Source organism: Rhodoferax potami (assembly GCF_032193805.1).
GTDB lineage: Bacteria > Pseudomonadota > Gammaproteobacteria > Burkholderiales > Burkholderiaceae_C > Allorhodoferax > Allorhodoferax potami_A.
Map to the genome: position 1 here is coordinate 2,848,911 of NZ_JAVBIK010000001.1, position 113,524 is coordinate 2,962,434.

The 113,524-nt window shown below is 60.7% G+C and carries 100 protein-coding genes, 2 tRNA genes and 5 pseudogenes (1 of these 107 running past the window's edge); 53 read left to right on the top strand and 54 right to left on the bottom strand.

What is annotated here, in order from left to right; genetic code table 11:
* The 3 genes in view from RAE19_RS13740 to RAE19_RS13750 are tightly spaced (at most 26 nt apart) and all read right to left on the bottom strand, a layout consistent with a single transcriptional unit that may run on beyond the window.
* Positions 1-366: the beginning of a CaiB/BaiF CoA transferase family protein gene (locus tag RAE19_RS13740; RefSeq protein ID WP_313875421.1), read on the bottom strand. It extends 816 nt beyond the left edge of the window; 366 of the gene's 1,182 nt are visible here — the first part of the coding sequence; its start codon is at positions 364-366; its stop codon lies off the left edge, out of view.
* 26 nt (positions 367-392) lie between these two features.
* Complete coding sequence (locus tag RAE19_RS13745) at positions 393-1,250, bottom strand: FAS1-like dehydratase domain-containing protein (protein ID WP_313875422.1); 858 nt, start codon at positions 1,248-1,250, stop codon at positions 393-395.
* Positions 1,251-1,267: 17 nt separating this feature from the next.
* Positions 1,268-2,242, bottom strand: coding sequence for a Bug family tripartite tricarboxylate transporter substrate binding protein (locus RAE19_RS13750; RefSeq protein WP_313875423.1), 975 nt, complete (start codon positions 2,240-2,242; stop codon positions 1,268-1,270).
* Between the two features lie 83 nt (positions 2,243-2,325).
* On the opposite strand from RAE19_RS13750, the gene RAE19_RS13755 reads away from it, so the two are divergent.
* Positions 2,326-3,240 carry a LysR family transcriptional regulator gene (locus tag RAE19_RS13755; RefSeq protein WP_313875424.1) on the top strand — a complete coding sequence of 305 codons (915 nt, stop codon included), beginning with the start codon at positions 2,326-2,328 and terminating at the stop codon, positions 3,238-3,240.
* On the opposite strand, the gene nadB is transcribed toward RAE19_RS13755, so the two are convergent.
* Genes nadB through metG form a run of 4 tightly spaced genes read right to left on the bottom strand, consistent with a single transcriptional unit; the run spans position 3,230 to position 9,523 of the window.
* The gene (nadB, locus tag RAE19_RS13760; RefSeq protein WP_313875425.1) at positions 3,230-4,843 is read right to left on the bottom strand and encodes an L-aspartate oxidase; all 1,614 of its coding nucleotides are present in this window, start codon (positions 4,841-4,843) and stop codon (positions 3,230-3,232) included. The two genes, RAE19_RS13755 and nadB, sit on opposite strands and share 11 nt — an antisense overlap.
* 37 nt (positions 4,844-4,880) lie before the next feature.
* Positions 4,881-6,554 (bottom strand): SulP family inorganic anion transporter, encoded by a 1,674-nt coding sequence (locus RAE19_RS13765; RefSeq protein WP_313875426.1) that lies wholly within the window; start codon positions 6,552-6,554, stop codon positions 4,881-4,883.
* 5 nt (positions 6,555-6,559) lie between these two features.
* Entirely contained in the window at positions 6,560-7,306 is a 747-nt protein-coding gene (locus tag RAE19_RS13770; protein ID WP_313875427.1) for a YoaK family protein, read from the bottom strand.
* Between the two features lie 48 nt (positions 7,307-7,354).
* Entirely contained in the window at positions 7,355-9,523 is a 2,169-nt protein-coding gene (gene metG, locus RAE19_RS13775; protein WP_313875428.1) for a methionine--tRNA ligase, read from the bottom strand.
* A 225-nt stretch (positions 9,524-9,748) separates the two neighbouring features.
* Between metG and RAE19_RS13780 the strand changes: the two genes are divergently transcribed.
* Positions 9,749-10,630, top strand: a complete 882-nt coding sequence (locus RAE19_RS13780; RefSeq protein WP_313875429.1) for a patatin-like phospholipase family protein — start codon at positions 9,749-9,751, stop codon at positions 10,628-10,630.
* A 105-nt stretch (positions 10,631-10,735) separates the two neighbouring features.
* Here the strand turns inward: RAE19_RS13780 and RAE19_RS13785 are convergent, their stop codons facing one another.
* Both RAE19_RS13785 and RAE19_RS13790 read right to left on the bottom strand, forming a co-directional pair.
* Positions 10,736-11,548 (bottom strand): crotonase/enoyl-CoA hydratase family protein, encoded by an 813-nt coding sequence (locus tag RAE19_RS13785; protein WP_313875430.1) that lies wholly within the window; start codon positions 11,546-11,548, stop codon positions 10,736-10,738.
* Positions 11,549-12,126: 578 nt separating this feature from the next.
* Positions 12,127-14,145: pseudogene (locus RAE19_RS13790) on the bottom strand (FAD-dependent oxidoreductase); the annotation flags it as partial.
* Positions 14,146-14,283: 138 nt separating this feature from the next.
* Here RAE19_RS13790 and RAE19_RS13795 point away from each other — a divergent pair.
* Both RAE19_RS13795 and RAE19_RS13800 read left to right on the top strand, forming a co-directional pair.
* Complete coding sequence (locus tag RAE19_RS13795) at positions 14,284-14,826, top strand: PadR family transcriptional regulator (RefSeq protein WP_313875431.1); 543 nt, start codon at positions 14,284-14,286, stop codon at positions 14,824-14,826.
* A 109-nt stretch (positions 14,827-14,935) separates the two neighbouring features.
* Positions 14,936-15,622 carry a hypothetical protein gene (locus RAE19_RS13800; protein ID WP_313875432.1) on the top strand — a complete coding sequence of 229 codons (687 nt, stop codon included), beginning with the start codon at positions 14,936-14,938 and terminating at the stop codon, positions 15,620-15,622.
* Positions 15,623-16,416: 794 nt separating this feature from the next.
* On the opposite strand, the pseudogene RAE19_RS13805 reads toward RAE19_RS13800, so the two are convergent.
* The 3 genes and pseudogenes from RAE19_RS13805 to RAE19_RS13815 all read right to left on the bottom strand — a co-directional run.
* Positions 16,417-16,674 (bottom strand): annotated as a pseudogene (locus tag RAE19_RS13805) (NAD(P)H-dependent oxidoreductase); the annotation flags it as partial.
* Between the two features lie 42 nt (positions 16,675-16,716).
* A protein-coding gene (locus tag RAE19_RS13810) for an IS3 family transposase (RefSeq protein WP_313873731.1) occupies positions 16,717-17,804 on the bottom strand; the annotation gives its coding sequence in 2 pieces (ribosomal slippage) (positions 16,717-17,543 and positions 17,543-17,804; 1,089 coding nt in all).
* A complete protein-coding gene (locus RAE19_RS13815; protein ID WP_313875433.1) occupies positions 17,779-18,222 on the bottom strand; it encodes an FMN-dependent NADH-azoreductase in 444 nt (147 codons plus the stop codon). Before RAE19_RS13815 ends, RAE19_RS13810 begins: the two co-directional genes overlap by 26 nt.
* Positions 18,223-18,337: 115 nt before the next feature.
* On the opposite strand from RAE19_RS13815, the gene RAE19_RS13820 reads away from it, so the two are divergent.
* Positions 18,338-19,273, top strand: coding sequence for a LysR family transcriptional regulator (locus RAE19_RS13820; RefSeq protein WP_313875434.1), 936 nt, complete (start codon positions 18,338-18,340; stop codon positions 19,271-19,273).
* A gap of 38 nt (positions 19,274-19,311) precedes the next feature.
* Here RAE19_RS13820 and RAE19_RS13825 read toward each other — a convergent pair whose 3' ends face one another.
* Both RAE19_RS13825 and RAE19_RS13830 read right to left on the bottom strand, forming a co-directional pair.
* Complete coding sequence (locus RAE19_RS13825; protein WP_313875435.1) at positions 19,312-19,521, bottom strand: hypothetical protein; 210 nt, start codon at positions 19,519-19,521, stop codon at positions 19,312-19,314.
* A gap of 52 nt (positions 19,522-19,573) precedes the next feature.
* Positions 19,574-20,839, bottom strand: coding sequence for a patatin-like phospholipase family protein (locus RAE19_RS13830; RefSeq protein ID WP_313875436.1), 1,266 nt, complete (start codon positions 20,837-20,839; stop codon positions 19,574-19,576).
* Positions 20,840-20,991: 152 nt separating this feature from the next.
* Here RAE19_RS13830 and apbC point away from each other — a divergent pair, with 152 nt between their 5' ends.
* The 11 genes and pseudogenes from apbC to RAE19_RS13885 all read left to right on the top strand — a co-directional run bounded on the left by apbC (position 20,992) and on the right by RAE19_RS13885 (position 35,025).
* Positions 20,992-22,083: an iron-sulfur cluster carrier protein ApbC gene (apbC, locus tag RAE19_RS13835; RefSeq protein WP_313875437.1), complete on the top strand. Its 1,092-nt coding sequence runs from the start codon at positions 20,992-20,994 to the stop codon at positions 22,081-22,083.
* A 15-nt stretch (positions 22,084-22,098) separates the two neighbouring features.
* Entirely contained in the window at positions 22,099-23,046 is a 948-nt protein-coding gene (locus tag RAE19_RS13840) for a LysR family transcriptional regulator (protein WP_313875438.1), read from the top strand.
* 111 nt (positions 23,047-23,157) lie between these two features.
* Positions 23,158-24,699, top strand: coding sequence for a methyl-accepting chemotaxis protein (locus RAE19_RS13845; RefSeq protein WP_313875439.1), 1,542 nt, complete (start codon positions 23,158-23,160; stop codon positions 24,697-24,699).
* Positions 24,700-24,838: 139 nt separating this feature from the next.
* Entirely contained in the window at positions 24,839-26,467 is a 1,629-nt protein-coding gene (locus tag RAE19_RS13850) for an OFA family MFS transporter (RefSeq protein WP_313875440.1), read from the top strand.
* A gap of 27 nt (positions 26,468-26,494) precedes the next feature.
* Positions 26,495-27,271 carry a molybdenum cofactor guanylyltransferase MobA gene (mobA, locus tag RAE19_RS13855; RefSeq protein WP_313875441.1) on the top strand — a complete coding sequence of 259 codons (777 nt, stop codon included), beginning with the start codon at positions 26,495-26,497 and terminating at the stop codon, positions 27,269-27,271.
* Positions 27,271-28,535: pseudogene (gene moeA / locus RAE19_RS13860) on the top strand (molybdopterin molybdotransferase MoeA). The gene mobA and the pseudogene moeA overlap by 1 nt, the downstream one beginning before the upstream one ends.
* 75 nt (positions 28,536-28,610) lie before the next feature.
* A complete protein-coding gene (locus RAE19_RS13865; protein WP_313875442.1) occupies positions 28,611-30,902 on the top strand; it encodes an FdhF/YdeP family oxidoreductase in 2,292 nt (763 codons plus the stop codon).
* A complete protein-coding gene (locus tag RAE19_RS13870) occupies positions 30,899-31,156 on the top strand; it encodes an HTH domain-containing protein (RefSeq protein ID WP_313875443.1) in 258 nt (85 codons plus the stop codon). Before RAE19_RS13865 ends, RAE19_RS13870 begins: the two co-directional genes overlap by 4 nt.
* Positions 31,146-31,955, top strand: coding sequence for a formate dehydrogenase accessory sulfurtransferase FdhD (fdhD, locus tag RAE19_RS13875; RefSeq protein ID WP_313875444.1), 810 nt, complete (start codon positions 31,146-31,148; stop codon positions 31,953-31,955). The genes RAE19_RS13870 and fdhD overlap by 11 nt, the downstream gene beginning before the upstream one ends.
* An 83-nt stretch (positions 31,956-32,038) precedes the next feature.
* Positions 32,039-34,555 carry an ABC transporter permease gene (locus tag RAE19_RS13880; protein WP_313875445.1) on the top strand — a complete coding sequence of 839 codons (2,517 nt, stop codon included), beginning with the start codon at positions 32,039-32,041 and terminating at the stop codon, positions 34,553-34,555.
* 68 nt (positions 34,556-34,623) lie between these two features.
* Entirely contained in the window at positions 34,624-35,025 is a 402-nt protein-coding gene (locus RAE19_RS13885) for a group II truncated hemoglobin (RefSeq protein ID WP_313875446.1), read from the top strand.
* 29 nt (positions 35,026-35,054) lie between these two features.
* Here RAE19_RS13885 and RAE19_RS13890 read toward each other — a convergent pair whose 3' ends face one another.
* Entirely contained in the window at positions 35,055-35,699 is a 645-nt protein-coding gene (locus RAE19_RS13890) for a Smr/MutS family protein (protein WP_313875447.1), read from the bottom strand.
* A 9-nt stretch (positions 35,700-35,708) separates the two neighbouring features.
* A complete protein-coding gene (gene radC / locus RAE19_RS13895; RefSeq protein WP_313875448.1) occupies positions 35,709-36,428 on the bottom strand; it encodes a RadC family protein in 720 nt (239 codons plus the stop codon).
* A gap of 102 nt (positions 36,429-36,530) precedes the next feature.
* On the opposite strand from radC, the gene RAE19_RS13900 reads away from it, so the two are divergent.
* The 5 genes from RAE19_RS13900 (at position 36,531) to RAE19_RS13920 (ending at position 40,612) form a co-directional block, all read left to right on the top strand.
* The gene (locus RAE19_RS13900) at positions 36,531-36,995 is read left to right on the top strand and encodes an FKBP-type peptidyl-prolyl cis-trans isomerase (RefSeq protein WP_087496686.1); all 465 of its coding nucleotides are present in this window, start codon (positions 36,531-36,533) and stop codon (positions 36,993-36,995) included.
* Positions 36,992-37,942, top strand: a complete 951-nt coding sequence (gene ispH / locus RAE19_RS13905) for a 4-hydroxy-3-methylbut-2-enyl diphosphate reductase (RefSeq protein ID WP_313875449.1) — start codon at positions 36,992-36,994, stop codon at positions 37,940-37,942. Before RAE19_RS13900 ends, ispH begins: the two co-directional genes overlap by 4 nt.
* Positions 37,943-38,032: 90 nt before the next feature.
* Positions 38,033-39,343 carry a serine--tRNA ligase gene (gene serS / locus RAE19_RS13910; RefSeq protein ID WP_313875450.1) on the top strand — a complete coding sequence of 437 codons (1,311 nt, stop codon included), beginning with the start codon at positions 38,033-38,035 and terminating at the stop codon, positions 39,341-39,343.
* Between the two features lie 73 nt (positions 39,344-39,416).
* Positions 39,417-39,504 (top strand) — tRNA-Ser (locus tag RAE19_RS13915).
* 157 nt (positions 39,505-39,661) lie between these two features.
* Positions 39,662-40,612 (top strand): tripartite tricarboxylate transporter substrate binding protein, encoded by a 951-nt coding sequence (locus RAE19_RS13920; RefSeq protein WP_313875451.1) that lies wholly within the window; start codon positions 39,662-39,664, stop codon positions 40,610-40,612.
* Between the two features lie 22 nt (positions 40,613-40,634).
* Here the strand turns inward: RAE19_RS13920 and RAE19_RS13925 are convergent, their stop codons facing one another.
* Positions 40,635-42,380, bottom strand: a complete 1,746-nt coding sequence (locus tag RAE19_RS13925) for an alpha/beta hydrolase (RefSeq protein ID WP_313875452.1) — start codon at positions 42,378-42,380, stop codon at positions 40,635-40,637.
* Complete coding sequence (locus RAE19_RS13930) at positions 42,373-44,118, bottom strand: GMC oxidoreductase (RefSeq protein ID WP_313875453.1); 1,746 nt, start codon at positions 44,116-44,118, stop codon at positions 42,373-42,375. The genes RAE19_RS13925 and RAE19_RS13930 overlap by 8 nt, the downstream gene beginning before the upstream one ends.
* Positions 44,119-44,254: 136 nt before the next feature.
* Here RAE19_RS13930 and RAE19_RS13935 point away from each other — a divergent pair, with 136 nt between their 5' ends.
* From RAE19_RS13935 to RAE19_RS13945, 3 genes are read left to right on the top strand one after another with little or no spacing between them, the layout of a single operon-like run.
* The gene (locus RAE19_RS13935) at positions 44,255-46,261 is read left to right on the top strand and encodes a putative bifunctional diguanylate cyclase/phosphodiesterase (RefSeq protein ID WP_313875454.1); all 2,007 of its coding nucleotides are present in this window, start codon (positions 44,255-44,257) and stop codon (positions 46,259-46,261) included.
* A complete protein-coding gene (locus RAE19_RS13940; RefSeq protein ID WP_313875455.1) occupies positions 46,261-46,761 on the top strand; it encodes a hypothetical protein in 501 nt (166 codons plus the stop codon). Before RAE19_RS13935 ends, RAE19_RS13940 begins: the two co-directional genes overlap by 1 nt.
* A gap of 9 nt (positions 46,762-46,770) precedes the next feature.
* Entirely contained in the window at positions 46,771-47,427 is a 657-nt protein-coding gene (locus RAE19_RS13945; RefSeq protein WP_313875456.1) for a hypothetical protein, read from the top strand.
* Positions 47,428-47,437: 10 nt separating this feature from the next.
* Here the strand turns inward: RAE19_RS13945 and RAE19_RS13950 are convergent, their stop codons facing one another.
* The 11 genes from RAE19_RS13950 to RAE19_RS14000 all read right to left on the bottom strand — a co-directional run bounded on the left by RAE19_RS13950 (position 47,438) and on the right by RAE19_RS14000 (position 59,794).
* Complete coding sequence (locus RAE19_RS13950) at positions 47,438-48,766, bottom strand: tryptophan--tRNA ligase (protein ID WP_313875457.1); 1,329 nt, start codon at positions 48,764-48,766, stop codon at positions 47,438-47,440.
* 40 nt (positions 48,767-48,806) lie between these two features.
* Entirely contained in the window at positions 48,807-49,475 is a 669-nt protein-coding gene (locus tag RAE19_RS13955) for a site-2 protease family protein (protein ID WP_313875458.1), read from the bottom strand.
* Between the two features lie 46 nt (positions 49,476-49,521).
* Positions 49,522-50,145, bottom strand: a complete 624-nt coding sequence (locus RAE19_RS13960) for an L-threonylcarbamoyladenylate synthase (protein WP_313875459.1) — start codon at positions 50,143-50,145, stop codon at positions 49,522-49,524.
* 49 nt (positions 50,146-50,194) lie between these two features.
* A complete protein-coding gene (locus RAE19_RS13965) occupies positions 50,195-51,049 on the bottom strand; it encodes a 3',5'-nucleoside bisphosphate phosphatase (protein ID WP_313875460.1) in 855 nt (284 codons plus the stop codon).
* Between the two features lie 46 nt (positions 51,050-51,095).
* Positions 51,096-51,770: an RluA family pseudouridine synthase gene (locus RAE19_RS13970; protein WP_313875461.1), complete on the bottom strand. Its 675-nt coding sequence runs from the start codon at positions 51,768-51,770 to the stop codon at positions 51,096-51,098.
* Positions 51,763-53,964, bottom strand: coding sequence for an ATP-binding protein (locus RAE19_RS13975; RefSeq protein ID WP_430962541.1), 2,202 nt, complete (start codon positions 53,962-53,964; stop codon positions 51,763-51,765). Before RAE19_RS13975 ends, RAE19_RS13970 begins: the two co-directional genes overlap by 8 nt.
* Positions 53,964-55,601: a bifunctional UDP-sugar hydrolase/5'-nucleotidase UshA gene (gene ushA / locus RAE19_RS13980; protein WP_313875462.1), complete on the bottom strand. Its 1,638-nt coding sequence runs from the start codon at positions 55,599-55,601 to the stop codon at positions 53,964-53,966. The genes RAE19_RS13975 and ushA overlap by 1 nt, the downstream gene beginning before the upstream one ends.
* Before the next feature lie 7 nt (positions 55,602-55,608).
* Positions 55,609-56,940, bottom strand: a complete 1,332-nt coding sequence (locus tag RAE19_RS13985) for a c-type cytochrome (protein ID WP_313875463.1) — start codon at positions 56,938-56,940, stop codon at positions 55,609-55,611.
* Positions 56,937-57,668 carry a c-type cytochrome gene (locus RAE19_RS13990; protein ID WP_313875464.1) on the bottom strand — a complete coding sequence of 244 codons (732 nt, stop codon included), beginning with the start codon at positions 57,666-57,668 and terminating at the stop codon, positions 56,937-56,939. Before RAE19_RS13990 ends, RAE19_RS13985 begins: the two co-directional genes overlap by 4 nt.
* 23 nt (positions 57,669-57,691) lie before the next feature.
* Positions 57,692-59,386: an AMP-binding protein gene (locus RAE19_RS13995; RefSeq protein ID WP_313875465.1), complete on the bottom strand. Its 1,695-nt coding sequence runs from the start codon at positions 59,384-59,386 to the stop codon at positions 57,692-57,694.
* A 105-nt stretch (positions 59,387-59,491) separates the two neighbouring features.
* The gene (locus RAE19_RS14000) at positions 59,492-59,794 is read right to left on the bottom strand and encodes a 2Fe-2S iron-sulfur cluster-binding protein (RefSeq protein ID WP_313875466.1); all 303 of its coding nucleotides are present in this window, start codon (positions 59,792-59,794) and stop codon (positions 59,492-59,494) included.
* Between the two features lie 137 nt (positions 59,795-59,931).
* On the opposite strand from RAE19_RS14000, the gene RAE19_RS14005 reads away from it, so the two are divergent.
* Positions 59,932-60,459, top strand: coding sequence for a GNAT family N-acetyltransferase (locus RAE19_RS14005; protein ID WP_313875467.1), 528 nt, complete (start codon positions 59,932-59,934; stop codon positions 60,457-60,459).
* Positions 60,460-60,485: 26 nt separating this feature from the next.
* Here RAE19_RS14005 and RAE19_RS14010 read toward each other — a convergent pair whose 3' ends face one another.
* On the bottom strand, positions 60,486-61,604 hold the full coding sequence (locus RAE19_RS14010; RefSeq protein WP_313875468.1) for a beta-ketoacyl-ACP synthase III: 1,119 nt from the start codon (positions 61,602-61,604) through the stop codon (positions 60,486-60,488).
* 180 nt (positions 61,605-61,784) lie between these two features.
* On the opposite strand from RAE19_RS14010, the gene ahr reads away from it, so the two are divergent.
* Positions 61,785-62,801 (top strand): NADPH-dependent aldehyde reductase Ahr, encoded by a 1,017-nt coding sequence (gene ahr, locus RAE19_RS14015; protein WP_313875469.1) that lies wholly within the window; start codon positions 61,785-61,787, stop codon positions 62,799-62,801.
* A gap of 26 nt (positions 62,802-62,827) precedes the next feature.
* A complete protein-coding gene (locus tag RAE19_RS14020; protein ID WP_313875470.1) occupies positions 62,828-63,796 on the top strand; it encodes a bile acid:sodium symporter family protein in 969 nt (322 codons plus the stop codon).
* 110 nt (positions 63,797-63,906) lie between these two features.
* On the opposite strand, the gene RAE19_RS14025 is transcribed toward RAE19_RS14020, so the two are convergent.
* From RAE19_RS14025 to RAE19_RS14035, 3 genes are all read right to left on the bottom strand, one after another.
* A complete protein-coding gene (locus RAE19_RS14025; protein ID WP_313875471.1) occupies positions 63,907-64,470 on the bottom strand; it encodes a PEP-CTERM sorting domain-containing protein in 564 nt (187 codons plus the stop codon).
* A 275-nt stretch (positions 64,471-64,745) separates the two neighbouring features.
* Positions 64,746-65,216 (bottom strand): SRPBCC family protein, encoded by a 471-nt coding sequence (locus RAE19_RS14030; protein ID WP_313875472.1) that lies wholly within the window; start codon positions 65,214-65,216, stop codon positions 64,746-64,748.
* Positions 65,217-65,276: 60 nt separating this feature from the next.
* Positions 65,277-65,798 (bottom strand): 3'-5' exonuclease, encoded by a 522-nt coding sequence (locus tag RAE19_RS14035; protein ID WP_313875473.1) that lies wholly within the window; start codon positions 65,796-65,798, stop codon positions 65,277-65,279.
* Between the two features lie 123 nt (positions 65,799-65,921).
* Between RAE19_RS14035 and RAE19_RS14040 the strand changes: the two genes are divergently transcribed.
* From RAE19_RS14040 to RAE19_RS14050, 3 genes are read left to right on the top strand one after another with little or no spacing between them, the layout of a single operon-like run.
* Positions 65,922-66,824: a DUF808 domain-containing protein gene (locus tag RAE19_RS14040; protein ID WP_313875474.1), complete on the top strand. Its 903-nt coding sequence runs from the start codon at positions 65,922-65,924 to the stop codon at positions 66,822-66,824.
* A gap of 3 nt (positions 66,825-66,827) precedes the next feature.
* Positions 66,828-67,763, top strand: a complete 936-nt coding sequence (locus RAE19_RS14045) for a DMT family transporter (protein ID WP_313875475.1) — start codon at positions 66,828-66,830, stop codon at positions 67,761-67,763.
* A gap of 42 nt (positions 67,764-67,805) precedes the next feature.
* Positions 67,806-68,600 carry an SDR family oxidoreductase gene (locus tag RAE19_RS14050; RefSeq protein ID WP_313875476.1) on the top strand — a complete coding sequence of 265 codons (795 nt, stop codon included), beginning with the start codon at positions 67,806-67,808 and terminating at the stop codon, positions 68,598-68,600.
* Here the strand turns inward: RAE19_RS14050 and RAE19_RS14055 are convergent.
* The gene (locus tag RAE19_RS14055; protein ID WP_313875477.1) at positions 68,597-69,565 is read right to left on the bottom strand and encodes a helix-turn-helix transcriptional regulator; all 969 of its coding nucleotides are present in this window, start codon (positions 69,563-69,565) and stop codon (positions 68,597-68,599) included. The two genes, RAE19_RS14050 and RAE19_RS14055, sit on opposite strands and share 4 nt — an antisense overlap.
* Positions 69,566-69,708: 143 nt before the next feature.
* On the opposite strand from RAE19_RS14055, the gene RAE19_RS14060 reads away from it, so the two are divergent.
* Positions 69,709-70,875 (top strand): MFS transporter, encoded by a 1,167-nt coding sequence (locus RAE19_RS14060; protein WP_313875478.1) that lies wholly within the window; start codon positions 69,709-69,711, stop codon positions 70,873-70,875.
* A 36-nt stretch (positions 70,876-70,911) separates the two neighbouring features.
* Here RAE19_RS14060 and RAE19_RS14065 read toward each other — a convergent pair whose 3' ends face one another.
* On the bottom strand, positions 70,912-71,814 hold the full coding sequence (locus RAE19_RS14065; RefSeq protein ID WP_313875479.1) for a DMT family transporter: 903 nt from the start codon (positions 71,812-71,814) through the stop codon (positions 70,912-70,914).
* A gap of 108 nt (positions 71,815-71,922) precedes the next feature.
* Between RAE19_RS14065 and RAE19_RS14070 the strand changes: the two genes are divergently transcribed.
* Complete coding sequence (locus RAE19_RS14070; RefSeq protein ID WP_313876244.1) at positions 71,923-72,918, top strand: quinone oxidoreductase family protein; 996 nt, start codon at positions 71,923-71,925, stop codon at positions 72,916-72,918.
* A 52-nt stretch (positions 72,919-72,970) separates the two neighbouring features.
* Here the strand turns inward: RAE19_RS14070 and RAE19_RS14075 are convergent, their stop codons facing one another.
* The 4 genes from RAE19_RS14075 to RAE19_RS14090 form a co-directional block, all read right to left on the bottom strand.
* Entirely contained in the window at positions 72,971-73,897 is a 927-nt protein-coding gene (locus RAE19_RS14075) for a hypothetical protein (protein ID WP_313875480.1), read from the bottom strand.
* A 104-nt stretch (positions 73,898-74,001) separates the two neighbouring features.
* Positions 74,002-74,511, bottom strand: coding sequence for a signal peptidase II (gene lspA / locus RAE19_RS14080; protein WP_313875481.1), 510 nt, complete (start codon positions 74,509-74,511; stop codon positions 74,002-74,004).
* On the bottom strand, positions 74,511-77,471 hold the full coding sequence (ileS, locus tag RAE19_RS14085) for an isoleucine--tRNA ligase (RefSeq protein WP_313875482.1): 2,961 nt from the start codon (positions 77,469-77,471) through the stop codon (positions 74,511-74,513). Before ileS ends, lspA begins: the two co-directional genes overlap by 1 nt.
* 134 nt (positions 77,472-77,605) lie before the next feature.
* Positions 77,606-78,604, bottom strand: a complete 999-nt coding sequence (locus RAE19_RS14090; protein WP_313875483.1) for a bifunctional riboflavin kinase/FAD synthetase — start codon at positions 78,602-78,604, stop codon at positions 77,606-77,608.
* A gap of 178 nt (positions 78,605-78,782) precedes the next feature.
* Here RAE19_RS14090 and RAE19_RS14095 point away from each other — a divergent pair, with 178 nt between their 5' ends.
* Both RAE19_RS14095 and RAE19_RS14100 read left to right on the top strand, forming a co-directional pair.
* Positions 78,783-79,340 carry an HNH endonuclease gene (locus tag RAE19_RS14095; protein ID WP_313875484.1) on the top strand — a complete coding sequence of 186 codons (558 nt, stop codon included), beginning with the start codon at positions 78,783-78,785 and terminating at the stop codon, positions 79,338-79,340.
* Positions 79,341-79,349: 9 nt separating this feature from the next.
* Complete coding sequence (locus tag RAE19_RS14100) at positions 79,350-79,772, top strand: methylglyoxal synthase (protein WP_313875485.1); 423 nt, start codon at positions 79,350-79,352, stop codon at positions 79,770-79,772.
* 77 nt (positions 79,773-79,849) lie between these two features.
* Here RAE19_RS14100 and RAE19_RS14105 read toward each other — a convergent pair.
* Together RAE19_RS14105 and RAE19_RS14110 are read right to left on the bottom strand one after the other, a co-directional pair.
* A pseudogene (locus RAE19_RS14105) lies at positions 79,850-82,539 on the bottom strand (GNAT family N-acetyltransferase).
* 17 nt (positions 82,540-82,556) lie between these two features.
* A complete protein-coding gene (locus RAE19_RS14110) occupies positions 82,557-83,483 on the bottom strand; it encodes a histone deacetylase family protein (RefSeq protein ID WP_313875486.1) in 927 nt (308 codons plus the stop codon).
* A gap of 151 nt (positions 83,484-83,634) precedes the next feature.
* On the opposite strand from RAE19_RS14110, the gene RAE19_RS14115 reads away from it, so the two are divergent.
* Positions 83,635-84,663, top strand: coding sequence for an AI-2E family transporter (locus RAE19_RS14115; protein ID WP_313875487.1), 1,029 nt, complete (start codon positions 83,635-83,637; stop codon positions 84,661-84,663).
* A gap of 278 nt (positions 84,664-84,941) precedes the next feature.
* Positions 84,942-85,385 (top strand): SRPBCC domain-containing protein, encoded by a 444-nt coding sequence (locus RAE19_RS14120; protein ID WP_313875488.1) that lies wholly within the window; start codon positions 84,942-84,944, stop codon positions 85,383-85,385.
* A gap of 199 nt (positions 85,386-85,584) precedes the next feature.
* Here the strand turns inward: RAE19_RS14120 and RAE19_RS14125 are convergent, their stop codons facing one another.
* The 4 genes and pseudogenes from RAE19_RS14125 to RAE19_RS14140 all read right to left on the bottom strand — a co-directional run bounded on the left by RAE19_RS14125 (position 85,585) and on the right by RAE19_RS14140 (position 89,106).
* Positions 85,585-85,890, bottom strand: coding sequence for a DUF3892 domain-containing protein (locus RAE19_RS14125; protein ID WP_313875489.1), 306 nt, complete (start codon positions 85,888-85,890; stop codon positions 85,585-85,587).
* Positions 85,891-85,943: 53 nt separating this feature from the next.
* Positions 85,944-87,059, bottom strand: coding sequence for an acyl-CoA dehydrogenase family protein (locus tag RAE19_RS14130; RefSeq protein ID WP_313875490.1), 1,116 nt, complete (start codon positions 87,057-87,059; stop codon positions 85,944-85,946).
* A gap of 99 nt (positions 87,060-87,158) precedes the next feature.
* Positions 87,159-88,363 (bottom strand): annotated as a pseudogene (locus tag RAE19_RS14135) (acyl-CoA dehydrogenase family protein).
* 68 nt (positions 88,364-88,431) lie between these two features.
* Positions 88,432-89,106 (bottom strand): YceH family protein, encoded by a 675-nt coding sequence (locus RAE19_RS14140; protein WP_313875491.1) that lies wholly within the window; start codon positions 89,104-89,106, stop codon positions 88,432-88,434.
* A 13-nt stretch (positions 89,107-89,119) separates the two neighbouring features.
* Here RAE19_RS14140 and purN point away from each other — a divergent pair, with 13 nt between their 5' ends.
* Positions 89,120-89,713 (top strand): phosphoribosylglycinamide formyltransferase, encoded by a 594-nt coding sequence (purN, locus tag RAE19_RS14145; protein ID WP_313875492.1) that lies wholly within the window; start codon positions 89,120-89,122, stop codon positions 89,711-89,713.
* Between the two features lie 479 nt (positions 89,714-90,192).
* Here purN and RAE19_RS14150 read toward each other — a convergent pair whose 3' ends face one another.
* Entirely contained in the window at positions 90,193-90,444 is a 252-nt protein-coding gene (locus tag RAE19_RS14150; protein ID WP_313875493.1) for a DUF1653 domain-containing protein, read from the bottom strand.
* Between the two features lie 16 nt (positions 90,445-90,460).
* Between RAE19_RS14150 and RAE19_RS14155 the strand changes: the two genes are divergently transcribed.
* Complete coding sequence (locus RAE19_RS14155) at positions 90,461-91,732, top strand: RsmB/NOP family class I SAM-dependent RNA methyltransferase (RefSeq protein WP_313875494.1); 1,272 nt, start codon at positions 90,461-90,463, stop codon at positions 91,730-91,732.
* 150 nt (positions 91,733-91,882) lie between these two features.
* On the top strand, positions 91,883-93,097 hold the full coding sequence (locus RAE19_RS14160; RefSeq protein ID WP_313875495.1) for a DesA family fatty acid desaturase: 1,215 nt from the start codon (positions 91,883-91,885) through the stop codon (positions 93,095-93,097).
* 242 nt (positions 93,098-93,339) lie between these two features.
* Here RAE19_RS14160 and rpmG read toward each other — a convergent pair whose 3' ends face one another.
* From rpmG to trxB, 3 genes are all read right to left on the bottom strand, one after another.
* Positions 93,340-93,510, bottom strand: a complete 171-nt coding sequence (rpmG, locus tag RAE19_RS14165) for a 50S ribosomal protein L33 (RefSeq protein WP_087496788.1) — start codon at positions 93,508-93,510, stop codon at positions 93,340-93,342.
* Positions 93,511-93,521: 11 nt separating this feature from the next.
* Positions 93,522-93,755 carry a 50S ribosomal protein L28 gene (rpmB, locus tag RAE19_RS14170; RefSeq protein ID WP_105260014.1) on the bottom strand — a complete coding sequence of 78 codons (234 nt, stop codon included), beginning with the start codon at positions 93,753-93,755 and terminating at the stop codon, positions 93,522-93,524.
* Positions 93,756-93,947: 192 nt separating this feature from the next.
* The gene (gene trxB, locus RAE19_RS14175; protein WP_313875496.1) at positions 93,948-94,901 is read right to left on the bottom strand and encodes a thioredoxin-disulfide reductase; all 954 of its coding nucleotides are present in this window, start codon (positions 94,899-94,901) and stop codon (positions 93,948-93,950) included.
* A 156-nt stretch (positions 94,902-95,057) separates the two neighbouring features.
* Here trxB and RAE19_RS14180 point away from each other — a divergent pair, with 156 nt between their 5' ends.
* The 9 genes from RAE19_RS14180 (at position 95,058) to RAE19_RS14220 (ending at position 104,706) form a co-directional block, all read left to right on the top strand.
* Entirely contained in the window at positions 95,058-95,732 is a 675-nt protein-coding gene (locus RAE19_RS14180) for a Crp/Fnr family transcriptional regulator (protein ID WP_313875497.1), read from the top strand.
* Between the two features lie 42 nt (positions 95,733-95,774).
* Complete coding sequence (locus RAE19_RS14185) at positions 95,775-98,102, top strand: DNA translocase FtsK (protein WP_313875498.1); 2,328 nt, start codon at positions 95,775-95,777, stop codon at positions 98,100-98,102.
* Positions 98,103-98,109: 7 nt separating this feature from the next.
* On the top strand, positions 98,110-98,739 hold the full coding sequence (gene lolA, locus RAE19_RS14190) for an outer membrane lipoprotein chaperone LolA (RefSeq protein WP_313875499.1): 630 nt from the start codon (positions 98,110-98,112) through the stop codon (positions 98,737-98,739).
* 26 nt (positions 98,740-98,765) lie between these two features.
* Positions 98,766-99,575 (top strand): mechanosensitive ion channel family protein, encoded by an 810-nt coding sequence (locus RAE19_RS14195; RefSeq protein ID WP_313875500.1) that lies wholly within the window; start codon positions 98,766-98,768, stop codon positions 99,573-99,575.
* A gap of 25 nt (positions 99,576-99,600) precedes the next feature.
* The gene (locus RAE19_RS14200) at positions 99,601-100,896 is read left to right on the top strand and encodes a replication-associated recombination protein A (RefSeq protein WP_313875501.1); all 1,296 of its coding nucleotides are present in this window, start codon (positions 99,601-99,603) and stop codon (positions 100,894-100,896) included.
* A gap of 224 nt (positions 100,897-101,120) precedes the next feature.
* A complete protein-coding gene (locus tag RAE19_RS14205) occupies positions 101,121-102,050 on the top strand; it encodes a branched-chain amino acid ABC transporter permease (protein ID WP_313875502.1) in 930 nt (309 codons plus the stop codon).
* Between the two features lie 13 nt (positions 102,051-102,063).
* A complete protein-coding gene (locus tag RAE19_RS14210) occupies positions 102,064-103,149 on the top strand; it encodes a branched-chain amino acid ABC transporter permease (RefSeq protein ID WP_313875503.1) in 1,086 nt (361 codons plus the stop codon).
* A 56-nt stretch (positions 103,150-103,205) separates the two neighbouring features.
* Positions 103,206-103,976, top strand: coding sequence for an ABC transporter ATP-binding protein (locus tag RAE19_RS14215; protein WP_313875504.1), 771 nt, complete (start codon positions 103,206-103,208; stop codon positions 103,974-103,976).
* Positions 103,977-103,986: 10 nt separating this feature from the next.
* Complete coding sequence (locus tag RAE19_RS14220; RefSeq protein WP_313875505.1) at positions 103,987-104,706, top strand: ABC transporter ATP-binding protein; 720 nt, start codon at positions 103,987-103,989, stop codon at positions 104,704-104,706.
* A gap of 70 nt (positions 104,707-104,776) precedes the next feature.
* On the opposite strand, the gene RAE19_RS14225 is transcribed toward RAE19_RS14220, so the two are convergent.
* Complete coding sequence (locus RAE19_RS14225) at positions 104,777-105,826, bottom strand: CDP-6-deoxy-delta-3,4-glucoseen reductase (RefSeq protein ID WP_313875506.1); 1,050 nt, start codon at positions 105,824-105,826, stop codon at positions 104,777-104,779.
* Positions 105,827-105,868: 42 nt separating this feature from the next.
* Between RAE19_RS14225 and RAE19_RS14230 the strand changes: the two genes are divergently transcribed.
* Positions 105,869-106,798, top strand: coding sequence for an SDR family oxidoreductase (locus RAE19_RS14230; RefSeq protein ID WP_313875507.1), 930 nt, complete (start codon positions 105,869-105,871; stop codon positions 106,796-106,798).
* Here RAE19_RS14230 and RAE19_RS14235 read toward each other — a convergent pair.
* Complete coding sequence (locus RAE19_RS14235; RefSeq protein WP_313875508.1) at positions 106,750-107,460, bottom strand: phosphatase PAP2 family protein; 711 nt, start codon at positions 107,458-107,460, stop codon at positions 106,750-106,752. The two genes, RAE19_RS14230 and RAE19_RS14235, sit on opposite strands and share 49 nt — an antisense overlap.
* A gap of 134 nt (positions 107,461-107,594) precedes the next feature.
* Positions 107,595-107,679: transfer RNA gene (locus tag RAE19_RS14240), tRNA-Leu, on the bottom strand.
* Positions 107,680-107,718: 39 nt separating this feature from the next.
* Here RAE19_RS14240 and cysM point away from each other — a divergent pair.
* The 3 genes from cysM (at position 107,719) to RAE19_RS14255 (ending at position 109,510) form a co-directional block, all read left to right on the top strand.
* Positions 107,719-108,621: a cysteine synthase CysM gene (gene cysM, locus RAE19_RS14245; protein ID WP_313875509.1), complete on the top strand. Its 903-nt coding sequence runs from the start codon at positions 107,719-107,721 to the stop codon at positions 108,619-108,621.
* Positions 108,622-108,701: 80 nt separating this feature from the next.
* Positions 108,702-109,253, top strand: a complete 552-nt coding sequence (locus RAE19_RS14250; protein ID WP_313875510.1) for an NUDIX hydrolase — start codon at positions 108,702-108,704, stop codon at positions 109,251-109,253.
* 29 nt (positions 109,254-109,282) lie between these two features.
* Positions 109,283-109,510 carry a sulfurtransferase TusA family protein gene (locus RAE19_RS14255; RefSeq protein ID WP_313875511.1) on the top strand — a complete coding sequence of 76 codons (228 nt, stop codon included), beginning with the start codon at positions 109,283-109,285 and terminating at the stop codon, positions 109,508-109,510.
* An 88-nt stretch (positions 109,511-109,598) separates the two neighbouring features.
* On the opposite strand, the gene RAE19_RS14260 is transcribed toward RAE19_RS14255, so the two are convergent.
* On the bottom strand, positions 109,599-112,526 hold the full coding sequence (locus tag RAE19_RS14260) for a valine--tRNA ligase (RefSeq protein ID WP_313875512.1): 2,928 nt from the start codon (positions 112,524-112,526) through the stop codon (positions 109,599-109,601).
* A gap of 187 nt (positions 112,527-112,713) precedes the next feature.
* On the opposite strand from RAE19_RS14260, the gene RAE19_RS14265 reads away from it, so the two are divergent.
* Positions 112,714-113,022: a DUF1330 domain-containing protein gene (locus tag RAE19_RS14265; protein ID WP_313875513.1), complete on the top strand. Its 309-nt coding sequence runs from the start codon at positions 112,714-112,716 to the stop codon at positions 113,020-113,022.
* 16 nt (positions 113,023-113,038) lie between these two features.
* Here RAE19_RS14265 and RAE19_RS14270 read toward each other — a convergent pair whose 3' ends face one another.
* The gene (locus RAE19_RS14270; RefSeq protein ID WP_313875514.1) at positions 113,039-113,179 is read right to left on the bottom strand and encodes a cyclic pyranopterin monophosphate synthase MoaC; all 141 of its coding nucleotides are present in this window, start codon (positions 113,177-113,179) and stop codon (positions 113,039-113,041) included.
* Positions 113,180-113,524 lie beyond the last annotated feature (345 nt).

Sequence of the window (113,524 nt, forward strand, 5' to 3'; positions counted from 1 at the left end):
ATCGCAGACGATGATGCCAGGCTTGACCTTGGAGAGCGCCTCATACGACAAGCCCAGTCGTGCGGCGGCGCCCGGTGCCAGGTTCTGCACCACGACGTCCGCCTCTTCAACGATCAGGCGCATCAGGATTTTTTGCGCTTCATCGTGTTTGACGTCCAGGGTCAAGCTCTCTTTGGAGCGGTTGGTCCAGACAAAGTGTGAGGCCAAGCCGCGTACACGCTCGTCGTAACCCCGGGCAAAGTCGCCGGTGCCGGGGCGTTCAATCTTGATGACACGGGCACCCATGTCGGCCAGCTGGCGGGTGGCAAAGGGCGCTGCAATGGCGTGTTCCAGCGTGACAACGGTAATGCCTTTGAGAGGTTGCATAGCGATGAGATAGAGGGATCAGGGTTTCAGGCAAGCGTGGCAGTGGCATCCATGGTCAGAAACCCTTCGTGGTCTCTGCCCCAGAGGCGCACCGTCTTGCCATCTGCAGACGGCTCTCCGTGTACGGAGAAAGGGTGGATGTCAAACGTGGGCCGCACAGCCTTGAATTCAAAATGGCGCACCACGGCATCGGGCTTGTTGCTGCGTAACAGGTCCATCAGCAAAGTGGCAATCAGGGGGCCATGAACGATAAGGCCGGGGTAGCCCTCGACTTCGGTGACGTATTTGCGGTCATAGTGAATGCGGTGGCCGTTGAATGTCAGCGCCGAGTAGCGGAACAAGAGCACGTCGTCGGGCACGATGTGGCGCTCCCATGCAAATGCGGTCGGCGCAGCTGTAGGCGCGGGCACCACGTCATCCGGCTTGGGGGCATCGCGGTACACGATGTTGTGGTGTTCGGTGAGGGCGGGATGCCCCTCGCTATTGCGGCTGATCTCGTGGCGCACTTTCACGAAAATCAGGTTGCCTGTGCGGCCTGATTTCTCCTTCACGTCCATGATGGTGGACTTACGTCGCAGGGAGTCACCAAGACGCAAGGGTTGGTGAAAGGTGAAGTCGCTGCCCGCCCACATGCGGCGGGGTAGGGGCACGGGGGGCAAAAAGCTGCCACGTTTGGCGTGCCCGTCCGCTCCGATTTCCGATTGTGCGTACATCGGCAGGAAATACATCCAGTGCCAGAGGTACGGCAGAGGCGTTCCTTTAGGGGGGCGTTGTCCTGCCAAGGGTGCAGGCCAGTCGAGGGTGGCTGACATCGCTGCGTAGGGCGTCGCAGTGGCGATGTCGTCCACAGTTTCGCTGCGGCCGATCCAGTCTTGCAAATTCATGCTGCGTGCTCCCCGGCTCAATCGATTTGAATCTTGGCCGCGGTCACCACCGCTTTCCAATGGGCGGCTTCTTTCTTGACGAATGCTTTAAGCTGGTCAGGGGTGCCTGTCTCGACCTCTGCGCCCTGGTCTTCGATCTTCTTCTCGGTTGCTTTGTCGGTCAGGATGGCGTTCATTTCCTTGTTCAACTTGTCAATGACGGACTTGGGCGTCTTGGCGGGCGCAAACATTGCGTACCACTGCGACATGTTGACGTTGGCAATGCCTTGCTCAGCCAGCGTGGGCAATTCGGGCATCACGATGGAGCGCTTCTCGCCGGCAATGCCCAGTGCTCGCAGCTTGCCGCCTTTGACCTGCGGGTAGGCAGTAAACATGCTGGGGAACATGAGCTGGGTACTGCCCGCAATGGTGTCCACCACGGCGGGTGCAGAGCCCTTGTAAGGAATGCCCTGCATTTCCAAAGCAGCGGACATCCGGAACAGCTCGCCGGCAATGTGGGGGGCAGTGCCATTTCCCGCGCTGGCGTAGTTGAAAGTGTTGGGTTTGGCTTTGATCAGCTGGACCAGCTCTTTCGCATTTTTGGCAGGCACGTTGTTGTTCACCACCAGCACGGTGGGAGAGGCGGCAATCATGCCGATGGGCTCGAAGTCAGTGACCGGGTCGTACTTCAGCTTTTGCAGGGCCGGGTTGATGCCATGGGTGGCGATGTAGCCCAGCATGATGGTGTAGCCGTCAGGTGCAGCTTTGGCCACATGTTCAGAGGCAATGGCGCCGCCGGCACCAGCCTTGTTTTCTACCACAACGGATTGGCCGAGTTTGGCACTGAGGCCTTGGCCGATGATTCGCGCAATCGCGTCATTGGCGCCGCCAGCAGCCGTCGGGACCACGATGGTGATGGTCTTTTCAGGCCATGCCTGAGCGAGTGCCTGTGATAGCGGGGTAAACAGCGCGCCAATGGCAACCGTGGCGGTGAGCAAGTTCTTCAAGGGCATAACCGTGTCTCCTGATTGTTGTAAGCCGGATGTTGCGCTGTTGCCGTTCATTTGTGAATTGCAACTTTTGCTAGCATTAGTGCATGGCACGCATCAATTTTGATTTACAGCAACTGCAGGCTTTTGTGGCCGTGGCGGAGCGAGGCAGCTTCCGCGCTGCGGCAGACGAGATTCATTTGTCGTCTCCGGCGTTGAGCCGGCGTATCGAGCGGCTGGAGTCCATCCTGGGCGCCAAGCTGTTTAACCGCACCACCCGCGATGTGAAGCTGACGCCGCTGGGGCGCACTTTTCTCGAGCGCGCCCGCGCGGCACTGGACGACTTGGAAGCGGCCATGCTCGGCATCTCTGACATTGCGGGAAGCCGTATTGGGCGGGTGACTGTGGCCTGTGTGCCCTCAGCAGCGCTGCACTTTTTGCCCTCGGTGGTCAGTTCCTTCAGCGACAAGTTTCCGAAGATCCGCATCCGCTTGATGGATGAGGCCGCCGGCCAAGTGGTGGCCAGTGTGTTGGCGGGCGAGTGCGACTTCGGTATCGCCTTCATGGGCAACCAGGTGCCGGGGGTGGACTTCCTGCCGATTCATGATGACGAGTTTGTGCTGGCCATGCCCCGCGGGCATGCCATGGCCAAGCGCCGCTCTGTCGCATGGGCAGATTTGGCCGATGAAAAGTTGATTGCCGTCGCGCGCAGCAGCGGCAACCGTCAGCTGCTGGACGATGCCTTGGCCCGTGCCGGCTGTAACCCCTCTTACCGTTTTGAAGTCAGCCACATTGCCACGCTGTTGGGCATGGTGGAGGCGGGGTTGGGCATGGCGGCAGTGCCGCGGCTGGCGCTGCCCGCAAACCACCCTACCTTGGTGGGTGTGGCTTTACGGCAGCCAGCGGTGTCCCGGCAATTGGGGCTTACCACTTTGCATGGCGCTACCCTGAGTGCGCCCTCGCAGGTGTTTTACGAGCACCTGCGCGCGGCACTTCAGGCCAAGAAAAAGCCTAAGGCGTGAGCGTCGTTGGCACCGCCACATCCAGCATGCCGGGGTAGTCGCGGCTGAAGTGCAGTCCGCGGCTCTCGTGGCGGGCTTGGGCGCTTTTCACAATCAGGTCGGCGACCTGCACCAGGTTGCGTAGCTCCAGCAGGTCGCGGGTGACATGGAAGTGGGCATAGAACTCGGCAATCTCGTCTTGCAGCAGCGCGATGCGGTGGGCCGCGCGCTCCAGCCGTTTGTTGGTGCGCACGATGCCCACGTAGTCCCACATGAAACGGCGCAGCTCGTCCCAGTTGTGGGAGATGACCACGCTCTCGTCCGCATCGGTCACACGGCTGTCGTCCCAGGCGGGCAGTTGGCGCGGTGCTTCAGAGCTGCCATTGGCAAGCTCACTTGCTATCAAAGCAGTAGCGGATCGCGCAAACACCATGCACTCCACCAGCGAATTCGATGCCAAACGGTTCGCGCCGTGCAAGCCGGTGCAGGCGGTTTCGCCCACGGCATACAGGCCCTCGACATCGGTGCGGGCATCGAGGTCGGTGACCACGCCGCCGCAGGTGTAGTGGGCGGCCGGCACCACGGGGATGGGCTGCTTGGCCATGTCGATGCCCAGCTCCAGGCAGCGGGCGTAGATGTTGGGGAAGTGCTCTTGGATAAAGCTCAGGGGTTGGTGCGAGATGTCGAGGTACACGCAGTCAAAGCCACCTTTCTTCATCTCGAAGTCGATGGCGCGGGCCACCACGTCGCGCGGCGCCAGCTCGGCGCGCGGGTCATGTTTGGGCATGAAGCGCTCGCCGGTGGGCAGCAGCAGGCGGCCGCCTTCGCCACGCACCGCCTCGGTGATCAAAAAGCTCTTGGCGTGCGGGTGAAACAAGCAGGTGGGGTGGAACTGGATGAACTCCATGTTCTGCACCTGGCAGCCCGCGCGCCACGCGGCGGCAATACCGTCGCCAGTGGCCGTGTCGGGGTTGGTGGTGTAGAGATAGACCTTGCCGGCGCCGCCTGTAGCCAGGATGGTGTGGGGCGCCTGGAAGGTGAGCACTTCGTCAGTGTCGTCGTCCAGCGCGTACAGGCCCACGCAGCGGTTGGGGCCAGCCTGGCCCAGCTTGGTGGTAGTGATCAGGTCGACCAGCGTGTGGTGCTCAAACAGCGTCACGTTGGCGCTGGCCTTCACCTTCTCGATCAGGGTCTGTTGCACGGCTGCGCCGGTGGCATCGGTCACGTGGACGATGCGGCGCGCGCTGTGGCCGCCTTCGCGGGTGAGGTGCAGTTGGCCGGCGTGGCCCGCTTCTTCCGAAAACGGCACGCCCAGCTTTTGCAGCCAGGCGATGGATTGGGGCGCGTTTTCCACCACGAACTGCGTGGCTTTGAGGTCGCACAGGCCGGCACCGGCAATCAGCGTGTCGTCCACATGGGCGGCAAAGCTGTCGTCTTTGTCCCACACGGCGGCGATGCCGCCTTGGGCCCAGCCGCTGCTGCCTTCGCGCACCGCACGTTTGGTGAGGATGGCCACGCGGTACTGCTGCGAGAGCAGCAGCGCCGCGCTCAGGCCGGCGAGGCCGCTGCCAACGATGAGCACATCAAAGTGCAAGGGGGCGCTTGTTTTTGTTGTGGAGGTCATGCAAAAAGGGTCGGGAAAAATCAGGTTGTGGCAGACATCAGGCCGCTTGCGCATCATGCACCGCAAGTTCCAGCGCCTGCGCCAAAGTAGGGCTGAGGTTGGCCGGGCCCAGGGCCTCGGTAACGCCGCAGCGCAGCAGGATGTCTTGTGGCTGGAAGGCCAGCCCGCATGCAATCAGGCGCACACCCCGCTTGTGGCAGGTGCGCACCAAGTCCAGCACGGTGTCCGCGCCGGAGGAGTCGATGTAGAGCACGTTTTTGAAGTCCAGCACCAGTACACGGGCTGGCAGGTGGTCTTCGAGGTTTTCGATCAGCTTCACCGCGCCAAAGAAGATGGCGCCGTGCAATCGATGAGCTGCGATATCCCGTCCAAAATCAGCCAGCGGCGGGTAGTCCTGTGCGCTGAGTTGCTCGCAGCGGGAGAGGCTGGAGATGCGGTAGATGAAGGTCAGGCAGGCGGCGACCAGGCCTACTTCGACGGCCACGGTCAGGTCAAACACCACGGTGAGCAAGAACACTGCTAGCAGGGTCGCGCGGTAAGGCAGGCGGTATTGCCGCAGGTGCACAAATTCGCGCCACTCGCCCATGTTCCAGGCCACAAACATCAGGATGGCGGCCATGGCGGCCAGCGGAATGTTCTTGGCCAAGGGCGCTGTCACGAGCACCACCAGCAGCAGGGTGAGGGCGTGCACCATGCCAGCCACCGGGCTGCTGGCACCACTCTTGATGTTGGTGACCGTGCGGGCAATGGTGCCGGTGGCCGGCATACCCCCGAAAAAGGGGGTGACCAGGTTGGCAATGCCTTGGGCCATCAGCTCCTGATTGGGGTCGTGCCGGTCGCCGATCATGCCGTCAGCGACTCGGGCACAGAGCAGGGACTCAATGGCGCCGAGCATGGCCAGCGTGGTGGCAGGGATGAACAAAAAGCGCACGGTCTCCCAGCTGAAGTCGGGCAGGGCAAAGCCGGGTAATGCAGAGGGTACGCCGCCAAATCGGCTGCCGATGGTTTCTACTTCTAGGCCTGCCATGCCCACTACCAGCGTAGCCCCCACCAGTGCGACTACTGCGCCAGGCACCAGCACCAGCTTGGCAGCCCAGGCTTTGGATGGTGCTAGGCGTGCTAGACCGAACTGCCATGCCACGATGACCGCCAGACTCGCCAAAGCCAGCGCAGTTGCAGGCAGGTTGATGGAGGAGAGCGAAGCACCCAGCGTGTGCAGGATGCCGAAGAAGCTGCCCGGCATAGGGCCGGTGTTCAGGCCCAGAAAGTCTTTGACCTGCGAGAGCGCAATCAGCACCGCAATACCGTTGGTGAAGCCGATGACCACCGCAATCGGGATAAAGCGAACCAGCGTGCCCAGCCGGAAGAAACCGAAGGCGAACAACATCACACCGGACATGGCCGTGGCGATGACGAGGTTGGCATAGCCATAGCGCTCGACGATGCCGTACACAATGACGATGAATGCACCGGCCGGCCCGCCGATTTGCACCCGGCTGCCACCGAGCGCGGAGATCAGAAAGCCGGCAATGATGGCGGTGAACAGGCCTGCCTCGGGATTGAGGCCGCTGGCAATTGCAAAGGCCATGGCCAAGGGCAGCGCCACTACACCCACGGTAAGGCCGGCGCCTATGTCCCCTGCCAAGCGCTGCCGGTCGTAGCCCTGCAGGGCGTCCATCAGGCGCGGGTGAAAAAAGCGGGTTACAGCCATGCGGATCAGGCGGCAGGGTAAGCGGAAGGGTGCAGGTCCTTCCACAGGGGTTTGATCACGAGCGCCAGCAGTGCCAAGGCCAAAGGCAAGGTGGCGATGTAGCCCACATGCTTGAAGCCCATGGCCCCGGCCAAAGCGCCCAGAGCAAATGCCGCAATCAGTTTGCCCTGCAGGCGCAGCTTGTCGCGGTTGGCGCACACGGGGTGTTCAGAAGGTGCGGGGTTGATGTAGAGCAGCTTGCCCAGCTCAATACCCATATCAGTGACCAGGCCGGTGATGTGGGTGGTGCGGATTTCGGCGCGCGAGATTTTGGTGATCACCGCGTTCTGCAGACCCATGATGAAGCAGAGCAGCACCACCGTGAGCGGCACAAACAGGTGGGCAGCGACGGCAATGGCACCACCAAACAAGCCGAACACTAGCAGCAGCGCTGCTTCCAGTAATAGCGGCAGCCCGTAGGCGCTGTGCAGGTGGTGCCGCATGCCCCAGTTCACCAGCAGGGCAGTGCACATGGCACCGGTCACAAAGGCCAGCAGCATGGCCAGGCCGACCAGTGCAGTGCTGGTGTGGCCAAGCACCAAAGCATCCGCCATGCCCGACACCACGCCCGTCATGTGGGAGGTGTACTGGTTCACCGCCAGAAAGCCGCCTGCATTGGCAGCCCCTGCCACTGCTGCGAGGGTCACGCCCAGGCGTGTGTTGGCTTGAGGGGTGCGCTGCACATCGGTCCAACCACGGATCAGGGGGATCATGCTGTGGGACCGGTGTGTGCTGTGCCTGATGGATAAAGCGACTGTGCTTTAGTGGATGCGCATGCCAGGCTGGGCGCCGGGCCAGGGGTTCAGGATGTAGATGCCGGGGTTGGCGCCTTCATCTGCATGGCTGGCCGCCATGACCATGCCTTCCGACATGCCGAACTTCATCTTGCGCGGTGCCAGGTTGGCCACCAGCACGGTGAGCTGGCCTACCAACTCTTCGGGCTTGTACATACTGGCGATGCCGCTGAACACATTGCGCGTGGTGGGTTGGCCCTCCGCGTTCTTCTCACCCACATCGAGGGTCAGGCGCAGCAGCTTGGTGGAGCCTTCGATGGCTTCGCAGTTCACGATCTTGGCGATACGCAGGTCGATTTTGGCGAAGTCGTCAATGCTGATGGTGGGGGCCAGGGCCTCGCCACCGGGGGCATTGGGGTCAGCTGGCACAGCCGCTGGTGCTGACTTTGCTACCTTTTTAGGAGCTGCTTGCGTAGGCTTCATCTGGGCTAGAGGCTCTTTTGGTTCAAAAAGCGCTTCCAGCTGTTCGGGGGTGACGCGTTGCATCAGGTGCTGGTAAGGCTGGATGGCTTGCACATCGCCGGCCACGGCCCAGGTGTCCATGGGGCGGCCCACAAAGCTTTGCACTGCTTGCGCCAAGCCGGGCAGCACAGGGGCCAAGTAACGGCTCAAGGCGTCAAACGCGTTGATCAGCACCGAGCACACTTGGTGCAGTGCCTCGTTGTTAGCCACGTCTTTGGCCAAGTCCCAGGGCTTGTTCTGGTCCACATAGGCGTTCACTTTGTCGGCCAGGAGCATGACTTCGCGGGTGGCCTTGCTGTACTCGCGGGCCTCGAAATGGGAGGCCAGTGCGTCAGAAGCACCCCGGATTTCAGCCAGCAGTGCGCCGCCTTGGGTACCGAAGTTGCTGGTTAGCTTGCCGTCAAAGCGCTTGGTCAAAAAGCCGGCGGCGCGGGATGCGATGTTGATGAACTTGCCGATCAAATCGCTGTTCACCCGCAGCATGAAGTCTTCGGCGTTGAAGTCGATGTCTTCGTTGCGCGCCGACAGCTTGGCCGCCAGGTAGTAGCGCAGCCACTCGGCGTTCATGCCCAGGCTCAGGTACTTCAGCGGGTCCAGGCCGGTGCCACGGCTTTTGCTCATCTTCTCGCCGTTGTTCACGGTCAGGAAGCCGTGCACAAACACGTTGTTCGGCGTCTTGCGGCCGCTGAACTTCAGCATCGCCGGCCAGAACAGGGTGTGGAAGGTGACGATGTCTTTGCCGATGAAGTGGTACTGCTCGGTATCACTTGCTGCCATGTATTCGTCAAAGCTGCGGGTGTCGCCGTGCTTGGCCTTCGGGCCGCCCTTGTCGAACCAGTTTTTGAGCGACGCCAAGTAGCCCACAGGCGCGTCCAGCCACACGTAAAAGTACTTGCCCGGCGCATCGGGAATCTCAATGCCGAAGTAGGGGGCGTCGCGCGAAATGTCCCAGTCGCCCAAGCCTTCGCTCTGGGTGCCGTCCGGGTTGTTGCGCACGCTGAACCACTCTTTGATTTTGTTGGCCACTTCGGGCTGCAGCTTGCCGTCTTGCGTCCAGTTCTCCAGAAACTCCACGCAGCGCGGGTCCGACAGTTTGAAGAAGTAGTGCTCAGAATTCTTCAGCTCTGGCTTGGCGCCTGAGAGGGCTGAGAAGGGGTTGATCAGGTCGGTGGGCGCGTAGACCGAGCCGCAGACTTCGCAGTTGTCGCCGTACTGGTCCTTGGCGTGGCACTTGGGGCACTCGCCTTTGATGTAGCGGTCTGGCAGGAACATGTTCTTTTCGGGGTCGAAGAACTGTTCGATGGTGCGCACTTCAATCAGGCTGCCATCGGCGCGGTCGCGCAGGTCGCGGTAAATCTGGCGGGCCAGCTCGGTGTTTTCGGGCGAGTGGGTGCTGTGCCAGTTGTCAAAGCTGATGTGAAAGCCATCCAGGTACTGCTTGCGGCCGGCGGCGATGTTGGCCACGAACTGCTCGGGGGTCACACCCGCCTTTTCAGCCGCAATCATGATGGGGGCGCCGTGGGTGTCGTCCGCACCCACAAAGTTCACCGCATTGCCCTGCATGCGCTGGTACCGCACCCAGATGTCGGCCTGGATGTATTCCATGATGTGACCGATATGGAAGTTGCCGTTGGCGTAGGGGAGGGCGGTGGTAACGAATAGTTGGCGGGGCATGGGGAATCGACTTTCACAGAGGAACCGGTGATTTTAGTCGGGGCGGGGATGGCCGTTGTGCGTCCATGTTTTGTGGTGGGATCAGGCGGGCCGGGCGCTTTGCTACGTGTCCCCCGGCCTTCGGCCTCCTCCTTGACCTACGCAAAACGCCCAGCCCGCCTGATCCTGCGCGGTAGCGTTAGCGCGAACCTACAATTCGCGGCCTCTCGACTCTTAAAGCCGCTTATGCACACCATCGCAGCGATCAGCCCTTCCGATTTCTTGTCGAGGACCTTCCACACCGCAGTGTTCGCGGGCGGTGGTAACCGGTGCTGGTGGCAGGCCGGGGCGGTGGAGCGACTGCGGGATCAGGCGAATTGGCAGGTCAGGCGTTTGATCGGGGTGAGTGCCGGTGCGGGTGTGGCGACGGCATTTGCGACCGGGCGTTTGCAAGAGGCTTTGCAATCCGCTGTGGAGCGCTTCAACACCACGCCCAAAAACATAGTTTGGGCAGATCTGCTGAAAGGTAAACGTCCTTTCGTGTTGCCGCGCATCTACCCGGACTGGATCGAGAGCTTTTTGCAGGCGGCGGATTTGCAGCGCTTGCAACAAGGTTCCCTCAAGGTGGATGTAGCCATTACCCGTCCAATACCCTACTTGCCTGTGACGCTGTCCACTGCGCTGGCGCTAGCGCTGTATTCCACCGAAAAGTTCTGGCTCAAGACCTTTCACGGAAGGGTGCCGCACTGGGTGGGGCTGCGGTCCGAGTATCACGATGTGACTGGGTGCGCCCATCTCGAAGACGCCCGAAGCTTGCTTATGGCCTCTGCCGCAGCGGTACCTATCACGCCCACCCACAAAGTGAACGGGCGTGCCGCGCTGGATGGGGGGTTTTATGACAACGTCCCCTTGTCCCGCGACCGTGTGGATGACGCCGGAACCTTGGTTCTGTTGACCCGCCATCGCACTGATCTGCCACTCGCATTTGACATGGGTGGACGCACTTATCTGCAACCCAGCCGTCCCGTCGCCGCAACCAATATGGACTGCACCAGTGGCAGCAATGTGCAGAGCACCTATGCCCAGGGTCTTGAGGACATTGGTGCCTGGTTACACAAGGTCAATTAGTTATTGGAATAGCCAAGCCAACATTCCCCTACGCAGCAGCAGGTTGGGGGTACGTACCCCCAGCCTGCTGCGAGCCCAGCAAAGACTAAGCGCGAGAAAGGAAGCTCAGTCCTTAAACACAGGCGCCCGCTTCTGCATGTTCGCCGTCATCGCCTCGGTCAGGTCCTTGCTCATCAGCATGGCGGCGTTCCAAGTGGCGATGTAGTTCAGGCTGTCGGCCACGCTGTGGTCTCGGGCGTAGGTGATCATTTCCTTGGTGCCGCGGATCGATAGGGGCGACTTGGCCGCAATCGTGGCGGCAATCTCCTGCACCCCGGCGTAGAGCGCCTCGCGACTTTCAAACACGCGGTTCACCAAGCCGATGCTCTTGGCCTCTGCGGCCTCCATCTTGCGGCCGGTGTAGGCCAGCTCACGGGTGATGCCATCGCCCACCAACTTGGGCAGGCGCTGCAGAGTGCCCACGTCGGCAGTCATGCCGATGTCGATCTCCTTGATGGTGAAAAACGCATCGGCGCTAGCGTAGCGCATGTCCGCGCAGGTCACCAAGTCGATACCACCCCCGATGCAGCCACCATGGATGGCCGCCAACACTGGTTTGCGGCAACGCTCCAAGCTAGTGAGCGTGTCTTGCATGTCCAGAATCATGCGGCGCAGGCTCTCGCGCATGCGGCCGTCGCAGTCGTTGGCGATCTGCGGGCCTATGCCCATCATCATTTGCAGGTCGATGCCCGCGCAAAACAACTTGCCTTCGCCTTGCAACACCGCCACACGTGTTTCGGGGGTGCGGTCTACCCACTCAAAGGCTTGGCGGATTTCTTGCCACATGGTGGCGTTCATGGCATTGGCTTTGTCGGGGCGGTTCAGGCGGATGGTGGCGATGTGCGCGTCCAGCGTGACTTTCAGGGTTTCAAACTGCATGGTGTCTCCCGCTAAGGATGTTTTTGGCGTCTAGCCAGCGCAGTCATTGCGCTGGCAGCTATGAAATAAATAGCAAAATGGCGAAGGGGTTAGCCTTTGGCCGGCTTCATCATGGCCATATAGGGTGCCAGGCGCTTGCCCATCTCGTCGCCCAGCGCTTGCAGGCCGCTCATGGGGCGCACCATGACTTCAAAGTCGGTGATCTTGCCCTCGGCGTCGAACTGCACCATGTCAATGCCGTTGAGCTCTTTGCCATTCACCTTGGCGCTGAACTCAAGCACCAGGCTCAGGCCGTCGGCACTGGCCAGCTCGCGGTGGTACTTGAAGTCTTCAAACACCTGCACCACGTTGGTCAAGATGACTTGCACCGCCTGCGCGCTGGGGTAGGGCGTATGCGCCATGGGCGAGCGGAACACGGCCTTGCGGTGCAGGATGGTGGGCAGCTCGGCCAAGTTGTTCTCGGCAATCATCTGGTGCCACAGCTTGAGGCTGGCGGCCACCGGGGCGGGCAGGGTTTGCGCCAGCGTGGGGGCAGCACCTGCTTCGGCAGCTTGGGCGGGCACAGCACCGAAGGCCAAGGCCAGCTCGGTACCTTGCTTGATGGCGCGCTTGGCGTCCAGCTCGGCAGCTACATCGGCGCCGCCAATCAGGTGCACGTTGACGCCTGCGGCTTGCAGGTCAGCCTGCAGCGCGCGCTGCGGGTCTTGGCCTGCGCAAACCACCACGTTATCCACGGGCAGCACCATCTCCTTGTCGCCCACAGTGATGTGCAGGCCGGCATCGTCCACCTTACGATAGGTCACGCCGTTGATCATTTCTACGTCGCGGTTCTTGAGCGAGGTGCGGTGAATCCAGCCGGTGGTCTTGCCCAGGCCGTCACCCACTTTGGTGGTCTTGCGCTGTAGCAGGTAGACCTTGCGTGGTGTCTTCTCAATGTGCGCGGGCTTCAAGCCACCAGCGCTGGCATAGCTAGTGTCCACACCCCACTCGGCGAAGAATTTGGCTTGGTCCAAACTGGGGCTGGTGCCTTCGTGCAGCAAGAACTCGGCAGTGTCAAAGCCGATGCCGCCCGCACCAATCAGCGCCACGGTTTTGCCCACGGGTTTCTTGTCACGCAGTACGTCCAGATAGCCCAGCACTTTGGGGTGAGTAATGCCTTCAATCTCAGGCATGCGCGGTGTTACGCCAGTGGCCAGCACCACGTGCTTGAAGCCGGCCGCTGTCAGGTCTTGTGCGCTGACTTTTTGGTTCAGTTGCAGCTTCACGCCGGTCAGCTCAATTTGCTTACCGAAGTAACGCAGGGTTTCGTAGAACTCTTCTTTGCCGGGCACTTGCTTGGCCACGTTGAACTGGCCACCGATTTCGCTGGCTGCATCAAACAGCGTCACCTCAAAGCCGCGCTTGGCCGCTTCAGTAGAGAAGGCCAAACCGGCCGGACCTGCGCCCACTACGGCAATGCGCTCTTTGCTGGGGGCGGGGCTGTCCACCATCAGGGTCTCGTGGCAGGCGCGCGGGTTCACCAGGCAGCTGGTGATCTTGCCGCCAAAGGTGTGGTCCAAGCAGGCCTGGTTGCAGCCGATGCAGGTGTTGATCTGGTCGGCTTTGCCCTCGGCCGCCTTTTGCACAAACAGCGGGTCGGCCAGAAAGGGGCGTGCCATGCTCACCATGTCGGCTTGGCCGCTGCTAAGGATTTGCTCGGCCACCTCAGGCGTGTTGATGCGGTTGGTGGCAATCAGCGGAATCTTCACCTTGCCTTTGAGCTGCTCGGTCACCCAGGCAAACGCGGCGCGTGGCACTTTGGTGGCGATGGTGGGGATACGGGCCTCGTGCCAGCCGATGCCGGTGTTCAGGATGGTCACGCCAGCGGCTTCCAGCGCTTGCGCGAGCTGCACCACTTCTTCTTTGGTCGAGCCGCCTTCCACCAAGTCCAACATGGACAGGCGGAAGATGATGATGAAGTTGGCTCCCACCCGTGCGCGCGTCTTGCGCACGATCTCCAGGGCAAAGCGGATGCGGTTTTCATAGCTGCCGCCCCACTCGTCGTCGCGCTGGTTGGTTTGCTTGGCAATGAATTCGTTGATCAGGTAGCCCTCAGAGCCCATGATCTCCACGCCGTCGTAGCCCGCGCTTTGGGCCAGGGCTGCCGCGTTTGCGTAGTCCTCAATCGTCTGGCTCACCTCTTCAGAAGTCAGCGCATGGGGGCGGAAGGGGCTGATAGGTGCCTTGAGGGCGCTGGGTGCCACCAGCTCGGGGTGGTAGGCATAGCGGCCGAAGTGCAGGATCTGCATACAAATCTTGCCGCCCGCAGCGTGCACTGCGTCGGTCACCACCTTGTGCTTGTCCGCTTCTTTTTGCGTGGTCATGGCAGCACCACCGGGCATGGGGCGGGCGCGGTCATTGGGGGCAATACCGCCGGTCACGATCAGGCCTACGCCGCCCTTGGCGCGCTCGGCGTAAAAGGCGGCCATGCGGGTGAAGCCATCTTTGGCTTCTTCCAGGCCCACGTGCATGGAGCCCATGAGCACCCGGTTTTTCAGGGTGGTAAAGCCCAGGTCCAGGGGGGCGAGCATGTGGGGGTAGGTGAGCGTGGCAGTCATGGGTGTCTCCTGTTATGTGTTCGGGTGGCCGGCCGTTACTAAGGCACGCGCGGCTATGCAACCAGTTGCAGTGTAGAAGTCTAGCCAGATTTATGCAACTGGTTGCATAGTTAGAGTGCTGCCCTTAGACTCGCCCGCATGTCGCTTGCCCATGCCGTGCTCACTTCGCTGATTGAAAAACCTTCCTCAGGGTACGAGCTGGCGCGGCGGTTTGACAAGTCCATCGGCTACTTCTGGCACGCCACGCACCAGCAGATTTACCGCGAATTGGCCCGCATGGAAGAGAAGGGCTGGATCGTCTCTGACAGCGCGCCCGACGCCGGCGCCACCCGCAAGCGCGAGTACAAGGTGCTGCCGGACGGTCGTGCCGAACTGGTGCGCTGGACCAGCGAGCCCGCTGCGTCTATGGATTTGCGTGATGAGTTCACCGTCAAAATCCGCGCTGATGCCGCTTTGAATGAAGTGGACTTGAGTGATGAACTCCGTGCCCGCATTGCCCAGCACACGGAGCGCTTGGCCCACTACCGCGCCATCGAAGCCCGAGACTTTGCGCGGGGAGATGCGATGCCGCGGGCGAAGCGGCTGCAGCATCTGATCCTGAAGAAGGGGATCATGTTTGAGGAGGGCAGCATTGCCTGGGCGCGGGAGGCGTTGGGGGTGTTGGAAAGCACCGATGGCTGACATTTCGGGCGCTATCAAGTGATAGTGTGAGCAGCTGCTTTGCAGCGAAAGCAGTCAATAAACTGAATCCGCAGAGATGTTTCAATAATGAATACAAAGGAACTTGAAAATGGGTGGAATTGCAGTACTTTTGCTATTTGCTTTGGGGCTATGGATTGGTATCTGTTTAATTCGATTTGGTTGGAAGATTGGGTCTTGGAAGGGAATGTCGTTGGCAGCAGTTCTTGTCATCGGGCTACCAATTTTTGATGCTCAGCTCGGTCGTGCGATTCTTCAAAGGAAGTGTGACACCGATGGGAAGATTACAGTTATCGAATCGATTTCCAACGTTGAAGGTTTTGGCGTGTTGCATGGTGTTTTTCCAGACTCTCCAAAGTACTATGGTTATCGCTATGTTGAAGGCGGATATGCATATCAACAGCACGAAAGAGTTGTACTTGCCGACGATGGGGGGATTGGAACTGTCGTGAAAGGGGTTACGCCCATTGCGGAGTACCTCTTGCGCGAAAGGGCAGGAAGAGATACAGCCTATTTTTCTCGACAAAGAATCTCAGTAATTGAACTCAACACCGGCCGGGAATTGGGTGGGTACGACAGCATTCATTTTCGTGGTGGATGGGTTGAACGTGTACTAGGCGCGTTGTCAGATTCGGGCAGCACAAAGGGCGCGAGTTGCGGCGACTTTAGTACTCAGGAGGCTAAGAAGATGAAATTACTGCATTCAGTATTGCAACCTTCAACTGACTCGACGGGCGGGACTGTACCCAAAATGCCGCCTAATGTTGGAAAGCAATAGTGAAAAGGATGTAAGTCCTGTTACTTGACTCCTCCCCTGTTAGGTGAGCCTTTGTTGAGGGGTCATAGTAGATTTATTTGTCTTTTTAATTGAGCTTTTGCTTTGAGGCGCCCGAAAAGTCGGCAAACAGCCTGAAGACGTCTTTGCTTTGCAGTGGAAGCGGTCATATTTCAAACCTACCGGTTGGGGTCTATTTTCATCTTTCAGGGGAACCTACACTGGCGGTGGAGGAAAACCTTAACTTTTACCTAATGATTATTGCTAAACCGCGCACATGAACCCAAGTTACATACCCGCATTACTGTATGCCTTAGGCACAAAAATTGTTCCCTTTCTTTTCTTATGCGCCGCCATAATAATTTTTAGCCGTAGAAAAAGCGTGCCCTCGGTTGCGTTTCTTCTTGGCTGCATTGTGACGGTCGTAGTGCCATACGCTTCGTTATTCACTCAGGGAGTCAGCTGGGGACATATCCAGCATTTGTTCACAACTGTGGCATACCTGATTCAAGGAACCGGTTTACTTTTTTATGCACTGTCAATTCCGAAAACTTCGGACTAACTGTTTGGTCAAAGCCTACTAACCTACATGCGCGAACAGTTACGACTGTGCGTTGAATTCAAATGCCCGCTATGGGACGGAGTAAAAGACTGCTTCCGGCCTAGACGAGAAAAATTAGTTGGCCATTACTCAAAGTTCAAATTTCAGAAGAACTCAAACAAAAAAAAGCCCGGCAGAGCCGGGCTTTTTGTTGGCGGCGTCCTTTAACGCAAACCGCCGCTACTTTCTTTGTCACTCAGGCAGCCAGCTTGGCAATGCCATTGGCCGCTTCGGCCAATGCCTCCGCCTTCTTAGCGTCGCCCATGGCTACGCCTTCGGCGCGCACAAAGCGCACGTCGGTGATGCCCAGAAAACCGAACAAAGTTTGCAGGTAGCTCTCTTGGTGTTCCGCAGCACGGCCCCAGTCGTTGGTGGAATACACACCGCCGCGGGTGGACGCCACGATCACGGTTTTGCCACCGGCCAGACCTTGGGGGCCGGTTTCGGTGTACTTGGGTAATCCCCCCAATTTCCACCGGACCTAAAAGTAGAACGGTTATGCAGCCATGGCCAAGTGCTGCATTGGGGTGAAACCGCCCAGGGCCATATTCGGGCGGTCGTGATTGTAGGACCACATCCACTGCGTGGCGAAGTCCTGAACTTCTTCAATACTGGACCAGTAATACTGGGATAGCCATTCGTATCGAACAGTCCTGTTAAACCGTTCGACATAGGCATTCTGCTGTGGCTTGCCCGGCTGGATATATTCAAACCGGATGCCCCATTCCTCGGCCCAGTTCTGGATGGTGCCACTGATGTTCTCGGGCCCGTTGTCACATCGAATCACTTGCGGCTTGCCACGCCAGGAAATGATCTGCTTCAATGCTCGGATCACCCGCTCCGACGGCAGCGAGAAGTCCACCTCAATGCCCAGCGCCTCACGGTTGAAGTCGTCGATGACATTGAACAAGCGCAGGTTACGGCCGTCCTCCAGCTTGTCGTGCATGAAGTCCATCGACCAGACCTGATTGATGGCCTCTGGCACAGCCAAAGGCTCGGGCTTCTCACGCACCAAGCGCTTCCTAGGCTTGATACGTAGGTTCAACTCCAGCTCACGATAGATGCGGTACACGCGTTTATGGTTCCACCCGAAACTCTTCACATTGCGCAGATACAGGTAGCACAGGCCAAAGCCCCAGTTGCGGTGGTTGTCCGTCAGCCGCATCAACCAATCAGCGATGAGTTCATTCTCAGCGTTTTGCTTGGACTCGTAGCGGTAGCAGGATTCGCTGATTGAGAACACGGAACAGGCGACCCGTATGGCAAGCCCACGCTGCTGCACGACTTCTTTGGCCATCTCGCGCCGGCGAGACGGCCGGCTTACTTTTTTGCGAGGTACTCGTTGGCGATCTCGGCCTTGAGTTTCTCTTCCAGATACATCTTCTTAAGCCGCCGGTTCTCGTCTTCGAGTTCCTTCATGCGGGCCATCATGGATGTGTCCATGCCACCAAACTTGGCACGCCACTTGTAGAACGTGGCGGTGCTGATCCCCAACTCACGACAGATATCAGGAACCGGCAAACCGGCTTCAACACGCTTCAATGCAGCCATGATCTGGCTATCCGTAAATCTCGACTTCTTCACGTAGAACTTCCTTCTTAGAAAATTCTACTTCTCGGTCCTTTGGTTTATCGGGGGGATTACCCTTGAAGGTGCGGCCGACTTGGGCAATGCGGTCAACCCAAGCCTTGAGCTGGCTGGGGATGCTGAAGTTGTACAGCGGGGCGCCGACCACGATCACATCGGCGGCCAGAAACTGGGTCACCAGCGCCTCAGAGATGACGTTCTCGCGCTTCTGCACATCCGTTAGCTCAGCACCGGCAGGGGCGCGGAAGCCCAGGGAGTCGGCAGACAGGTGGCTGGGCGTGTCCACGGCCAGGTCCAAGTACTCCACGGTGGTGCCGGGGTGGTTGTTGACCCACTGAGCGACGGTGTCTTTGGTCAGTTGGCGGGAGACAGAGTGGTCGCCCAAGATGCTGGAGTCGATGTGCAAGAGTTTCATGACAAGTCCTTGAAGGGGTTAGTTCGATGGGACTAGTTTCCAAGAAAGGCGAATGTTTGATAAGTCAGCATATTTGCGTTAGATTGTCCTGAAAATGGGACGATAAAGGGCGCAAATGCAAGATACCAATGACATGCTGTACTTCGCCGAGGTGGTGGAGCGGGGCGGCTTTGCTGCTGCCGGGCGGCATCTAGGCATTCCCAAATCCAAGCTTTCGCGCCGCGTGGGCGAGCTGGAAGCCCGGTTGGGCGTGCGCCTGCTACAGCGCACTACGCGCAAGCTTTCGGTTACCGAAGTGGGCGAGGTCTATTTGCGCCACTGCATTGCCATGCGCGATGCAGCCGAAGCGGCCGCCCAGGCAGTGGAGCAGGTGCAGACCGAGCCACGCGGCACCATTCGTATTGCCTGTCCAGTGACGCTGGCCCAAAGCACGGTGGGGCCGATCATGGCGCTATTTTTGGCGCGCCACCCTCTGGTGAAGGTGGACATGCGCATCAGCAACCGGGTGGTGGATCTGGTGGAGGAGGGCGTGGACGTGGCGCTGCGTGTGCGTATTTCGCTGGACGACAGTGGCAGCCTGGTAGTGAAAAAGTTGGGCGAGTCCAATACGGTGTTGGTGGCCAGCCCGCTGCAGTTGGCGCGGCAGGGGCAGCCTGCCTCGATCAATGATTTGGCGCACATGGACACGATTTCCATGTCAGCTATAGATGGCCGTGCCAGCTTGGTCTTGCTAGGGCCGGGTGGCGCCACACACGCCTTGGTGCATAAGCCGCGCTATGTGGCGGATGACTTGTTAACGCTCAAGTTCGCTGCTTTGCAGGGTACGGGCATGTGCTTTTTGCCGGACTACATGTGCCGGCGCGAACTAGAGCAAGGCCGGCTGGTACATGTGCTGCCGGGCTGGGCGCCGCCACGCGGCATATTCCATGCGGTGTACCCGTCACGCCGCGGCATGGTGCCGGCCGTACGGCGTTTTTTGGATTTTTTGGGCGAACACACCAGTAACGAAGGCATGCCCGTGCTGCCGCCGGGCTGTCCGTCCATCGACTGAGGCCGTTGTGAGTCAGTGCAAGCGCGGTGTGGGCTTGCTTAGTCCGGAATGCTGATACCCATTGCGGCCAGCTTTTTGGCCCAGGTGGCTCTGCGCTTTTCTGCTTTGGCAGCGGTATCCACCGCTGCTTTGATGGCGGCGGGACCTTTTTTGGCCACGGTCTGGATCAACCCTTGTTTGTGAGCAGCATCGGCTGCGGCGCGTTGGTAGGTGGCCAGCAGACTGGCGGATGCGGAGGATGTGGTCACACGGGCCTCGGTGGCAAAGCGCCTATTGTCTACGGTGCGCGACGGCGGATAGTTACGGCAGCCGCAGGGGGTCTTTGCGGCGTTCCACAAATTTTGTGTCGCCGGGCTCCGGGTCATTGTTGGCCGGGTCGTTCCAACCGAAGAACTTGCAGACCTCGGCGCGCTGCTTTTGGGCGTCGGCATATCCCAGCGCCATGAGCTCGGTGGTGTAGCCGCTCTCAAACAGCAGGTAGCTGGCGAGTGCGGCGCCTTTGACGTCGGCCTTGGCGGACGACACCCCCACGCCGCCCAGCATGGTGCGCACCGCGTGCGGCAGGTCGCCCACGTGCCGCGAGGCGACTGCATCCAGCCGCTGGCTCGGCGCAATAACCAGCAGCTCCACCGGCCGCAAAGAGCTGCCTTTGCGCAAGTCTTCTGGCACCAGTTTGATGGTCTGGTTGATGCGCTGCACCCGCTCCACATCCACGGCCAGTGCATCCAAAAAGATATTCGACAAGGCGTGACCGGCGATCTGGGCGATGCTCGGGTAGCTGCTGGTGGTGTGGAGGTGCGCCTCTTCTTTAGGCTCGTGCATGCGCCCAGCGCCGATCACCAGTATGCGTTCTGCTCCTAAATGGATAGCAGGTGCCACCGGCGCACTTTGGCGCATAGAGCCGTCGCCAAAGTATTCATCCCGCCCGTTGATGTGCAACTGCGTTGCCGGAAACACAAACGGGATCGCGCTGGATGCGAGAAGGTGGGCATGGGTGATCCGGTCCCGGACGGCGAATCGCTGGGTGCGGAACCAGGGCATGAGGCGCCTGTCGCCTTCAAAAAAGGTCACGTGATCGCCGGTGCTGTAGCTAGACGCAGTGACCGCCAGCGCCTGCAAATGCCCCTGGCGCACCAGTTCCGGCAAGCGATCCAGCGGCACCAGGCCCTGCAAAAGTTCACCCAAAGGGCTGTTGTCCAGCAGAGAGCGCGGTTTGACGCGGCGCCATTTGGCCAGCACCCAGCCCAGCGAGAGCAAGGTCATCCAGGTCGCGCCGGAGCGCAACATGCTCAGGTGGTCCGCGCGGTACACATCGTGCGCATGGAAGTTTTGCCAAGTGTGCGCGATCTTGCGGATCGTACCGTCGAAATCATCCGACCCGCAGGCCAGGGCCGACGCGTTGATGGCCCCGGCAGAAGTGCCGGCAATGATGGGGAAGGGGTTGGATTGCCAGCCGGCACCGCAGGCCAGCCGCAAGTCGGCAATGGCTTCCAGGACTCCGACCTGGTAGGCGGCGCGTGCGCCTCCACCGGTCAGCAGCAGGCCGGTCATGGGTACGGTGGACATGGCAGCGCTCATACTCTTCATTATGAAAAGCCCACCGGACTTGTAAATAGCAAAGTGTGCGGGGTTAACCCTTGATTGGTGGCACAGACTTTGCACCTTGGGCAACGGCGGGTATGCCCCCTTGGATAGACTCGCCCGATTCAGGAGTTTTTATGGCGTTTACCGAACAAGACATTACCCAGGCCCTGCAGAGCCTGATCGACCCGAACACCGGCGCCACGTTTGCCAGCGCCAAAGCTTTCAAAAACATCAAGGTCCAAGGCGCTGACGTGCAACTGGACCTGGAGCTGGGCTATCCCGCCAAGAGCCAATGGCCCGCGCTGGTGGCACTGGTAACCCACACCACACGCACCGTGGCTGGCGTCGGTGCAGTGACCGTGAGCCCTAAGCTCCACATCGTGCCCCATGCGGTGCAGCGTGGTGTGCAGCTGCTGCCGGGTGTGAAAAACATTGTGGCCGTGGCATCCGGCAAGGGCGGTGTGGGCAAGAGCACCACCGCAGCCAACTTGGCGTTGGCCTTGGCCGCCGAGGGCGCGCGGGTGGGCTTGCTCGATGCAGACATTTACGGCCCCAGCCAACCCATGATGATGGGCATTGAAGGCCGCCCCGACACAACCGACGGCAAAACCATGGAGCCCATGGAAAACCACGGTGTGCAGGTCATGTCGATTGGGTTTTTGGTCGATGGCGATCAGGCCATGATCTGGCGCGGCCCCATGGCCACTCAGGCGCTGGAGCAGTTGCTGCGCCAGACCAACTGGAAAGACCTCGATTACCTGATCGTCGACATGCCGCCCGGCACCGGTGATATCCAGCTCACCCTGAGCCAGCGGGTTCCTTTGACCGGCGCAGTGGTGGTGACCACGCCGCAAGACATTGCCTTGTTGGATGCCAAAAAGGGCATCAAGATGTTTGAGAAGGTCGGTGTGCCGATTCTCGGCATCGTCGAAAACATGGCGGTTCATGTGTGCAGCAACTGCGGCCATGTGGAGCACATTTTCGGGGCCGATGGCGGCAAGAAAATGGCGGCCGGCTATGGCATGGATTACCTGGGCGCCTTGCCTTTGGCCTTGCACATCCGTGAGCAAGCAGACAGCGGCACCCCAACGGTGGTTGCTGCACCTGAGAGCGAAGTAGCGGGCCTCTACAAAGGTATTGCCCGCCAGGTAGCGATCAAAATCGCGGCGCAATCCAAAGACTTCTCGAGCAAGTTCCCCACGATCACTATCAGCAAGAACAGCTAATAGCGCGGCGTTGGCATGAATCTGCTTTCGTCTCTGCGCTATCTGGTGGCTCTGGATGAGCACCGGCATTTCGCGCGGGCTGCACAGGCCTGCCACATTACCCAGCCCGCACTCTCCAATGCCCTGAGGGCGTTGGAAGAAGAATTTGCGGTGGTCATCGTGCGCCGCGGCCGAACCTTTGTGGGTTTTACCCCCGAGGGCGACAAAGTGCTGGACTCTGCCCGCCGCATGTTGCACGAGCACAAGGTGCTTGCCCAATCTTTGCGTAGTACGGTGGACCAGCCTGCGGGCCGTTTTGTCGTGGGGGCAGTGCCGACGGCGGTACCTATTGCCGCGCGGTTTGCTGCCATGCTCCATGCCCGGCACCCGGAGCTGATGCCGGTGGTGCTCTCGCTGAGTTCAAGCGAGCTTGAAAAGCGGCTCGAAAGCTTGTCTATCGATCTGGCGCTGGGTTACACCGAGCGCATGGATTTGCGGGCGGTGCAGCTGACGGCGTATCCGCAATACAACGAACACTACTTTTTGTTACGAAAATCCCGGACGCCGCATGCGTTCGAATTGCAGATCGCGGAGCCGGAGTCGTGGCTACAGGCGTCCGAGGTTTCTCTATGTCTGCTGACCTCTGAAATGCACAACCGCACCATCGTGGATGCCTCGTTTGCGGCGGCAGGTTGCACCCCCAAAGTGGTGATGGAAACCAACTCCATCTTGACCATGGCGCTTAGCGTCGTGGCGGGCCAGGTGTGCAGCGTCATGCCCGGCGCGCTGGTGTCCACAGTTCGCGGCTACCGGGAGTTGGAGGCTGTTCCCTTGGTGAGCCCTCAAGTGCTCACCCCTATCAGCTTTATGGCGCAGACGGCGGTGCGGCCATCACGCGCCATGGAAGCAGCCCTGCAACTGGCGCAAGACAGTGCTTGGTTGCGCCATGTGGCGACGCATACGGGACTTTTCACCGCCTTTTAGTTTGATTTGAATCAAGAAAATTGGTGTACAAACTGTGATTTTTAAAGTCTTAAAACTTGCAGGGCCATATGGTGTTGGACCGGCCATTGCAATCACAGAGAGTGACCCCCCATGCGCGTGTTCAATGGCCCCCAGCGGCGTGTCAATGCTGCTGCCCGAAAGTTTGCTGCGAGCTTGAGCGGTAGCTTTTCGCTGGACCCGCATGCGCGGATCGATGTGCAAGGCCGCTCCACGCCGGCGCTGCGCAACGGTGCTCGCATTCTCAACATGGACTTCGCGTTAGCCGATGAATTCACCCGCGCGACTGGTCTGGTCGCCACGGTGTTTGCGAGGGATGGCAGCGACTTCTTCCGCGTCACAACCTCGATTCGCAAGCAGGATGGTGAGCGCGCGATTGGCACTCCGCTGGACCGCTCGCAGCCGGCCTATACCGATGTACTGCAAGGCCGCTCCCATACCGGCTATGCGATTGTTTTCGGCAAGCAGTACCTCACCCGTTACGAGCCGATCAAGGATAGCCAAGGGCAGGTGATTGGCGTTTTGTTCGTTGGTTTGGACGTGACATCGTCGCCGGGCATGGGGCTGGCAGCCTCGATGGCCTGGCGTGTCTCAGCGGTCTACGGTGTGGTGGAACTGCTGTACCTTGCGGCAAACGGCCAGCTCGGAAATCTCCAGGAGATGGGCATGAGCGGCTTCATGCTCGCACTGCTGTGGGTGACCACCTACAGCCTGATGAATCACTTTGTGGCCCAGCCCTTGAAGGCTGGTCACTCCGCTTCGCAGCGTATGGCCTCGGGGGATTTGACACGCCAGGTCCATGTCGGCACCAGCGATGACATCGGGCAAGTGCTGATGGCTATGAACAGCATCAACGTGGGCTTGACCCTGTTGATCGGCAAAGTGCGCAATGCCTCTGATGTGGTTGCCATGGGCACCAACGAAATCGCTGATGGCAATGTCGATTTGGCCAACCGCACTGAAAAACAAGCCGGCGAGGTGAACTCCGCCGCGAGCGCTGTGCATCAACTCACCAGCACCGTGGCCCAGACGGCGGAGCAGACCCACAAAGTCAACCAGTTGGTTACCAGCGTGGCGACTGTTGCCAGCAGCGGTAGCCAGGTGGTGCAGGATGTGGTGAGCACCATGGGGCAGATATCCACCAGTGCCAACAAGATCAACGACATCATTGCCTTGATTGAAGGCATCGCTTTTCAAACCAACATCCTGGCTCTGAACGCGGCAGTCGAAGCCGCCCGCGCGGGCGAGCAAGGGCGGGGATTCGCCGTCGTGGCCTCAGAGGTCCGCAACCTTGCCAAGCGTTCATCCACGGCGGCTCACGAAATCAAGGACCTGATTGCAGCCTCGGTGAGCAACGTATCTGCGGGTAGTCAGCTCGTGGAAAAGACCCGCGAGTCCATGGAGGAAATCACCTCGTCTATTGCCGAGGTGGTCCGCTATGTCGAGGGCATCGCCCACGCCAGCCAGGAGCAAAGTGCCGGTATCGAAAGCGTGAACCGGAGCATTTCAGAAATCGACCAGATGACGCAGCAAAACGCCGCGCTGGTTGAAGAGGCCGCTGCCGCAGCCATGCGTATGCGTGATCAATCTCACACGTTGACGGATGCCGTCAACACTTTCAAGACCCCAGCCTAAATGCTGCGCAGCAGCATTTATTTTTTGAATCAATGCATGTGATGAATCCATTGGACTCATCCGGCTTGAACGGTGACACTGCGCCCGCCCCGTTGGACAGCGGTGGGTCAGTGTTTCTCTAAACCCCGAAGGAGACTTAATGTCTGGAATTCTCGACAAGGAACGGATCATCGCTGGTCCCGGCTTTAATCGTTGGCTGGTACCGCCTGCCGCTCTCGCTATTCACTTGTGCATCGGCATGGCTTATGGCTTTTCCGTGTTCTGGTTGCCACTCTCCAAAGCACTGGGCATCAAAGAAGCCATCAAGTGCGGCCCCGAAGTAGGTTTTTGGGCACAGCTCTTTACCACCAACTGCGACTGGCAAATCTCCACCCTCGGTTGGATGTACACCCTGTTCTTCGTATTGCTGGGTTCCAGCGCTGCGATCTGGGGCGGTTGGCTTGAGCGTTCGGGCCCCCGCAAGGCAGGCGTGGTGTCGGCGGTGTGCTGGTGCGGCGGTATGTTGATTTCCGCCCTCGGTATCTACACCCACCAGTTCTGGCTCATGTTGTTGGGCTCTGGCGTCATTGGCGGCATCGGTTTGGGCTTGGGGTACATCTCCCCCGTGTCCACACTGATCAAATGGTTCCCGGACCGTCGTGGCATGGCCACCGGTATGGCGATCATGGGCTTTGGTGGCGGTGCCATGATCGGCTCGCCCCTCGCGGCTGACTTGATGAAGTACTTCGCCACCCCCACTGACATGGGCGTGATGCAGACCTTCGTGGTGATGGCGCTGATTTACTTCGTGTTCATGATGGCAGGTGCCTTCGGCTACCGCGTGCCTGAAACCGGTTGGAAGCCCGCAGGCTGGAACCCCCCACCCGCGCAAGTGAACAATGTCATGATCACTCAGAAGCACGTGCATGTGAAAAAGGTCTGGGGCATCCCCCAGTTCTGGCTCATCTGGATGGTGTTGTGCATGAACGTGAGTGCCGGTATCGGCGTGATCGGCATGGCTTCCCCCATGTTGCAAGAAGTGTTCGGCGGCACCTTGATCGGTGTGCAAGCCAAGTTCGGCGAGCTCGACAAAGCCCAGTTGGCAGCGATTGCCACCGTGGCAGCCGGCTTTACTGCGTTGCTCTCGTTGTTCAACATTGGCGGCCGCTTCTTCTGGGCCAGCCTGTCCGACAAGATGGGTCGCAAGATCACCTACATCGTGTTTTTTGTGTTGGGCGGCCTGATGTATTTCAGCGTTCCCGGCAGCGCTGCCGCAGGCAGCATCGTGCTCTTCGTGGGTGCTTTCTGTGTGATTTTGAGTATGTACGGCGGCGGCTTCGCCACAGTGCCTGCGTATCTTGCTGACTTGTTCGGTACCCAAATGGTGGGCGCGATCCACGGCCGTCTTTTGACTGCATGGGCGACGGCTGGCGTGTTGGGTCCAGTGGTGGTGAACTACATGCGCGAATACCAGCTTGGCCTGGGCATTCCGCGTGAGCAGGTTTACAACCAGACCATGTACATCCTGGTGGGCATGTTGGTGGTGGGCCTGATCTGCAACCTGCTGGTTCGTCCGCTGGACAACAAGTGGTTCATGACCGACGCTGAGTTGGCTGCTGAAAAGAAACTGGCCCACGAACGTGCAGCCGCTTCTGAAGTCGGCACCAGCACTGGCGGCGCAGACACGATCCCCACCTGGGTAGTGGCATTTGCTTGGGCGGCTGTGGGCCTGCCTTTGGCATGGGGCGTGTACCGCACCTTGCTGAGCGTTGCCAAGTTCTTCGCTTAACGTCCCTAGAACCTGAACAGGAACGCCATGACACCACCCGGCCTCCCTCCGCAGGCCTCCGCTGCGGCGGAGAGCCGGGTGTTGCCAGGCGCAGCGCCACAAGCGCGCGACCTGTTGACTGAGGCTGCCCCCGCGGCCTGTGCCGCAGCTTGGACGCTGTCTGACATCACCGCGCTGGTGCTGGCAGGCGGCCGTGGCATGCGCATGGGCGGGGTGGACAAGGGCTTGCAGCCCTTCCAGGGGGTGCCCCTGGTGCAGCAGGCCTTGCAGCGCCTCGCTGCGCAACAAGCCGGTGTGCTGGCGGGCGTCATCGTGAATGCCAACCGCAACCCGGATACCTACCTCGCTCTGGGTGAAGCCATTTTTGGCGCCGGGCAGGTACGGGTCGTACCCGACCGAGATACCGATTTTTCAGGCCCCTTGGCCGGCTTTCAGGCCGGGCTGGACGTGTGCGCCACCCCATTGATGCTGACCGTGCCTTGCGACAGCCCGTTGTTCCCGCTGGATCTGGCGCAGCGCTTGTTGGCCGCTCTGGTGCAGACCGGTGCCGACCTCGCGGTGGCAGTGGCCCCGGAGACCGGGCGCGATGGCCAGGTCGCCTTGCGCAGCCAGCCGGTGTTTTGTTTGATGCGCACCTCTTTGGCCCCCAGCCTGCACGACTATCTGCACCGCGGTGGTCGCAAGGTAGAGGCCTGGGCCACCAGTGTCCAAGGGGTGCAGGTTTCTTTCGATGCGCCGGGTGACGACCCGCGCGCTTTTGCCAATGCCAATACGCTGGACGAATTGCGCCAGCTCGAATCCTGATGCACACGCTGGACGACATCGCCCGCACCCTGCAGGGTTACGACCCGCAGGCCTTGCGCATGGCGGATGCCACTACGTTTATCGACCGCTTGGTAGCGCCCGTGCAGGGCACCGAGGTCTTGCCGCTGCGCCAGTGCTTGGGCCGCGTGCTTGCCGAGGATTTGATTTCCGGCATGGCCGTGCCCGCGCACGATAACTCTGCGATGGACGGCTTTGCGTTTAACGGTGCAGTGCTCGCAGGCCAGAGCACCTTGACGCTGCGCATAGCGGGCACCGCACTCGCCGGCAAAGCGTGGGCCGGTAGCTTGCAACCTGGCGAATGTCTCAAGGTGATGACCGGTGCCCTTTTGCCCGCTGGCTTGGACACCGTAGTACCCCATGAAATGACCACCGTGGAAGGTGATCAGGTCCAACTTCCTCCCGGCCGTTTGCGTGCCGGCGACAACCGCCGCCTGCGCGGTGAAGACCTGCAGCTCGGTGGCGTGGCGCTATCAAAAGGAGAGCTGCTCACGCCTGCTGCGCTTGGGCTAGCGGCCAGTTTGGGCCTGCAAAGCCTGACAGTGGTACGCCGGCTGAAGGTGGCCTATCTTTCTACCGGGGACGAAGTCATGTCCCCCGGCGAGCCGCTGCGCGAAGGCGCGGTGTTTGACAGTAACCGCTACACCATCGCCAGCTTGTTGGAGCGCCTGGGCTGCGACGTGATCGAGCTAGGGGTGGTGCGCGATGAGCCGGTGGCCCTAGAAGCTGCCTTCCGCCGCGCAGCCGAGAAGGCCGATGTGATCATCAGCAGCGGCGGTGTGAGTGTGGGCGAGGCCGACTTCACCAAATCGATGATGGCCAAGCTGGGTGATGTGGCCTTCTGGCGCATTGCCATGAGGCCCGGTCGGCCCTTTGCACTGGGCCGCATTGGCCGCACCGTGCTGTTCGGCCTGCCGGGGAATCCGGTGGCAGTGATGGTGACTTTTCTGTCGCTGGTGCGCCCCGCACTGCTCAAGATGATGGGTGCCCACCCGAAGCCGCAGCCCTTGCTACAGGCCCGCAGTGTGGAGCCCCTGCGCAAAAAGCCGGCCGCACCGAGTACCAGCGCGGCATCGTGACTGCCAGCCCTGACGGGCAATTGCAGGTGCGCACCACCGGTAACCAGGGCTCGGGCGTGCTGAGTTCCATGGTGCAGGCCAACGGCCTCATCGTGCTGGGGCACGAGCAAGGGAACTTGGCAGCGGGTGAGCTGGTCAGCGTGATGATGTTTGACGGCGTGATTTGAGGCCGTGCGATGCCCCTTGTGCTGCAGGCACAAGAGGCCTGCAGGGCAGTAACAGTGTGACTTACGGAGTATCCAATGAGCGAACAAAAAATTGAGTTGTACGACGGCCCGGCCGGTGGTTGGGGCGCATTGCGCAGTGTCGGCAAAGCGCTGCTGCGCCAGGACATTCCGGTCAAAGGCGCCAAAACGCTGCTGTCCGCCAACCAGCCGGACGGATTTGACTGCCCCGGCTGCGCCTGGCCGGACCGCAACCATGGCTCGACCTTCGAGTTTTGCGAAAACGGTGCCAAAGCCGTGGCGGCAGAAGCCACCGCACGCCGGGTTACGCGCGACTTTTTTGCGCAGCACAGCGTGGCCGAGTTGGCTTTGCAGAGCGACTTTGCCTTGGAAGACCACGGCCGCTTGACCGAGCCCATGGTCTACGACGCGCAGACCGACCACTACCGCCCTATCAGCTGGGACGACGCCTTCGGCCTGATCGCCAAACACCTCAACGCCTTGCCGGACCCGAACCAGGCCGCGTTCTACACCTCCGGGCGCGCCAGCAACGAGGCGGCGTTTTTGTACCAGTTGTTTGTGCGCCAGTACGGCACCAACAACTTCCCCGACTGCTCCAACATGTGCCACGAGCCCAGCGGCACCGGCATGCGCGAGAGCATTGGCGTAGGCAAGGGCACCGTCACGCTGGACGATTTCACCCAGGCCGAGGCCATCTTTATCTTCGGCCAGAACCCTGGCACCAACCACCCGCGCATGCTGGGCGAGTTGCGCCAGGCCGCCAAGCGCGGCGCGCGCATTGTGAGCATCAACCCGATGCGCGAGCGTGGGCTGGAGCGTTTTGCCGACCCGCAAGACAAGCTGGAAATGGCCACCCTGGGCGACACCGCCATTAGCAGCCATTACTTCCAGTTGCGCATAGGCGGCGACTTTGCCTTCGTCAAAGGCATGATGAAAGCCTTGGTCGAGTGGGATGATGCCGGGCGCCAGGTGTTGGACCATGCCTTCATTGCCGAGCACACCACCGGTTTTGACGCGCTGCTGCAGGATCTGCGCGCTGAATCCTGGGAGCTGCTGGAGAAAGAGTCCGGCCTGAGTGTTGAGCACATGCGCAGTGCGGCGGATGTGTATGCCAAGGCCGGCAGCACCATTGCGTGCTGGGGCATGGGCATTACCCAGCACCAAAATTCGGTGGCCACGATTCAGATGATCGTCAACCTGCTGCTCATGCGCGGCAACATCGGCCGCCCCGGTGCTGGTCCGTGCCCGGTGCGCGGCCACAGCAACGTGCAGGGCGACCGCACCATGGGTATCTGGGAGCACCCGCCCAAAGCGCTGTTGCAAAACCTTGAGCGCGTGTTCGGCTTTACACCTCCGCAGGAACCGGGCCTTGGCACGGTAGATACCATCCGCGCCATGCTGGACGGGCAGGTCAAGGTGTTCTTTGCCCTGGGCGGCAATTTCGCCGCAGCCACGCCCGACACGGTGCAGACTTGGAAGGCGCTGCGCCAGTGCGACCTCACAGTGCATGTCACGACCAAGCTTAACCGCAGCCACATCGTGCACGGGCGGGACGCCCTGATCCTGCCGTGCCTGGGCCGTACAGAAATGGACATGCAAGCCGGCGGCCTGCAGGGCGTGACCGTGGAAGACTCGATGAGCATGGTGCACATTTCCATGGGCATCAACCCGCCTGCAGCCCCCGATTTGTTGTCGGAGCCGGCCATCGTGGCCCGCCTGGCGGCAGCGACCCTGGGTGCACGCAGCCAAACCCCTTGGTTGTGGCTGGTGGAAGACTACAGCCGCATCCGCGACAAGATTGCCGATGTGTTTGTGGACTTCGCCGACTTCAACACCCGCGTGAGCGTGCCCGGCGGCTTCCGCCTGCGCAACACCGCCAGCGAGCGGGTCTGGATCACAGGGCCCGGCAAAGCGGTATTTAAGACTCACGCAGTGCCGGTGGACACCCCCTTGCACCAGGCCCGCCAGCGCAAGGGCGACGCCAAGGTGTTTGCCTTGATGACCACCCGCTCCCACGACCAGTACAACACCACCATTTATGGTGACGACGACCGCTACCGCGGCGTGTTCGGCCAGCGCCGGGTGGTGTTTGCCAACGAGCAAGACATTCGCGACCTCGGCATGAAAGCCGGGGATCTGATTGACTTTGTGACCGAGTGGGCCGATGGCGATGAGCGTCGTGCCGAGGGTTTCAAGCTGGTGGCCTACAACATCCCCCGTGGTTGTGTCGGGGCCTACTACCCCGAAACCAACCCCCTGGTGCCGCTGGACTCGGTGGCCATCAACGCCGGCACACCAACGTCCAAGTGCATTCCGGTGCTGATGCTCCCCCACAAGGCCGCTGCATGATGTCAGAGCTGCAGCAAACCTTGCTGCTGGCGCTGTACCGCGAGGCCAAGCCGGTCTCGCTGCCCAAGCTGGGCAAGCAGCTGGGCTTGAGCGGCAGTGTGGTGATGCGCGCACTGGCCACCTTGGGCGATGCTTCCATTGCCGGCCAGCCCGGGCCGGGCTGGGTCCGGTTGGACATGGCCGATGCCCGCTGGACCGCCAGTCTGACCGAGGCCGGGCGGATTCAATGTGCGGAGCATGACCATGCAGCCTGACGATTTGCATGCACCGTTGCGAAGCTGTGCCGTAGACCGTTGGCCGCAAGACGGCCAAACTACCGATGTGCTCGCTGCCGAAGTGCCAGTGGCGCTCGAGTTCAATGGCATCTCGCACGCGGTCATGTTGGCTACGCCGCAAGATTTGGAGGCCTTTGCCCTAGGCTTTGCGCTGACCGAGGGCATTCTGGATTCGGCTGCCCAGTGTTACGGCATCGAGGTCGAGCCGGTGCAGACTGACGCAGTGCAAGGGCTGGCCGTCAAATTGGACATTGCGGCCTCGTGTTTTCAGCGACTCAAGTCGCAACGCCGCAGTCTTGCCGGCAACACCGGCTGCGGGCTGTGCGGCGTGGAGAGCCTGGCCGCTTTGGGGCCCTCATTGCAAGTCATGCCACCGCAGCCGTGGCTGGCTGGCTTGACAGTCGAGACCTTGCTGCGCGCCTCCCGCGCGCTGCCCGATCACCAACCGCTGAACCGTGCCTGCGGCGCGCTGCACGCGGCCGCGTGGGTCAGCCCGGAAGGGGAGCTGTTGGCCGTGATGGAAGACGTAGGCCGCCACAACGCGCTCGACAAGCTTTTGGGCCAGCGCGCCCGCGATAGCCGACTGCAGGAGCCCGGTTTTGTGTTCATGACCAGCCGGGCCAGCCATGAGCTGATCCGCAAATGTGTGCGCATGGGTGTGGGCGCCATGGCCGCAATTTCTGCCCCGACTGACTTTGCGGTGGATGTTGCCGCGCGCAGCGGCCTGCAGCTGTGGGGCTTGGTGCGCGGGCAGCGGGCGGTGCGCTACACCCGGTAAAGCGCCGCAGAGGCCTTGCGAACAGAGGGGAAGCAGGGTCTCAGGAATAATGCCGGAGTGTTCGGTGGTGCCGGGAGGCCGTTTTGAAATTATCTTTTTTTGCGCTCGGTTGGCGCACTTTGTGGCGCGATGTGCGCTCCGGCGAACTGCGTTTGCTCATTCTGGCCGTCACACTGGCCGTGGCCGCGTTAACGGCGGTCGGCTTTTTTGCGGACCGGCTGCAGGGTGGCCTGCAGCGCGATGCGCGCCAGCTGCTCGGCGGGGATGCGGTCATCTCCAGCGACAACAAGCCGCCTGCTGCTTTTGAGGAGCGCGCCCGCGCACTCGGCTTGCAGGTGGTGCACACCCTCGGCTTTCCCACCATGGCCCGCGCTAGCGATGCCCAAGGCGGGGCTGCCAAGCTGGTGGCGCTCAAAACCGTCGAGGCTGGCTACCCGCTGCGCGGCACCCTGCGCATCAGCCCGTCACCCGACACCCCCGATACTCCAACCAAAGATATTCCTGCCCCCGGCCAAGCCTGGGTGGACGCTGCACTGCTGGATGCCATCGGCATTCAGGTGGGCGACCCGATTTTGCTGGGCGATGTGCAACTCAAGGTGGGCGCCATTCTGGTCATCGAGCCTGACCGCGGTGGCGGCTTCATGAACTTCGCGCCCCGTGTGATGCTGAACGAGGCCGATATTGCTGCCACCGGGCTCATCCAGCCTGCCAGCCGCTTGAGCTATCGCATGGCAGTGGCCGGCCCGGAGGCAGCTGTCAAAACGTATGTGGAATGGGCGGATGCCCAAGTCAAAAGCAGTGTGCGCGGTGTGCGGGTGGAGTCGCTGGAAAGCGGCCGCCCCGAAATGAGCCAAACGCTGGACCGTGCCAACAAATTCTTGAGCTTGGTGGCGCTGCTGGCCGCTTTGCTGAGCGCCGTCGCGGTAGCGTTGGCTGCGCGCGCCTTTGCCGCCAACCACCTGGACGACTGCGCCATGCTGCGGGTGTTGGGCTTGTCTCAGCGCACCATTGCCAGTGCTTACGCCTTTGAGTTTGCGCTGGTGGGCCTGTTTGCCAGCCTCTTGGGCGTGGCCGTGGGCTTTGGCGTTCATTACTTGTTTGTGGCCTTGCTGGCAGGGCTGGTGAGCGCCACCTTGCCGGCGGCATCCATTTGGCCCGCACTGCTCGGTATCGGCATGGGCTTGACGCTGCTGATGGCCTTCGGCTTGCCGCCAGTGTTGCAGTTGGCCCAGGTGCCGGCATTGCGGGTGATCCGCCGCGATGTGGGTAATCTGCGCCCGGCGTCTCTGGGCGTGCTGGCGATTGGCGTGGCCGGCTTTGCCGCCTTGCTGCTCACCGTCAGCAGCGATTTGACCTTGGGCCTGATTGCCGTGGGCGGCTTTGCCGGTGCAGTACTGGTGTTTGCAGGCTTGGGCTGGCTGGCCGTGAAGTTGTTGCGCAAAGCGGTCAACGAGAGCACCGCACCACGCTGGCTGGTGCTGGCCACGCGCCAGATATCGGCGCGCCCCATGTACACCGTGGTGCAGGTGAGTGCCTTGTCGGTGGGCTTGCTGGCGCTGGTGTTGCTGGTGCTGCTGCGCACCGACCTGATTGCCAGTTGGCGCAAAACCACCCCGCCCGACGCGCCCAACCGCTTTGTGATCAACGTGATGCCCGAGCAGTCGGATGCGTTCCAAAAGGCGCTGGTAGACAAGGGGGTCGCCAAATTCGACTGGTTCCCCATGATTCGCGGCAGGTTGGTGGCGGTGAACGACAAAGTTGTCTCCCCTGACGACTACACCGAAGACCGCGCCAAGCGCCTGGTGGACCGCGAGTTCAACATTTCGCACAGTGCCAAAAACCCGCAGCACAACCTGATCGTCGGTGGCAAATGGACCGAAGAAGAGGCCGGCGCCATCAGCGTAGAAGAGGGCATCGCCAAAACCCTGAACCTCAAGCTCGGCGACACCCTGCGCTTTGATGTGGGTGGCGTGCAAACCGAAGCCAAAATCACCTCGCTGCGCAAAGTGGACTGGGGCTCGATGCGGGCTAACTTCTTTGTGATGTTTCCGGTCAGCACCCTCAACGACGTGCCCAGCACCTACATGGGCGCCTTCAAAGCGCCCGAGACCAAGGGGTTTGACAACTCCTTGGTGCGCGAATTCCCCAACATCACCAACGTCGACATGAGCAGCACCATCAACCAGGTGCAGCGGGTGCTGGACCAGGTGATCCGGGCGGTGGAGTTTTTGTTCGGCTTCACGCTGGCCGCGGGGCTTGTGGTGTTGTTTGCCGCAGTGACCGCCACCCGCGAAGACCGTGCGCGCGAGTTCGCCATCATGCGGGCGGTGGGCGCGGGCAGCAGCCTGCTGCGCCAGGTGCAGCGCACCGAGCTGGCGGGTGTGGGCTTGTTGGCGGGCTTTTTGGCATCGGTCGTGGCCGCAGCGGTGGGCTGGGCGCTGGCGCGCTTCGTGTTTGAGTTCGACTGGACGGTGCAACTCTGGGTGCCCCTGGTAGGCGCACTGGCCGGTGCCGTGCTGGCGCTGGCCGCCGGCTGGTGGGGCCTGCGCGATGTGTTGCGCCGCCCTGTCGTGGAAACCTTGCGCCGCGCCGCGAGCTGATTGCTCTTATTTTTATAGCGGATGGCGCACATTCCATGAGCGCCAGAGGCACTTTTTGCTTGTAAGTCATGCAGATTCAAGACCCCAACGCCAAAACCCCGTTTGAATGGATTGGCGGCGAGCCCGTCATCCGCCAGATGGTGGATCGCTTTTATGACCTGATGGACCTGGAGCCCGGCTACGCCGAACTACGCGCAGCCCACGGCACCGACCTCGACAAGGCGCGCGACCATCTGTTCTGGTTTTTGTGCGGCTGGATGGGCGGGCCGGATTATTTTGTCGAGCGCTTTGGCCACCCACGCCTGCGCGCGCGGCACATGCCATTCAAGATCGGCATTCTGGAGCGTGACCAGTGGCTGGCCTGCATGGACCAGGCCATGGGCGACGCCGCTATCGACCCGGTGCTGCGCGAGCGGCTCAAAACCTCGTTTTTTCAGACGGCCGACTGGATGCGCAACGTCGGCACCTGAGGCCCAGCCTCGAAGGGGTTTAGCGGGGTTCAGGCCCGGTTCTGGGGCTGGAGTAGCACCACCAGTGCGCCCGCTCCACCCTGCGCCGGCTGGGCTTGCACAAAGGCCACCACCTCGGCTTTTTGCACCAGCCACTTGTGCACTTTCTCTTTGAGCACCGGCGCCTTGCCGGGCGAGCCCAACCCTTTGCCGTGCACTACCCGCACGCAGCGTATGCCATTGCGGTGCGATTCGCGGATGAAGGCGCCCAGCGCCTCGCGCGCTTCGTCGCTGCGGTAGCCGTGCAGGTCAATCTGCTTTTGAATGCTCCATTTGCCCTTGCGTAGCTTTTGCGTCACATCTGTGCCCACGCCGGGTCGGCGAAAGCTCAGGTGCTCATCAGTGTCCAGCAGGGTGGTGACGTCAATTTCGTCGCTCAGCGCCTCTTGCAGCGCGGCCGCGTCATCCAGCATCTGCTGTTTGGGGATGGGTTTGGGGGGCTCGGGTGTTAGCTTGGCGCGCTGGGGCGGCTCCAGCGGTTTGACCTTGCCAATGGCCGCTTGAAACAAGTTGCTGGCAGCGGCTTTGCGCTTGGCCTCAGCGGCCTTGTGGGCGGCCAGCGCAGCTTCGCGTGCGGCTTGGGCTTCGATGGCTTTTTTGACCTGCTTGAGGTCGGAAAGGGCGTTGATTTTCATGACTGCCCTTTAAATGAGTCCGGTCTCGGCCATGGACAGTGCCTGGCCGGGGCCTACGATGATGTGGTCCAACACCCGCACATCGACCAGTGCGAGCGCGGCTTTGAGTGTTTGGGTCAGCGCTTCGTCGGCACGGCTCGGCTGCACGCTGCCGCTGGGATGGTTGTGCGCCAGCACCACGGCCGCCGCACTGTGGTGCAGCGCACGGATCACCACCTCGCGCGGGTACACACTGGTTTGTGTGAGCGTGCCGCGAAACAGCTCTTCCATGGCCAGCAGCTTGTTCTGGCTGTCGAGAAAAAGTACCGCAAACACTTCATGCCCCTTGGCGGCCAAATGCAGCTGCAGGTAGTGCTTCACGGCCTGCGGGTCAGCAAACACCTCGCGCTCCTGCAGGCGCTGGGCCATGGCGCGGCGGGCGAGTTCGAGCACCGCCACAATCTCGGCCCGCTTGGCAGGCCCCAGGCCTTTGACGCGCTTGAGGTCGTCGGCAGTGGCGTGTAACAGGCCCGATATGCCTCCAAACCCGCCCTGGCCCCCGTCGACATTGCGCAAGGTGCTATCTTTTTTGAGTTGCAACAGCTCCTCGGCCATCTGCAACACGCCTTTGCCCGCAATGCCGGTGCGCAACAAAATCGCCAGCAACTCCGCATCGCTGAGCGCCCCGGGGCCGCGCGCGAGCAACTTCTCGCGCGGTTGGGCTTCCAGGGGGAGGTCTTTGAGGGGCATGGCAGCTGTGGCTGTTCAAGGAGGAGTTCAGGGCTAAGCCCAAGCCTGATGGGGTCATCAGGGCTAGCTTTCTACAATAGAGGCCAGTTTATCGGGACTTTTATGACCAGCACGCTTCCCCGGGTTCAGCCGGGCTCCTTTCTCACCTTGCATTACCGCCTGGGCGGCCCCGCCGGGGACATCATCAACACCTTCGACGGCAAGCCCGCCACCTTGAGCTTGGGCACTGGCGAGTTGTCGCCTGCTGTCGAGGCCTGCCTGATGGACATGGAAGAGGGCGCCCGCGCCACCTTTGAGCTGCCGGCAGGCGCTGCCTTTGGCGAGCGCAACCCCGACATGCAGCAATGGTTGGCCCGCAAGGTGCTGACCCAGATGGGCGACCCGCTCGAAACCTACAACGTGGGCGATGTGGTGCAGTTCCCTACACCCGATGGCCAAGGCCAGTTTGCCGGTGTGGTGCTGCAACTGCGTGGCGAAGGCGCCGAGCGCGCGGTGTTGTTCGACTTCAACCACCCGCTGGCCGGCCAGCCGGTGACCTTTGAAGTGCAGCTGATCGGGGTGCTATGACTGCGCCGGTATTGCCCCAAGAAATTTTGCTGGCCGAGCCGCGTGGCTTTTGCGCCGGTGTCGACCGCGCCATCGAGATCGTAGAAAAGGCGCTCGCCAAGTTTGGCCGCCCCATTTACGTGCGCCACGAGATCGTGCACAACACCTATGTGGTGAACGATCTCAAGGAGCGCGGCGCTATCTTCATTGAAGAGCTCGATGACGTACCCCCGGGTGCCACGCTGGTGTTCTCGGCCCACGGCGTGAGCCAGGCCATCCAGCGCGAGGCGGAGCGCCGCGGTTTCCAGATTTTTGACGCCACTTGCCCGCTGGTGACAAAGGTGCACGTGGAAGTAGCCAAGCTGCACAAAGAGGGCTATGAGTTCATCATGATCGGCCACAAGGGCCACCCGGAGGTGGAGGGCACCATGGGGCAGCTCGATAGCGGCATTCACTTGGTGGAAGACGTGGCCGACGTGGCCCGCATTCAGCCCGGTCAGACCGATAAATTGGCGGTGGTAACCCAAACTACCCTGAGCGTGGACGATGCGGCAGAGATTACCGATGCGGTGGTCGCCCGCTTCCCGCTGATTAAAAAGCCCAAGATGCAAGACATTTGCTACGCCACCCAAAACCGCCAGGACGCGGTGAAGGTCATGAGCCCGCAGGTGGATATCGTCATCGTGGTGGGTAGCCCCACCAGCTCCAATAGCAACCGACTGCGCGAAGTGGCCAAAAAGCTGGGTACCGAGAGCTACATGGTTGACAACGCCGATGAGCTCAAGCCCGAGTGGTTTGAAGGCCGCTCCCGCGTGGGCCTGACAGCCGGCGCCAGCGCCCCCGAGATTCTGGTGAAAGCCGTGATCGACCGCATCAAGGCGCTGGGCGCTGTGTCGGTGCGCAAGATGGACGGCATTGAAGAAACCGTGAAGTTCCCGCTGCCCAAGGGCCTGAAGCTGGACGCATGAGGCTGTGGTGAGTTGCTATGAAATACGTAGCTACTTGCGCAATAAAATAGAGGGCTAGAGCCCGATTTGATTTAAAAGTACGAGAACACCATGTTAGATATCAACCTGCTGCGCAAAGACCTGGATTCGGTGGTTGCACGCCTGCTGACCCGCAAGAGCCCCCAAGTCTTCCTGAATGTGGATGCCTTCAAGGCCCTGGAAGCCGAGCGCAAAACCATCCAGATGCGCACCGAAGAAATGCAAGCCAAGCGCAACGCGGTGAGCAAGCAAATTGGCATGCTCAAAGGCAAAGGCCAACACGCCGAAGCAGACGCCGCCATGGCCGAAGTGGGCACCCTCAAAGCGGAGCTCGAAGCCTCTGCCACCCGTCTGGATGCCATTCAGGCTGAAATGCAAACTATGCTGGAAGCGGTGCCCAACTTGCCGCACGACAGCGTGCCTGTGGGGGCCGACGAGCATGGCAACGTGGTGGTGCGCAGCTGGGGCACCCCCAAGACTTTTGATTTTGAAGTCAAAGACCATGTGGATCTGGGTAACCCCCTGGGCTTGGACTTTGAAATGGGTGTCAAGCTCACCGGCTCTCGCTTCACCGTGATGAAGGGCCAAATAGCCCGCTTGCACCGTGCGCTTGCCCAGTTCATGCTCGACACCCAGACCGGCGAACACGGCTACACCGAGTGCTACACGCCCTATATCGTCAACGGCGACAGCCTGCGCGGCACCGGCCAGCTGCCCAAGTTTGAAGAAGACCTGTTCGCTGCCAAAAAGGGCGGCCAAGAGGGTGGCGACGAGAACACCGCGCTCTACCTGATCCCCACCAGCGAAGTGCCTTTGACCAACTTTGTGCGTGATGTGGTGTCTGCAGAGGCCGACCTGCCGATCAAGCTCACTGCCCACACCCCGTGCTTCCGGTCGGAAGCCGGCAGCGCCGGGCGCGATACACGCGGCCTGATCCGCCAACACCAGTTTGACAAGGTCGAAATGGTGCAAATCGTGCACCCCGAGAAAAGCTACGAAGCGCTCGAAGACATGGTCACCCACGCCGAAGCTATCTTGCAGAAGCTGAACCTGCCCTACCGTGTGATGAGCCTGTGCACCGGTGATATGGGCTTTGGCGCCACCAAGACCTATGACCTCGAAGTCTGGCTGCCCGCGCAAAACACTTTCCGCGAAATCAGCTCGGTGTCCAACTGCGAAGCCTTCCAGGCCCGCCGCCTGCAAGCCCGCTTTAAAAACGCGCAAGGCAAAAACGAGCTGGTGCACACCCTGAACGGCTCTGGCTTGGCAGTGGGCCGTGCGCTCGTCGCGGTGCTGGAAAACCACCAAAATGCCGACGGCAGCATTACCGTGCCTGAGGTGCTGCGCCCCTACATGGGCGGTTTGGCAGTGCTCAAGGCCTGAACAACCGCGCTCGCTCGAAGCAGGCCTGCGAGCCTGCTAGAATCTCGGCTTCGTTTCGACCGATACGAACTCAGGAGAAGTGGCAGAGTGGTCGAATGTACCTGACTCGAAATCAGGCGTACCGCAAGGTACCGAGGGTTCGAATCCCTCCTTCTCCTCCAAACGATAAAGCCTGCATTCCCACCGGAATGCAGGCTTTTTTCATGGGCGCGGCTTTGTCATGTTGCTGCAACCCAGCTGTCGCATAGTTCGGTTATTCGAGTTTCATGCACAGAGGTGTTGACAATGCGCAGCAAGTTTTTTTCCCGTCGGACGGCTTTGGCAGCTTTGGTTGTGGGCGTGTCCAGTGCCCTCCCGGCTTGGGCCCAAGGAGGTTTTCCGGACAGGCCGGTCAAGATCGTCGTGCCCTTCGCCCCCGGCGCTGGCACCGATGCCATGGGCCGCCTGATGGCCCAAAAGCTGGGCGAGGTCATGGGCGGCAGCTTTGTGGTCGAAAACCGCACCGGTGCTTCTGGTGCGATCGGCACCCAATATGTGGCCCAGCAGCCCGCTGACGGTTACACCTTGCTGCTGGTGGCCTCGCCGTTCACCACGGTTGCCGCCTCATTGCCCACTGCGGGCTACGACCCTCTCAAGAGCTTTACCCCGGTGGGCATGATTGCCAGCGGCCCCTTGGTTTGGGCTACGACGCCGCAAACCGGCATCCAGTCCATGCAGGATCTGGTGGCCAAAGCCAAGGCCCAACCCGGTGCGCTGAATTACGGCTCCGCCGGCGCAGGCGGTGTGAACCATCTGGTGCTGGAGCTGCTCAAGGCGCGCACCGGTACTTTCATCACCCACATTCCTTACCGCGGTGTCGCGCCCGCCACCATGGACATGATCTCCGGCCAGGTGCAGTTGGTCACCGGCACCATTCCCGCCTTGCTGCCCATGATCAAAGACGGTCGCGTCAAGCCACTGGCCGTCACTAGCGCTAAGCGCTCCAGTGTCATGCCGGACGTGCCCAGCATGACCGAGGCCGGGTTTAAAGGTTTTGACGTGCAAAACTTCTTTGCGCTTGCTGCGCCGGCCGGTACGCCCGCTGCCGTGATTGAGAAGCTCAATACCGCCTTGAACAAGGTGGTGGCCTTGCCCGAAGTGCAGGCCCGCTTCAAGGTGGATGCAGTAGACGCCATGCCCGGCACCCCGGCTGCGCAAACCCGCTTTATCGAGGCCGACTACCAAGCCTGGCGCGACGTGGTGCGCAGCCAGAACCTGAAGATCGAATAAGCCCGCGGGCACGCCGCCCGGTTTAGTGGGCGTGCTGCCGCAAAAATTTCAGGAAGCGCGGAAACACATCTTGTGCCGCGTTTTTACCGATGATCACATCCGCATGACCGTAGCCCGGGATCACTTCTAACTGGTGGCGGCCCGGTGCAATCTGCTCCAGCCGCTCATGGCACAGCACATTCGAGTCGAGGAAGAGGGCGTTTTCTTGCCCTGCGACCAGCAGCATCGGGGTAGAGATGTCGGCGGCGTCTTGCAGGTAGTTGTCGGGCAGCTGGCGGTAGCGCACATCTTTGGGGTCGAACTTGACGGCGGTGTTGTTGGCGCTCACCATCTTGCGGATGTGGCGGTAGTAGTGCACGCCGCTGCCGCCAAACAAGTCTCCGGTGCGGCGGTGTGTCACTTCGTGCAGGTTTTCATGCCGGAACAAGACCGGGTAGCCGTAGCCCCACATGAAGCTGGTCATATGGCACTCGGGCACATCGCATTCGCGGTGCATCAGGCTCACACCTTTGGCCAAGAGTTTGCCCGGCGCCATGCCGGCCTGTTGGCCCCACTCGGGGTTGAGGTAGTCCACCCCCAGCACCGACTCCGCCAGAAAAGGGCCCACCGCCAGTTTGGCCTTGGCAAAGGCTCCCACCTTGGGCGTGAGTGACACGCCATTCACAATCACGCTGCGCACGCCCTCGATCGCTTTGCCGAACAGGCTCATGGCCACCGACAAGGCACCCAGGCAGTGGCTGATGATGTGGATGCGCGCCTGCGGGCCTACCGCGCGGCGCACTACATCCAGTGCGGCCGGGTTGTCGTAGAGCGCCACGTCGTCCACAGTAAAGCGGTGGCGGGTGTGGTTGTAGGGCTGGCGCTTGCTGATGCGGCCGTCGAGCGTCCATACATCGGTAAAGCCTTCATCCAGCAGCACCTGAGTCAGGTTGCGGTGCTCGGGCATGATGAACATGTCACTGGACGCGGTCAGCCCCGGCACCAGCAGCACCACGTCCTTGCAGGGCGCGCGCTGGAAGCGCAGCAAGCTGATGCCCAGACCATCGCCGGTGCTGGCGTAGTGGGTGCTGACATCCGCGTCTTTTACGCCCTCCAGGCTGTGCAGCGGGATGGTGCGGATGCGGGGTTCGCGCCCATGGCGGCGCGGCAGGCCATGGGTCTCCCACAGCTTGCCCATAAATAAGCGGCCAAAGCGCTGCACCGCGTGCAGGCGCTCCCCCAGGGTGGGGGCGTCTGCCTGAAAGGTGGTGAGCTGATGCAAAAAATCGTGCACTTGGATGTGCAATATGCCGCTGGCCAGCAAGGTCGCGGCGCCCTCGTCAGCAGCGCTCACATGCCCGGCGTAAAGGTTCACATACAAGGTTGTGGTGTCGGACCAGGTGTCAAAGCCAAAGTCGTCGCGGATGTCTTTGCGGCCGCAGAGCGTGAGCGCTTGGCTTGCTGAGTTTTCAAACTTCAGGCGGTACAGCATGGTCTTGCGGTCGGCATCGCCGCTGTCGGCAAACAGGTTGAATTCCCCCGCCAACACCGGCTGTCGTCCACCGATGTAGCTCCCTTCCAGATACCCGATAGCCTGCGCATGGTGCGCCGGGTCGGCAATAAAGGCGTCCAGGTCGTCGATGCAGATGGTGAGGTGAAACATCAGCGTCAGACCTCCGGCTTTGCCCTCGTCATAGCCTTGTTGGCAGGTGTGTTGGCCGGGGCTGATGTGGCCCTTCATTTCCTCGGTGAACTGAAGTGCGACGGGTTTAGGCAATGGCTCAGGCATGGGGTACTCCAAGGGTGTCGTCCGGAGCCAGGCCGGTAATGTCTTCTGCAATCCACTCCGCCAGCGCGGTGATGGTGGCGCTCGGGTTGGCCCCCACTCCGGTGGGGAGGATAGAGCCATCCGCCACATACAGGCCGTGGTAGCCGAAGGCTTGCCCCCGCACTCCGGGCAGGCTGCTGACTACCCCTTGGGCAGGTTTTTCGGCCAAGGCACAGCCACCCAAGGGGTGGACCGTGATGTTGTTGCGCACGGGCCAGGCCCAGGTGGGTTGCGGAATGTAGCTCGTCGCCCGGGTGAATTGCTTGAACCGTTCACCACAGGCCACCATGGCGTCGTAGAGCGGGCGGCTGGTGGTTTGTGGCCAGTCCAGCGCTAGCCTGCCGCGCTTCAGGCTGAGGGTGCCGTCGGCAGCGTCCTGCCCCATGAACAGGAGCACGCTGCTCCGGTACGACACATCGCCCTGCAGCACCGCATTGGCATAGGCGACCACCGAGCCGCTCCACTTGCCGGAAAACAGCTGGTCCACCCAGCGCTGCTTGAAGATTTTTATGGTGCGCGCAATCCGGCTGAACACATAGCCGGGGCTGGCGGCGGGGCGCAGTCCTTCGACATACCAGGCAGCAAAAGCGGGGTAGGCCGCGTCTTCCAGCATGAAGGCGGGCTGGCCTGGTTGGGGTTGTTGCAAGCCATAGTCGATGTACTGGGTAATCACCGGGCCGTAGTTGGGGTCGGCATCGCGCTCGCCGCCGGTCACAAACGACAAAAAGTCGCCGTTGCCCGAAAAGCCTTGCCCCAAGCGTTGGCTGAGGCGCGGCAAGGTGCCCAGCGCATCGCGGCAGCGGAGCAGCAGCTCGTTGGTACCCAAAGTGCCGGCCGACACCACCACCCGGCGGGCCAGGGCATGCCGTGCGGTGCCTGCATCGTCGCGGTAGTCGACCCGGTAGCCGTGGCGGCCATCGGCGGTGCTGTCAGTGTCACCGGCTTCATTGAGGGGGGTGATGCAGGTGACCTCACTGCCGGTTTCTACCAAGGCGCCATGCTGCTTTTCTGCAGCGTACAGGTAGTTCAGGTCGAGCGTGTTTTTGGCGTGTACGTTGCAGCCCACATCGCACTCGCCGCAATAGGTGCACGAGGTTTGCACTGCGCCAAAGCGGTTGCGCTCCTGCTCGCCGATCGGCAAAGGGCCGCTCTGGCGATTCGCGTAGCCCTTGCCGAAAAACACACAAATATCGGCAGCCCTGCTGGTGCCGCCATCGGCTTGGGCAAAGTCGGCATACAGGCCGGTGCGTTGAATAGTCCGGCGGGCATCGCCTTCAGCCGGCGGCACAGGCCGGGCACCCAGCACACCTTGCGCTATCCGGTAGTAAGGGGCGAGGGTGCTCAGATTGATTTGTGCAGGCCATCGCTCCCCAAACACCCAAGCAGGTGCAGGCATGAACACATTGGCGTAAATCAGCGAGCCACCGCCCAAACCGGCGCTCACCACCGCGTCCATGCGGTGGTAGTTGCGGATATCAAACAAACCATTGAGCTTGCGTGACTGGCCGGGCTCGGCATCGGCCCAGAGATTGTTGGCAAAGTCATGTGGGCTGCGCGCAAAGCTGCCCTTGGGGTAGCGTTTGCCCCGCTCCAACAGCAGCACCTTGCCAGGCCAGCGGGTGGCCAAGCGGCAGCACATCACGGCCCCGCCAAACCCGCTGCCGACAATGATGGCTTCCAGAAATCGTTTTTGTGTCATGGAATCCCCCTGAAAAGCGTGTCAGCATGGTGGACATGCAACCGCTAGCAGGTTAAGTTAGCACAGCAGGTGGATTTTGGGTACCGCAAAACCACGACCTGCACCACCACAAAATAGCGGTTCAGGGAGTAACACCATGGATCCACACGCTTGCCCATTACCTATTGGTCAGAGCCCGCCGCCTTCTGAGCAGGCGTTGCCTGCCACGCTCAAGCAATTGCTCGGGATCGGCGAGCAGGAACTGGTGCCCGACGCTAGCCGCCGGAGCAACACCCTGATATTTACCGTCATCGGCACCTTGACGTTGCTGGTATTCGGAGTGGCCAATGTCCGGGCTGGGCAAGACCACCGGCTGATGGTGATGGGCGTTGTGCAGTTGCTCGAGGTCGTGTTCCTGCTCGTGCCTGCCATCATTCTGGTGAGTCGCCGGGCGCCGCCGGTGCTGTCGGAAAACATGCTGGTGCTGGCGGGGTTTGCCATTTTTGCGTCAAACGCGGTGTTTGGCGGGCAAACCGGAGACGCGCCTTACTGGACCTTTGTGTTCCCTTACCTCGTGTTTTTCTTGCGGGGGCAAAAAACCGGCTGGCTGGTCGGCCTGGCATTTGCAGTGCTGGTGCCCTGCCTCATGCTCTACAGCTCACGGCACTGGGATTTTTGGGCCTACGACGATGCCCACGCGCTCTACTACGGGTTGGCCTATTTCTTTAACGTGGTGACCGCAGCGTATTTCAACCTGCTGCGCAGCCGCTTTCAGGCCCACCTGGCCGACCAGGTGGAGTACCACACCGGTGAGGTGCGCAAGCACATCGGGACTCTGCAGCACAACGCTTTGCACGACCTGTCCACCGGCCTGCTCAACCGCCAGGGGCTGACCGAGCGACTGGATTCCAGCTTGGCAGTGCTGTCAGCCGGGGGCGGGTTTTTGTTGGTGGCCCATGTCCGCTTCTTCAGGGTGCCTGAGTTGGCGAGCATTGTGGGATCTGCCAAGGTGGACGAGTCATTGGGGCAGTTGGGGCGTGTGCTGCAGCAGCATTTGACCGGGCTGGTGGGGTTGGCACGTATCGGGCAAGACACTTTGGGGGTCGTGCTGCAAAGCGACACGGCCGATGCCAGTGCGGTGCAGCAGCTGCGGGCGATTGCGCACCTCCGCAATGTGACCCACCTGAGTGAATTCGCGGTCCATGTCGAAATGGCTTTGGGTGTGGCGGTGCAAAGGCTGGGCGAGGCGTCTGATGCCGAGGTGCTGATGCGCAACGCCGAGCAAGCCCTGTTGTTTGCGGTAGATCACCGGCTGGACCACCAGTTTTTTGATGCCTTGCTGCACAAGCATTTTGTGGACCGCAACCGCCGTTACGAAAAGCTGCGCGAAGCTATTCTGCACAACACCCTGATGCTGCATTACCAGCCGCAGGTGGACCTGAAGACCGGCCTGGTGGTAGGGGCCGAAGCGCTGGCCCGGTGGAACGACCCGCAAGAGGGCATGGTCCCGCCGGATAAGTTCATCCCCATCATCGAGTCCACCGGGCTCTTGCACCGGTTCTCGGTTTGGACCGTGGCACGGGCGCTCAGGGACTGTTCTGCGTGGCAAACCCGTTTGCCGGGCGTGAGTGTGTCGATCAACCTGTCGGCAGACGCCTTGCACGACCCGGAAGTGCTGCAAATCGTGGAGCAGCACTTGATGAGCAGCGGCTTGTCACCGGCCTTGGTGGTGATGGAGCTCACCGAGAGCGTTTTGTTGACCTCGCCGGAGGCGGCACTTGATTGCATGGCCCGGTTTGTGGCGCTGGGTGTGAAGCTGTCGATTGACGATTACGGTGCAGGTTTCTCGTCGCTGACCTACTTGAAGCAGTTACCCGCCCAAGAAATGAAAATTGATAAGTCGTTCATGGAAAACCTGGCCGAGGGCAGCAAAGACAGGGCGATTGTCTTGTCCTCCATTGAGCTGGGTCATGATCTGGGCCTGAAGGTGTTGGCCGAAGGCATTGAAGACGAAGCCACCTGCCATGCCTTGCGCGATGCGGGTTGCGACCTCGGGCAAGGCTGGTGGTTTGCCAAGGCCATGCCCAGCGCAGACTTCGAAAACTGGACGCTGGCACGCAACAGTGCCGCTACCGCGTCCGCCCCTACAGGACAAGACAGCTGATGCCTACAAGCACCCTAGCCCCTGCGATCGAATGGCCCGCACACTTTCACCCCGACCATGCGCCAGTGCATGTGGTGAACGACTTGTTTATTCCGGCGCCAGCCGAGCACATCTGGGCCTTGCTGATACGAGCCCCTTTATGGCCTACGTGGTATGCCAACTCCAAAGTCGATTGGGCCCCTGGCCGCAGCCGTGATTTGGCCCTGGGCCTTGAGTTCGAATGGAAAACGTTCGGGGTGCATATCCGCTCGTGCGTGCAGGAGTTCGTTCCGTGTGAGCGGATCGCCTGGAACGGCATCGGTCTCGGGGCCGAGGTCTACCACGCGTGGCTGATCATCCCGCAAGCCGGCGGTTGCAGGGTTTTGACCGAAGAAACACAGCACGGCTGGGGCGCGCGCTTGATGCATTTCTTTATGCCCTACCGGATGTACGATGGCCATGCCCTATGGCTCGAAAGTCTATCGATCCAAGCCACCGGCGGCATGCCGCCAGCACTTTGAGGAGCTTGTATGCGTTTTGAATTGGCATGGATGCCCCGTGCAGGCGCACTGCTCTGGGCTTTGGCGGTGGTGATGCCGCTGGCCACTCATGCGGTCCAAGCGGCCAAAGAGTCCAAGTTGCCCAAGCGGGATCTGACGGTCGAGTTGCGGCAGGTCGAAGAGGGCCGGGAAGACGGTGCCATGCGCATCGGCACCCAGCCGGACACGCCTGTCATGGCGCCCCAAAAAATCCAGGTGCGCAATGGCGAAAAAGGCAGCCTGCGCATGAACCAGGCGATCCCCATGCAGTGGGTGCAATCCGCCAGCAGCCAAAGCAACAGCGTCAGCTCGGGTGGCACATCTGTTAGCAGCACAGGGGGCGGTGTTGCGCAGTCGGTGCAGTGGTTCGAGGTGGGCCAGAGCCTGACCGTGTCCCCGCGCTGGGCGGGCGGCAATCAAGACGCCACCGTCGAGATCGAGCTACAGCAGGCGGATATGGCCGTGCGCCATAACCCCGACATGCCCAGCCAGACACGCCAGCAACTCAGCACGACGGTCACCACCCCGCTCGGGCAGTGGGTCACGATTGCAGCCACGGGCAACGCGCCCGCCCGGCAAGGCACTTTCAGCAGCAAAGGCAGCACCGAAGCCCGCCGCTTGCTGCAAGTGCGGGTGCTGGCACCCTAGGCGGGTTACATCAGGCCTTGGCGGCTTTTTCCTGGGCAGCCAGCGCTGCCGCTTCGGCCAGCGCGACCAGTGCCGCGCTTGCGGCTGTGTGGGCCACAGTGTCCAGGGGTTCGAGCACCTCGGTGAGTGCTGCCAGAGCAGCAGCACCGTCGCGCTGCAACTGTGCAATGGTTTGGCCTGCCACCTTGCCAGAGTCAAAAGCCTTGCTTTGCAGCAGCACTTGGCCGTCCGCGGCCGCGAGCTTGAAGTAAAACTGGCCGTCTTTTTCGCGGTATTGCTTGAAACTGGCGAGCGCCACCTTGTCTGCCTTGGCTGCTTGGGGCTGGGTGCTGGCACTCAAGCGGCGCAGGCCTACCGCGCTGCGCAAGCGGGTCATGAAGGGCGTGGCAATGGCACGTGCTTTGTCGGCACCGGCAAACAGCAGCGCCTCCACCTTTTCGGGGTGGGCCATGTAGTCTTGATAGGCGGCGCGCATCGGGGCGATTTCCTGGTCAATCCGCTCAAACAAGATGTTTTTCGCATCGCCCCATGCAATGCCATCGGCATAGGCTTGGCGCAGTGCTGCGGTTTCTTCCTCGGTGGCAAAGGCCTGGTATATCTGGAAAAGCGCAGAGCCTTCGGTGTCTTTGGGCTCGCCGGGCGCACGCGAGTCGGTTTTGATGCCGGCAATTAACTTCTTCAATTGCTCGCGGCTGCTGAACAGGGGAATCGTGTTGTCGTAGCTCTTGCTCATCTTGCGGCCATCCAAGCCGGGCAGGGTGGCTACAGAAGCTTCGATCTCGGCCTCAGGCGGCACAAAGTGCTCGCCGTAGCGGTGGTTGAAGCTGGCGGCCATGTCGCGCGCCATTTCAATGTGCTGGATCTGGTCGCGCCCCACCGGCACTTTGTGGGCGTTGAACATCAAGATGTCTGCGCCCATGAGCACCGGGTACATGAACAGGCCGGCGGTCACATCGGCATCCGGGTCCGTGCCAGCCGCGGTGTTTTTGTCGACCGACGCCTTATAGGCATGGGCGCGGTTGAGCACGCCTTTGCCGGTCACGCAGGTCAAAAACCAGCACAACTCGGGGATCTCGGGGATGTCCGACTGGCGGTAGAAGGTCACATGTGACGGGTCCAAGCCGGCGGCCAACCAGCTGGCGGCAATCTCCAGCGTGGAGCGCTGGATACGCGCTGGATCTTCGGTCTTGATGAGGGCGTGGTAGTCGGCCAGAAAGTAGAAACTTTCCACCCCAGGCGTTTTGCTGGCGCGGACTGCGGGGCGGATCGACCCGACATAGTTGCCCAAATGCGGTGTGCCGGAGGTGGTAATGCCGGTAAGGAAGCGAACAGTGCTCATGGGTGCAAATCAATCAGACAAAACAAGTGCGGCCTGCAGCTTAGCGCGTCAGCCAGGAAAAAGGGGTGAGGAGCAGGTCGATCAAGTCAAAGGTCAAGCCCATGACCGGCTGCATCCACACGGTGCTGAGGACGCCGGCAATCACTAGCGCCATCACAATAAAAAACCCCCAAGGCTCCACGCGGGACACAGCCATCGCCTGGCGTATCGGCAGCAAGCCGACCAGAATGCGCCCGCCATCCAGCGGCGGCAGCGGGAACAGGTTGAAGGCAAACATCACCACATTCACCAGGACGCCGCCTTGGCACATTTTGAGGAAAAAGGGTTCGGTCACCCCCGCGCCTGACAGCAGGTACAAGCCCGCACCCCAAGCCAGCGCCATGGCCAGATTGGCGCCCGGACCGGCCAAGGCCACCCACACCATGTCGCGCTTGGGGTTGCGCAGATTGCCAAAGCGCACCGGCACCGGCTTGGCGTAACCAAACAGAAATGCGCCTGATGTCGCGACATAGAGCATTAGCGGCATCAGGATGGTGCCGATCGGATCGATGTGCTTGGCCGGATTCAGGGTGATGCGGCCCAGCATGGCCGCCGTGTTGTCGCCAAAGTACCGTGCGGCATAGCCGTGGGCGGCTTCGTGCACCGTAATGGCAAACAGCACCGGCAGTGCGTAAATCGCGATGGTTTGAATCAGGTTGGCAAAGTCCACAGGCGCAAGGTCTCGGTTGGGAATGAAAAAGGATACGCGGCGAGGCTTAGAGCCCGAGCAGGGCAGGGTCTCCGCCGCCTTGGCGGATCAGCTCGGGTTCATCGCCGGTGAGGTCTACCACCGTGGTCGGCTCCTGGGCGCAGGCGCCGGAATCGAGCACACCGGCAATCTGGTGCTCGTAGCGCTCGCGGATATCGTGGGCGTCGTTGAGCGGTTCATTTTCGCCTTTTGCTATCAAAGTAGTAGCTAGAAGCGCAGATCCGTAGAGGGCTAGCAGCTCCTGGAGCACATGATGTTCAGGCACCCGCAGGCCGATGGTCTTGCGCGAGGGGTGGCTGACCCGGCGCGGCACTTCCTTGCTGGCTTCCAGAATGAAGGTGTAGGCCCCGGGCGTGGCGGCCTTGAGCAAGCGATATTGTTTGTTGTCCACCCGCGCGTAGTTGGCCAGCTCGCTCAGGTCGCGGCACAGCAGGGTGAGGTGGTGTTTGTCGTCCACGCCACGGATGCTGCGCAGCTTGTCGGCAGCCACTTTGTCATCGAGGTGGCAGACCAGCGCGTAGCTGGAGTCGGTGGGGACGGCCAGAATGCCGCCTTTTTCCAGTAGCGCGATCGCTTGTTTGAGCAGGCGGGGCTGCGGGTTGTCGGGGTGAAGCTCGAAATACTGCGCCATGGCATGGCGGCGCCGGGGCGCCGGTCCTCGGTGGTGGGTCGTTAAAAATTTACTGGATGCGGGCGCTTAACAGCTCCCACACCGGCGTCAGGCCGGCGGGCAGCGGGGGCAGGGTGCCCAGTTCGGTGTGGCTTTCATCCGGGCTGTGGAAATCACTGCCGCGCGACGCGGCCAGGCCGAATTCTTTAGCCGTGTTTGCGTAAATGCCGAACTCGGCCACCGAGTGGCTGCCAGTCACGACCTCGACGCCTTGCCCGCCATGGCCTTTGAACTCGGTGAACAGAGCAAATTCTTCGTTGGGGGTGAATTTGTAGCGCGCCGGGTGGGCGATGATGGCCATGCCATCAGCGCCGGTGATCCAGTGAATCGCGTCTTTCAGCAGCGCCCAGCGGTGCGGCACATAGCCGGGTTTGCCTTCGGTGAGGTATTTGCGGAACACCTCGTTGGTTTCTTTGCACACGCCGCTTTCGACCAGAAAGCGTGCGAAGTGGGTGCGGGAGATCAGCTCGGGGTTGCCCACAAACTTCAATGCGCCCTCGTAGGCGTCTTTGATGCCGACTTTGGCCAAGCCATCGGCCATTTCCATGGCGCGCTCTTGCCGCCCGCCACGGGTGCGGCGCAGGCCTTCGCGCAGGTCGGTGTTATCGGCATCAAAGCCCAGGCCCACGATATGCACCGTCTGGTGCAAAAAGGTGACCGAGATTTCAGCGCCGGTCAGGTAGCCCATGCCTTGTGATTTGGCAGCGTCGCGTGCGCGCTGCAAGCCGCCGATTTCGTCATGGTCCGTGAGGGCCCAGAGTTCCACGCCGTTGCCTTTGGCGCGTTCGGCCAGCGCTTCGGGGGTAAGAGTGCCATCGGACACCACAGAGTGGCAATGGAGGTCGGCATTAAGTAGTTGGGTCACCGAGCCATTTTAGGCGCTCACCCTGGGCACTCGCCGCCGGCAGGGCTTAAAAGGGCACCGGCGCGTGGAATTCCATCTGCACGCCGCTCACCGGGTGCGGAATCCGCAAGGTGCGGGCGTGCAGCTGCAGCCGGTCGGACAGGGCCAATGCCTCGGGCGTGGCATACAGCGTGTCGCCGAGCATCGGGTGCCCCAAGGCCTGCATGTGGACCCGCAGTTGGTGGGTGCGACCGGTCACCGGCTCGAGCTCCACCCTCGAGCAGTTGCGCACTGTGTCTGCCGCGATGCAGCGCCAGCGGGTGAGGGCCTGCTGGCCTTCCGCATAGTTCACCGTGCGCTTGGGCCGGTTGGGCCAGTCCACCAGCAGGGGCAAGTCGATCTCTTGCCAGGCCTCGCCCGGGGGCAGCAGGCCTGCCACCACGGCCTCGTAGCATTTGTCGACTTGGCGCTTTTCGAAGGCAAGGTTGATCGCGCGCTGCGCCACGATGCCACGCGCCATCACCACCAACCCCGAGGTGTCGCGGTCCAGCCGGTGCACGATCAAGGCCTCTGGGTATACATCCTGGGTGCGTTTGCTCAGGCAATCTTGCTTGGCCTCGCCCCGGCCGGGCACGGTCAACAAGCCGGCAGGCTTGTTAAGCACCACCATGGCATCGTCTACGTAAATAACCGGCAGCGGGCAGGCGGGGGGCGGGTTGTAAATGTCTTCCGGGCTATGCATCGTGGTGGCTGATCAGGCGCTGCACGGTCTCGCAGAGCTCATTCACATCATTCGGTTTGTAAATCAGGGCGCTGGCGCCCTGTTCGAGGGCCTGTTGTTCGATTTCAGGTGTCACATAGCCGGAGGCCAGTGCCACCGGCAGGTCGGCACGGATGGCCTTGGCATCCCGCAGCAGGTCGAGCCCGCTATAGCCGGGCATGTTGTAGTCGGTCACTAGAAGGTCGAAGCTTTCAGGCTGGCTGCGCAAAGCGGCTTCGGCCTCGTGCGGGTCGCTGAAAACGGTCACTTTGAAGCCTTTGCGTGTGAGTACCCGGTTCACCAGAAACACCAGGGCCTGGTCGTCGTCCACATACATCACGTGTTTGCCACGGCCTTCGACCACCTGCACCGGTTCGGGCTCCACGGTGGGGAGTGGCTTAGCGCCTGTGGCCGGGAAATACAGCGTGAACACACTGCCTTGCCCCGGCGCGCTTTGCACATCAATGCCACCCTGGTGGGTTTGCATGATGCCGTGCACCACAGCCAGCCCGAGGCCCGTACCCTGGCCGACTTGGCGGGTGGTGAAAAAGGGTTCGAAAATCCGCTCGATCGTCTCTTGCGCCATGCCACTGCCGGTATCGCGCACCCGCAATGTCACGTAGCGCCCGGGCGGCACGCCAATACGGTCGTTGAAAGGCAGCGATAGCTCGGTGGTCCCGAGCTCAATCGTCACCGAGCCTTTGTGCTGGCCTACGGCCAAAATCGCGTTGGTGCACAAATTCAGCAGTGCCTGCTCGACCTGTGTCGCATCGGCCAACACCAGCGGGCAGCCTTCGCTGATCGAGACCCGCAGGTCCACACCCGGCGGGATGGCCACCCGCACCAAGCGCTGGGTTTCTTGAATGACCTCTTTGAGTTGCAGCGGGACCCGTTTGGGCGGCTCGTTGCGGCTGAAGGTCAAAATTTGGCGCACCAGATCGCGTGCACGGCGGCCGGCTTTGTCGATTTCTTCCAGGCTGACCAGCGCGTGCGACCCCCTCGGGGTGTCTTGCTTGGCCAAGTCCACATTGCCCAGAATCGCGCTCAAGATGTTGTTGAAATCATGGGCAATACCGCCGGCCATGGTGCCCATCGCCTGCATTTTTTGCGACTCACGCAACTGGGTTTCCAGCGCAATACGCTGCGCTTCGGCCAGCTTCTTGGAGGTCAGGTCGCGGGCAAAAATAGTGGTGATGGAGCCTTGCCCGCCGGGTTGTCCGCGCAAGGCAATCGCGTTGGGATCGTCCGCCCGGAAAGGGGTGCGGGTGCGCAAGCGCCGCTCGAGGGAAACGCTGATTTCCACATAAATCTGTTTGCCTGACAGCGTGGTGGCGGTGAATTCACCCAGCATGGCTTGGGCCGATACATTGCCACTGCTCAGCGCCTTTTCGACATCCGGCAAAAAACGACCCAGGCTGGTGCCGAAGGCTTGCTCCACAGGGCATTCAAACAGCGCCGTAGCAGCGGGGTTGAAGACCGTGATCAGCTGCTTGTCGTCAATACACAAAATGGCATCGAGCGACGAGTTGATGATGGCGGCCATGCGGTTTTCGCTGAGCAGCAGGTCCTCATTGCGCTGGCGCAACACTGCGGCGCTCTCCAGCAGCGCGTGGCGCTGGGTGAGCAAGGGGCCTTGGTCGATGATTGCACAGCTGAAGTGGGCCAGGTCGTCGCTGGGGTTTTCAATACGGGCAATGTGCAGGTCGCCGGTGAAAGTGCCTTTCGTGCCGGCAAAAAACTGCACCTCGTTGACCTCTGCCGTGCCTTCCTGGCGCGCACTCGAAAACGCCACGGCCACTTCATCGGTGTGTTCAGGCCCTACAAAAGGCAGCAAAAAGTTCAGCGGCGGGTCGCTCTCCAACGGCTGAAACAGGCGCAGTGCCATGGCGTTGCTGGCGAGTACCAAGCCGCCCTCGTCGACCACCATCAGTGCCAAGGGCACGCTGGAGAATAAGGTGGCAAAACGCTCCGAGGCGCCTTCGGCCTCTTGCTGCGAGTAGCGGAGGGCCTTGTTCTGGATTTCGAGTTCTGCCTGGTACTTACGCAAGTCCTCGATCATTTGCGATGGCGCATAGCCATCAATGATGACGTGCTGGGCATTCGGTCCGCTGGACAGCGGGCCGCCCACCCGGCGGACATTGAAGTGCGGTCGGGGCCTCCGGGACAAAGCGCTCATCAGCGGCGAACGACCTGATCGCCCGGTGCGTAGTCAGCCGCCTTCAAGGGGCTGTTGGCCGCAATGTAGGCCCGCAAGACGTCCGCATCCACAAAGCCGGTGTCTCTGTAGCTCGGATGTGTGGTGACCTTGGGGTAGCCATCGCCGCCCGAGGCCACAAAGTTGTTGATGGCAATACGGTAGGTAGCCGCCGGGTCGATCGGTTTGCCACCCACGCTGGCTTTGACCACCACGCCCTTTTCAATCTCCAGGCGAATGCCTGCGAATTGCGGGAACGCGCCCGAGCCGACGGTCATTTTTGCCACGGCAGCGAGGTAGTCCAGCGCCTCTTTGCCACTGAAGTCCACCACAGCGACGGTGTTGCCAAAGGGGTGCACCGTCAGCACATCCTTGTAGGTGATTTTTCCGGCAGGCAACGAGTCGCGCACGCCGCCTGCATTCACCACGGCAAAGTCGGCCTTGGTTTTTTCCATCATGGAACGGCCGATCATGACGCCCAGCGCTGCGGGTCGGGCGCGGACTACGGTGCGGTCACCCTCTAGCCGGGCATCGCTACTGCCGACTTCGACCATCAGTTTTTGTTGGCCGAACTCCTGGAAGGGTTTGAGCAATTGCAGCATTTCAGGGGATTCGGCAATCTCCGGGCCGTAGTTGACCAGTGTGGTTTTCCCGTCGGCCCCCTTAACCGGCCTCTTCAGGTTGATGGGCACCAGCGTGTACTTCACCAGCTTGAACTCGCCGTTTTTGAAAGTGAAGTCGGCGCGCCCGACATATTTGCCCCATTCATGGGCTTGCATGATCCAGGTGCCGTTTTGCTGGTCGGGTTTGCAGGCACTGCCGGGCACATAGGCGCGGTCGAGCACGTTCTCGGCCTTCATGCATGCGGGGTTTTGGGTGTGGCCGCCCACCACCATGTCCAGGCCCTTGACAGCGCGGGCCAGCTCCACATCACCCGGTGCTTGGGTGCCGTGCATGCCGTTTTCGTAGTGACCCATATGGGTGGCTGCGATCACGATGTCCGCCTTGCTGCGGAGCTCGGGCACCACCTTGGCAGCTTCTGTCTGAACACTGCGGAACTCGACGTTGCGGATGTTGTCGGGGTGCACCATCTTTTGGGTGTCTTCGGTAGTCAGCCCCATGACCGCAACCCGCACGCCACCCAAGTTGAAAATCTTGTAGGGCTCAAACATGCGCTTGCCATCGCGGTAGATGTTGGCCGACAGCATCGGGAAGGTGGCTAGTGCGCGTTGCATTTGCAGGACCACGGGCGGCTTATCGAACTCGTGGTTGCCCACGGCCATCGCGTCATAGCCCAGCAGGTTCATGCCCCGGAAGTCCGGCACGGCATCTTGCAGGTCGGACTCGGGCACACCGGTGTTCACATCGCCGCCATCCAGCAGCAAGCTGTAACCGCCGGCGGCAGCGACCTCTTGGCGAATTTGGTCCACTACAGTTTTGCGGGCCGCCATGCCGTATTCGCCATCCCGGTTCTTCCAGAAACGGCCATGGTGGTCGTTGGTGTGAAGAATGGTGATGGCATATTCCATATCCGTTTTGGGGCCGCCCGAAGGCAGGCCTGCACACCCCGCCAGAACCAGGGCGCTGCACAAGGGAATCAGTCGGAAAAAATGTTGCATAAGAGGCCTATCGGATGGGTGAATTGCGGATCTTGTTTATATCAAACTCAGTCACCGGCGCGGCTGCGTTCCCCCAGCTTTTGCGGATGAAACTCAGTACTGCGGCCACCTCTGCGTCGCTCAGGCTGAGCTGGTAAGGCGGCATACCATGCGGCTGCGGTTTGCCGGACGTAGACGGGCCATAGCCACCGCGCAGCACTGTCAGCGTGAGGTTGTTGGTGTTGCCCATCAGCACCGAGCGGTTACCTGCGAGTGCTGGGTAGGCGTCAGCAACCCCTTCGCCTTGTTTGCCATGGCACTGTGCGCATTGGTTCTCGTAAATTTTGGCGCCCAAGGGGGAGGAAGGCGTAGTGTCGGCAATTGCAGGCGATTTGACAGCCGCAGGGGTTGCTGGCGCCAATGTCTGTAGGTACAGCGCGATGGACTCTGCATCTGCGGCGTTCAGGTACTGGGTGCTGTTGCGCACTACCTCCGCCATCGGGCCGGCTACATAGGCCTGCCGCCGCTGCCCGTGTGTGAGCAGCGTGGCAATGTCCGCAGTGTCCCAGCCGGCAACTCCTGCTTCGGTGTTGTCGTTCAGGGCCGGGGCGTACCACAGGCCATCGGGCATCAGCGCGCCGCTCCACGCCTGTGATGAGCGCAGGCCCCCCAGGCGATTGCGGGGGGTGTGGCATTCGGCGCAGTGTCCCAGCCCTTGCACTAAGGCCGCGCCGCGCCGGGCAGAGGGGCCGGTGTCTGCTTCCGTAATACCCGGGCTGTCGGGGGCTTCGGAGAAATGCAGCCATCGCCAGGCTGTCAGCGCGGTTTGTGTGCCCAAAGGCCAGGGGAGCTCGTGGGCCCTGTGCGGGGCGTCTACTGCGGGAAGGCTGCGCAAGAACGCGAACAAGGCATCACTGTCGCTTTGCGTGATGCGGGTGTAGCTGGTGTAGGGAAAGGCGGGGTTCAGCACCCGCCCATCAGGCCGGATGCCTTGGTGCATCGCGCGCCGGAAATCTGCCGCGCTCCAGGCGCCCAAGCCCGTGGTGGGGTGCGGGGTGAGGTTGCCCGGGTACACCCTGCCGAATGGAGTGAGCAGGGCATTGCCACCCGCATAGTCTGCGCCGCCGCGTGCGGTGTGGCACTGCGCGCAGTTACCCAGGCGCGCGAGATAGGCGCCGCGCTGCACCAAAGCGGTGTCGGGCGCTGCAGCAGGTGGTACCGAGGGCGTGCTGCTTTCGCGGACTGCGGGCGCAATGACCTCAGCAACCAGTACAAAAAGCAGCAAACAGAGCCCGAGCGCCAGCACGAGCCATTGCCACGGTTTGGGCGCGGTGCGGTTGACAGAGGGTGTTGTTGTCATGGTGCGCTCCCGCAGTCCGGCAGTGCCGGTGTACCACGCTGCTGGGCAGGTCGCATGGCCACAGCTGTGCTGTTGGCGGGGACCGGCTGGGAGGACAACCATTGCGAAATGGCGTTGACATCGGCATCGCTCAGGCGTTTGGCAATCGTGGCCATGCAATCGGGGCTATGGGCTTTGCGTTGGCCGGTTTGCCATCCGCCCAATTGGGCATTGAGGTAGTCACGCGGGAGGCCCAGCAACCCGGGCGTGAACGGTTGTACCCCCGTCAAAGCTTGGCCGTGGCAGCTGACGCAGGCCGGCAGGCCGCGTTTAACGTCACCCTCAAGCACCAAGGTTCTGCCGCTTGCCAGTACGGCAGGCGGGGCGGTGGCGGGTGCCGGTGCGGGGTAAGGAATATGCAACTCCGAGAAATACACCGCCATGGCGCGCAAGTAATCGCGGCTTAAGGGGTCGATCAGGCCTTGCATTAACCCGTATTGGCGCCGACCCTGCTGAAAATTCTCTAGCTGGTTGAACAGATACCCGGCGGGCTTGCCGGCTAGGCGCGGGTAGTAGCCATCCGGCCCTGCCCGGCCTTGGTCGCCGTGGCAGGCTGTGCAGGCGCGGGTGCGCTCTGCCATGGTGTTCTCAAAGGCCAGGCTCGAGGTGGGTAGTGCCCCCAGTGCGAGCCACCCACAAATTAGCGCCATGAACAGCTTGCGCTTGCGGGGACTGGGATTTGCTTGCATGAAGCAAGCTTACCGTAGCAGCTTCAGCTTGGCTGGTCTGCCCACACGACCTCTCGGTGTTGGTTCAACCACCGGTCATAGGATGGGGCGTATTTCGCTTCGATGCTGGCGCGTTTGACTTTCAGGGTCGGGGTGACCAAACCGTTTTCTGATGTCCATGTCTCTGCTACAGCGATCAGAAAATCCAGCTTTTCATGGGGCTCCAGCCGGCTGTTGACCTGCTGCAAGTGCTGCTGGAGACCGGCCTCCAGCGCTTGGCGGCCCGCGGCTGATCGACTCTCCGCGGCCGCATCCGCCGACAGCATGACCAGTGCAAACGGCTGGGCATAGTGGGCGCCGGTGACCACGCAGGCTTCGACCGCATCGTGGGCCACGAGCTTGTCTTCGATGGGCGCCGGCGCAATGTATTTGCCTTTGCTGGTCTTGAACAGGTCTTTGACCCGACCGGTAATGCTCAAAAACCCGTGGCTGTCCATGACGCCTTTGTCGCCGGTGCGCAGCCATCCGTCCGGGGTGAGTGCAGCGGCCGTGAGCTCGGGTTCGCGGTAATAGGCTTTCATCAAGGCTGGGCAACGCATCTGGATTTCACCGGTGGCCGGATCCATGCGCGTTTCGACTTCGTCGTAGGCCAAGCCGACGGAGCCGGTCTGGCGCGAACCGGGCAGGGTGGAGTGCGAGACTCCGCTGTTCTCGGTCATGCCGTAAACCTCGACTAGGTTCAGACCCAAGCGGCGGTACCACTGCAGCACATCGGCAGGCATGGGCGCTGCCCCGCCCGCGGCGATGCGGCATTGGTCTAAGCCCAGGCCTTTCAAAATCTTGCGGCGCACTAAATGGCCCACGACGGGCAGGCTGAGCAAGAACCGGAGCTTGGGTGCCGGCACCTTGCTGTGCACCCCTTGTTGAAACTTCACCCACAGCCGCGGGACCGAGAAAAACACTGTAGGCCGCGCACGCTGGAGATCTTGCAAAAACGTGTCCAGTGACTCGGCAAAAAAAATGCGTCCGCCATAGCGCAACGAGGCCTGCTCAATCAGCATGCGCTCCGCCACATGGGCCAAGGGCAGGTACGAGATGTAGCGGTCTTTGATATCCATTGGGAAGCGGCGCGTCGCACAGCTAACGCCCCAGGCCATGCTGTTGAAGCTATGCACCACGCCTTTGGGCGTGCCTGTGGTGCCCGAGGTGTAAATGATGGTGCTGATGCTTTCGCCCGCAGGCTCAGGGCAGGTTTTGAGCGGGCTGGTGGTGTTGATCAACTCCGTCCATTGGTGGGCGTGCATGGAAGGTGCCAAGGGCAGTGCAATCAGGGGCAGCCCGGGCGGCACACCGCTTTGCAGGTTGACGGTGTCATCGAGCTTGCCGATGAAAAGCGCCTTGCTCTCGCTGTGCAACAGGATGTAGCTCAGGGCCTCGCCATTGAAGGTGGGATAGATCGGCACCGACACATACCCCGCCATTTGGATTGCCAAATCCGCCAAGATCCAGTGAGCGCTGTTTTTACCGATGATGGCGACCCTGCTGCCCGCGGCCCAGCCCTGGCTTTGCAGCCATTGGGCCATGCGCCGCACCTGGCTGGCCGCTTGGGCCCAGGTGAGGTCCAGTACTTGCCCGCCTCGCATGGGTTGCGAGAGATAGACCGCATCAGGGCGCTCGTGCTCCCAGCGGTACAGGCAAGCCAAAGGAAGGTCGGCAGGCTGCAGTGCAATTGTTTGCATGGACTCCCCTCAATCGTTGAAACGATTGTTGGGCTCGCACCAGAGCACCCGCAATGGTGGTGACCCTAGGTATCCCGGGGTTATGGGTTAGGGGTTAGTGCGGTCTTAAGCCGCGCAGGCAAACGGCTGGTCGAGCAGCAGATCGCTCTGGGGAACCGCCACACACGGCAGGCACCAGCCCTCGCTCTTTTCATCGGCACTCAGACCCGGCCACTCAATGCGATAGCGCACCCGCCCCGACACCATTTTGCAAAGGCATGCCCTGCAGGTTCCATTGCGGCAGGAGCTCGGCAGTTCGATACCCTGCGCCAAGCCGGACTCCAGCACGCTGCTGATGCCATCACTCTCAAAACTCAGACCGTCTGGCAGCACGGATACGGTGTAGGTGGCGTTGAGAGGCGGGGACATTGGCGTGATCTTTGGCGGTGTCAACGAGCCGGGTTGAGAGGGGTTTGGCGGGTGAAAAATGGAGGCATGGGAGTCGATTCTTGAATGCTGCGACAATCACGCTCTTTTTTTCAATTTTGCTTGAGTTTGCGTTAGACATGTCCAGTACGACTACTTTCAAGGTTCGCCCCGCCACACTACGTGATGCCAAAGCCATCGCTGAGCTCCACAACTCTTCTGTTCGCGAAGCCTTCAAAAGCATGCTGGCCGATACACCGGTTCCCGTGACCCCCTTGGACAAGCGCCAGGCTTACTGGCGCGAAGCGATTGAGTACGCTGAACCCCAGGTTCAAGTGGCTCTGGATGACGACAAGATCGTCGGATTCGTGGGTTTTGACCGCTCGCGTGACAAGGGCACCCCTCCGACCATGGGCGAAATTTGGGCCATTTACGTGGCCTCCAGCCACTGGGACAAAGGCGTAGGCCTGGCCCTGTGGGATGCTGCCCGCGAAGGCCTGCTCGAAGAGGGTTGCGCCAACGTGAGTGTGTGGCTGCCGATTGCCAACGAGCGCGCCATGCGTTTCCACGAGCTCGCCGGCTTCAAGCGCGAAATGAATACCGCCAAAACCGTGCAGATCGGTGCCGTCAAAATCGAGGAAATGCGCCTCAAGCGTCCCCTGAACTAAGGGGCGCAAGCCTGAAGCGCTTGGCCTTACAGGCGCTTCACCACCACGCTACCAATCGAGTAGCCTGCTCCGAATGAGCAGATCACTCCCACCTCACCCGCTGCAATGTCAGCGTGGTGGCGGTGGAAAGAGATGATGGAGCCCGCCGACGCTGTGTTGGCGAATTCGTCCAGAATCACCGGCGCATCATCCAGCGTCGCCTCCCGCCCCAAGAGTTTTTTGGCAATCAGCTGGTTCATGCCCAGGTTGGCTTGGTGCAGCCAAAAGCGGCGCACCTGTTGCGGCGTCAGGTCCAGCGAGTTCAGGTGTTGCTCGATGTGCTCGGCAGCCATGGGGCACACCTCTTTGAATACTTTGCGGCCTTCCTGGCGGAAGAGCTGGTCGCGGTCGTCCGGGTTGCGGTCTTCCGAGCGCGACATGAAGCCGTTGTTGTTGCGGATGTTGTTGCTGAAAGTGCTCAGCAGCTTAGTGCCCAGCACCTCAAAGCTGCCGGCGGGCGCGAGGTCCAGGCGCTCCACCAGAATGGCCGTGCACACATCGCCAAAGATGAAATGGCAGTCCCGGTCAATCCATGCCTGGTGGGCGGATGTGATTTCGGGGTTCACCACCAGCACCGCACGGGCACTGCCACAGCGCACTGCGTTCACCGCTTGCTCCAGCGCGAAGGTGGCGGAAGAGCAGGCCACGTTCATGTCAAAACCGTAGCCCTGCACGCCCAAGGCGGTCTGGATCTCGATAGCCATGGCCGGGTAGGGGCGCTGCATGTTGGCGCTGGCGCAAATCACGCCGTCTACACCGGCGGCGGTTTTGCCGGCAGCTGTGAGCGCGTCCTGGCAGGCTTTGACGGCAATTTCAGCCATCAACGACAACTCGCTATCCGGGCGAGGCGTGAAGTGCGGGCGCATGCGCTCGGGGTCCAGCACCCCGGTTTTTTCCATCACATAGCGGCGCTGGATGCCTGAGGCTTTTTCAATGAACTCGACGCTGGAGTCCGTCAGAGCGGTGCGGCTGCCAGCAGCTATCTCGTCGGCAAACTTCGCGTTCTGCAGCGCGGCATAGGCGTTGTAGCTGGCGACCAACTCCGCGTTGGTAATGACGTCCGGCGGTGTAAACAGGCCGGTGCTGCTGATGGCAACGCGATGCATAGAAGGGGCTTCTCAGGCTGGTGGGCGCGCGCGGCGGGTTGCCGGCGCTGGCCGGATTATCCGCTGAAGTGGCGCAGTCGCGAGGGTTACAAGCCCCCTGCCGCCGGGCAAGCCTTCGTTGTACCCTGCGGGCTCGCGCGTGCAGGCGCGCCCGCGACACCCCCTATTCAGGAGATTGATATGACCAACTTCCGCGGCTGGGCAGCCCCCGGCAAAAGTGCAGACCTGGAGCGCCTCGACTTCGACCCCGGCACCATGGGGGGTGAAGAGGTAGAGATTGCCGTGGAGTACTGCGGTATCTGCCACTCCGACCTCGCGATGGTCGATAGCGAGTGGTTCCCGACCCAATACCCGGTAGTACCGGGCCACGAGGTAGTCGGGACGATTGTGGCGGTTGGCGCACAGGTCAAAGGTCGGGCCATAGGCCAGCGGGTGGGCCTGGGCTGGCACAGCAACAGCTGCCAGCACTGCCAGTTTTGCCAAGGGGGCGAACAAAACCTGTGTGCGACCCGGCAGCCCACCATCATCGGGCGGCATGGTGGTTTTGCAGACAAGGTGCGCGCCCACTGGAGCTGGGCCTTGCCTTTGCCCGCAGGGCTCGACCCGGCGTCGGCCGGCCCCCTGATGTGCGGGGGCGGCACGGCGTTTTTGCCTTTTGTGATTCACGACATCAAGCCCACCGACCGGGTTGGCGTGGTGGGCATTGGCGGCTTGGGCCACTTGGCCGTCAAGTTTGCCAAGGCGTGGGGGTGTGACGTGACCGCGTTTACCTCCAGCCCTTCCAAGCGCGAAGAGGCGCTGGCACTCGGCGCGCACCGCACCGTGTCCAGCGTGGATGTGAAAGAGCTCAAGGCCTATGCCGGCAAGCTCGATTTCTTGTTGGTCACCGTGGGCGCAAGTCTGGAGTGGGACGCCTTGATTGGCACCCTGGCACCCAAAGGCCGGCTGCACCTGGTGGGCATGGTGACCGAGGCCATGAAGGTCCGCACCAGCAGCTTGTTGTCGTGGCAGCGCAGCATCTCGGCATCGCCCACACCGTCGCCAGTGACCTTGATGAAAATGATGGAGTTTTGTGCGCGGCACGGCATTGCACCGCAGGTGGAGCATTTCCCCATGTCGCGGGTGAACGATGCCGTTGCCCACCTGCGCAGCGGCAACGCCCGGTACCGGGTGGTGCTGGACGCTGATTTTGTGTAACCCCCTCACAGGTATGCTCTGCCCCCATGCAACGCCCCCGCTTTCTCCCTGATAACTTCACCCTCATCCTGATCGCCGTGGTCACACTGGCCAGCCTGCTGCCCGCTCGCGGCGCAGTGGCACAGGGTTTTGAGTGGCTCACCACCGCAGCTGTTGCCTTGCTGTTTTTTATGCATGGCGCCAAGCTCTCGCGCGCCAACGTGGTGGCGGGCTTGAGCCATTGGCGGCTGCACTTGCTGGTGCTGGCATTTACTTTTGCCCTGTTCCCTTTGCTGGGGGTGTTGCTCAAACCGGTGTTCGGCTGGTTTTTGAACCCTGAGCTGGCGTTGGGCATGCTGTTTTTGTGCGTCTTGCCGGCCACGGTGCAATCGGCTATTGCGTTTGCCGGCATGGGGCGGGGCAATGTGGCGGCGGCAGTGTGCAGTGCCTCAGCCTCCAGCTTGATCGGGGTGTTTTTGACGCCCTTGCTAGTGAGCTGGTTGATAGTGCCCGGAGAAGTGGCGGGCACCAGCACCTGGGATGCGGTGTTGCACATCATGCAGCAGTTGATGCTGCCCTTCGCCCTGGGTCAACTCATGCAGCCTGTGATTGGCAACTTTGTTAAAAAGCATGCCGCTACTTTGCGCATGGTGGACCAGAGCTCGATCTTGCTGGTGGTCTACACCGCCTTTAGTGCCGCAGTGATCGAAGGGCTGTGGACCCGGGTACCCCTGCCCATGTTGCTGGTGCTCACTGTGGCTTGTTGCGTGTTGCTGGCGCTGGTGCTGTGGATTACCACCATGACTAGCCGCAAACTCGGCTTCTCTAAAGAGGACGAGGTCACCATCGTGTTTTGCGGCTCCAAGAAGAGCCTGGCCAGCGGTGTGCCCATGGCCAAAGTGCTTTTTGCTGCCCCGCAGGTGGGCATGATGCTGCTGCCGCTGATGATCTTCCACCAGATCCAGCTCATGGTCTGCGCAGTGCTGGCGCAGCGCTATGGGGAGCGGGTAGATTGATATTGGGCAACTGATGGGCTGGGACGCATCCTCTGTGAAGGATGGTGTACCGAAATCAGCCACAAAAAAACGGGAGCGAATGCTCCCGTTTTTGTTTAACTCGCGTTTATTTACTTTGACTTTTTCCGTTTGATGGCAACACCCATCAAACCTAGCCCCGCCAGCAACATGGCGTAGCTCTCTGGCTCTGGCACAGCTGTAACGGCTACATCGGTGACCGACAGACCGCGGAACTGAGCTTGTCCGGGAGTGTCGTTCGCGAATTGCTCAAGCATCAGGTGACCGGTACCCGAAAACTGGATGCTGTAGGAGCGCCATGTTCCGTCGTTGATCAATGTGAAAGGTGTAGGAAAACGGCTGGATGAACCGGCCAGCCAAGTGTGGTTACCCGGAAAACCTTGGCTGATACCAAAGTACCCACCGCCATCGACGTTGGCGACACCTCGGTATTGAAAGTTCACGTATCCGTTACTGAAGGTAGCCAGGCTGAAAATATCACCCGCGCTGTTACCACGACCGAAAGTGAGTACGTTCCCGCTCACTGTGGCGGAGGAATCCCCCTTGGTAGTCCACGCGTTCAGATTGTCAAAGTTCTCGGTGAAATAGGTTGTCGCAGCCATAGACTGCCCGAGAGCGCCCACCAACAGGCCGAGTGTTAACAAATACTTTTTCATCTAATTCCTTCCAAGTTGGAAACTTAATCACCCTACAGGTTACAGGTGGGTAATAGGGTTGAGGTTCATTGGGGTACTAGTCCATTTGGACTAATGGGTGCAAATTCTTGCACTGAGTGTGAATAAATTCACATTTCGATACATGCGGAGCCTCAGCCAGGGCACAGGTTGATAGTGAATTTAAAAAAGGTCTACCCGCACCTCACGACTGTGCTTCAACACTATTTGCGGCACCTCCAACTACTGAGGTACGGTAAGTTAGCGATGGTCGTTTCCTACGCTTCCCCGCCAAAATGCTGAGTCAGGTTGTCGATGTACTGCTCGACCATTTTTTCAAACTCAGCCTCGGCAATAGGGGCTGCCACCATCTTCATCAGGCCGGGCAGGGGCAGGGTGAGTTCGCCTTGGATTTCCAGCACAATGTTGGTAGCCTTTTTGTTGTCGGTGATCTTCCAGCTGCCGGCCACCAGGGCGTTGCCTTCGCCTTTGATGGGTGTCCAGCTCACGGTGCCCTTGGCTTTGTTGCTGGTGTATTTGGATGCGTAAACCGTTTGCAGTGTGATCGAGGCGATACCGATTTTTTCCATTTCCCAGCGGTAAGCGCCGCCGCCCAGATCGACCAGCTGATCGACCTTGGGGAAGTGGCTCGCCGAGCTCGGCACATCTGACAGCACCGCAAACACTTCGCTGGCCTTGGCCTTCACGTCAAATTCATAACCCAGGTTGATTTCTACGGTCACGGCCATGGCTACTGTCTCCTTGTGGTGTGGGGGTGTACAGCACCATGTTACTGCCTAAGACGCCGGTTAACCCGCCCTGATGCGCTGCAGTGTGAGCTGGATCAGCCGCGCATCAGAGCTGGCGCGGTGGCGCTGGGTGCCACGCTCGCTGGCGATTTGGGCCTTGACGGTGTGCCATTGATCGGCCTCTTTGTCGCTCAGCAGGCTGCGCAGGTTTTCCAGCTTGAAGCGGGGGCTCATTCCAGCGGCCTCAAACAGCACATTGAGCCAGGTGAAGTCGTTGGCCCAACCGTCGGTGTACACCGTGGTGCCGGCCAGCTGGGCATTGAGCAGCTTGGCCACATCGCGGGCACTCAGGCCACGCTGCTGGAGCAGCTCGCGGGTGATGCGGTGCAGGCTGGCGGCACCGGTGTCCCAGTGGGTCCAGTCGGGCTCGGGCTGCACCAGGGTGCAATAAGCATGGCCGTCCGGGAGCACATAGCCGATTTCGATGGGGTAACTACTGCGCCCCAGGCCGGACGCCTCGATATCCAAGACCGTGGGCGCTGTGAGGTCGGGTTGGCGGTCAACGGTCAAGGGTGGTGGCATAAGTGTCGGAGGCGTGGTTCTATTCTCCAGCAAGCTTTGCGCCAGCTCTGTAAGGGCTTGCCCTGAGCGGCATACGCCAAACGGGTGACAATCGCGGCCTTACCCACTCCATGTGACCACCCTATGGCCAGCAGCCTCCTTGCCCTTTTGGACGACATTGCCACCATCCTCGACGATGTGGCCGTACTCAGTAAAGTGGCGGCCAAGAAAACCGCCGGTGTTTTGGGGGACGACCTCGCCCTGAATGCGCAGCAGGTCACCGGTGTGTCTGCCGAGCGCGAGCTGCCGGTGGTGTGGGCGGTGTGCAAAGGCTCGCTGCTGAATAAGGCGATTCTGGTGCCCGCAGCCTTGGCTATCAGCATCGTGGCGCCTTGGCTGGTCACGCCGCTGCTGATGATTGGCGGTGCCTTTTTGTGTTTTGAGGGCTTTGAGAAGCTGGCTCACAAGTTTTTGCACCGCGCAGAAGATGACGCGGCCCATCAGGCCGAGCTGCTGCAGGCGCTGCAGAACCCGGCGGTAGACCTGGTGGCCCTGGAGAAAGACAAGATCAAGGGCGCGATTCGCACCGACTTCATTCTCTCGGCCGAAATCATCGCCATCACCCTGGGCACGGTGCAAGACAGGGTCTGGACGACCCAGTTCATGGTGCTGGCTGGCGTGGCCTTTGCCATGACCGTGGGGGTGTATGGCCTGGTGGCAGCTATCGTCAAAATTGACGATGCAGGCCTGTACCTGACCCGCCGCCCCTCCGCCACGCCCCAAGGTGGCTGGGTACAGGCGCTGGGGCGCGGCTTGTTGTGGGCGGCGCCGGTGTTGATGAAGGTGCTGTCAGTGGCTGGCACGGCCGCCATGTTCCTGGTGGGCGGTGGCATTCTCGTGCACGGCCTGCCGTTTTTGCACCACCTGACCGAGGGCCTGCCCCTGGGCTTTGTGTTGGATGGCCTGATCGGGGTGGTGGCTGGCGCCTTGGTGCTGGCTGCGGTCACGCTGGTGCAGCGGGTGCGCGGCGGTTTGAAGGCAAACTAAGCGGTGGCCGGCGTAGCGCCTGCGCAAGCAGCTCCTCAATCGATAGCAACCGGTGTTGCGCTGGCGATCGCTGGTTCGATCGCTTTTAGCGGCAAAGCCATCATCGTCAAGCTGGCCTACCGCTACCCCGGGGTGGATGCGGTCAGTCTCATCATGCTGCGCATGCTGATGGCTTTGCCATTTTTTCTGGGGCTGGTTTGGTGGGCAGGCTACCGGGCCCGCAAGGCCGGTGCCGTGGTGGTGCCGCTCACAGGCAAAGACAAGCTGGGCATTGTGGGGCTGGGCATTACCGGCTACTACCTGGCCAGCTACCTCGACTTTGCGGGCTTGGCCTATATCTCCGCGTCGCTGGAGCGGCTGATTCTTTACCTCAACCCCACGCTGGTCGTGTTGCTGGGCGTAGCCCTTTACGGCAAAAAGGTGAGCCTGCCCCAAGCCGCCGGCATGGCGCTTAGCTATGGCGGCGTGTTGCTGGTGTTTGGGCACGAGGTCAGCTTTGCAGGGGGTAATGCGGCCCTGGGCGCCGCCTTGGTGCTGGGTAGCGCCATCAGCTACGCGCTGTACCTGTCGTACAGCGGGGAGCTGGTGCAGCGCCTGGGCTCGCTGCGCTTGGTGGGGTTGGCCACCAGTGTGGCGTGTGTGCTGTGTATCGTCCAGTTTGTGATTTTGCGGCCGCTGGATACTGCTTTTGCGGTGGCACCGGAGGTGCTGTGGTTGTCGCTGCTCAATGCCATTGCCTGCACCGTGGTGCCGGTGATGCTGGTCATGATGGCGATTGAGCGCATTGGCTCGGGGCTGGCGGCGCAGGTGGGGATGGTGGGGCCCATGTCCACCATCCTGATGGGCGTGCTGCTGCTCGACGAGCCGATGAACCTGTGGGTGATCGGTGGCACCATTCTGGTGCTGCTGGGTGTGTATGTGGTGAGTACCCGCCGCTAAGGCGCGGGGGGCTTGGATAACTTCAATCGCAAAGGACTGGGTATGGACTTGGGAATCAAAGGCAAATGGGCGCTGGTCTGTGGTGCCAGCAAGGGGCTGGGCCTGGGCTGCGCGCAAGCACTGGCCGCCGAGGGCGTGAACCTGCTGATCGTGGCGCGCGGTACCGAGGCGCTGGAGGCGTCTGCTACCAATTTGAGAGCGACTTACGCAGCCAACACAGGGGCTGAGGTGCTATTTTGTGCCCAAGACATCACCACCGTGGCCGGCCGCGAGGCGGTGTTTGCCATGCGCCGTGATTTCGATATCGTGGTCACCAACGCTGGCGGCCCGCCCCCCGGCGACTTCCGCGACTGGGACCGCGAGGCTTGGATCAAGGCGGTAGACGCCAACATGCTCACCCCGATTGAGCTCATCAAGGCCACGGTGGACGGCATGGCCGCGCGCGGCTTCGGGCGCATTGTGAACATCACCTCTAGCTCTGTGAAGTCGCCCATCGACATTCTGGGCCTGTCCAACGGTGCACGCAGTGGCCTGACCGGCTTTGTGGCCGGCGTGGCCCGCAGCAGCCTGGCCGCCAAGGGTGTGACCATCAACAACCTGTTGCCCGGCAAGTTTGATACCGACCGCATTGCCACCACCGTGAAGGCGGCGGCCGCCAAGTCCGGCAAGTCGGTGGAAGAGGTGCGCGCCAGCCAGCAGGCGCAAATTCCTATGGGCCGCTATGGCACGCCGGCTGAGTTCGGCCAGGTGTGCGCCTTTTTGTGCAGCCAGCAGGCCGCTTACATGACCGGCCAGAACGTGCTGCTCGATGGCGGCGCTTTCACCGGCACGTTTTAAGGCAAAACCGTGCGCCCTGCCGCCTGCTGGCGGTAGGCTTTGGGTGTGGCCCCGAAGCGCTGCTTGAAGCAGCGGATGAAATAGCTGGCGCTGGCAAAGCCGCTGCACCAAGCCACTTCCTTGACGGCGGCATCGCCCTCGGTCAACAGCCGGGCGGCCCGTGCCAAGCGCTGCTGCAAGATCACCTGCCACAGGTGCTCCCCGGTCAGGCTGCTGTACAAGTGCGACAAATAGTCCGCGGTGCAGCCCAGGTCGTGCGCCAATGCGGCCACCGTCAGGTCGGTTTCGCCCATGCGGTTTTGGATCAACATGCGCAGCTTGCTGAGCACCGGCGGCTCGGCTGACACGGTTTTTTGGGGCGCATCGAGCAAGCGGGCTACGCCGGTGAGGGCGCTGAGCAGCAAGGCGCGTTGCTGCACCGGCCATAGGCCGGCGGTGTCGTCGGGCGGGGGCGTGGCGGCGTCGCGCAGCCAGCCCTCGATGCGCATCGCGTCGGGGTGCTGAAAGGTTTCCAGGTAGAGGCTGGCGGGCACGCCGGGTCGCGCCTCATGGGCCAGGTGGCACGACATGAGCTGGCTGTCCGCCGAGATCACCAGGTTGCAAAAAGCCTGCGCCTCGTGCCCGCTGACCCATTCGTCGTGTAGCAACTTCGGGGGCACTATCAGCACCTGGCCCGGCGTGAGCGCGAGTTGCCCGTGCGGAAAGGTAAACCGCGTTTGCCCCGCCATCTGCAAAAACACCTCGGCATGCAAATGCATATGGCCTGCACCACGGGCTGTGCCGGCAGGTTGCGGCGGGGGGCTCTGCAGCGGCAAGGTGCCTTGGGCCGCTTCGCGGATAAAGCGTGCCACCGCGTCGCGCAGTTGGCGGGCGTAGGCCGGCGCCTCCGGGTGGTCGCAGGCGATGGCGGCCACACACGGCCCGACCCCGTGCACTGCATCTAAGATTTTTACTACTTTTGACATCGGATTGATATTGATCGCCGCCGGAATGCCCGCAAAGGCTGGTTACGCTATAGCTATGAATCTGACTATTGTGAATGCAGGGCACCCGGGTGCCAAGCCCTTGTCATCCAAGAATTTCGCTATTTTTAGCGCAGGGGTGTGCCGTGGATAAAGGCTTTGAACATGGCAGCCCCTCGCAAATCCGCCGGGCAATTTGGGCCACCCGGGGCTTATTTGCGCTGCTGGGTGTTTTTAGTGCGGTGTGGGGTGTGCACATTCCATCGGTCAAGCAGCGCTACGCCTTGGGCGAGGGCGCGCTCTCGCTGGTGTTGGTGGCAGCGGCGGTGGGCGCCGTGTCTGCAGTGATGTTTGCAGGCCGGGTGATCGGCCGGCTGGGTGCGCGCCAAACGGCCATGCTCTGCGCGGTGGTCATGGCCTGCATGTTGGGCTTGGTGTTGCATTGGCCGGGTTTGCCATGGCTGCTGCTGGCGATGCTGTTGTTCGGCGCGTCGCTCAGCGTGTTTGATGTGGCTATCAACACCGAGGGCTCGGCGCTCGAGGTCGCCGGAGGCCAACCCATCATGGGGAGCTTGCACGGCATGTTCAGCTTGGGGGCCATGGGTGGGGCGGCGCTGGCGGCCGGCATGTTGGGTGCCGGGGTGTTGGCCGAGTGGCAGTTACTGGGCGTAGGCGTGGCAGTTGCAGTGGCGATCTGGATCGGTGCGCGCTGGATGCTACCCACGCCACCGCCCACCGACAAGCCCAAAGTGCATTTCACCTGGCCGCGGGGTGCGCTGCTGATCATGGGCCTACTCACATTTGCCGGCATGAGCGCGGAGGGGGTGATATTCGATTGGTGTGTGCTCTACCTCCAGCAAGAGGTGCGCATGCCCCATGAGCAGGCCGCCATTGGCTACGCCGCCTGTGCCGGTGCAATGGCCGCCATGCGCTTTGCAGCAGACCGGCTGAGGGCGCTTTACAGCGAGCAGCGCCTACTCCAGGTGAGCGGAGTGGTGACGGCGGTGTCGATGGCCGGTGTTTTGCTGACCGGTCACCCCGTGGTGGCGATCATCGGATGCGGGCTGGTCGGTGCCGGCCTGGCGATGATCGTGCCGATTTTGTATGGTGCGGCGAGCCGGGTGCCCGGCACCACGCCAGCAGCAGCGATTGCGGCGGTCTCGTCCATTGGCTATGCCGGGTTCATGGTCGGCCCGCCCTTGATTGGCTTTATTGCCCAACACGCGTCGCTCACTGCAGCCATGGGTGTGGTGGTGGTGGCCGCCACGGTGCTGGCGCTCAGCGCGCGCTTTGTGCCCGAAAAAGCGGCCTGATGCAATGGCCGCGCTATTCCTGCCTGGGCGGCTCGGCTACTTGCGCGAAGAAATCACAATGCCTGAGACGATCAGCACAAACGCGGCCGCATGGTAGGCGCGCGGTGCTTCCCCTATAAAAATGGACGACAGCACCGCAGTGAACAGCGGCGTAAGGTTGATAAAGAAACCCGCAATCGCAGGCCCGGCGCGCGAGACCCCGGCACCCCAGCTGCCGTAGGCAATCACCGCGGGGCCCACGGCAATAAAGGCCAGTGCCGCGACCAGACCGGCACTCCAGTCGATATGGGCCGGCGTCAAGGCCCACTCGCCGGCCGTGAAGGCCATAGACCAGCCCAGGCCAAACACAATCTGCCCCATCAAAAACGTAGACCAGTCTGCCCGGATCGCCGCCGACTCCGGCGTGGGGTGGGCCAATAGCCAGCTGTAGGTCGCCCAGGCGATGGAGGCCAAGAGCACATACAGGTCGCCCGGCACCAAGCGCAGCTGGGTCATGACCTCCCAATCGCCGCGGCCGAGCACCAGCACCACGCCGGCAATCGACAACACCGCTCCCAGAATTTGCCGGCGACTCACCGGCACTTTGAAGAACAGGCGCCCGATGAGCAACATCCACACCGGCGTGCTCGCGCCAACCAGGGTGACGTTGATCGCCGTCGAGGTGTTGAGCGCCAAGTACAACAGCGCGTTGTAGCCCCCGATGCTGAACAGGCTGAGCAGGGTAAACCGCTTCCACTGGGGCCACAGGTCGCTGTTACGCTGCAGCACCCTGCGAGCCAGGGGCAACAGAATCAAAAACGCAATCCCCCAGCGCAGCAGGTTCAGCGTCATCGGGGAAATAAGGGGGGCGACCAAGCGGCCTACGACTGCGTTGCCGGACCACATCAAGGGGGGAATCACGAGAAGGAAGGCGGCAGTCGGCGTCAGGCGTTGGGTCATCGCGTCGACTGTAACAAGGAAGCGATGCCCCGCGCAGGGCTGCGGGCGCGGCCGATTTCTGGCACCATGCTCCGGATTCATAACAACCCCATCGATGGAGACAAGACCATGCGTTCAGTGACATCCCGCGCCATCCACATCGCCCAGCACGGCGGCCCCGAGCAGCTGCAACTGGTGCAGGTCACTGTGGGCGAGCCCGGCCCCGGCGAGGTGCGTATCCGCCACCATGCGGTGGGCCTCAACTACATCGATGTCTACCAGCGCAGCGGCCTTTATCCGATGAGCCTGCCGGTGCAGTTGGGCATGGAAGCCGCCGGTGTGATCGAGGCGGTAGGCGAGGGCGTGAGCCACCTCCAGGTGGGCGACCGCGCGGCCTATGCCAGCCAACCACCGGGCAGCTACTGCGAAGTGCGGGTGATGCCTGCCAAGTGCGTGTGCAAGCTGCCTGATGGCATCAGCTTCGAAACCGGTGCGGCCATGATGCTCAAGGGCCTGACCGCCCAGTACCTGCTGAAACGCACACTGCCCCAAGGCGGCTTGCAGGCTGGTGACTTTGTGCTCTTTCATGCAGCTGCCGGTGGCGTGGGCCTGATTGCCTGTCAGTGGGCCAAAGCCTTGGGCTTGCGCTTGATCGGCACTGCTGGATCTGATGAAAAATGCGCCCTAGCCCTTGCCAATGGTGCGGAGTTTGCTATCAATTACAGAGCGGGTGATTTCGCGGCCAAGGTTAAGGAGCTGACCGGTGGCAAGGGCGTCAAGGTGGTCTACGACTCGGTAGGCAAAGACACTTGGGACCAGTCCCTCGATTGCATCGCCCCCTTTGGCTTGATGGCCAGCTTTGGCAATGCCTCCGGCCCGGTGGCGCCGTTCTCGCCCGGCATCCTCGGGCCCAAGGGTTCGATTTATGTGACGCGCCAAACCCTGTTCACCCACATAGCCACCCGCGAGAGCACCCAGGCCATGGCGGATGACCTGTTCGACATCGTGTTGAGCGGCAAGGTCCAGATCCACATTGCCCAGCGCTACCGCTTGGAGGATGTGCAGCAAGCCCACTTGGACCTGGAGTCGCGCCGCACCACCGGTTGCACCGTGCTGACGCTGTAACCAAAAAGGGCACCCGATTCGGGTGCCCTTGACTTGGCAGGTGTACTGCGGTTTAGAACAAAAAGCCGGCCGACAACACTTGCTCGTTCATCCAGATTTCCTGGTCGGCTGTGCCCTTGTAAACCGGCACCTTGCTCAGGCGGCCGTAGGCAATCTTGTTGGTCAGCTCGACATAAATCGCCTTGTAGACCCGGTAGCGCAAGCCCACTTCCACGCCGGCGGTCCAGCCGTTGATTTGCCACCAGTCGTTGCTCTTGAAGCAGCAGATGTTTTCGTTCTTGGGGCCGACCTGGTTGGCATTGCCAAAAATCACGTTGTCCGCGTGGGGCAGCAAAATGCCTGCTCCCACCCGGCTGATGAGTTGCAGGTCGCCGGCTTTGTGCGCCGGGCCGCGTAGGCGGTGAAGCCAGACGGCGTTGACCATGATGTGGTTCAAGCCGTTGTGCAAGGCGTAGTTGAAGTTCTGGGGCGACACCACCATGGAAGAGGTCGCACCCGGGGTGGTGACGGTGCCATCGACCGCCACCGTTTGCCCGTAATCGACGTTGTATTTGCTGTGGTCGATGTTCAGTTCCACTGCGAATGTTTTCTCGTCGTTGAGGAACTTGCCGATGCGGATGTTTTCCTGCGGATCGGTGAAGTCCAGGCTGAGCAGGGACTTGAAGGTGTCCGGCACACTCGACGGGAAGTCGCTGGCTCGCGCGTTGCGGACCGTGAAGTTGTTGCCCAGTTCCGGTTGCGAAACGTGGATGTCCGACGGCGCGTACTGCTGACGGCTGTAGCCCCAAGAGAAGTACCAGTTTTCGTCCTTGTTGATCGCCTTGTCAAATTGGCCGGACACTGCATTGGCTGCGGGGGCGGTATCGGACGCCGGAGTGGGTGCTTGCGCCATCAGGACGCTCTGCGCCCAACTGGCTTGGCAAGCGCCCAAAGTCAAAAGAGCGGCCAACAGGCCGCGTCGGAAAAAGGGTGTGTGCATGGTGGAGGTGTCGGTGCGATACGCGGCGGGGCGCAGAGGGGTGCGCACGCCAAAGACCTCTATTTTAGGCGAGTGCCTTTCGGCGCCCGGCAGCTGCCTTGGAATCAGGTCTTTCGGACCCGCAGGAGTTCGTCCAGGATCAGGCAGATGGCGCCTACGGAAATCGCACAATCCGCCACATTGAAGGCTGGAAAATGCATACCGTTCCAGTGGAAGTCCAGAAAGTCCACCACATAGCCGTACATCAAGCGGTCAATCACATTGCCGATCGCACCGCCCAAAATGCAGGCCATGGCAAAGCTGAACAACTTTTGCCCCGGATGGGCCCGCAGCATCCAGATGATCACTGCGGCCGCCACACATCCGATGCCGGTAAAAAACCAGCGCTGCCAGCCGCCCGCATCCGCCAGAAACGAGAACGCTGCGCCGGTGTTGTGCACCCGCACGACGTTAAAGAAGCTGGTGACAAAGGTGCTGTCACCCAGGCGGTAGTTGCCGACAATCAGGACTTTGGTGAACTGGTCAATCAGGAGCAAGATCAGGGCCAAGCCCAGCCACTGTACCCAGCCGCTTTTGCCGCTGCTCTTGCTGAAGGTTTGTTTACCGCGGGCCATCAGGCAAACGTCCGGGTTTCGCCGGCGCCATACAGGTTGGTGGTGCAACGGCCGCACAGGGTGGGGTGGGCGGCGTCTGCCCCAACGTCCGCACGGTAGTGCCAGCAGCGCTCGCATTTCACATGTTTGCTAGGGGTAGTAGTAATTTTCGTTGGAACGCCATTCACCAATGAAACTTCCGCCTGTACGCCATCCTCGTTGGGTGAGGTCAGGTTCCGGCCTTCCACCAAAGTGATAGCGCTGGTGATGAACACAAACTTCAAGTCCTCACCCAAGCTGCTCAGCAAGGCGAACTCTTCGGCCGGCACGGTGAGTGTGACCTCCGCTTGCAGGGAGGCGCCCACCTGACCTGCGGCGCGCAGGGTTTCGATGTCTTTGTTGACCGCCTCGCGCACTGCGCGGATGCGGGCCCACTTGGCCAGCAAGGCCTCGTCCGGCGCGGCAAAGGTGGAGTAACCATCCAGGAAGATGGAGAGCTTGGTGGCTTCGGGCGTTTTGCCTTCTGCACCCAGTACTGCCCAGGCCTCTTCAGCCGTGAAGCTGAGGAAGGGTGCCATCCAGCGCAGCATGGCCTGGGTGATCTGCCACAACGCGGTTTGCGCGGAGCGGCGGGCCAGGCTGTTGGCGGCGGTGGTGTAGAGGCGGTCCTTGAGCACGTCCAGGTAGAACGCGCCCAAGTCTTCGCTGCAGTACACCTGCAGCTTGCTCACCACCGGATGGAATTCGTAGACCTTGAAGTGCGCCAGGATGTCGGCCTGCAACTGCGCGGCACGGGCCAAGGCGTAGCGGTCGATCTCCAGCATCTGGTCGGCAGGCACGGCGTCTTTGACCGGGTCAAAGTCAGAAACGTTAGCCAGCAAAAACTTGAGCGTGTTGCGTACCCGGCGGTAGGTGTCCACCACGCGGGCCAGGATCTTGTCGTCGATGTTCAGGTCACCGGAGTAGTCGGTGCTGGCCACCCACAGGCGCACGATTTCGGCGCCCATCTTGCCCGTGATGGTTTGCGGCTCGACGGTGTTGCCCAAACTCTTGCTCATCTTGCGGCCTTGGCCGTCGGTGGCAAAGCCGTGGGTCAGCAGGCCGCGGTAGGGCGCACGGTCGTAGAGCGCGCAGCCCAGCAGCAGCGAGCTGTGGAACCAGCCACGGTGCTGGTCGTGGCCTTCCAGGTACAGGTCGGCCTCGGGGCCCTCTGTATGGAATGGGGGCACCGCGTAGGCATCTTTGTGGCTGCCGCGCAGCACGTGTTGGAAGGTGGAGCCGGAGTCAAACCAGACTTCCAAGATATCGGTGCTCTTGGTGTAGCTGGGGGCGTCGGACGCGCCGAGGATGTCTTCCACCGACACTCGGCTCCAGGCTTCGATGCCGCCTTGTTCGACGATGTCAGCCGCTTGGTCCAGGATTTCCATGGTGCGGGGGTGCAATTCCCCGCTGTCTTTGTGCAGGAAGAAGGGCACGGGCACGCCCCAGCTACGCTGGCGGCTGATGCACCAGTCGGGGCGGTTGGCGATCATGTCGCGCAAACGGCTGCGGCCGTTCTCGGGGTAGAAGCTGGTGTGCTCGATGGCGTCCAGCGCCAGTTGGCGCAGGGTTTTGGGCGCTTTGTCCTTGGTGAACACACCCTCACCGGCATCCATGCGGATGAACCACTGGGCGGCCGCGCGGTAGATCACCGGGGTCTTGTGGCGCCAGCAGTGCGGGTAGCTGTGGGTGATGCCCACGGTGGCCATCAGGCGGCCGTGTTCACGCAGGGTGTCGATCACGTTGGCGCAGGCCTTCCAGATGTGCTGGCCGCCGAACAGGGGCAGCTCGGCGTCGTACACACCGTTGCCCAGCACGGGGTTCAAGATCTGGTCGTATTTCAGGCCATTGGCAATGCAGCTGTTGAAGTCGTCCACGCCGTAGGCGGGCGAGGAGTGCACGATGCCGGTGCCGTCACCGTCGCTCACATAGTCAGCCAGGTACAGTGGCGAGAGGCGCTTGTAGCTGTATTCATTGCCGGCCACGTTGACATCTGCAGGCAGGTCGTACAGCGGGTGGCGGAACACCTGGCCGCGCAGGGCTTCGCCCTTGGCGGTAGCCAGCACAGTGCCGGTCAGACCGAATCGCTCCAAGCACTTCCCTACCAGGCTGGCGCCCAGCAGCAGCACGCCCTTGGGCGTGTCCACCAGCGCGTATTCCAGCTCGGGATGGGCATTGAGCGCCTGGTTGGCGGGGATGGTCCAGGCGGTGGTGGTCCAGATGACGGCGAAGGCTTGCTTGCCCGCAGGCAGGGCGGTCAGGCCGAAGGCTTTCGCCAAGCCAGCCGCATCGTTGGACTCAAAGGCCACGTCCAGCGTGTCACTCTTCTTGTCCGCGTATTCGATCTCGAACTCGGCCAAGCTGGAGCCGCAGTCAAAGCACCAGTACACCGGCTTCAAGCCGCGGTACACAAAGCCACGCTCGATCACGCGCTTAAAGGCGCGGATCTGACCGGCCTCGTTGGCAGGGTTCATGGTTTTGTAGGGGCGCTCCCAGTCACCCAATACGCCCAAGCGCTTGAAGTCTTCGCGCTGCTGGTCGATCTGCTCGGTGGCAAAAGCGCGGCTTTTGGCCTGCATGTCGTCACGGCTCAGGTTGCGGCCATGCAGCTTTTCGATCGCGTTTTCGATCGGCAGGCCGTGGCAGTCCCAGCCGGGGATGTATTGCGCATCAAAGCCATCGAGCTGTTTGCTCTTGACGATCATGTCCTTCAAGATTTTGTTCAGCGCGTGGCCGATGTGCAGCTTGCCGTTAGCGTAGGGCGGGCCGTCGTGCAACACGAACAGGGGCTGACCTGCGCGGGCATCGCGCAGTTTTTTGTACAAACCCTCTTCGTTCCAGGTCTTCACCCAGGCCGGCTCGCGCTTGGGCAGGTCGCCGCGCATGGGGAAGGCGCTATCGGGCAGGTTCAGGGTGCTACGGTAATCAACGGGTTCAGTCATGGCCAACTCTCGGTTTGGAGGCTTTGTGCAAGCAATTCGGGTGGAGGGCTACCGGCGCATGTGCCAAGGCAACCCCAGAGGGAGACAGGTGACGCGGGGCAAGGTGCGTCGGGTGGCCGCAGGGGCCAGCCCCGTCAAATTCGGGTGCTGCCCGGCGCGTTGGTGTGCGAGGCAAGCCAGGCACGTGCGTCGTCGCGGTCTTTCTGTATCCCTTGGGTCAGGGCATCCAGGCCGTCGTATTTGAGCTCGTCGTGCAGTTTGTGTAGAAGTTCCACCCGGATGATTTTACCGTAGGCCCCCTCCGGGCCCAGTTCTTCCGGCCAGTCCAGGCAATGGGTCTCCAGCAGCACCCGGCCGCGGTTCACATCGTTGGGGTCCAGCGAGGGGCGTACGCCGAGGTTGGCTACGCCTTGCAGGGGTTTGGGCGAGAGGCCGTGCACCAGCACCACAAAAATGCCGCTGGCGGCGGGTTTCCAGTGGGCAAAACGCAAATTCAGCGTTTTGAAGCCCAAGGTGCGGCCCAGCTTGCGCCCGTGGACCACATGGCCACTGATGCAATAGGGCCGGCCCAGCAGGCGCGCGGCATCTTGCATCCGCCCTTGGCCCAGTGCGTCGCGCACCGCAGAGCTGGAGACGCGCAGGCCATGCACCTCGTAACTGTTCATGCGGGCCACGTCAAAGCCGTGGGCCTCTCCCGCCGCGTCGAGCAGGGCGTAGTCGCCGGCGCGGGCCTTGCCGAAGCGGAAATCGTCACCCACCAGCACATAGCGGGCGCCGAGACCGTCCTGCAGCACCTGCTGGATGAAGTCTTGCGGGCTCTGGTTGGCCAGACGCGCATCGAAAGGCAGCACGATGGTCTGGTCTACACCGGCCTTGGCCAGGTCGTCCAGCTTGTCGCGCAGGGTGCCTACCCGGGCGGGTGCCAATTCCGGCTTTTGATGGAGTTTGGCGAAATAGTCGCGCGGATGGGGCTCAAAGGTGAGCACACAGCTGGGCACCCCACGCTGCTGGGCCTCGCCCCGCAGCAAGGCCAGCATGGCCTGGTGCCCCCGGTGCACGCCATCGAAGTTGCCAATCGTCACTGCGCACGCCTCGGCAACGCCGGGGTGCTTGAAACCGCGAAAAACCTTCATGGAGTTGTTATCTTTTTGATAGCAGGCTGCGCACATCGCATCGGCGCCTGAAGCCAATTTGTCATGGAAACACGGTATATTGTGACCGAGCAGGGCCCGGGCCGCTCGTCCGGTGCGCACTTGCAGACCTTTGCAGACTTGTGTTGGTGGTTGTTTGAACCGTTGATGGAGGCGTTGCGTGAAAGTCTTGAAGTTGTCGGCCCAAGGGCTGCCCCAATCCTGGATATCGCTCGAACAAGCGGTGATTCATTACGCTGCGGACGAAGTGCGCTGGGAAGCCGGCGGCGAAGTCGCGGTGTTCCACGGCGGCCACAACTCGGTCACCGGGCAGCAATCCATCATCCGGGTCAATAGCATCATTGGCACCCGCGGTGTGCCCCGCATCAACCCCTTTAACTTGCGCCCTGGCCTGACCAACGCCAAGCTGTTCATCCGCGACCGCAATGTGTGCGCCTACTGCGGCGGGCACTTCCATGAACCCGATCTGACCCGGGAGCACATCATTCCCTTCGCCCAGCACGGCATCGACACCTGGATGAACGTGGTGACCGCCTGCAAGCCGTGCAACCACCGCAAAAGCCACCGCACCCCCGAGCAGGCCAATATGCCCTTGCTCTACACGCCTTATGTGCCCAGCCTGTGGGAAGACTTTATTTTGCGCAACCGCCGCATCCTGGCGGACCAGATGGAGTTTTTGATGGCGCATGTGCCCGCCTCGTCCCGGCTGGTGCTTTAGCATGCGGGCATGAGTACCAGCCCCGCCCAACGACCCGCCACCCGCACCCCTTCTGACCGCCCGCGCATCGCCCTGATTGCGCACGACCGCAAAAAAGACACCATGGTGGCACTCGCCCGTGAGTTCGCCCCCTATCTGCAAACCTGCACCTTGATGGCCACCGGCACCACCGGCGGCCGCTTGGTCGACGAGGTGGGCCTGAGCGTGGAGCGCATGCTCAGCGGCCCTTGGGGCGGCGACTTGCAGATCGGCGCCCGCCTGGCGGTGGGCGAGGTGGACGCGGTGATCTTCCTGCGCGACCCCATGACCCCACAGCCCCACGAGCCCGACATCAATGCCTTGGTGCGCGCCTGTGATGTGCATGACGTGCCGTGTGCGACCAACCTGTCCAGCGCCCGCTTAGTACTCCAGCAACTGCTCCTGAAAGCATAGCTACCCGCGCACTATCTAGGAGGGCTAGAGCCCTAAAGTCTTATCAACAGTGCGATTGCGGTTGGCAAGCCAGTAGCTCACAGCGGGTGGCTGACCAGTTTGAAGTCGGCGTCTTCCTCAAAAGTTTTGACGGTGAAACCGAGGCTGCGCATCAGCTTGAGCATGCCCGGGTTATGGGTGAGCACCAGGCCTTCGATTTCGCTCAGGCCCTTGTCGCGTGCCACATCCATGATGGCCATCATCAGCCGCGAGCCCAGGCCCTTGCCCGCAAAGTCGTCCGCCACCACCAACGAGAACTCACAGCTCGACTTGTCAGGGTTGGTCACATAGCGCGACACACCGATGATGCGCTCGGTCTCCAGCATTTCGCCGTCTTCGCCTGCGGTGCGGGTTTTATGGATGGCCACCAAAGCCATTTCGCGGTCGTAGTCAATCAGCGTGAAGCGCGCCAGCATAGAGGGCGGCAGCTCATGCATGCTGGAGACAAAGCGGAAATAGCGACTCTCTTTGGAGAGGCCTTGCACCAGGTCTTGCAGCATCTGCGCGTCGTCGGGTTGGACCGGGCGCACCGTGTATTCGCCGCCACCGCGCATGGGCCACAGCTGCTCGTACTGGGCTGGGTAGGGCAGGATGGACAGGTGGTTGTAGTTGTGCACCCGGCTGCTCACGCCCTGTGGGGCATGGTCAATCACAATGCGCGCATCCACCGCCACGGCGCCGTGTTCGTCCACGATGATGGGGTTGATGTCCATCTCGCGCAGCTGGGGCAGCTCGCACACCATCTCGGAGATGCGCAGCAATATTTGCTCCAGCAGGTCGATATTGGCGGGCGGGCTGCCGCGCCATTCACCCAAGGTCTCGGCCACGCGCGAGCGCTCGATGAGGCGGCGGGCCAAAAACTGGTTCAGCGGGGGCAGTTCCATGGCCCGGTCGTTGATCAGCTCGATCATGGTGCCGCCGGCACCGAAGGCAATTACCGGGCCAAAGGGGTCGTCGGTCACCAGGCCGATACAGATTTCCCGGCCGTGGCGCGAGCGCACCATGCTCTGCACCGTGACGCCGTTGATGCGCGCATCGGGCCGCAGACGCTTCACGGTTTGCATCATGTCGTTGTAGGTGTCGCGCACGCCGGTGGCGTTCATGATGTTCAGCGCCACGCCGCCCACATCGGATTTGTGGCTGATGTCGGGCGAGTCGATTTTCAGCACCGCTGGAAAGCCCAGCTGGGTGGCAATCATCATGGCCTCGTTGGCGCTGCGGGCCAGGATGGTGCGGGTCACCGGGATATGGAAGGCCGAGAGCAGGGTCTTGGACTCCATCTCGGTCAGCACCTTGCGCCGCTCGGCCAGCACACTTTCGATCACCAGGCGTGCACCTTCAATGTCGGGCTTGGCCAGGGTGGAAAGGGGCGGCGGTGTTTGCTGCAAGAGCAGCTGGTTTTGGTAGAAGGAGGCAATGTTGCCGAAGGCGCCCACGGCAGCTTCGGGGGTGCGGAAGCTGGGGATCTCGGCCGCCTTCAAGATGCCGCGTGCCGCGATAACACTGCTGTCGCCCATCCAGCAAGATAGCAGGGGTTTGCCGATGGTTTTTTTGACCTCGGCCAGTGCCTCGGCCACCGCAGAGGAGTCGTGCCCTGCCTTGGGCGAGTAAATCGCCAATACGCCGTCCACACCGCGGTCTTTGCCGGCTGCCTCTAGTGCGGCCTTGAAGTGGCTGGCGTCAGCCTCTTCAGATAAATCCATCAAGTCCGTGAGCGAGGCCAATTCCGGCAACTGCGGCTTCAACGCGGCTGCGCTCTCGGCAGACAAGCGCCCGAGTTGCAGCTGGAGCTCATTGATCCAGTCGGCGGCCAGCACGCCGGGCCCGCCGCCGTTGGTGACGATGGCCAGCCGCTTGCCCACCGGCCGGTAGCGCGAGGCCAGGCACTTGGCTGCTGAAAACAACTCCACAAAAGAGCGCACCCGCACGGCGCCTGCGCGGCGCAAGGCGGCGTCGAATACATCGTCGCTGCCCACAATGGCGCCGCTGTGTGTCTGGGCGGCTTCATTACCCGCCGGGCGGCGGCCGGCCTTGAGCACCACCACCGGCTTGGCGTTGGCCGCCATGCGCAGGGCACTCATGAAGCGGCGCGAGTCCGAGATTCCCTCCAAGTAGACCACGATGCTCTGGGTCTGCGCGTCATTGGCAAGGTAATCGAGCACATGGGCGATATCAATGCTGGTGTGTGGCCCCAGTGACATGACGCTGGAGAACCCCACCGCATTGTTGGCCGCCCAGTCGAGCATGGACGCGGTGAGCGCGCCCGATTGGGAAACCAGCGCCAAGGGCCCCCGCTGGGCCAGGGGCCGGCAGCACTGGCATTGAGCTGCAAGGCTGGTCGCTGGACCCCGAGACAGTTGGGCCCCAACAGCAAGATCCCCTCGCGTTTGGCAATTTTGGCAAGGGCGCTGGCCTGCGCGGCACTGACGCCGCTCGACACAATCAAGGCGGCCCGGCAGGCGATCCGGCCTGCGATCTCGAGGGCCGCAGTCACGTCTTGCGGCGGCAGGGCGATGATGGCCAGATCGGCCCGGGCCTGGGCCAGATCTGCCAGGGTGCCGGTGCTCTGAATGTCGAGAAAGCGCAGGGTTCCGGCAAATTCTTGACTCTTCAGGGAGGCCACCAGGGTGCGGGCCTGGTGGGTCATGGTTTCGGGCGAATCGGTGCAGCCTGCAAATACGATGATGGATTGCGGTGCGAAGAGGGGGGTGAGATAGTGCTTTTCCATGGTCTCTCCAGATGGGTTTAGTCCGCGCCGATCAAGACTTTGACATGTTCCGCCACACTGCGGGCCAAGGGGTTGAGCACATAGCCCCCCTCCAGGCAGGAGATGATGCGCCCTTGGCAATGCCGTTGGGCCACCGCCATCAGTTGCCGGGTGACCCAAGCGTAGTCTGCGTCCACCAGGCCGAGGTTGCCCATATCGTCTTCGCGGTGGGCGTCAAACCCGGCCGAGATGTAAATGAGCTGGGGCGCAAAGGCGTCTAGCGCCGGCACCCACTGGGTGGCCACTGCCTCGCGGAACTTGTCGCTGCCCGAGCGGGCCGGTAGGCCGATGTTCATCATGTTGGGGCCCACGGCTTTCTCACCGGTGTAAGGGTAGAGTCCCTGCTCGAATATGGAGCACATCAGGACTCGGTCATCCCCCCGGAAGATGTCTTCGCTCCCGTTGCCGTGGTGCACGTCAAAGTCCACCAGGGCCACCCGCTCCAGACCATGCACATCGAGGGCATGGCGGATTCCCACCGCCACATTGTTGAAAAAGCAAAAGCCCATGGCGGCGGACCGCTCGGCATGGTGGCCCGGTGGGCGCACATTGCAAAAGGCGCTCGGCACCTGCCCCCCGAGCACCAGATCGGTCGCTTGCACCGCCGCGCCGGCAGCCCGCAAAGCGGCACGCACGGTGTAGGGGTTCATGTCGGTATCGGGGTCGACCTTGTGGTAACCGTGGGTGGGTGAGGCGTCGATCAGCTCATTGACATAGTTGGACGCATGGGCCCGGCCGAGCTGGGCGAGCGTGGCCAAGGGCGCCTCGTAGGTGTTCATGTAATCCAGCAGGCCACGGATCAGCAACATGTCTTGAATGGCGCCCAGGCGCTCGGGACATTCAGGGTGGTCGGGGCCCATCTCGTGGCGGGCGCAATCCGGGTGGGATATGAAGGCGGGCAGCATCGTGTCTCCTGCGGGTATGTTTTGCACAGTCTAGGCACCCAAGCTGACACCAGTCTTGATGTGGCGCAATAGGCATGGGCCCCGGGGGACATCCCCGCAGTCTCTGGGGGTTCGAACCGCTGCTGGCGCTATTGATACCATCGCGGCACTCATGAATTCCAAGCCCCACTCTTCAGGCCCCGTGGCCGCGTTGTCCCGCTATGTGGCCGCCAGCTCTTTTGTGCTGGTCGGGCTGATCTGTTTGACGGTGCTGGTCTATGGCATGTTGCCCGGCCTGTTGGCGGTCTGCCTCGGGTTCATGGTGGCGCAGGCCCTGAGCACCAGCCAGCGCTTGGGGCGGTGGCGCCCCGGCCCGTTTGCTGCGGCTGGATGGGTCATTGTGGTGCCCCTGCTCTTGTTTGCGGTGGTGTTGTCGAATGCCAAAGGCATGGTGATCGGGGCCGGCGGCCAATATGCCGCTTTGCTGCACCACCTTGCCGGCACGGTGCTGGAGATCCGGCAAAAACTGCCGCCCGATCTCGCGGCCCATCTGCCCGATGGCTTGGCGGCTGCCCAGGCGTGGCTGGCGGCGTATTTGCAAAGCCAGGCACGGGCTATCACGGGTTTTGGTTCCGCAGGTCTTCAAGGGCTGCTGCTGGCGTATGTCGGGTTGGTGATTGGCGCCTTGATCGTGGGCACCCCGGGCGTGCCCCACCCCGCACCGTTGCGGGCGGCAGCGCGCACACGGGCGCGGCACTTTATCGGGGCGTTCCGCCAAATTGTGGTGGCGCAGTTCTGGATCGCGTCGTTCAATGCCGTTTGCACCGCCTTGTTTTTGTTCGGTGCGCTGCCCTTGTTTGAGGTTCAGGTCCCGTATTCGGGCATGTTGGTGGCCTTGACCTTTTTTGCAGGCTTGGTGCCGATTGTGGGCAACCTGCTGTGCAATGGTGTCTTGACCCTGGCGGGCATGTCGGTCGCACCCATGGTGGGTTTGGCCTGCCTGATTTTTTTGATCGCGATCCACAAGTTTGAATACGTCATCAATGCCAAGGTCGTGGGCAAGCGCACCGGCACTACCGCCTGGGAGCTGCTGACCGTGATGTTTGTGGGCGAGGCGATTTTCGGGGTGGCAGGTTTGGTGGCTGCACCGCTGTACTACGCATATATCAAGCGCGAGCTGCTGGAAGTCGGGTTGGTCTAGGCTTTTGTGCCTTTTAGGTCTCTAGCCATCGTGGATGTTGCGCAAGGTCTCTTTGTGTTGGCCGGCATGCTGCCTTGTTCAACAGCTGCATTGCAGGTTTTGGATTCCTCCACATAAACGCCTGGAGGCTTTGAATTTTCGAAATCAGATATCCAACAAGAACTCAAGTAACGCACGGGAGCAATACATGCGGCCAGACGACTTGGTTCAAAAGACCTTTTTGACGCCCCTAACACGTTAGGTGGCACAGGCAACAACTCTGACGAGACCACTGCACCATGAATAACGATCGCACGCTGAGTACACAACGAGTCTTGCCGTTCGCGGCTGAAACCATTTATGGCGCGTTTGCCACGCCAGAGGTTCTGGCATCTTGGTGGGGGCCGGATGGCTTCTCCAACACATTTGACGTGTTTGAATTCAGAGTAGGCGGCAGGTGGTTATTCACGATGCAGGGACCTGATGGTCGCAGCTATGCGAACACTAGTTTCTTCGCCAACCTTGAGCCCGGTAGGTCAATTGTTATTCGGCACGATTGCCAGCCCTTCTTTACGCTCACAGTCAGTCTCTCTCCAGTGGTCGGAGGCACATTGCTGCACTGGAATCAGGAATTTGATGATTCGAAAACGGCGAATGCGGTTCAAGCGGTGGTCGGCAATGCCAATGAACAAAATCTGGACCGATTGACCAAGGCACTGACAGTCAACGCAAGTGCCGCCTGACCATTCGCTCAACCGGATCGTTGCATTGAATGACGAACTGTCCTCACTGCAAGGCCGGCGGAATCTGTTCATCGGCAAAGTGTTGGTCGAGTCGGGAAGCCCATGCTGAACTTGCTGAATGCGGGACAGCTTTCTATTGTCATCGCTGCTGCCGGTCCCGGCTTGCCGGCACCGTGGCTTGAGACAGTAGCTCCCAAGCCTACTTGTCTGGCAAGCCCAGTAAATCCTCCGTAGGCCGCCCATCCCGATAAGCCTGCAGATACTTTTTACGCCCCAGTGTTTGCAGGCCCACCCACGCTCCCGGATGGCCGGGCTTGGCGGCGGGGCACCACAGGACCTGCGGACCGCCGGTTTCGACGAAATCGATTAACTGTTCTCTGGTGGAGAAGCCGGTCTCTTGGGTGGGCTTGCCGTCCACTACCTGTACCCACCAAAAGATGTCGATGTGTTCATGTTTGTAGCCACCGCGCATGCGCTTGGCCACGCATTGGAGGTAGACCGCCATGGCTGATGTAATGCTGGGGCTGGCGCGTGTGTGCCGCGCAGCCCCTAGCCCGCTCAGGCGAACACGCCAGCCGTGTCCTGCATGCGGGCTGACACTTCGCCCAGGTGGTGCAGGGTGTCGCCGAAGCTCATTTCCAGTTCGGTGAGCTTGCGGAAGTAGTGGCTCACGATGTACTCATCCGTCACGCCAATGCCGCCGTGCAGTTGCACCGCTTGCTGGCTGATGAAGCGCATGCTGGTCCCGAGCTGGTACTTGGCGCGTGCCATCGCGGCGCGGCGTTCCGGTGCGGGTGCATTGAGCTTGAGGCTGGCGTAGTAGCTCATGGAGCGGGCCAGTTCCAGCTGCATCTTCATATCGGCCATGCGATGGCGCAGCGCCTGGAAGCTGCTGATCGCCACACCGAACTGCTTGCGGGTGTTCATGTACTCGGCGGTGATGTCCAGGGTCTTATCCATCACACCCACGGCCTCTGCGCAGGTGGCGGCAATGCCGATGTCCACCGCGTGTTCCAGCGCAGCCTGGCCTTGGGTGGTGATCAGGGTGGCTGGGGCGTTTTTAAAGGCGACCTCTGCTGCGCGGCCTCCGCCCTGGGTGTTGTAGCCCCGGGTGCTGACGCCCGCAGATTCGCGCTCCACCAAAAACAGGCCCATCACGCTGTTGACCTTGGCGGAGACGATGTACGCATCCGCCTTGTCGCCGGCAGCCACTATGCTTTTTGTAGCGTTGAGCACATAGCCACCGGGCGCCTGGTGCGCTTTTCCTGCAATAGCGTCCAGGGCGTAGCGGCTGCCGCGCTCCTGGTAGGCCAGTGTCACCAGCTTTTCGCCGCTGGCCACATCGGGCAGCCACGCGGCGCGGGTGGCGGCATCTGCATAACCTGCCAACACCGCACCTGCGATCAGGCTCTGGGCCAGAGGCTCCATCACCATGCCGCGGCCCAGCTCTTCCATCACCACCATGCCTTCGATGGGGCCTAGCCCCATGCCGCCATCGTCTTCCGGCACATAGAGGCCGGTAAGCCCCAGCTCTGCCAGCTCGGCATAGGCGGCGGCATCAAAGCCACCGGCTTTCTCGGCCGCGCGACGGCGATCGAAGGTGTAGCCCTTGTCAACGTACTTGCGCACCGCGTCGCGCAGTTGTTCCTGGTCGTCAGAAAAATCGAAATCCATTCTTATCTCCTCAATTCAGCGAAGCTCTTTCTGGAGCCCCCTTTGAGAGGGGGCTTGGGGGTGCTTATGTGCGGCGCATGGCGCGGGTGGTTCAGGGTGTTAGCCCAGAACCACTTGCGCCACGATGTTGCGTTGCACTTCGTTGCTGCCGCCATAGATGGTGGTCTTGCGCAGGTTGAAGTAAGCGGAGGCCAAGGGCGCATTGCCCACTTCGCCACCGGGGAAACCACCCAGGGCTCCGGCAGCGGCGTCGCCTTGCCAGCCGGCTTCCATGGCTTCGCGGATGAGCGGCAGGGCGAAGGGCCGGCGGCCAGCATCATCAGCTCGCTGTAGCGCTGCTGGATTTCGCTGCCACGGATCTTCAACAGGCCAGCAATGTCCAGCGAGTTCTTGCCGCTCTTCTCAGCCGACAGCACGCGCAGCACCATCATCTCTAAGGCAACCACATCCACTTCCAGCTTGGCGATTTCGTCGCGGAAGCGGCTGTCTTCCCAGACGCCCTCGCGCTTGGCGATGCGCTTGAGGCGCTCCAGCTCGCGCTTGGAGCGGTTGATGTCGGCAATGTTGGTGCGCTCGTGGCTGAGCAGGTGCTTGGCGTAGGTCCAGCCCTTGTTTTCTTCGCCGATCAGGTTCTCTATCGGGACTTCCACATTGTCGAAGAAGACTTCGTTCACCTCTTGGCCGCCGTCCAGCATGATGATGGGGCGCACCGTCACGCCGGGGCTCTTCATGTCGATCAGCAAAAAGCTGATACCGGTCTGTGGCTTGCCTTCATTGCTGGTGCGCACCAGACAGAAGATCCACTCGCCGTACTGGCCCAGCGTGGTCCAAGTCTTCTGGCCGTTGACGATGTATTTGTTGCCCTGGCGCTCTGCGCGGGTCTTGACCGAGGCGAGGTCCGAGCCGGAGCCCGGTTCGCTGTAGCCCTGGCTCCACCAGACTTCGCCGCTGGCAATGCCGGGCAAAAAGCGCTGCTGCTGTTCGGCGTTGCCAAAGGCCATGATGACCGGCGCCACCATCACCGGGCCGAAGGGGATGACCCTTGGCGCACCGGCAAGCGCGCATTCTTCTTCAAACAAATGCTTTTGGATGGCCGTCCAGCCGGGGCCGCCGAATTCCTTGGGCCAGCCGAAACCCAGCCAGCCTTTGGCACCCAAGATCTTGGCCCAGCGCTGGTGGTCCTCGCGGGTCAACTCCAGGGCGTTGTGCACCTTGTGGGCGATGTCGGCGGGCAAATGGGCGTGTACCCAAGTGCGCACCTCTTCGCGAAAAGCCTGTTCTTCAGGCGTGAAAGCCAAGTCCATTGCAGTCTCCTCAGTCTAGATATCCGGTTCAGCTGAACGTTATCCCGTGTTTTAGCACGATCGTTCTTTTATTCTTGTCCAGGTTGCGACATTCCGAGTTCGGCGCACAGTTTTTGCACCGTGGCGCGCAGGTCGGCAACCTCGGCCTCGAGTTGGGTGACCCGGGCCTGGAGCTCCGCGCTGGCGGACCCCACTGCAGCGCCAGACCGGCTGATAACCGCCGCGCTGGCGTCGACCGGCCCGCACAGCAGGTGGGCCCAGCGCTGTTCGCGGGCGCCGGGTGCGCGGTCCAGCTTGATGACCAAGGGGCCGCCTTTTTCTTCGCTGCGTTCCTGCAGCTCGTCCAGAAACGCTTCGACCGACGAGGTGTCGGCAAAACGGTACCAGCGCTCGGCATTCAGGCGCAGCTCGGCAGCCGTTTGCGGGCCGCGCAGCATTAACAGGCCCAACAGCACCGCGCTTTGTTCAGGTACACCGATGCCACGCTGGGCGTTGTGGGTGAACTTGACGGCGCGTCCGCCACTGGTCTCGTGCACCAGGCCGGCCTCGCGCAAGCTGTCGACAGCGCTGCTGACTTCGGACTCGCTCAGCTCCATCAGCGGCTCCCGGCTGGTCTTTTGGTTGCAGCCCAGCAGCAGGCTGTTCAGGGTAAGCGGATAGCTGTCGGGCACGGTGCGGGCTTTTTCCATCAGGGTGGCCAGCACGCGGGCTTCGACAGGGGAGAGCAGGAGGGGGGTGGTCATAATTCAGCCAGTTATGAAAAACATTGTGATTTTGATCTCTGGCGGTGGCTCCAACATGGCAGCCATCGTGCGCGCATCCCAAAAAGAAGACTGGGCGAGCCGTTATGGCGCCCGCGTGGCCGCGGTTATCAGCAACAAAGGCACTGCGAGCGGCTTGGTGTTCGGCAAAGAGCAGGGGCTCGATACCCATGTGCTCGACCACAAAACCTATGCCGACCGCGAAGCATTCGATGCCGCGCTGGCTGAGGTGATCAACCGCTATGACACGCCGCAGGCACCAGTGTTGGTGGTGCTGGCCGGGTTCATGCGCATCCTCACCGCGGGTTTTGTGGAGAAATATGCCGGGCGCTTGGTGAACATTCACCCCTCGCTTTTGCCGGCCTTTGGCGGCTTGCACACGCATCAGCGGGCGCTGGATGCCGGCTGCAAGTTTGCCGGTGCCACGGTGCACCTGGTTACGCCTGAGCTGGACCATGGGCCGATCCTCGAGCAGGCCGTGGTGCCCGTGCTGCCGGGGGATACAGCCGAAACCCTGTCCGCCCGGGTGCTCACGCAGGAGCACTGCATTTACCCCCGCGCGGTTGCGGCGTTGCTATCAAATAAGTAGCCACTTGCGTGGTTTCCGTCTGCGCTGGCACCACTTTTTATGCACTGGCGCTGCTCGGCGAGGTTGACGAATACAGCCCGATTGTTCGCCCAGCGTGCTACCAGGTGGCTTTGCGCTTCTCGGGGCATTTGCTCAAAATTCACTTGCCACCTCTGCCCTGGAGTCTTATCTGCAAAAGCGCTAGGCCTTTAGCGGCTGAACCAGAATGTGGCAGAGAGTGGCACCAGGGTCCGGATTGTTTCGCTCGCTTGTAGTGGGTGCCTGATGTGGAGACATAGACTTCCGACGGATGCGGTGTCGTTGTCGCCTTGACCATACCGTCAGTGCCGAAGCCGTCCAGCACACAGGCGCGAAGCATCAAAATATCTTGTGACAACGCGGTGTGCAATCACGCCGAAAAATGACCTGAGGCTGCGCAGGTGGTTTTATGGGCTTTTTTGCTATAAAAAAGAGAGCTATTAGCGCTTGCTGAGCGTGGGTTAGGTAGCTTTTTCTTGGGTAATGAGTTTGAAGCGCGGTTGGGTTACGCCGTCAATCACCACGGTTTCCAAAAACATGGCGGCCGGGCGCACCCACAGGCCCTGTTCGCCGTACAACGCGCGGTAAAGGGTCATGGGTTCACAGGTTTCGCTGTGGCGCACCGTGTCCAGCACTTGGTACATGCCGCCCTTGTAATGGCGGTATGTGCCGGGTGGGGTGACAACGAGTGGGGGGAGTTTTTCATCGAACATGGGACAATACTAGGCTATGCATCCAAAAGCTCTGCTTGACGCCTGTTCCGAATTGGTCCGGCTCACTCTCAAATTCGACCATCCCGCAGACGCCATCGTCTCCCGTTTTTTCCGCGACAACCGTGGGTTGGGGCCGCGCGAGCGCGCCACCCTCGCCGAAACGGTCTACACCGTTTTGCGCAAAAAACTGCTGTTTGACCACTTGGCGCCTTCCGGTAGCGGCCCCAAGGAGCGCCGTTTGGCGATTTTGGGTTTTTACGGCCCCGGTGATTTCCTGCGCAGCGCACTGACGGACCAGGAAAAGCGCTGGCTCGACCAGTGCGAAGCCGTCAAGCCCGAAGACTTGATGGAGCGCCATCGCCACAACCTGCCTGAATGGCTGGTGCAGCCCTTGAAAGACCAGTTGGGCGCTGGTTTCTGGCCTTTGGTGGAAAACCTGAACCTCGGTGCAGGCCTGGATTTGCGTGTGAACGCACTCAAAGCCAAGCGCGCCGATGTGCAAAAAGAACTCCAACAAGCGGGTATCAAGGCAGTGCCGACCCCGTTTTCCCCTTGGGGCTTGCGCATTGCTGGCAAACCCGCACTGAACAAGAACGAGGCGTTTTTGCGCGGTGATTTTGAAGTTCAGGACGAGGGCTCCCAGCTGCTCGCTATGCTGGTTGACGCCAAGCGTGGCGAAATGGTGGTGGACTTTTGTGCGGGCGCTGGTGGCAAAACTTTGGCCCTGGGCGCTTCGATGCGCAGCACCGGCCGCCTGTACGCGTTTGACACCTCCGCCCACCGCCTCGATGCGCTCAAACCACGCATGGCACGCAGCGGTCTGTCCAATGTGCACCCGGCAGCCATCGCGCACGAGCGGGACGACCGTGTGAAACGCCTGACCGGCAAGCTCGACCGGGTGTTGGTGGACGCGCCTTGCACCGGCTTGGGAACTTTGCGCCGTAATCCGGACCTTAAGTGGCGCCAGACGATGGCCGGTGTAGAAGAGATGGCCGTGAAACAGGCCGCGATTCTGCAAAGTGCTTCGCGCATGGTGAAGTCGGGTGGTCGCCTGGTGTACGCAACCTGCAGCGTATTGCCGCAGGAAAACGAAGCGATTGCCGAAGCCTTTGCTGCAGCCAACCCAGACTTTGTGCCTTTGTCGGCCGGAGAAGTCTTGGCAGCACAGAAGGTGGAGGGCGCCCCAAGCTTGTGCGCCGGTGGCGAAGACGGGCAGCTTTACCTCCGTTTGTGGCCTCATCGCCACGGAACGGACGGTTTCTTTGCTGCGGCTTGGCAAAAGAAGTGATTGTTTTGATGAAAGTTAATGTTTTTTAACTTCGTTTTAATTTAAGTCGCCCAAAATTGGCTGCCGCGTCTAAAATAGCGGCCTCACAAGGCGGTGTAGGTCGCCGCCTTGTCATAACTAACCAAACCTCGTTGAGAGATTGAGCAAACTATGTTGTTACCTGACTGGGCAGTTTTGAACGCAGCCATCGAATGGCTGGCCCATGGCACGTGGGATCTGGCTTGGTGGCAAATTGTTTTGTTCACTTTGGCGTTGACGCACATCACCATGATCAGTGTGACGGTCTTCTTGCACCGCCACCAAGCGCACCGGTCTTTGAACCTGCACCCGATCGCGTCCCATTTCTTCCGTTTCTGGCTGTGGCTGACGACAGGCCAGGTCACTAAAGAGTGGGCGGCCATCCACCGCAAGCACCACGCCAAGTGCGAGCAGGCAGAAGACCCGCACAGCCCCCATGTGCATGGCATCAAAACCGTGTTGTTCCGCGGCGCGGAGCTCTACCGCGCAGAGTCCAAGAACAAGGAAACCATGGCCCGTTTCGGCCACGGCACGCCCGATGACTGGATTGAACGCAACCTCTACACCCGCTTCTCATGGCAGGGCGTGGGTTTGATGATGATCATCGACCTGTTTTTGTTCGGTGCAGCCGGTCTTGCGGTCTGGGCTTTGCAAATGGCGTGGACGCCTATCACCGCTGCCGGCATCATCAACGGCGCGGCCCACTATTGGGGTTATCGTAACTTTGAGGCGACCGATGCTTCCACCAACATCTCTCCTTGGGGCATCATCATTGCCGGTGAAGAGTTGCACAACAACCACCACACCTACCCCACATCGGCCAAGCTGTCGGTGAAGCCTTACGAGTTCGATATCGGCTGGATGTATATCTCCATCATGAGCGCCTTGGGTTTGGCGAAAGTCAAAAAGACACCGCCCAAAGCCGCTTACGGTGATGTCCGCCCTGTGGCCGATGAGAAAACCCTCGAGGCGCTGATCGCTAACCGTTATGAAATCATGGCAGCCTATGCCAACGGTGTGCGCCAGGCAGCACGTGTTGAGCTCGCAGCCATGAAGGCCCGCAGCGCAGATGCTGCTGTGATCCAAGCTGCCAAACGCTGGATGCACCGCGATGTAGAGAAGGTGCCGGCCGCTGAGGCTTCGCAATTGGCCCAGGCCCGTGCAGCCTCGCCGGTTCTGGACAAGATGGTGACCATGCGCGAAGAGTTGCGCCAGTTGTGGTTGAACACCAGCGTTTCTCGCGAGCAGCTGACCAAAGATCTGCAAGCATGGTGCCACCGTGCCGAAGAGAGCGGTATCGCCGCCCTGCGTGACTTCTCTATGAAGCTGCGTGCAGCGCGCGTCTAACTAAGACTCTGCCAGATTAGAAGCCCGCCTTGAGCGGGCTTTTTTACGCGTGGATGTTTTTGCTTATTGGCGACGGCGGTGGTAGGTGCACCGGCTTTGCTCCGTGTCCCCCGCCCTTCGGGCTCCTCCTTGACCTGCGCAAAGCCGGTGCACCCACCACCTTGTTCTTGGCGAAACAGCACAAAAGTAATGGGCGTAAAAAAGCCCGCTCAAGGCGGGCTTTTCATCAAGGCAAGCGTGAATTACTTCAGCTTGATTTCCTTGTAGTCGACGTGCTTGCGAGCAACGGGATCAAATTTCTTGATCAACATTTTCTCGGGCATGGTCTTCTTGTTCTTGTCGGTCGTGTAGAAGTGACCGGTACCAGCTGTAGATTCCAGCTTGATTTTTTCGCGTCCGCCTTTGGTTGCCATGGTGTTGCTCCTTATGCCTGGCCACGTGCGCGCAAGTCTGCGAGCACAACATCGATACCCTTTTTGTCGATCAGGCGCAAACCTGCATTCGAAATCCGCAGGCGAACCCAACGGTTTTCAGTTTCGACCCAGAAACGGCGATATTGCAGGTTCGGCAGGAACCGGCGCTTGGTTTTGTTGTTGGCGTGGGAAACATTGTTTCCGACCATGGGGCCTTTGCCCGTTACTTCACATACGCGTGCCATGTGGACACTCCGATTGATACGGCCAGTGCAAAAGTACACCGACCTCACCTCGCCAAAAAAAGGGTGGCGGTAACCCCCCGTCGATCACCTCAACGGAACCTGCTGAACCCCTTCCAGAAGGGCGGCCCCTCACGGGGCGAATTCAGCAAAGCCTCAGATTATAGCCGGTTCGAAAAATGCAGCCCTGAGGGCTTATTCCTGCTGCTCGAGGAAGCGCTGTGCATCAAGTGCCGCCATGCAACCGGTACCAGCGCTGGTGATGGCTTGGCGGTAGACATGGTCTTGCACGTCGCCGGCTGCAAACACGCCGGGAATGCTGGTCTGGGTGGCAAAGCCCTTGAGGCCGCCATTGGTGACGATGTAGCCGTTCTCCAGAGTGAGCTGGCCCTGGAAGATATCGGTATTCGGGGCATGGCCAATCGCAATGAAACAGCCTTTGAGGGTCACGTCCTCCGTAGAGCCGTCGTGCACGCTTTTCAGGCGAATGCCGGTCACGCCTGTGGAGTCGCCCAAAACCTCTTCCAGGGTTTGGAAGGTCTTCAACTCGATCTTGCCGGCAGCCACTTTGTCCATCAGCTTATCCACGAGGATAGGCTCAGCCTTGAATTTATCGCGGCGGTGCACGAGGTACACCTTGCTGGCGATGTTGGAGAGGTAGAGCGCTTCTTCGACCGCGGTGTTACCGCCGCCGACCACGCAGCACACTTCATTGCGATAGAAAAAACCGTCGCAGGTGGCGCAACCGGATACGCCCCGGCCCATGAACGCGGACTCCGAGGGCAGGCCCAGATATTTGGCAGATGCGCCCGTGGCAATGATCAGTGAGTCGCAGGTGTAGCTGTCGGTGTCACCTTTCAGTGTGAAGGGGCGCTTGCTCAAGTCGACTGCATTGATGTGGTCAAAAATGATTTCTGTTTTGAAGCGCTCTGCGTGCTCTTGGAAGCGCTGCATCAGTTCGGGGCCCTGAACACCGTTCACATCAGCGGGCCAGTTGTCGACTTCGGTGGTAGTCATGAGTTGGCCGCCTTGAGCGATGCCGGTCACCAGGACGGGGTTGAGGTTGGCACGAGCGGCATAAACCGCTGCGGTGTAGCCTGCAGGACCGGATCCGAGGATCAAAACCTTGGCGTGCTTGAAATTAGACATGTTGTAACCTTCTTCGACGAAAATCAGAGATCGAGCCGTGTACAGTTCGATCGGACCGCAACCTCATGGGGTTGCGCTTGCGGGTTCTTCTGGGCATTTCAAAGCCCGACCCCCTATTGTAGGAAATCGCATAAAAGCAAGCAGGAGCGCTTATCAATGGCAATGTTGAGTAACCAGGATTTAATCCGCCGAGTCCCTCTTTTCGCCAATTTGACCCTGGAGCAGGTAGAAGACTTGGCTGGCAATGTCACCAAGCGCAAGATCAAGAAAGGGGAGGATGTGGTGCAGCAGGGCGAAATCTCGAACGCCCTCTACCTGATCCTTTCTGGCCGAGCCCATGTCGTGAAGACCGACAGCAAAGGCAAAGAAGTCATCCTCGCGACCTTGAAGGCTGGAGACTACATCGGCGAGATGAGCTTGATTGACAACGAGGCCCACTCCGCTACGGTTCAAGCTGATACGCAAATGGATGTGCTGGTGCTAGGGCGCGAAGACTTCACCCGCGCAGTCAATGCCAACATCACCATCATGGCGGCTGTTATGCGGGGGCTGGTCCAGCGCCTGCGCACTGCCGATCAAAAAATAGTTTCCTTGGCCCTGATGGGTGTCTACGGCCGCGTGGCCAACGTGTTGCTGGACATGGCCGAGCCGGTAGACAAGGGTGAAATGCTGATCCGCGAAAAAGTGTCGCGCTCGGACCTTTCCAAAATGGTGGGCGCCTCCCGCGAGATGGTGAGCCGCGTGATGAAAGACTTCGAGGACCAGGGCTTTATCAAAACCAACAAGGACGGTGGTATACGGGTGTGGGAGCGCCGCTCCAAACCCCGCTGATCTACAGCGTCTGCGCAGCCGGATCGGGCTGCGTGTTTGCACATGACCTATTCATTACACACACTTCATTCCCCAACACGTAAAAAGGTTCAAGAGCCCCCCGCGGGTGTGAGTCGCTTTGCGAGCGAAATTGCACTGGTGGTGGGCTTTGTGCTGTTGGCCTTGTGGCTGATCGCACTGTTCAGCCATTCTGCGCAGGACGCTGCCTGGTCCACCTCGGGCTCGGGCGCGCCGACCAAGAACCATGTGGGGCGCTTGGGTGCCCTGTGGTCAGACCTGAGCTATTTCCTTTTCGGTTTCTCGGTGTGGTGGTGTGTTGCTGCTGCGGCCCGAGGGTGGTTGTCTCTGTTGGCTCAGCGATTGCGTGGAGATGGCCCGCAAGAGCCCGTGGCAGTGGGGCCTTTGAATCGCCGTTGGTTGTTCTGGTGTGGCTTGGCGCTGTTGATGTGTTCCAGCACCTCGCTCGAGTGGGCGCGCCTGTACCGGTTGGAGTTGATGCTCCCGGGTGCCAGTGGCGGTGCCATGGGTCAGTTGATCGGGCCGTGGAGCGTGCGTTGGATGGGCTTTGCCGGGTCAGGTTTGGTGGCAATCGTGCTCGGCTTGGTCGGTGTGTCGATGGTGTTCAATTTTTCGTGGCCGCGAGTCGCGGAGCGCATCGGTGCCTTTTTGTATTCCTTGCTGGAGAGTCGCCGCGAGAAGAAAGAGGAAGCCCAAGATCGCGAATTGGGCCAATTGGCAGTTCGCGAGCGTGAAGAGGTTTTCCTGGAAGAGCGCGAGGAGACGGTGGTCTACCAAGCTCCTGCCCCGGTCGTGATTGAGCCTGTACTGGTGGAGCTGCCGCCGAGCGTGCGAGTCGCCAAAGAGCGGCAAAAGCCTCTGTTCACCGAGATGCCCGATAGCAAATTACCCCAAGTGGCACTGCTGGATGACCCGCAAGTGCGGCAGGAAACGGTGTCTCCCGAAACTCTGGAAATGACCAGCCGCATGATCGAGAAGAAGTTGAAAGACTTTGGCGTCGAAGTGCGTGTGGTGTTGGCCCAGCCGGGGCCGGTCATTACCCGGTATGAGATCGAGCCCGCCACAGGCGTCAAGGGTTCGCAGATCGTGGGCTTGGCGAAAGACTTGGCGCGGAGCTTGAGCTTGGTTTCCATCCGGGTGGTGGAGACCATTCCGGGCAAAAACTACATGGCGCTGGAGTTGCCTAACGCCAAGCGCCAGAGCATCCGCCTCTCCGAGATTCTGGGTTCGCAGGTCTACAACGAAGCCAAGTCCATGCTCACCATGGGCTTGGGCAAAGACATCATCGGCAACCCTATCGTGGCCGATCTCGCCAAGATGCCGCACGTGCTGGTGGCGGGCACTACCGGCTCGGGCAAGTCTGTGGGTATCAACGCCATGATCCTCTCACTGCTCTACAAGGCCGAGGCCCGTGACGTGCGCCTGCTGATGATCGACCCCAAGATGCTGGAAATGTCGGTCTACGAAGGCATCCCGCATTTGCTAGCCCCCGTGGTCACCGACATGAAGCAGGCGGCACATGGCCTGAACTGGTGCGTGGCCGAGATGGAAAAGCGCTACAAGCTGATGAGCAAGATGGGTGTGCGTAATCTGGCGGGTTACAACGTCAAGATCGACGAAGCCAAAGCCAAGGGCGAATTTATTTACAACCCTTTCAGCCTCACGCCTGAGAGTCCAGAGCCCTTGCAGCGTTTACCGCACATCGTGGTCATCATCGATGAGCTGGCCGACCTGATGATGGTGGTGGGCAAGAAGATTGAAGAGTTGATTGCGCGTCTGGCGCAGAAGGCGCGAGCGGCCGGTATTCACTTGATTTTGGCCACTCAGCGTCCCAGTGTGGACGTGATTACCGGGTTGATCAAGGCCAACATTCCGACGCGGATCGCGTTTTCGGTGGGCTCCAAAATCGACAGCCGGACCATCCTGGACCAGATGGGGGCAGAGGCTCTGCTGGGCATGGGTGACATGCTTTACATGGCCAGCGGAACCGGGTTCCCGGTGCGGGTGCATGGCGCGTTTGTGAGTGACGACGAGGTGCACCGTGTGGTGAGCTACCTCAAGAGCCAGGGTGAGCCAGACTACATCGAAGGCGTGCTTGAAGGTGGCACGGTCGATGGAGAGGACGGCCCCGGCGGTGAAGAGGGCGGCGGCGAAAAAGACCCGATGTACGACCAGGCGGTTGAGGTGGTCCTCAAGAACCGCAAGGCCAGTATCTCGCTGGTACAGCGTCACCTCAAAATTGGCTACAACCGCGCAGCCCGGCTTGTGGAAGACATGGAAAAAGCAGGGCTGGTCAGTGCCATGAGCGGTAGCGGCCAGCGCGAGATCCTGGTGCCGAGTCGTAACGAATAAGGTAGATATGAAGCGTTTTGCTACATTTTTAATAGCTGCTTGCGCAATATCTGCGTGGGCTAGCGGCATGAATGACTTGGAATCCTTTGTGCGCAATGTCAAATCGGGCAGGGCGGATTTCACGCAGGTGGTCACGGCACCGCCCCGGGATGGTCAAGTGGCGCGCAGCAAAACCTCCAGCGGGACGTTTGAGTTCGCGCGGCCGGGGCGTTTCAAATTCACTTACAAAAAACCGTTTGAACAACTGATCGTGGCCGATGGGCAAACGGTGTGGCTGTACGACGTGGACCTGAACCAGGTCACTGCCCGCAAACAAGCGCAGGCCTTGGGCTCCACGCCCGCGGCCTTGATTGCGTCATCGGCAGACATCAAGGCGCTGCAAAACGACTTCAACCTCGCAGACGCAGCAGACCAGGATGGCTTGCAATGGGTGCTGGGATCCCCCAAGGCCAAAGACAACCAGCTGCAATCGGTCCGGGTGGGCTTTCGCCAAAACCAACTGGAAAAACTTGAAATAGTCGACACTTTCGGCCAAAAGTCAGTCATCACCTTCAGCGGATTCCAAACCAACGCCGTTATAAATCCCGAACTGTTTCAGTTCAAGCCGCCTGCAGGGGCGGATGTCGTCCGCCAGTAGGCGGAATCACTATCGGGAGCACAGGTATGAATACGGAAGTTATTTGGAATTTTTTAAGCACCCAAGGCGCGGACTTCGGTTTGAAGCTCATGGGCGCGCTGGCCGCATGGATTATTGGCCGCTGGCTGATCAGCATGGCGCTGCGCCTCTTAGGTGCGGGTTTGCAGCGTGGCGGGAAAGTAGACCAGACACTGGCCAACTACCTGACCTCCATCATTTCGGTGTTGCTCAACATCGTTTTGATTCTCGCGATTCTTGATATTTTTGGTGTCAAAACGACCTCCTTTGCCGCGCTGCTCGCAGGCGCAGGCCTCGCGATCGGTACCGCATGGGGCGGCTTGCTGACGCACTTTGCGGCTGGTGTGTTTATGCAGGTCCTTCGCCCGTACAAAGTGGGTGACTTCGTCACGGCCGGTGGTATCACGGGTACGGTGAAAGAGTTGGGCCTTTTCGGGACCACGCTGATCACGCCCGACAACGTGATCACCATCGTCGGAAACAACACCGTGTTCTCCGGTTCGATTCAAAACTTCAGCGTGCTGCCGCATCGCCGGGTGGATTGCCTGGCCAAGGTTGCCAACGGTGTGAATGTGCAGGACGCCATTGCCCGCTTGCGCACCGCTGTGGCAGCGATTCCCAATGTGGCCACTTCGCCAGCACCGGATATCGAAATTCTGCAGTTCACCCCCGAAGGTCCTCTGCTGTGCGTGCGCCCTTACACCCATACAGACCACTACTGGCAGGTGTACTTTGACACGCACAAAGCGGTCGTTGAGACATTTGGTGCTGCTGGCTACCCGGTGCCCGAAACACCCGTTGCACATCGCAACCTGTAATCTGTGAGAGGGCCTGCGCGGCACTGTGGCGACATCAACCAACAAGCACCAGCCGCTGGCTGAGTTACTCCGCCCCAGAACACTGGGGCAGGTGATCGGCCAGCAGCATGTGCTGGGCGAGGGCATGGCCCTGCGCCTTGCGTTTGAGTCAGGCCAGCCGCACAGTTGCATTTTGTGGGGCCCGCCCGGTGTGGGCAAAACCACGATTGCGCGCCTCATGGCCGATGCATTCGACGCCCAGTTCATCACGATCAGTGCGGTTCTAGGCGGCATCAAAGAGATTCGTGAGGCGGTAGACCAAGCCATCCTGGCCCGCGACGGGCTGGAGCAGCGCAGAACCATTGTCTTTGTCGACGAGGTGCACCGCTTCAACAAGAGCCAGCAGGACGCGTTTTTGCCCCATGTCGAGAGTGGACTGTTTACCTTCATTGGCGCGACGACCGAGAACCCTTCGTTCGAGGTGAATTCCGCACTGCTTTCTCGTGCTGCGGTCTATGTATTGCAGCCCCTAGATACCAGTAGTTTGAAGGAAATAGTGGAGCGGGCGCAGACGCAGCAAGCGCTTCCTGCTATTGAAAGCATAGCAATTGACCGCCTGATTGCCTATGCCGACGGCGATGCTCGGCGCTTGCTCAATACCCTTGAGACCTTGGGTGTAGCGGCACGGCAAGAGCATATGACCGACATCACTGATGCTTGGTTGTTGAAGGTGCTGGGTGAGCGTATGCGCCGCTACGACAAAGGCGGCGAGCAGTTCTACGACACCATTTCGGCGTTGCACAAAAGCGTGCGGGGTTCTGACCCCAATGCTGCTTTGTATTGGTTTACCCGGATGTTGGACGGCGGTGCTGAGCCCCGTTACCTGGCGCGCCGTTTTATCCGGATGGCGGCCGAAGATATCGGCCTGGCAGACCCCCGCGCTTTGCGCATGGCGCTGGATGCGGCAGATGTCTATGAGCGCCTGGGTAGTCCGGAAGGCGAGTTGGCCTTGGCCGAGTGCGTGGTTTATTTGGCTGTCGCCCCTAAAAGCAATGCGGTCTACAAGGCATTTAACGAGGCCAAGGCCTTCGTCAAAAAAGACGGAACACGTCCTGTACCCCTGCATTTGCGCAATGCCCCCACCAAGCTGATGAAGGAGCTGGATTACGGCAAGGGCTATCGCTATGCCCACGACGAAGAGGGTGGTTTCGCCGCAGGTGAGCGCTATTTGCCAGAAGGCATGCCGGAGACTGAGTTCTACCGCCCCGTGGAGCGCGGTTTGGAGATCCGTATTGCTGAGAAGTTGCGCGATCTGAAAGCGCGCAATCAGAAGAAAAGCTAATAGTGCATGAAATAGGCCACGAGTTGCCGAATCTGCATAGTTCTCAAGGGTAAACCCACCCTGCACCCCCAAGACCCCTTCGCCCGACCTCGCTAGAATCGCGGCACTGCTTTTGGCCTGCACCGCCAGTGAACCTGACGTGGCAGGCTTATTGCTTTCGATGGTCTAACGCCACCAGTGTTGACGGCCATGGCCGTTCGCATATCAGAACAACGGAGTTTTTTATGGATATTTTTATACAGCAGATCATCAACGGTCTGGTGTTGGGTAGCATGTATGCGCTTATCGCGCTCGGCTACACGATGGTGTACGGCATCATCAACTTGATCAACTTCGCCCACGGTGAAGTGGTGATGGTTGGCGCCTTGACCAGCTGGACCATCATCGGTTTGATGCAGGAATCCATGCCCGGAACCCCTGGCTTTGTGATCCTGCTGATCTCTTTGATCATTGCCTGCGTTGTCGCGGCAGCCTTGAACTTTGTGATTGAAAAAGTGGCCTACCGCCCGCTGCGCAACAGCCCCAAGCTCGCGCCCCTGATCACGGCTATCGGCATGTCCATTCTCTTGCAGACCTTGGCCATGATCATCTGGAAGCCTAACTACAAGTCGTACCCGACGCTGCTGCCTGGAGACCCGATCGGTATTGCCGGTGCGGTGATTACCCCCACCCAAGTCATGATCTTGGGCGTAACGGCAGTGTCTCTTGCAGTCCTGATGTGGTTGGTCAACTACACCAAGCTGGGTCGTGCCATGCGTGCGACGGCTGAGAACCCACGTGTAGCCGCCCTGATGGGTGTGAAGCCAGATGTCGTGATTTCCGCTACCTTCATCATTGGTGCTGTGCTGGCCGCGATTGCCGGTGTGATGTACGCATCCAACTACGGTACCGCCCAACACGCCATGGGCTTCCTGCCCGGCTTGAAGGCATTCACTGCTGCGGTGTTCGGTGGCATCGGCAACTTGGCTGGTGCGGTCGTCGGTGCGCTGTTGCTGGGCCTGATTGAGGCCATCGGCGCCGGCTACATCGGTGCACTGACTGGCGGCGTATTGGGCAGCCACTACTCCGATATTTTTGCTTTCATTGTGTTGATCATTGTGCTGACTCTGCGTCCCTCCGGTCTGCTGGGTGAGCGCGTTGCGGACCGTGCCTGAGGAGAACCCGCACATGAACCCCCAAAAACGTCTTTTAACTATGCTGGTGGCTGCCGCCGGCTTGATGATTCTCCCTTTCATCTTGCAGGGCTTCGGCAATGCATGGGTGCGCATTGCCGACATGGCTTTGCTGTATGTCTTGCTGGCGATTGGCCTCAACATCGTGGTCGGTTACGCCGGTTTGCTGGACCTGGGCTACGTAGCGTTCTTCGCTATCGGCGCTTATATGTACGGCCTGATGTCGTCTCCGCATTTGATTGAGACTTTCCCTGCTATTGCAGCCATGTTCCCCGATGGCATGCACACCCCTCTCTGGTTGGTCATTCCGCTCGGTGCTGCGCTCGCAGGGGTGTTAGGTGTGCTGTTAGGCGCACCGACATTGCGTTTGCGTGGTGACTATCTGGCGATCGTGACTCTGGGTTTTGGTGAAATCATTCGTGTGTTCATGAACAACTTGGATCACCCGGTCAACATCACCAACGGTCCGAAAGGTATCAACCAGATTGATCCATTGCACTTCTTCGGTTTGAATCTCGGCAAGAAGCTGACGATTGGCGACTTTGAAATTGCTTCGGTCACCCTTTACTACTACCTGTTCCTCGCCTTGGTGGTAGTCAGTGTCATCATCTCGCACCGTTTGGAGTTGTCCCGCGTGGGTCGTGCCTGGATGGCGATCCGCGAAGACGAAATCGCCGCCAAAGCGATGGGTATCAACACCCGCAACATGAAATTGCTGGCCTTCGGTATGGGCGCCACCTTCGGTGGTGTGTCCGGTGCGATGTTTGCCTCATTCCAGGGCTTCATTTCTCCAGAGTCATTCAGCCTGATGGAGTCGGTGATGATCGTGGCCATGGTGGTGCTGGGTGGCGTGGGTTATTTGCCCGGCGTGATTCTGGGTGCCGTCCTGCTGGCTGCCTTGCCTGAAGTGTTGCGTTATGTTGCAGGACCACTGCAGACCATGACCGATGGCCGTTTGGACGCCTCGATTCTTCGTCAGTTGTTGATTGCCTTGGCGATGATCAGCGTGATGCTGTTGCGCCCCCGTGGCTTGTGGCCAGCGCCAGAGCACGGCAAGTCCTTGCAGAACACCAAGAGCTGAAATTTGTGAGCTTCCTGCCGTGAACCGGCAGGAACCTTCAACTGATTGGATAACCTATGACAGATACAGTATTGAACGTCTCCGGCGTCTCCAAGCGCTTCGGTGGCTTGCAGGCTTTGAGCGATGTGGGCATCAAAATCGAGCGCGGTCAGGTCTATGGCCTTATCGGGCCGAACGGTGCCGGCAAAACCACCTTCTTCAACGTGCTGACCGGCTTGTACACACCGGACAGCGGTAACTTTGAGTTGGCAGGCAAAACCTACCACCCGACTGCTGTGCACACCGTCGCGAAAGCCGGCATTGCACGTACTTTTCAAAATATCCGCCTGTTTGCTGAGATGACAGCGCTTGAGAACGTCATGGTGGGTCGCCATATCCGCACCCACTCTGGCTTGTTGGGCGCGATGTTTCGTACCAGCTCGTTCAAAGCCGAAGAGACTGCCATTGCCAAGCGCGCGCAAGAGTTGTTGGACTATGTCGGCATCGGCAAGTTTGCAGACTACAAAGCCCGCACTTTGAGCTATGGCGACCAGCGCCGTCTCGAAATTGCCCGTGCCTTGGCTACAGACCCCCAGTTGATCGCTCTGGACGAACCTGCAGCGGGCATGAACGCCACTGAAAAAGTGATGCTGCGCGAGCTGATTGACCGTATCCGCAAAGACAACCGCACCATTTTGCTGATCGAGCACGATGTGAAGCTGGTGATGGGCCTGTGTGACCGCGTCACCGTGTTGGACTACGGCAAGCAAATCGCTGAAGGCACGCCCGCGGATGTGCAGAAAAACGAAAAAGTGATTGAGGCCTATCTGGGCACGAGCGGCCACTAAGGATTGACAAATGACTACTAAGACTCTGCTCAAAGTTAAAGGCCTGAAAGTGGCTTACGGCGGCATTCAAGCCGTCAAGGGCGTGGACTTCGAAGTGCACGAAGGCGAATTGGTGTCCCTGATCGGCTCTAACGGTGCTGGCAAGACCACCACCATGAAAGCCATTACCGGCACCTTGCCCATCAATGCCGGTGACATCGAATACCTCGGCAAAAGCATCAAAGGCCAAGGCCCTTGGGACTTGGTCAAGCAAGGCTTGGCGATGGTGCCGGAAGGTCGCGGGGTTTTCACCCGCATGACCATCACCGAAAACCTGCAAATGGGTGCCTTCATCCGTAGTGACAAAGCCGGTATCTTGGCGGACATCGAAAAGATGTTCACTATTTTCCCGCGACTGCGTGAACGCAAAGACCAGCTGGCTGGCACCATGTCCGGTGGCGAGCAGCAGATGCTGGCCATGGGTCGTGCTTTGATGAGCCGCCCCAAAGTGTTGCTGCTGGACGAGCCATCCATGGGTCTGTCCCCCATCATGGTGGACAAGATCTTCGAAGTGGTGAAGGACGTGTATGCCCAAGGCGTAACAGTATTGCTGGTTGAGCAAAACGCCAGCCGTGCTTTGTCGATCGCTAATCGCGGCTATGTGATGGAGTCCGGCATTGTCACGATGACGGGTGACGCCAAAGACATGCTGACAGACCCGAAGGTACGCGCGGCCTACCTCGGCGAGTAAGCTGTCTACCGGCCCCCAGACTGCCCAGCGTGTTCACACGCTGGGCAGTCTGGGGGCTATTTTTTTGACATCAGCTATTGGCTTTGTCAGCCTCCGAGGTGAATGCGTCGGCATAAAACTCTTCGGGCGGCAGGCCTGCGTGCGCAACAAAATCGCGCCGGGCTGACTCCACGACGATCGGTGCACCGCATGCATAGACCTGGTACTCGCGCATGTCTTGGAAGTCTTCAAGGGCGGCTTGGTGCACAAAGCCCACGCGGCCGGTCCATTGATCCTCGTCCAGCGCGTCAGATACGACGGGAACGTAGCGCAAAGATGGCATCCGGTTTTGGAATTCTTTGACCCAGCCATCCATATACAGGTCAGCCGGGCGGCGTCCGCCCCAGTACAGCGCGACCGGACGTGTGGAGCCCGCCGACTCCATCTGCTCCAGCAAGGCCTTGATGGGCGCAAAGCCGGTGCCTGAGGCCACCATCACGATGGCTTTATCGGATTCTTCCCGCAGGTAGAAAGACCCGTGCGGGCCCTCCACGCGCAAGATCTCTTTTTCTTTCATGCTGCTGAACACATGGTCGGTGAATTTTCCGCCCGGCATGTGCCGGATGTGCAGCTCTACGCTGTTACCTTGCGGGGCGTTCGCCATCGAGTAGCTGCGGCGCGCGCCATCGCGCAGCAAGAATTCAATGTATTGGCCCGCTTTGTATTGAAAAGAGTCGTTGGCCGGGAGCTGTAGCTGGATCAGCATCACATCAGCAGACACCTTCTGCAGGGAGGTCACTCGGGTGGGCATTTTTTTGATCGGCAGTGCGCCTTCTGCGGATACTTGGCGCGACTCCAGCACCACGTCAGAGGTCGCGGTGGCGCAGCAGGTCAGCACCAAGCCTTGGGACTCCTCTTCGGGGCTCAGGGCTTTTGCTTGGTGGGCGCCATGCACCACGCTACCGGACAGCATCTTGCACTTGCAGGAGCCGCACGCACCGTCTTTGCAGCCATATGGCAAGCCCACGCCTTGGCGGATACCCGCGGCCAGCAAGGTTTCATCACTTTGCGCGCTGAATTGACGGCCACTGGGCTGCACCGTGATGGAAAAAGGGGCCGCGGCGGAGAGGGTCTCGCTCATCTTGGGTATCCTAGCTAGCTGCTGTGTAGAAAGCCCTCGATTTTGCCCTCAAACCAATCCCCACTTGGCGCACTCCCCGCGCGCTTCCGCCGTCCGCGTGTTCTGATCATCGGGTGTGGTGATGTGGGGATGCGGGTCGTGCGCGCCATGGGCGCGCGCGTTCAGTGGATGGCGCTCACATCCAGTCCTGATCGCGTCCCGGCGCTCCGGCAAGCGGGTGTGAGGCCCTTACTGGGCAACCTTGACCGGCCCGTGACGTTGCACCGTTTGGCGGGCTTGGCAGATCGTGTGCTCTACCTGGCGCCCCCGCCCACTGAAGGCTGGTCGGACCCGCGTATCCTGCAGGCTACGCACGCTCTGCGCCGGCGTAACTCGCCACGCGCCTTGGTTTACGGGTCCACCACCGGCGTCTATGGCGATTGCCAGGGCCAATGGGTGACAGAAGAGCGCGTTCTTGCGCCCCAAACTCCCAGGGCGCAACGCAGGGTTCATGCGGAAGCGGCGGTCCGCACGTGGGGTAAGGCCACGGGTACGCCGGTTTCCGTACTCAGAATCCCAGGTATTTATGCGCCGGATCGGGTCGGTGGTACACCGAAAACGCGTCTCCAAAAAGGCACGCCGGTCTTACAGGCTGACGATGATGTGTACACCAACCACATACACGCAGAGGATCTGGCAGCGGCTTGCTGGCGCGCTCTCTGGAAAGGCGCACCCCAGCGGGTCTATAACGTCTGCGACGACACCCGGTTGAAGATGGGAGACTACTTTGACCTCGCGGCAGACCTATACGGGCTGCCGAGGCCACCAAGGGTGCCCCGTGGCACCGCGGTGGAGCAGCTACCTGTGATGCTGCTGACTTTCATGAGTGAATCCCGGCGCATCAATAACAACCGCATGAAAGCGGAGTTGGGTCTGAAATTGCGTTATCCGGATGTGTCCACCGGCTTGGTCTCGTCACCGGACGGCGTGTAAAGTCTGGACAAGATTTTCCAGACCAGCCAGCTGGTCATAAGGGTGATGGGGCCGGCCCACAAGACGTCACTGAACCAGTGGGCAACCGCTGACATCCGCGAAAACCCAATGGCCAGGCCAGCGCCGGTTCCGGCTATCAGCCACCACGTGCGGCGACGCGCCTGAATCAGCATGAGGCTGCAGAAAAAGAATCCGCACGCTACATGGCCGCTCACGAAGGAGCAATTGTTGTCGCATTGATCGGTGATCACGGTCGCGCGGGTGAACTGCTGAGTGCCTCCGAAGATTTCAACCTGGTAAGGCCGGGCACGTTGCCAATTTTCCTTGAAGCCGAGGTTGACCACGGCACCGGGGCCTGCGATGCCGGCACACACCACAAACGCCAGAGGCAGCCTCCAGGCTTTGTAGCGCGAAAGAAGATGAGAGGTGAGCCAGCCCACAGCAGCCACCAGCAACATGACACGGAATGCCGCAGGCGCCCATGCGTTGATCCATTCGACCCACCACCAGGTGCGGGAGGCAATGGCCGGTGTGTCGCCCACAAATAAGGCAGCGGCTTGGATATCCAGAGTGGGCCACAGTGTTGGCACCAGAGCGGCCACGATCATGGCAGCGACAAGCTGCCAAAACAGCATTGGAGTGGAGTTCACAGGGTGCGACATGACGTGGGCGCGTGCAATTCAAAAACCAAGGATTGTGAATCAAGCCGGCTCCAGCCCCCGGGGGCGCAGGGCTTTCCCGCTTGAGACGCACATAAAGAAAAAGCCGAATGTTCAAAGAACATTCGGCTTTAATCTGGTGCCCAGGGCCGGACTCGAACCGGCACGCCTTGCGGCGGGGGATTTTGAGTCCCCTGAGTCTACCAATTTCACCACCTGGGCAGGTAATTTGTGAAGCTCGAATTATGGCACATTTACGGGATGAAATATCCAACTATTGAAGAAGCAATCGGAAAAACTCCTTTGGTCGCGTTGCAGCGCATCCAAAACACAGACAACCAGGCCCGAAATAACGTGGTTTTGGGCAAGCTCGAGGGCAACAACCCGGCCGGGTCTGTGAAAGACCGCCCCGCCTTGTCCATGATCCAGCGTGCCCAGGAGCGTGGCGACATCCAGCCAGGTGACACCCTGATCGAGGCTACGTCTGGCAACACCGGCATTGCCTTGGCAATGGCTGCGGCCGTCAAGGGCTACCGCATGGTCTTGATCATGCCCGAGGACTTGTCGATCGAGCGCGCCCAAACCATGAAGGCGTTTGGTGCCGAACTCATCCTCACGCCCAAGAGCGGCGGCATGGAGTACGCCCGAGACTTGGCCGAGCAAATGCAGCGCGAGGGTAAAGGCCGCGTGCTTGACCAGTTTGCCAATGGCGACAACCCGCGCGTGCATTACGAGACGACCGGGCCCGAGATTTGGGAGCAAACGGGTGGGCGCATCACCCACTTCGTGAGTGCCATGGGGACTACCGGCACGATCACGGGCGTATCGCGTTTCCTGAAAGAAAAGAACCCTGCGATTCGCATCGTCGGCGCACAGCCTTCAGAGGGCTCGCGGATTCCCGGAATCCGCAAATGGCCGCAAGAATACCTGCCCAAAATCTACGATCCCCGCAATGTGGATGAGCTGGTCTACGTCAGTCAGGCCGACGCGGAAGACATGTGCCGCCGTATGGCGCGTGAGGAGGGCATCTTTGGCGGTATCTCGGCAGCCGGCGCTTGCTGGGTCGCGCAAGAAATTGCCAAGCGCGAGCGGGATGCCGTGATTGTGTTTATCGTGTGCGACCGCGGTGACCGTTATTTGTCCACCGGCGTGTTCCCCGCGTAACGCACAGTTTTGAATGAAATAGGCCGCTGGCGCTCTCCATGAGTGCGGCGGCAGCTCCTAAAATAATAGCAAAGGCCACCATGTCTGCAGTGTTCAAGTTTTGCCCGCAGTGTGCAACTCCGCTGGCCGAGATCACATTGCCCGAAGACGGTGGCGACAAAACACGCTGGCGTTGCACGGCGTGCGACTTCACCCACTGGAACAATCCGACCCCCGTGCTCGCGGCGGTGATTGAGTACAACGGCCAGATTCTGCTGGCCCGCAACGTGGCCTGGCCGGGCAAGATGTATGCACTCATTACCGGCTTTATGGAGGCAGGCGAGACGCCTGAGGAGGGCATTGCCCGCGAGATTGCCGAAGAAACCAGCCTGAGCTCCAGCGCGCTCAGCCTGTTGGGGGTGTATGACTTCCAGCGTATGAACCAGGTCATCATTGCCTACCACGCGGTCTGCCACGGCGAGGTGGCTTTGAGCCCGGAGCTGGTGGATTACCGTCTGTACGACCTGCAGGACGTGAAATGCTGGCCCGCCGGTACTGGCTATGCCCTGGCTGCATTTTTGCGCTCACGCGGCCATGAGCCCCGGTTTATCGAACCAGTATGGCGCAAAGAGATTGAGCCAGCGGACGACTAAAATCAGCCCAACGCCAGAAAGCAGCCTGCATGAACTTCGACAAAGAAATTGACACCAGCGGTCTGAATTGCCCGCTGCCCATCCTCAAAGCCAAAAAAGCACTTGCGGAACTACAAAGCGGCCAAACGCTCAAGGTGGTGGCGACCGATCCCGGCTCACTGCGGGATTTTCAAGCCTTCACCAAGCAAACCGGGCATGAATTGATTGACCAGCAAACCGCTGGAACCATTTTTATCCATGTACTCCGCCGCCGTTAAGCCGCTTCACCCATAAAAAAAGCCGGTTTCAGAACCGGCTTTTTTCATGGGGCTGCCGGGGTGAGCGGCAGCGTATGAACCTGTGCAATCAGCCCAAGCGGGCCAGTTGCTCTTTAACCTTCTCCAGAGTGGCTGCAAAGTCCGCCACGCGCTTGCGCTCCTGCTCCAACACCGCTGCAGGTGCCTTGGCCACAAACGCCTCATTGCTGAGCTTGACGCTGGCTTTGGTGATTTGCTCTTCCAAGCGGGTCACTTCTTTGCCGAGACGGATTTTTTCAGCCGCTACGTCGACTTCCACAAACAGGCAGACACGCGCCTCACCCACCACCGCGACAGGGGCAGACTGGGCTGCGGCTTGCCAGCTGGCTTCGTCTGCAAAAACCTTCACTTCGCTCAGCTTGGCCAAGGCCTGCAGCACGGCAGCAGACGACTGCAGGAACGCGGCTTCTGCGGCGGTTTGGGCCACCACATAGAGCGGCAAGCGGGCAGCAGGAGACACGTTCATTTCGCCGCGCAGGTTGCGGCAGGCATCCACCAGCAACTTCAGTTTGGCGACGTGGGCTATCGAGGCCTCGTCAATGCGATCCAGCTGGGCTTGTGGATAGGCGGCAATCGACACCGACGGGCCGCTGCGGCCTGCGACCGGTGCCACCTTTTGCCACAGCTCTTCGGTGATGAAAGGCGCAATCGGATGCAGCAGGCGTTGGATGGTTTCCAGCGTGCGGATCAGGGTACGGCGCGTGGCGCGTTTCTGGGCGTCGTTACCGGTGTTGATCTGCACTTTGGCGATCTCCAGGTACCAGTCGCAGAACTCGTTCCACACATAGTCGTAAATCGTGTTGGCCACGTTGTCCAAGCGGTACTCTGCGAAGCCCTTGGCCACTTCGGCTTCGGTTTTTTGCAGCAGAGACACGATCCAGCGGTCGGCTTGGCTGAACTCGAGGTAGCTGCTGCTTGCGCAGGCAGCCGCATCGTGGTCTTGCAAGCCGCAGTCTTGACCTTCGCAGTTCATCAGCACAAAGCGAGTGGCGTTCCACAGCTTGTTGCAGAAGTTGCGGTAGCCCTCGCAGCGCTTGCTGTCGAAGTTGATGCTGCGGCCCAGCGAGGCAAGTGCTGCAAAGGTGAAACGCAGCGCATCGGCACCGTAGGCCGGAATGCCCTCGGGGAATTCTTTTTGCGTGTTCTTGCGCACCGCAGGCGCGGTCTCGGGCTTGCGCAGGCCGGTGGTGCGCTTGTCGAGCAGGGGCTCCAGCGCAATGCCGTCAATCAGGTCCACAGGGTCGAGCACGTTGCCTTCAGACTTGCTCATCTTCTTGCCCTGTGCGTCGCGCACCAGGCCGTGGATGTAGACATGTTTGAACGGCACGCGGCCGGTGAAGTGCGTGGTCATCATGATCATCCGGGCTACCCAGAAGAAGATGATGTCGTAGCCGGTCACCAGCGTGCTGCTGGGCAGGTAGAGGTTGTAATCGTCGGTGGCACCGGTGCCGGCGCCGTCGTTGCCCCAGCCCATGGTGCTGAAGGGCACCAGCGCGCTGGAGTACCAGGTGTCGAGCACGTCTTCGTCACGACGCAGGGTTTTGCCGGGCGCCTTGGCTTGCGCTTCGGCCTCGTTGCGGGCTACGATCACATTGCCGTCTTCGTCATACCACGCCGGAATCTGGTGGCCCCACCAGAGTTGGCGGCTGATACACCAGTCCTGGATGTTGTTCATCCACTGGTTGTAGGTATTGACCCAGTTCTCGGGCACAAACTTCACCTCGCCGCTTTGCACCGCGTCGATGGCTTTCTGGGCGATGGACTTGCCGGTGGCGTCGCCTTTGCCCACCTGATTCATGGCGACAAACCACTGGTCGGTGAGCATGGGCTCAATCACCTGGCCGGTGCGAGCACAGCGCGGCACCATAAGCTTGTGCTTTTTCACCTCCACCAAGAAACCGCCTGCCTCCAGGTCGGCCACCACCTTTTTGCGGGCCACAAAGCGGTCCAGGCCTTGGTAGTCCGCGGGGGCGTTTTCGTTGATCTTGGCGTCCAGGGTCAGCACGCAGATCATGGGCAGCTTGTGGCGCTGGCCGACTTGGTAGTCGTTCTGGTCGTGCGCAGGGGTGACCTTCACGACACCGGTACCAAACGCCTTGTCCACGTAATCGTCCGCAATCACGGGGATGGTGCGTCCGCACAAGGGCAGTGTGACTTGCTTGCCGATCAGCGCGGTGTAGCGCTCGTCTTCGGGGTGCACCATTACGGCTACGTCGCCCAGCATGGTCTCGGGGCGGGTGGTGGCTACGGTGATGTCACCGGAGCCATCGGCCAGCGGGTAGCGGATGTGCCAGAGCGAGCCGTCTTCCTCTTCGCTTTCCACTTCCAGGTCCGACACGGCGCTCATGAGAATCGGGTCCCAGTTCACCAGGCGCTTGCCACGGTAGATCAGGCCTTGTTCGTAGAGCTGCACAAAGGTCTCGGTGACCGTTTGCGACAGCTTGGGGTCCATGGTGAAGTATTCGCGGCTCCAGTCCACGCTGTCGCCCATGCGGCGCATTTGGGTGGTGATGGTGTTGCCGGACTTTTCTTTCCACTCCCAGACCTTTTTAGTGAAAGCCTCACGGCCCAGGTCGTGGCGGCTGACTTTTTGCTCTTGCAGTTGGCGTTCCACCACGATCTGGGTGGCAATGCCGGCGTGGTCGGTGCCTGGAATCCACGCGGTGTTGAAACCGGCCATGCGGTGGTAGCGGGTGAGGCTGTCCATGATGGTCTGGTTGAAGGCATGGCCCATGTGCAGCGTGCCGGTCACGTTGGGGGGCGGCAGCTGGATGGAGAAGTTCTTGCCTTTTGCTGCAGCGTCCGCATCCGGCGCGCTGGTGCCGCGGAAACCGGCGATGCCGTAGCCGCGCTTTTCCCACTCGGGGCCCCAGTGCGCTTCCAGCGCAGCGGGTTCAAACGACTTGGAGAGGGATTGCAGACCCGGTTGTTCGGGGGCGGTGGGGGCGGCAATGGGGGTGTTGGCGTTGTCAGACATGGAGGTTCTTCTAAGAGCGAGTGTCGATTTTACCGGTGCAGGGCTGTACCCCGGTATTTGCTATGCTTTTGATAGCTATTGGCGCATATTCAACGGGGGCTATGGGCGTATTTCATCGGTAATTCTGCAGGGGCAGCCAGGTGCGGCATCCTCTACACTGCTGCCCAGCATTCCACAGGAGACAAACATGCCCAAGGGTTACTGGATAGGCCGTGTAGAAGTGTTCGATACCCAGGCCTACAAGGCTTATCAGGCCGCGAACGCCGCGCCGTTCAAAAAATACGGCGCCCGCTTTCTGGTGCGCGCCGGGCGCTTTGAGACGCCCGAGGGCGAGAGCCGCAGCCGCAACGTGGTGATTGAATTCCCCAGCTACCAGGCGGCGGTGGACTGCTGGCATTCCCCCGAGTACCAAGCTGCGATCGCCCTGCGCAGAGACGTGTCGGTGATCGACCTGATTTTGATTGAGGGCTACGAAGGCGCGCAGCCGGGGGATTGAGCGGCTGGCAGCGTGTTCAGGCGGAAGGCGGGGCCAAATAGGTGCCCGACTTGCCGCCGTGCTTTTCGAGCAGCTTCACATCGGTCATGACCATGCCTTTGTCGACCGCCTTACACATGTCGTACACGGTGCTCTGTGCAGATTCTGAGCTATACAAATCAACAACTTCGCCATCACAGACCTAAAGTCTTGACCCGTTTTCTGTCGGGTTAGTGGGACAAAATTGGGACAAGATTGCTTGCCCGATTACAGTGTAAGTCAAGCAGACTCCGTTGGCCACTAAGCTGCGCATAGTTCGCATACTAGTGGGTATGGTGCCTTCTTCAAGATCCAACCTAGAATGACCCCACCGTACCCCACCCCTCGCTTTTCGTTTGAGCCCACTCACGCAAGGATGAACCATGATCTGCACAAACGATTTCGCAGTTGATAATGTCTTCGGAGTCACCAATCCACAGCTATCCGAATTAAAGTGATGTAGCAGGTCAAACAAAGAGGCAGA

Bases quoted from the DNA above. Each gene is read 5' to 3' on its own strand.
- mobA (WP_313875441.1), top strand. From the start codon at position 26,495: ATGACACCACCCGGCCTCCCTCCGCAGGCCTCCGCTGCGGCGGAGAGC.
- RAE19_RS13755 (WP_313875424.1), top strand. From the start codon at position 2,326: ATGGCACGCATCAATTTTGATTTACAGCAACTGCAGGCTTTTGTGGCC.
- RAE19_RS13885 (WP_313875446.1), top strand. From the start codon at position 34,624: ATGCAGATTCAAGACCCCAACGCCAAAACCCCGTTTGAATGGATTGGC.
- RAE19_RS13985 (WP_313875463.1), bottom strand. From the start codon at position 56,940: ATGACAACAACACCCTCTGTCAACCGCACCGCGCCCAAACCGTGGCAA.
- ileS (WP_313875482.1), bottom strand. From the start codon at position 77,471: ATGACTGAACCCGTTGATTACCGTAGCACCCTGAACCTGCCCGATAGC.
- apbC (WP_313875437.1), top strand. From the start codon at position 20,992: ATGGCGTTTACCGAACAAGACATTACCCAGGCCCTGCAGAGCCTGATC.
- RAE19_RS14250 (WP_313875510.1), top strand. From the start codon at position 108,702: ATGTCTGCAGTGTTCAAGTTTTGCCCGCAGTGTGCAACTCCGCTGGCC.
- RAE19_RS13960 (WP_313875459.1), bottom strand. From the start codon at position 50,145: ATGGCGCAGTATTTCGAGCTTCACCCCGACAACCCGCAGCCCCGCCTG.
- nadB (WP_313875425.1), bottom strand. From the start codon at position 4,843: ATGACCTCCACAACAAAAACAAGCGCCCCCTTGCACTTTGATGTGCTC.
- RAE19_RS13815 (WP_313875433.1), bottom strand. From the start codon at position 18,222: ATGAAACTCTTGCACATCGACTCCAGCATCTTGGGCGACCACTCTGTC.
- RAE19_RS13865 (WP_313875442.1), top strand. From the start codon at position 28,611: ATGAGCGAACAAAAAATTGAGTTGTACGACGGCCCGGCCGGTGGTTGG.
- RAE19_RS14130 (WP_313875490.1), bottom strand. From the start codon at position 87,059: ATGGATTTCGATTTTTCTGACGACCAGGAACAACTGCGCGACGCGGTG.
- rpmG (WP_087496788.1), bottom strand. From the start codon at position 93,510: ATGGCAACCAAAGGCGGACGCGAAAAAATCAAGCTGGAATCTACAGCT.
- RAE19_RS13935 (WP_313875454.1), top strand. From the start codon at position 44,255: ATGGATCCACACGCTTGCCCATTACCTATTGGTCAGAGCCCGCCGCCT.
- RAE19_RS14180 (WP_313875497.1), top strand. From the start codon at position 95,058: ATGGCAATGTTGAGTAACCAGGATTTAATCCGCCGAGTCCCTCTTTTC.
- RAE19_RS13830 (WP_313875436.1), bottom strand. From the start codon at position 20,839: ATGTCCACCGTACCCATGACCGGCCTGCTGCTGACCGGTGGAGGCGCA.
- RAE19_RS14075 (WP_313875480.1), bottom strand. From the start codon at position 73,897: ATGCACACACCCTTTTTCCGACGCGGCCTGTTGGCCGCTCTTTTGACT.
- RAE19_RS14040 (WP_313875474.1), top strand. From the start codon at position 65,922: ATGGCCAGCAGCCTCCTTGCCCTTTTGGACGACATTGCCACCATCCTC.
- RAE19_RS13820 (WP_313875434.1), top strand. From the start codon at position 18,338: ATGCAAGATACCAATGACATGCTGTACTTCGCCGAGGTGGTGGAGCGG.
- RAE19_RS13940 (WP_313875455.1), top strand. From the start codon at position 46,261: ATGCCTACAAGCACCCTAGCCCCTGCGATCGAATGGCCCGCACACTTT.
- RAE19_RS13945 (WP_313875456.1), top strand. From the start codon at position 46,771: ATGCGTTTTGAATTGGCATGGATGCCCCGTGCAGGCGCACTGCTCTGG.
- RAE19_RS14025 (WP_313875471.1), bottom strand. From the start codon at position 64,470: ATGAAAAAGTATTTGTTAACACTCGGCCTGTTGGTGGGCGCTCTCGGG.
- RAE19_RS14070 (WP_313876244.1), top strand. From the start codon at position 71,923: ATGCGTTCAGTGACATCCCGCGCCATCCACATCGCCCAGCACGGCGGC.
- RAE19_RS14115 (WP_313875487.1), top strand. From the start codon at position 83,635: ATGAATTCCAAGCCCCACTCTTCAGGCCCCGTGGCCGCGTTGTCCCGC.
- RAE19_RS14005 (WP_313875467.1), top strand. From the start codon at position 59,932: ATGTCCAGTACGACTACTTTCAAGGTTCGCCCCGCCACACTACGTGAT.
- RAE19_RS14110 (WP_313875486.1), bottom strand. From the start codon at position 83,483: ATGCTGCCCGCCTTCATATCCCACCCGGATTGCGCCCGCCACGAGATG.
- RAE19_RS13870 (WP_313875443.1), top strand. From the start codon at position 30,899: ATGATGTCAGAGCTGCAGCAAACCTTGCTGCTGGCGCTGTACCGCGAG.
- RAE19_RS13995 (WP_313875465.1), bottom strand. From the start codon at position 59,386: ATGCAAACAATTGCACTGCAGCCTGCCGACCTTCCTTTGGCTTGCCTG.
- RAE19_RS13970 (WP_313875461.1), bottom strand. From the start codon at position 51,770: ATGCATAGCCCGGAAGACATTTACAACCCGCCCCCCGCCTGCCCGCTG.
- RAE19_RS14010 (WP_313875468.1), bottom strand. From the start codon at position 61,604: ATGCATCGCGTTGCCATCAGCAGCACCGGCCTGTTTACACCGCCGGAC.
- RAE19_RS14210 (WP_313875503.1), top strand. From the start codon at position 102,064: ATGAACCCCCAAAAACGTCTTTTAACTATGCTGGTGGCTGCCGCCGGC.
- RAE19_RS13890 (WP_313875447.1), bottom strand. From the start codon at position 35,699: ATGAAAATCAACGCCCTTTCCGACCTCAAGCAGGTCAAAAAAGCCATC.
- RAE19_RS13900 (WP_087496686.1), top strand. From the start codon at position 36,531: ATGACCAGCACGCTTCCCCGGGTTCAGCCGGGCTCCTTTCTCACCTTG.
- RAE19_RS14020 (WP_313875470.1), top strand. From the start codon at position 62,828: ATGCAACGCCCCCGCTTTCTCCCTGATAACTTCACCCTCATCCTGATC.
- radC (WP_313875448.1), bottom strand. From the start codon at position 36,428: ATGCCCCTCAAAGACCTCCCCCTGGAAGCCCAACCGCGCGAGAAGTTG.
- RAE19_RS14140 (WP_313875491.1), bottom strand. From the start codon at position 89,106: ATGACCACCCCCCTCCTGCTCTCCCCTGTCGAAGCCCGCGTGCTGGCC.
- RAE19_RS13850 (WP_313875440.1), top strand. From the start codon at position 24,839: ATGTCTGGAATTCTCGACAAGGAACGGATCATCGCTGGTCCCGGCTTT.
- RAE19_RS14265 (WP_313875513.1), top strand. From the start codon at position 112,714: ATGCCCAAGGGTTACTGGATAGGCCGTGTAGAAGTGTTCGATACCCAG.
- RAE19_RS14225 (WP_313875506.1), bottom strand. From the start codon at position 105,826: ATGAGCGAGACCCTCTCCGCCGCGGCCCCTTTTTCCATCACGGTGCAG.
- RAE19_RS13975 (WP_430962541.1), bottom strand. From the start codon at position 53,964: ATGAGCGCTTTGTCCCGGAGGCCCCGACCGCACTTCAATGTCCGCCGG.
- RAE19_RS14185 (WP_313875498.1), top strand. From the start codon at position 95,775: ATGACCTATTCATTACACACACTTCATTCCCCAACACGTAAAAAGGTT.
- RAE19_RS14000 (WP_313875466.1), bottom strand. From the start codon at position 59,794: ATGTCCCCGCCTCTCAACGCCACCTACACCGTATCCGTGCTGCCAGAC.
- RAE19_RS14090 (WP_313875483.1), bottom strand. From the start codon at position 78,604: ATGAAGGTTTTTCGCGGTTTCAAGCACCCCGGCGTTGCCGAGGCGTGC.
- purN (WP_313875492.1), top strand. From the start codon at position 89,120: ATGAAAAACATTGTGATTTTGATCTCTGGCGGTGGCTCCAACATGGCA.
- RAE19_RS13925 (WP_313875452.1), bottom strand. From the start codon at position 42,380: ATGCCTGAGCCATTGCCTAAACCCGTCGCACTTCAGTTCACCGAGGAA.
- RAE19_RS14220 (WP_313875505.1), top strand. From the start codon at position 103,987: ATGACTACTAAGACTCTGCTCAAAGTTAAAGGCCTGAAAGTGGCTTAC.
- ahr (WP_313875469.1), top strand. From the start codon at position 61,785: ATGACCAACTTCCGCGGCTGGGCAGCCCCCGGCAAAAGTGCAGACCTG.
- RAE19_RS13930 (WP_313875453.1), bottom strand. From the start codon at position 44,118: ATGACACAAAAACGATTTCTGGAAGCCATCATTGTCGGCAGCGGGTTT.
- RAE19_RS14215 (WP_313875504.1), top strand. From the start codon at position 103,206: ATGACAGATACAGTATTGAACGTCTCCGGCGTCTCCAAGCGCTTCGGT.
- serS (WP_313875450.1), top strand. From the start codon at position 38,033: ATGTTAGATATCAACCTGCTGCGCAAAGACCTGGATTCGGTGGTTGCA.
- RAE19_RS14195 (WP_313875500.1), top strand. From the start codon at position 98,766: ATGAATACGGAAGTTATTTGGAATTTTTTAAGCACCCAAGGCGCGGAC.
- RAE19_RS14155 (WP_313875494.1), top strand. From the start codon at position 90,461: ATGCATCCAAAAGCTCTGCTTGACGCCTGTTCCGAATTGGTCCGGCTC.
- RAE19_RS13770 (WP_313875427.1), bottom strand. From the start codon at position 7,306: ATGATCCCCCTGATCCGTGGTTGGACCGATGTGCAGCGCACCCCTCAA.
- ispH (WP_313875449.1), top strand. From the start codon at position 36,992: ATGACTGCGCCGGTATTGCCCCAAGAAATTTTGCTGGCCGAGCCGCGT.
- RAE19_RS13750 (WP_313875423.1), bottom strand. From the start codon at position 2,242: ATGCCCTTGAAGAACTTGCTCACCGCCACGGTTGCCATTGGCGCGCTG.
- RAE19_RS13745 (WP_313875422.1), bottom strand. From the start codon at position 1,250: ATGAATTTGCAAGACTGGATCGGCCGCAGCGAAACTGTGGACGACATC.
- RAE19_RS14055 (WP_313875477.1), bottom strand. From the start codon at position 69,565: ATGTCAAAAGTAGTAAAAATCTTAGATGCAGTGCACGGGGTCGGGCCG.
- RAE19_RS13780 (WP_313875429.1), top strand. From the start codon at position 9,749: ATGCACACCATCGCAGCGATCAGCCCTTCCGATTTCTTGTCGAGGACC.
- lspA (WP_313875481.1), bottom strand. From the start codon at position 74,511: ATGGCCCGCGGTAAACAAACCTTCAGCAAGAGCAGCGGCAAAAGCGGC.
- RAE19_RS13800 (WP_313875432.1), top strand. From the start codon at position 14,936: ATGGGTGGAATTGCAGTACTTTTGCTATTTGCTTTGGGGCTATGGATT.
- RAE19_RS14150 (WP_313875493.1), bottom strand. From the start codon at position 90,444: ATGTTCGATGAAAAACTCCCCCCACTCGTTGTCACCCCACCCGGCACA.
- RAE19_RS14035 (WP_313875473.1), bottom strand. From the start codon at position 65,798: ATGCCACCACCCTTGACCGTTGACCGCCAACCCGACCTCACAGCGCCC.
- RAE19_RS13845 (WP_313875439.1), top strand. From the start codon at position 23,158: ATGCGCGTGTTCAATGGCCCCCAGCGGCGTGTCAATGCTGCTGCCCGA.
- RAE19_RS14125 (WP_313875489.1), bottom strand. From the start codon at position 85,890: ATGGCGGTCTACCTCCAATGCGTGGCCAAGCGCATGCGCGGTGGCTAC.
- RAE19_RS14030 (WP_313875472.1), bottom strand. From the start codon at position 65,216: ATGGCCGTGACCGTAGAAATCAACCTGGGTTATGAATTTGACGTGAAG.
- RAE19_RS14235 (WP_313875508.1), bottom strand. From the start codon at position 107,460: ATGTCGCACCCTGTGAACTCCACTCCAATGCTGTTTTGGCAGCTTGTC.
- RAE19_RS14120 (WP_313875488.1), top strand. From the start codon at position 84,942: ATGAATAACGATCGCACGCTGAGTACACAACGAGTCTTGCCGTTCGCG.
- metG (WP_313875428.1), bottom strand. From the start codon at position 9,523: ATGCCCCGCCAACTATTCGTTACCACCGCCCTCCCCTACGCCAACGGC.
- rpmB (WP_105260014.1), bottom strand. From the start codon at position 93,755: ATGGCACGCGTATGTGAAGTAACGGGCAAAGGCCCCATGGTCGGAAAC.
- RAE19_RS13950 (WP_313875457.1), bottom strand. From the start codon at position 48,766: ATGAGCACTGTTCGCTTCCTTACCGGCATTACCACCTCCGGCACACCG.
- RAE19_RS14160 (WP_313875495.1), top strand. From the start codon at position 91,883: ATGTTGTTACCTGACTGGGCAGTTTTGAACGCAGCCATCGAATGGCTG.
- fdhD (WP_313875444.1), top strand. From the start codon at position 31,146: ATGCAGCCTGACGATTTGCATGCACCGTTGCGAAGCTGTGCCGTAGAC.
- RAE19_RS13765 (WP_313875426.1), bottom strand. From the start codon at position 6,554: ATGGCTGTAACCCGCTTTTTTCACCCGCGCCTGATGGACGCCCTGCAG.
- trxB (WP_313875496.1), bottom strand. From the start codon at position 94,901: ATGTCTAATTTCAAGCACGCCAAGGTTTTGATCCTCGGATCCGGTCCT.
- RAE19_RS13840 (WP_313875438.1), top strand. From the start codon at position 22,099: ATGAATCTGCTTTCGTCTCTGCGCTATCTGGTGGCTCTGGATGAGCAC.
- RAE19_RS14205 (WP_313875502.1), top strand. From the start codon at position 101,121: ATGGATATTTTTATACAGCAGATCATCAACGGTCTGGTGTTGGGTAGC.
- RAE19_RS14100 (WP_313875485.1), top strand. From the start codon at position 79,350: ATGAGTACCAGCCCCGCCCAACGACCCGCCACCCGCACCCCTTCTGAC.
- ushA (WP_313875462.1), bottom strand. From the start codon at position 55,601: ATGCAACATTTTTTCCGACTGATTCCCTTGTGCAGCGCCCTGGTTCTG.
- RAE19_RS13990 (WP_313875464.1), bottom strand. From the start codon at position 57,668: ATGCAAGCAAATCCCAGTCCCCGCAAGCGCAAGCTGTTCATGGCGCTA.
- RAE19_RS14065 (WP_313875479.1), bottom strand. From the start codon at position 71,814: ATGACCCAACGCCTGACGCCGACTGCCGCCTTCCTTCTCGTGATTCCC.
- lolA (WP_313875499.1), top strand. From the start codon at position 98,110: ATGAAGCGTTTTGCTACATTTTTAATAGCTGCTTGCGCAATATCTGCG.
- RAE19_RS13785 (WP_313875430.1), bottom strand. From the start codon at position 11,548: ATGCAGTTTGAAACCCTGAAAGTCACGCTGGACGCGCACATCGCCACC.
- RAE19_RS14255 (WP_313875511.1), top strand. From the start codon at position 109,283: ATGAACTTCGACAAAGAAATTGACACCAGCGGTCTGAATTGCCCGCTG.
- RAE19_RS13795 (WP_313875431.1), top strand. From the start codon at position 14,284: ATGTCGCTTGCCCATGCCGTGCTCACTTCGCTGATTGAAAAACCTTCC.
- RAE19_RS14260 (WP_313875512.1), bottom strand. From the start codon at position 112,526: ATGTCTGACAACGCCAACACCCCCATTGCCGCCCCCACCGCCCCCGAA.
- RAE19_RS14050 (WP_313875476.1), top strand. From the start codon at position 67,806: ATGGACTTGGGAATCAAAGGCAAATGGGCGCTGGTCTGTGGTGCCAGC.
- cysM (WP_313875509.1), top strand. From the start codon at position 107,719: ATGAAATATCCAACTATTGAAGAAGCAATCGGAAAAACTCCTTTGGTC.